The organism is Paenarthrobacter ilicis, from assembly GCF_016907545.1.
Classification (GTDB): Bacteria; Actinomycetota; Actinomycetes; order Actinomycetales; family Micrococcaceae; genus Arthrobacter; species Arthrobacter ilicis.
Genome location: NZ_JAFBCD010000001.1, coordinates 1,374,137 through 1,488,200, shown reverse-complemented (window position 1 = coordinate 1,488,200; position 114,064 = coordinate 1,374,137). Strand labels below are relative to the sequence as shown.

Genomic DNA, 114,064 nt, shown 5'->3' with positions numbered 1-114,064 from the left:
GCATCAACCCAGGCCGCCTCTTTACTTCCGGCCTGTACTACACCCGGTCATCGATCGAGATCCACGGGCGCCATCGTCCAAGATGACCTTCCCGGGAATCACTACCGAGGACCGCGAATGCGCGATGCGGTTGATTCCTGTTTTTAGTTGTTGGTAAAGAAGGCGGCCCGTTCCGGACAGGACCGGGCCGCCCCAAAAAGCAGACTAGCGGCGCAGGCCGAGACGCTCGATGAGCGCACGGTAGCGGGCGATGTCAGTGTTCTTCAAGTAGGAAAGCATGCGCTTGCGACGACCAACCATGGCCAGCAGACCGCGCTGGGTGTGGAAGTCGTGCTTGTGCTCCTTCATGTGCTCAGTCAGATCTTTGATCCGCTGGGTCAGGACGGCAACCTGGACCTCGGGTGAACCGGTGTCGCCTTCAGTGGTTGCGTATTCCTTGATGATGGACTGCTTTACAGCGGCGTCAAGTGCCACGTGAACTCCTAGAGTTGTGCCGTGCGTCCCATGCAGCACCTCGCTGACGGGTTGCCCTGGGTGCGTTGCCACACACAAAACAGGTCCAGCTGCCACGGACTGCGGCCGGAACCAAGTTTCAGTTTACCGGCAGGTCCGCTGTGTTGTCGAAATGCCCTGCCCGGCCCGCCAGGAGCTCATGCGCCTGGGCCACGTCAAGGCACATTTGCTCCACCAAGGCTTCGGGCCCCCGGTAGGCAACCATGCCCCTGAGCCGCTGGGTGAATTCCACCGCGATCTTCTGTCCGTAGAGGTTGAAATCTTCGACGTTTTCTTCCGGACGGTCTATGACGTGCGCTTCCACCTGACGGCTCACGCCGTCGAAAGTGGGATTTGATCCGACGGAAATGGCGGCCGGCCATCGGGTCCCGGACTGGTCAATCAGCCATCCGGCGTAGATTCCGTCAGCAGGAACGTAGCCGGTGGAATCCGGAGACAGGTTTGCGGTGGGGAATCCAAGATCGCGTCCACGGGCTGCCCCGTGCACCACTTCGCCACGCATCCGGTGTGGCCGGCCCAGAACCTCCGCGGCCGTGACCACGTCCCCCTCGGACAGGGCTTCCCGCACCCAGGTGGAGGAGCAGCGGCGGTCGTCGTCGTCATCTGCCGGAGAGCCACCGGCACCGTACTCATTGACCACCTGCACACCGAAGCCCAGCCGTTGGCCCAGTTCCTGCATGGTGGTGACGTCACCGGAGTTTCCGGTACCGAACCGGAGATCGTGACCCACCACAACCTCCGTGGCGTGGAGTCCGTCCACCAGGACAACCCGGACGAACTCTTCCGGCGTCATGGCGGCCAGGTCCAGCGTGTAGTTCATGACCAGCACTGCGTCCACGCCTGCGTGGCCGAGTGCGTCGAGTTTGTCGTCGAGCCCCATGATCAGTTCCGGTGCAGCATCAGGACGATGCACCTGGGCCGGGTGGGGATCGAACGTGACTGCGACAGAGCGGATACCGTGCCGGGACGCCGCATCCGTCAGCTGGTTGAGGACATGCTGGTGGCCCCTGTGGACGCCGTCAAAGTTCCCAATGGTGACGGCAGTGGGTCCAAAGTCCCCGGGGACTTCGGTGGGATCGTGCCAGATGTGAACCATCAACCTCGCCTTACACTGCAGATGTTCGTTGCGCCCGGCAACCTCCCGGCGCCGGAACATTCTAAGGTTACCCGCATGGACGCAGAGCTCAGGACGGGCGTCGCTTGTTCAGCCACAACAGCCCCAGGATGGGCAGCACCAAGGGGACAAAGCCGTAGCCGCGTCCAAACAGCGACCATACGGTGTCGTGTGGGAAGGCCACGGGATCGAAGAGGCTGAGCGCGCCCACCACCAGGACACCAACAAGCTCGGTCAGGACAGCGGCCACGGATACTTTGAACCACGTGCGTCCGGGCTTGGCCAGGGACACGGTGGCCACAATGTAGACAATCGCGGCAAAGGCAGACAGAACATGCGCCAGCGGTGCTTCAGTAAACTTGGTGGCAATTTGGTAGCCCGCCCGGGCAGTGGCGGACAAGGCGAATACTGCATAGACCGCGATCAACAGCCTGCCGGGTCCGGTGTTGCGGGTATCGGTCCGGGGTTCCGGGGTGGTGTCGGTTCCAGTCACTTTGGGTTCTTCTTTCACGGTCAGTACCAAATCTGGTTCATGCGGGCGCCCATCACGAAGACCGTGATACCCACAGCTGCGAGGACAAAGTTGCTCCACCGGGTCCGCTCAAGGATGGCCCAATAGACCGCTCCCAGCGGGATCATCAACGCTGTGATCAGGTATCCCCAGAACTCCCACGGCTCTCCGGCAATCTGCTCCCCCATGATGACCCGGACGATCGAGCCCACCAAGTAGACCACCAGCACCACTTCAACTGCCAGCACCGAAAGGATGGTGGGATCGTTGGGAGCCTTCTTCATCAAGCCCGCCACCAGGCACATGAGCGTTGACACCAACCCGACAATCAGCAGGGCGTAGAAATAGCCATCCATGCTTACTTCCCCTGCCCTGTTCCGGGGGCAAAGACCAGCACGGGTTTCGCATGGGTGCCGGAGTCAGCCAGCAGTGCCACCAGTTCTCCCGACGGGGCGAAGGCTGCGGCCGGGTTGTCCGCCGTTGCCGCGCCGGGGCCGCCTGCAGGTACGCCTGCCGCGATCCGGCGGCCAAAGGAGATCTCGATTGCTTCTTCCTCACTCAGTTCGCGGTTGGGCATCAGCGCCCGTGCTGCGAGGGACATGTCCAGGACCTGGAGTTCTTCTGCGAGCTCCTCCAACGTCCTGGCCTGATCCAGGGAGTATGGCCCAACCTGGGTCCGTCGGAGAGCCGTCAGGTGGCCGCCGACGTCGAGCCCGTTCCCGAGGTCACGCGCCAAAGCCCTGATGTAGGTTCCGGAAGAACATTCCACGGTGACGTCAACGTCAACCACCCGCCCGCCGTCGGGCCTCCTGATGGCATGGACCTCAAAACGGTGGATGGTTACCGGCCGGGCCGCAAGCTTGACTTCCTCGCCGGAACGGACCCTGGCGTAGGACCGCTCACCGTTGACCTTGATGGCGCTCACACTGCTGGGGACCTGCTGGATGGGACCGGTCAATTCGGCGACGCCGGCGGCAATGGCCTCATCGGTGACGTCCGCGGCACTGCGGGCCTCGGTGACCTCGCCCTCGGCATCGTCCGTAATGGTGGCTTCGCCGAGCCTGATGGTGGCGGTGTAGGTCTTGGAGGTTCCCACAATGTAGGTCAGAAGCCTGGTGGCCTTGTTGATGCCGAGCACCAGAACACCCGTGGCCATGGGATCCAGCGTCCCCGCGTGGCCCACTTTCCGGGTACCGGCCAGCCTCCGCATCCGTCCAACCACATCGTGGCTGGTCCATCCCTGCGGTTTGTCAACGATTACCAGTCCAGAAAGCACGCTTACCAGTATATGGGTGGCTAGGATGGCTCCCATGCCTGAGCTTGCCGCGCACGTCCGCGATGTCCCCGTAAACCAGATCCGGGAAATCACCGAAGCCGCTTGGTCCACCCCGGGCGCGATCGTGCTGAGCATCGGTGAGCCGGGTTTCCCCCTCCCGCGGCACATCCTCGACGCCGGCATTGCTTGCCTTGACCGCGACGAGACCAATTACACACCCAATGCGGGCCTCCCGGCCCTTCGTGAGGCTTTTGCTGCACGCTTCAGGGCCACACAAGGCGTTCAGACCGGCGCAGAGCGGGTGTATGTGGTGGACGGGGCGCAGCAGGGCCTGCACTTCGCCATGAGCCTGCTCCTCTCCCCCGGTGATGAAATCCTCATTCCCAACCCCGGCTATCCGACCTTTGCCATGACCAGCAGGCTGCTTCATGCCGTCCCAGTGCAGTATCCGCTCTACCCGCACAACGACTTCCAGCCCCACATCGATGACATCGAAGCCCTGATCACCCCCCGCACCAGGGTGCTGATGCTCAACTCGCCCTCCAACCCGCTGGGTGCCGTGATCAGTCCGGATTCCGTCCGGCAGCTGGTGGAACTCGGGGTCCAGCACGACCTCTGGATCATCTCTGATGAATGCTACGAAGCCTTCACTTTTGACGTTCCCCACGTCAGCCCTGCCAAATATGACAGCGACGTTCCCGGACAAGCACGCGTATTCACCTCGTTGACGTTGTCGAAGACCTACGGACTGACGGGCCTTCGCATCGGCGCCCTGGTCTGCCCGCCGGGGATGGAGGCCATGATGAACAATGTCATGGAAGCGATTGTGTCTTGTGTGGCGTCCCCGTCCCAGTACGCAGCCCTGGCGGCCCTGACCGGACCACAGGACTACGTGTCCACCGCCCGGGACCATTACCGCAGCAACCGGGACGCGGCGTCGGCAGTCCTGGAGGCAAAAGGCATCCCATACCTGGGAGCTCAGGGTGCGTTCTACTTGTGGGCTGATGTTTCGCATGTCAGTCAGGGGGATGTCCGGACCTGGGTTCGCCGTTTCCTGGCTGACTCGGCTGTGGCTTTCGCGCCGGGAACCGCTTTCGGGTCCATTGGCGAGGGCTGGATCAGGATTGCGCTCTGCGGCAACCAGGCCGACTTGCTCGACGGCGTCGGCAGGCTCCCAGCCAACGTTTAGTTCCCGGGACCACCAGCAGGCCTAATAAGCCGTCCGGCGACCATGGTTCTTCCACGCCTCGAAAGGGTCCTCCGACGCCGAACGCCGGGTGTGCTCCACCGGGAGAATGTCCGGCCGGGTTCCCGCAAAGTACTCATAAAACAACGCATCATCGAATCCAGCCCGGGCTGCGCCATTCCTGTCTGCCGCAAAGAACACGCGGTCCACGCGGGCCCAGAGGGTGGCCGAGAGGCAGAGCGGGCAGGGCTCGCAACTGGCGTACAGGACAGACCCAGACAGGTCGAAGCTCCTGGTGGCTGCGCAGGCCCGCCGGATGGCAACCACTTCCGCGTGCGCTGTGGGGTCGAAGTCGCGGGTCACCCGGTTGACGCCCTCGTGGACCGATCCGTCCGGAGCGACCACGACGGCGCCGAAAGGGCCGCCGCCGTCGGCAACGTTCTTAACGGCCAGCCGTATGGCCAGGTCCAGGTAACCATCACGCTCATGAGCATTTAGCGCCGACATGCCTTGATCCTATCCAGCCGGCATTCAAAACCAACAGCAAAAGGCCGGCTCCCACTGACCATGATCTGGTCAGTGGGAGCCGGCCTTTCAGCAACAGCTCAGTGTGGAACGACGTGCCTGGAAGGCCTTGGACTCAGCGGTCGTCGTCGCCGTCGAGGTCTTCCCCGGCAGGGGCGTCGCTCTTGTACGGATCGGCATCGCCGGCCGGCTTTGCCCCGGCAGCCAGGGCGGCTACCTCGGCATCGCGACGCTTGGCCTCACGCAAAAGTTCCTCAAGGTTCGAGGCATTGACCGGGATCTGGTCGGCCACGAACTCGAGCGTGGGGGTCAGGCGAACGGTGATGTTGCGGCCAACTTCCTGCCGCAGCACCCCCTTGGCCTTCTCCAAGGCCTTGGCAGCATCCGTGTGCGCTTCCTCGTCACCAAAGACCGTGTAATAGATGGTGGCGTGCTGAAGGTCATTGGTGACGCGTGCGTCAGTGACCGTGATGGCTTCGACGCGCGGATCCTTGACCCTGCGGCCAAGAGCCTCGGCAACAACTACCTTGATCCGCTGTGCCAGCTTGGCAGCGCGTGCGGGATCAGCCATGACTTCCTCCTGGAAAGTAGAACGGGGACGGAACGGGTCCGCCGGAGATATCCGACGGACCCGAACCACATGGAACCTAGACGCGCGGCTTTTCGCGCATTTCGAAGGTCTCGATGATGTCGCCTTCATTGATGTCATTGAAGGAGCCAAGACCAATACCACACTCGAAGTCGGTGCGGACTTCGGTGGCGTCATCCTTGAAGCGCTTGAGCGTCTCAACGGTGAGGTTGTCACCGATGACCTTGCCGTCGCGGCTGACACGTGCCTTGGTGTTACGGCGGATGATGCCCGAGCGGACGATCGAGCCTGCGATGTTGCCGAACTTCGAAGAACGGAAGACTTCGCGGACCTCGGCGGTGCCGAGCTGGACTTCCTCGTACTCCGGCTTGAGCATGCCCTTGAGGGCCATCTCAATGTCGTCGATCGCGGCGTAGATGACCGAGTAGAAGCGCATGTCCACGCCTTCACGGTCAGCCAGTTCGGCAACGCGCTCAGCAGGCTTGACGTTGAAGCCGATGATGATGGCGTTGTCCACCGTTGCGAGGTTGACATCGTTCTGCGTGATGGCACCCACACCGCGGTGGATAACGCGCAGCTGAACGTCGTCGTCGCCAACGTCGATCTTGAGCAAGGCGTCTTCGAGGGCTTCCACGGCACCGGACACGTCACCCTTGAGGATGAGGTTGAGGGTGTCGATCTTGCCTTCGGCAACGGCCTGGTCGAAGTCTTCCAGGCTGATGCGCTTGCGGCGCTTGGCCAGTGCTGCGTTGCGGTCGGCTGCTTCACGCTTCTCAGCGATCTGGCGGGCCGTACGCTCGTCAGGAGTCACCAGGAAGGTGTCGCCTGCACGCGGCACGTTGGACAGGCCGAGGACCTGCACCGGACGGGACGGCAGCGCGATGTCCAGCGCCTCGCCGTTCTCGTCGAACATGGCGCGGACGCGGCCGTGAGCCGTACCGGCCACGATCGTGTCGCCCACAGCCAAGGTACCGGACTGCACCAGCACGGTGGCAACGGAACCGCGGCCCTTGTCAAGGTTCGCTTCGATGGCGATGCCTCGAGCGTCCTTGTCCGGGTTGGCGCGGAGATCCAGTGCGGCATCGGCCGTCAGCAGGACAGCGTCGATCAGTTCGTCGATGTTGAGGTTCTGGCGCGCTGAAACCTCAACGAACATGGTGTCTCCACCGTATTCCTCGGGAACCAGGCCGTACTCGGTGAGCTGACCCTTGACCTTGTCAGGGTTGGCGCCTTCCTTGTCGATCTTGTTCACGGCCACGACGATCGGCACGTTGGCCGCCTGGGCGTGGTTGAGGGCTTCAACGGTCTGCGGCATGACACCGTCATCGGCCGCTACCACCAGGATGGCGATGTCAGTGACCTTGGCACCACGGGCACGCATGGCCGTGAAGGCCTCGTGACCGGGGGTGTCAATGAAGGTGATGTCGCGGGCGTTGCCCTCGTGGACGTGGCTGATCTGGTAAGCACCGATGTGCTGGGTGATTCCACCGTGCTCGTCAGCCACAACGTTCGAGTTGCGGATGGCATCAAGCAAGCGGGTCTTACCGTGGTCAACGTGGCCCATGACGGTAACAACCGGCGGACGGGCCTCGAGGACGTCGTCGCCTTCGGCGTCGAGTTCATCCTGGATGTTGATGTCGAACTGGCCGAGGAGCTCGCGCTCTTCGTCTTCCGGAGAAACAACCTGGAGCTTGTAGCCGAGCTCAGCACCCAGCAGGCCGAAGGTGTCTTCGTCCAGCGACTGCGTTGCAGTTGCCATCTCACCGAGGTGGAAGAGCACGGTCACCAGCGATGCGGGGTTTGCATCAATCTTCTCGGCGAAGTCCGTAATGGAGGAACCACGACGAAGACGGATGATGGTTTCGCCGTCACCGCGGGGTACTGATACGCCGCCAAGTGACGGAGCACTCATCTGCTCCAGTTCCTGGCGCTTTGCACGCTTCGACTTGCGCTGCTTGCCACGGCCTGCGCCGCCCTTGCCGAAGGCACCCTGGGTACCACCGCGACCGCGGCCACCCTTGCCGAAGCCGCCGCCTGCGGGAGCTCCGCCACCGGTACCTGTACCGGGTGCGCCACCGGGACGTCCCGGTCCGCCACCCGGACGGCCTGCGCCACCGGGACGGCCTGCGCCACCCGGAGCCGGACGCTCAGTGCGGTTGGGCATCATGCCCGGAGTAGGACGGTTTCCGCCACCGGGACCGCCGGCGGGACGCGGAGCGCCCGGACGGGGTGCACCCGGACGCGGAGCGCCCGGACGGGGACCACCGGAACCTGCTGCGGGACGGGGTCCACCCGCACCAGCTGCGGGACGCGGACCACCGGGGCGTTCGCCATCATTGCGGCGTTCGCCACGGGGCATGCCCTGGGACGGTGCAAACGGGTTGTTGCCCGGACGCGGCGGACGATCGCCGTCGCCACCACGGCCGCGGGGCATGCCCTGGGACGTAGCGAACGGGTTGTTGCCCGGACGGGGGCCGCCGGGGCGGGGAGCCTGGCCACCTTGACGCGACGGAGCCGGAGTCTCTGCCTTGGGAGCAGGACGTGCACCGGGCTTGGCCGAAACCGGGGTGGATGCTGCAGGCGCCGCAGGAGCCGAAGCTGCCGGGGCGGACGCTGCAGGAGCAGCCGGGGTGGACGCTGCGGGAGCGGCCGGTGCCGGAGTGGGAGCAGCGGGACCCGGAGTGGGAGCCTTGGGTGCTGCCGGTCCGGGTGCGGGAGCAGCCGGACGAGATGTTGCGGGACGGCTTGCTGCGGGGGCAGCAGCCGGGGCGGGGGACTTTGCAGCGCCGGCGCCGGGGTAGGCGTCGCGAAGTTTCTTCACGACGGGGGCCTCGATGGTTGACGAGGCGGAGCGAACGAATTCGCCCAATTCCTGCAGTTTGGTTACTGCATCTTTGGAAGTAATACCGAGCTCTTTGGCGAGCTCATGTACGCGGACCTTGGCCACATTTCTCCTGTCTCGGTCCGCACCGAGCCAGGCACGAACCGTCTACTTCTTAATGCGGGCCCCGGCCGTTTGCACGGCGGAAAGGCCCTTTGCAGAGCGCAACAAAGTTGTCATCGTTACGCACTCATCGCTGGGAACTCATCGGGTTTCCATCAGTTTTCTGACCCGCTTTCAGGTTGGGACGGTTTGCCGGTGGCGGCTTGGGCCTCCACATGTGGCGCGCCCGGCATCAGGTAGCGTTCAACAGCACCCGCATCGGAAGCGCCCGCGAGGGCCCTGCCAAAAGCGCGCCGCTTGATCGCCAATGCCAAGCACTTTTCGCTGGGGTGCAGCCACGCACCCCGGCCGGGCAGCCGGCGTCGTTCATCCACCGCAACGGTGGACGGACTGTCGCCTTGGGCGACCAGCCGGATCAGTCCGGACCGGGAGCCTTGCTTCCGGCATCCAATACACGTTCGAACAGGGCCAGAGCCCCGTTCCAGCAGTTCAGCCACTACGTGTCCAACCTGCCTTCGTGCTTTTGGCGCCTGGCTACCCGTGAACTGCCCTTGCAGTCCGGGGCACGCCAAGGCGCGCGGATACCGGAGGTAAGCCCGGTTCTTTCTAGTCTAGCCCCCGGGCGCGGACTCCCGAAACCGGGAGCACCGCCCGCGCGGCGGCTGACCGGCGGCCGGAGCCGCCGGGTGGGACGCTATTCGGCCTTCACCGGGGCTGCGTCAGAGACGATGTCGATCCGCCATCCGGTCAGCTTTGCTGCGAGCCGCGCGTTCTGGCCTTCCTTGCCGATGGCAAGTGAAAGCTGGTAATCCGGCACAACAACCCGCGCTGAACGGGTGGCTTCGTCCGTGATGGTGACGGAATTCACCTTCGACGGCGACAACGAGTTGGCAATGAAGGTTGCCGGGTCCTCGTTGAAATCAACAATATCGATCTTCTCGTCGTTGAGTTCCGTCATGACGGCACGGACCCGCGACCCCATCTCACCGATGCAAGCGCCCTTGGCATTGATGCCGGGGGTGTTCGCCTTGACGGCAATCTTGGTGCGGTGTCCGGCTTCGCGTGCCAGGGCCACGATTTCCACAGAGTGGTCGGCGATCTCCGGAACTTCCATTTCAAAGAGCTTGCGCACCAACCCGGGGTGGGAGCGTGAAAGCGTGATGGAAGGACCCTTGGTGCCGCGGTGGACATCCACCACGAATGCGCGCAAGCGGCTTCCGTGGAGGTACTTCTCGCCGGGAACCTGCTCGGGCGGCGGCAACAGCGCCTCCACGGTACCCAGGTTGACCTGGATCATGTGCGGGTTGTTGCCCTGCTGGATCATGCCGGCCACGAGCTCGCCCTCGCGGCCCTTGAACTCGCCCAGCACGTTGTCATCTTCCACATCGCGCAGGCGCTGGAGGATGATCTGACGCGCAGTGCTTGCAGCAATGCGGCCAAAACCTGCAGGAGTGTCCTCGAACTCTCCGATGGGCTCGCCGTCGTCGTCAATCTCGGTGGCCCAGATGGTCACGTGGCCGCTCTTGCGGTCCAGCTCGGCGCGGGCCTTCTCAAAGGCACCGGGCGTCTTGTGGTACGCCACCAGCAAGGCCTGCTCAATGGTGGGAATCAGGAGATCCAGCGGGATTTCACGCTCACGCTCCAGGAGTCTCAGTGCGCTCATGTCAATATCCATTAGGCCTCCTCGGAAGGTCCGTTGTGCTCGTCTTCCAGCGCAGCCTCGTGGAGGTGGCTGAATTCAATCTCGACTTTTCCTTGGCGGATCCTGTCGAAAGGAATGGTGATGGGATCACCCTGCTTGGGCTTCATGCCCTTCTTGACCTCGTGCTCGGGGATCAGCGTCACGGCGTCATCCCCCACGGAGGCAATACGGCCCAGGAGGTTGTCACCCTGGATGATGTTGACCCTGGCCATGCGGCCCCGCGCGCGGTGCCAGTGACGGGGCTCGGTCAGCGGACGGCTGACTCCCGGGGACGAAACCTCGAGGTCGTACGGCCTGCCGTCGTCTTTGGGGTCGTTGTCAAGAATATCGGACAGGCCGCGTGAAACGTCTGCGATGGCGTCAAGGCTGACACCGCCTGTTTCTTCCTGCGGCAGGTCCACTACGACGTGGACGACGCGATGGGAACCCGCTACGTGGATGGAAACATCCTCCAGGTAGAGCCTGCTGGCGAGGACGGCCGGTTCAAGCAGCGCCTTGAGCCTGCTCTCTTCCGGGTTGTGGATGGTGGACGTTGGGTTCGATTCAGAACTGTCCGGTGAAGTCGTGGCTTCCGAGTCACTCACGTTGCCCGCCGCCTCCCGCTAGATGATGTTGTGACTACTAGACTAACGATTTTCGCGGGAACTTGGTGCACGGAGTCCTCTTCCCGCATGACACGATGGTGAGTTGTGAACGAGGACAGAAGCAAAAAACGGGGCTTTCCACCGGCGGGCCGCCTGGTCCTCGTGATGATCGTGGCGTTGCTGGTGGCGGGCACCGGAATGATCCTGATTCCGCGTGATTCCGGGAATCCAGCGCCGGTCCCCTTCTCCGAAATGGCCCGCGAAGCGGCCCTGCATGACGCGCTGAGCCTTCGGGAAACTGCAGCCGGACTTGCAGGGGCCGCTCCAAAAGCTCCGGAAGGCGCCACCGTGGATGACGCTGTGACATTGCTGACAACCCATGCCAGGGCCCTCCTTGATCCGGCTGGTTCCCCGGCGCCCTCCCCCTCGCTCCCGGCGTCTTCCGCTTCACCCCCGGCAACGGAATCCCCCACCACCCGGTCCACGTTCGCGTCCTCGCTCGCGGCCAGCGCCCGGCAGCGCCTGGCCGATGCCCGCGAAGCCGACGGCGGGATGGCCCGCCTGCTCGCTGCGATTGGAACCTCGCAGCTGATGGAGTCGGAAAGGCTCGCTGCGGCGTGGAAGGTAACGCTGCCCGACCCTCCAGCCTCCGGCAAGGGTACAACAGGCGCCGCTGCCTGGACCTGCCCATCCGGCAGCGCCTCCCCCTCCCCCATATCCGATGCCGGTTCCGATGCACGTGCCGATTCACGTTCCGGCGACGCATCGCTGGCTGCCGTTGTGCGTTCCCAACAGGAAGCCGTATACGCGTACCAAGTGGCCATGAAACGCCTGGATGGTCCGCAGTCGGCCCAGGCCGCAAAGAACCTGCAGTCCCACCAGAGCCTGCTGCGCCAGGCAGAGGACCTGGCACGGGCCGCCTGCGCAGACTCCCCTGCGAGCGAGCCAGGCTACCGGCTGCCTCAGGAGTTCACCGCCAACCCCGCAGGTTCGCTGGCCGCCGTCGAGGCCGCCGCCCTGCCCGTTTTTGGTGATGCCGTTGCATTCTCTTCCGGTACATCACGCCAGTGGGCCATGGACGGCTTGCTGTCAGCGGCCCGGCGAACCGTGCAGTGGGGCGGAACACTGCCTGCCTTCCCGGGGATGAATCTCGACGCCGGTTCCTTGCCACCGCTGCCGGCTGCCGGTACCGCAACACCCCAGGCAACCACAGCCGGATAGGGCAGCCTTTCCATGCTGGCCAAGGTGTGCACGGTGGTGCTTTTCTTGATCCATGGCCTCCACAGAACCTGCCACACTGCATGACAACGAGCCGCACCGCGATGACTTGGCCCAGCGCCTCAACTGGTTGCGGGCGGGCGTCCTGGGCGCCAACGACGGGATAGTCTCCGTCGCCGCGATCGTGGTGGGTGTAGCCGGCGCCACCACAAGTACCGGCAGCATCCTTGCCGCAGGCACCGCCGGGTTGGTCGGCGGTGCCATCTCCATGGCCCTGGGCGAGTACGTGTCCGTCAGCAGCCAGAGCGACACCCAGCGCGCGCTGATCGAAAAAGAGCGACTCGAACTCGCTGAGCAGCCCGAGGAGGAACTGGACGAGCTGACGGCCATCTACGAGTCCAAGGGACTGAGTCCCGCAACAGCCCGGGCCGTGGCGGAGGAACTGACGGAGCACGATGCACTGGCCGCACATCTTTCCGCCGAACTGAACATCCACGAGAACGACATCGTCAGCCCTTGGAACGCTGCGTTGGCATCCGCAGTGGCCTTCACCCTTGGCGCAATCCTGCCCATGCTGGCCATTCTTCTGCCCCCGGCGGACATGAGGGTTCCGCTGACCTTCGCCGCGGTGTTGGTGGCTCTGGCAATCACCGGAGCCTTGGGAGCATGGATAGGCGGCGCGCCCAGGCTCCGCGCTGCCGTCCGTGTGGTCATAGGCGGAGCCCTGGCGTTGGCTGCAACCTTCACCATCGGGACGCTTTTGGGCGCCAGCGGCGTTTTCTAGGAGCGGCACGAATTCCCGGCATTAGGCTGGGCCCGTGACCAGCCATGCGATCATCCCTATTCCGGCCGCCCTGCACAAACGGTACAACCGTGATTCTGCAGGGCGCGACTGGCTGGCAAGCCTGCCTGGGCTGATGGCGGCGGCAGCTGAGCGCTGGGACGTGACCGTGGACCTGCTCCCCGGGGAAGAACCGTGGCATGGCCATGGGGCACTGGTGATTCCGGTCCTGCACGCAGGACACCCCGCTGCCCTCAAGATCGCATACCCCCACGACCAAGCCCTGCTGGAGCGCCAGGCGCTCACCCTGTGGGACGGGCACGGAGCCGTGCGCCTGATTGCGGCAGATGCCTCGGATTGTTCGTTGCTGCTGGAACGTTTGGACCCTGACACCTCGCTGCAGGAAGCGTCCCTGGAGAACGCGCGCGACATCTGGGGCGGCATTGTCCGTGAGCTCTCCATCACGCCGGATGACCGATCCGAATGGCGGGGACTGGACCACGTAGCGGCCACAGCGGAGCGCTGGAGCGATGAGTTGCCCGCGGAGTGGGAACGTTTGGGACAGCCTTTCCCGCGGTGGCTCCTGGAGGCGGCACTTGAGGTCTGCCAGACCCGGGGGGCGGTGGGACGCCGCTCCGGCAAAGACGTACTGGTCCATACGGACCTGCACTTCATGAACATCCTCGCGGCCGGCGATAAGTCACCCAGGCACAGCCCCTATGTGGCAATCGACCCGCAGCCCCAAGTGGGTGAAGCCGAGTTCGCCGTGGCGCCGATCTTGTGGAACCGCATCGCGGACCTTCCACCCGGCAACCCCGCGGAGGCGCTGCGGGAGCGTTGCTCCGACTTCAGCTGCGCTGCCGGCCTTGATCCGGAGGTGGCGCGCCAATGGAGCATCGCCCGGGAAGTGGAGAACGCACTCTCCTTCACGGCGGAGGCGCGCACGGGCGATCGACACCGTTCATTGTGGGTGGCCAGCACCCTGGCCGGTCGGACCCTGGAGGGTCTTCCCAGTGCTCACGATTTACCCGGTCCCGGTGAATCGGACTGACAAGGCACTGGCCGGAACTTAGTTGCCCTTGGGGGCGAAGTTATCGTTCCACACGTCAATGCCGAGCTTGACGATCAGCGCTGCCACCACGATCAGGAAAACGATACGCACGAAACGGCTTCCCTTGGAGACGGCGGTGCGGGCGCCAAGGTAGCCGCCGGCCATGTTGGCGATGCCCAGGACCAGCCCCACGCCCCACAAGAGGGAGCCGTGCGGGAGGAAAAACATCAGCGCCCCTGCATTGGTGGCCATGTTGACGATCTTTGCCTTGGCGCTGGCTTCCAGGAAGGCGTAGCCCATGGCGGACACCAAAGCGATGACCAGGAATGATCCTGTGCCGGGCCCGATCAAGCCATCGTAAAAACCAATGACGGCGCCAATGGCGCAGGCAACAACGTAATGCTTGTGGCCCGAATGACGGAGAGCCGTCAGCTCACCGGCGCTGGGCCTTAGTGCGGTAAAGATGGCCACCGCGATCAGGGCCAGCACAATGATCGGTTTGAAGACACTGGCCGGCAGGGACGCAGCCAGGATTGCGCCGCCGAAGCTGCCGGCCAAGGCAATGACAGCCATGGGTACTGCGGTCTTCAGGTCGGGACCCACCCGGCGGTAATACGTCACCGTGCTGGTGGTGGTCCCGAAGATGGATCCCATCTTGTTGGTGGCCAGGGCCTGGACCGGTGTGATTCCGGGAACCAGCAGCAAGGCAGGAAGCTGAATCAGCCCCCCGCCTCCCACCACTGCGTCAACCCAACCGGCTGCGAATCCAGCCACCACAATCAAAATGAGTGTGGTGAGCTGGATCGATTCGAAGCCTGAAATCACCGGTTGCGTACGGCGTTGACCACGTAGTCCACGGCCTTGTCCACGGCGATGTTTTCCGCTTCCGACGAGCGACGGTCCTTGATTTCCACCACGCCGTCCACCAAGCCGCGGCCTACGGCCAGGATGGTGGGGACGCCCACAAGCTCGGCGTCGCCGAACTTGACGCCCGGGGAAACCTTGGGACGGTCATCGTAAATGACGTCCAGCCCGGCCGCCTCGAGCTCTTGGGAGAGCCGCTCGGCGGTGTCGAAAATCTCCTCGCCCCTGCCAACGGCCACTACGTGGACATCTGCCGGCGCCACGGAGCGCGGCCACACCAAGCCCTTGTCATCATGGTTTGCCTCCGCCAACGCGGCGACGGCCCGGGTGACGCCCACACCGTAGGAACCCATGGTGACAACTTGCTGCTTGCCGTTCTGGTCCAGGACCTTGAGGTCCAGGGCCTCGGCGTACTTGCGTCCAAGTTGGAAGATGTGTCCCATTTCGATGCCGCGTGCGGTCTCCAGAGGACCGGAGCCATCCGGGGCGGGGTCACCTGCACGGACCTCCGTGCTTTCAATGACACCGTCCCAAGCGAAGTCGCGCCCGGCAACCAGGCCGAAGACGTGCTTGCCATCGGCGTTCGCGCCGGTGACCCAGCTGGTACCGGAGACCACCCGCGGGTCAACCAGGAACAACACCTTGGACGATGCTTCGAGGCCCAGGACGGGCTCCTCCAGGGACAGTCCCGGACCGATGTAGCCCTTGACCAGCCATGGCAGCTTCTTGAGGTCCTCTTCATTGGCTGCTTCCAGGCCGATCTCACCGGCAATGGGCAGGAAGGAACCGATGTTGGCTTCAACACGCTTGAGGTCCACAGCGCGGTCCCCGGGAACACCGATGACCACAATCTGGCGCTCACCCGTGGGAAGCGTCACCGCGAGGACCACATTCTTGAGCGTGTCAGCGGCAGTCCATGCGCCGCCGTCGGAATCGCTGCGGGGAGCCATCTGGTTGGCAGCCTCCACCAAAGTATCGATGGTGGGAGTGTTGGGCGTGTCCAGAACGCGGGCCGCCGGGGCATTGGCAAAGTCAATCTCATCGGGGACAACCGTGGTGACCGCTTCAACGTTGGCGTAGTACCCGCCGGCGGAGCGAACAAAGGTGTCCTCGCCGATCTCGGTGGGGAACAGGAATTCCTCGCTCTTCGAACCGCCCATGGCGCCCGCCGTGGCAGCCACGGGAACAACCTCAAGGCCCAGGCGCTCGAAGATCTTCAGGTAAGCGGCGCGGTGGGCGGCATAGCTGGCGTCCAAACCGGCGTCATCAACGTCGAAGGAGTAGGAATCCTTCATGATGAACTCGCGGCCACGGAGGAGGCCGGCGCGGGGACGGGCCTCGTCGCGGTACTTGTTCTGGATCTGGTACAGGCTCAGGGGCAGGTCTTTGTAGGAGGAGTACAGGTCCTTCACCAGGAGCGTGAACATTTCCTCGTGCGTGGGTGCAAGGAGGTAGTCCGCGCCCTTGCGGTCCTGGAGCCGGAAAAGGCCCTCGCCGTATTCGGTCCAGCGGTTGGTGGCCTCATACGGTTCACGCGGCAGGAGCGCAGGGAAGTGCACTTCCTGGGCACCGATCGCGGACATTTCCTGGCGGATGATTTCCTCGACCTTGCGCAACACGCTCAGGCCCAACGGGAGCCAGGTGTAGATGCCGGGCGCCGCGCGGCGGATGTAGCCGGCGCGGACCAGGAGTTTGTGGCTGGCGACCTCGGCGTCGACGGGATCTTCACGCAAGGTGCGCAGGAATAACTGGGAAAGACGAAGGACCACGGGTGCTTTATCCGTTTCTTTGGCATGGCTGAAACAACTGCCTACTAATCTACCGGCTGCACAGAAGAGCCACGCCATCGCATGTGGAAGCCCCTGGCCCTGAAGGCTGGTCATCCTGTGATGGCGTGGCTCAACGGCCGGCCGGCCGCAGACTTGGTCCAGGGACTAGTTCCCCGTTCCCTCCAGCGGAACGGGATTCGCTGCGGCTGGGAAGCATTGATCATTGCCGAACTCACGGATGGTTTTGGCGCGCAGGGCGCCCATCAAGGTCAAAGTCACCAATTCCCCCTCTGCCATCCGCACCCCAACGACACGGCTTGGGAAGAACCTATGTGATCGGGAGCACCTTTTCAAGCGGGTGCCTGAATTTCCCCGGCTTGGAACAGGTCTTGACCCCAACCACCAGAAGGCCCACACTCTAATTCATCAATTGATGAATTAGCTCCCTTGGAGGCCGTCATGCCCCAATCCGCATCTGCCATCGAGGCCGTGGGCCTTCATGTCACACGCGCCCGGTCGCCCATCCTCCGGGGCCTCGACTTCACGGTGGAATCCGGGGAAATCACCGGACTCCTGGGCCCTTCAGGGAGCGGCAAGACCACCTTGATGCGTGCCATCGTGGGGGTTCAACGCATCACCAGCGGCACCGTCAAGGTCTTCGGACAGCTCGCCGGGAGCACCGCCCTCAGGCACGACGTCGGATACGTCACCCAGGGCGCCAGTGTCTACGGTGACCTCAGCGTTGAGGCGAACGTCCGGTACTTCGGCGCCATGCACGGCGCGACGACGGCCGACGTCACCGAGGCGATTGACGCCGTCGGACTCCAAGCGTTCGCCAAGCGGAAAGCAACAGACCTTTCCGGTGGGCAGTTCAGCCGCGTATCGCTGGCCTGCGCACTCGTCTCGCATCCCCGCCTATTGGTGCTGGATGAACCAACAGTGGGCCTGGATCCGGTACTCCGGGCAGAACTGTGGGACCGGTTTGCTGCCATGGCCCGCAGCGGAACAACCCTGCTGGTATCGAGCCATGTCATGGAGGAGGCGTCCCACTGTTCGTCGCTGTTGCTCCTCCGGAACGGACAGCTGATGGCCCACCTCACCCCGGCGGAATTGGCCGAACGTGGCCGCAGCCGGGATCTGGAGCGCGCCTTCCTGAACATCATCACCGCGGAAGCCACTGCCGCTCCTGGCCAAAACCCGACACCGACAGGGGTGGCATCATGAACATCCGCATGACCTGGGCAACCAGCACCAGGGTCCTGGCGCAACTCCGGCACGACCACCGCAGCGTCGCCCTGATCCTGGTGGTTCCTGCCCTGCTGCTGACGGCTGTCTACTTCCTCTACGACAACGAGACACTTCCGCCGGGGGTCCCCCGCACCTTTGACCGGGTTGGTTTGATGATGCTGGCCATCTTTCCCTTCGTGGTGATGTTCCTGGTCACCTCCATCACCATGCTGCGCGAACGAACGTCCGGCACCCTGGAGCGGCTCCTGACCACCCCGATCCACAAGGCCGACCTCTTGTTTGGCTATGCGCTGGCCTTCTCGATCATGGCCGCACTCCAGTCCTTGGTGGCTACAGCGGTGGCGTACTGGGTCTTCAATCTGGACATCCAGGGAAGTCCAGGGCTGGTGGTGATGATTGCGGTGATCAACGCGGTGCTCGGAGTCGCCCTGGGGTTGCTCTGCTCCGCCTTTGCCCGCACGGAATTCCAGGCGGTGCAGTTCATGCCGGTAGTGGTGGTGCCGCAGATACTGCTGTGCGGGTTGTTTGTGGCGAGGGATGACATGAACCCCGTCCTGGACGCCATCTCCGGGGTCCTCCCGTTGACCTTTTCCGTTGACGCCTTGAAGGAGATCGCCGGAAACGCCACTGCCACCGAGGTTCTATGGCAGGACACCCTGATCATGGGCGGAATCGTTCTGGTGGTGTTGGTGCTTGGTTCCCTGACGCTGCGGCGGCAGACCCGGTGAGCCTGCCGTCCGCCAAGCGAGGCAGGCGAACCGCCGGCGACCATTCACGCGAGGCCATACTGGACGCCGCCCGCACGCTCTTTGCCGAGCACGGGTTCGAAGGGACCAGCCTGCGGCAGGTGGCCCGGGACGCGGGAGTAGACCCGGCCATGGTGCACCACTTCTTCGCTGGCAAGGACGAGCTGTTCGCCGCCAGCGTCGCCTTACCGGCCAATCCCGCGGAGGTGCTGTCCGGCGTCGAAACCACCCTGCCGGAGCACCGTGCCGAAGCGATTGTCAGGGCCATCCTGCGGCTCTGGGAGGGACCTGCACAGCACGGCCTGGTGGCTTTTGCCAGGGGGACCCTCGGATCAACCGCCAAGACAGCCCTGCTGCGCGAAATGGTCAACCGGGTCATCTTGTCCAGGGTGGTTGCAGGCTTGCCGGGCACGCCCGAAGAACTGCGCCTCCGAAGCAACCTGGTGGCCAGCCAGGTCATCGGCCTGGTGCTGGTCCGCTACGTCATCAAACTTGAGCCGCTGGCCGGCGCAGCGCAGGATGACGTGATCAGGATGGTGGCCCCCACCATCCAGCGCTACCTCACGGGGGAACTGGACGGCCCGGGAGCCACCACCTGACGGCGCCTTTGGGGGCCGGTGAGGGCTACTTGACCAGTGCTGCTGCCTGGTCCATCAGGGTTCCGGCGGCGGCTGCGCCGTCTGCCGCGGCGTTCGGGCCCGATGCCGTCGCGGAGATCAGCACGCCACCCTTGACAGCAAAGGCCGACACGGTGGATTGGGTCTGACCGTCTGGAAGGGTCATGGTGGTTTTGAGCCCCACAGTGCCCGGGACGGATCCGATTCCATCAACCTTCTCGGTGTTCACGGTCATGGCGGTGCCGCCCATGGTCATCTTCATGGTGGAGCACGTGGCGATCTGGGACTCGCTGCCCTTGAGGTTCTTCTGAAGGGTTTCTGCCGGGACGCCGGATACCAAAGCCACGCTGGAGACACTGCCGGTAGCGGTATCAACTTTGGCGCCAGTGGCGCCGGTGGAGCCTTCAATCGATTGCGAGGCGCCGGACATGGCCAAATCCTTGCACTCGGCCGGTTCGATGTTCATGGAGCCCATGAGTTTCTTGAGTGGATCGGCCTGGGCCGCAACATCATCAATGGTGGTAACGGTCAGTTCCGTGCCGTCAGCAGGCTTGATCTGCTTGACCAGGTCCGTAAGTTCAGCCGACGTGTACTGCTTGGCCGCAGTGGGCGTCGGAGAGGGTGCCTCACTTGCGGCTGAGGGAGCGGCATCCGTGGAGGAGCCGGAGCCACCGCAAGCAGTAAGACCCATGACCAGCAGCCCTGACACGGCGAAACCGCGCAGCATATTCTTGTTCATTCGTTTCCCCAATGGAGTCGAGTGTTCCGGTGGTGGCGGTCGCCAACACGGACAAGAATACTGGATTCCCCATCGACTTTAGAAAAGGACGGTGGCGAACATTCCCACTTGCTGGAAGCCCACACGTTCATAGGTGGCGCGGGCCTTGGCGTTGTAGTCATTGACGTACAGGCTGGTCACCGGAGCGAACGTCCGGGAGAGGTTGACGACGGCGGCCATGTAACCGGCGCTGTGGCCACGTCCACGGAGCTCCGGGTTCATCCACACGCCCTGCACCTGGGTGACGTCGGCTGTCACCGCCCCAAGCTCGGCCTTGAAGACCACCGTGCCTGAGGCATCGATGTGCACCAGCGAATGACCCTGCCGGATGAGGCCCGCCACGCGTTTGCTGTAGAACTCCTGGCCGCCCAGGAACGGGGAATAGCCCACTTCCTCTTCGAACATGGCGGCGCAGGCCGGAAGGATGCGGTCAAAGTCGGCCATCCGCCCGAAAGACAGGGAGGGGTTGGCGTCTATCGAAGGGGTTCCTGAGATTGTGAGCAGTGGCTGTTGGGACCGCACCTCATGGGCCGCGTGACCCAGTTCCTCAAAGCGGGAATGGAGGGCCAACACGGTTTCCGAGGGACCAAAGATGGACGCAAAACGGCGCCCGGTCTGATGCGCTGCGAAGGCCACGCAGTCCACCAGCGAGGGGTCCAGCTGCACCGGCACAAGGTTGGCGCCCGCCCAGCAGGCACCCACCAGCGTGCCGCCGTCGAAAACGCCGAACACGCTGGCGCCGCCACTGGTGGGAGCGGCGGTGCCGGAACTTTCCAGGTGCGCCAGGATGAAAACGTTGGCTACAACGTCCTGGCGTGCAAGCTCGCGAAGAGCCAGGGTGTCGGCATTGCCGAGCACCCTGACTCCCAAGCCGTCCTGGTTACGAGACGCTAACCACGGGGCTACCCTTGACAGCATCTTCGCCATCGGCCTCCCCCATCTCTTCGGCGATGCGCATGGCCTCTTCGATCAGTGTCTCAACAATTTCGCTTTCAGGCACGGTCTTGATGACCTCGCCCTTCACAAAAATCTGGCCCTTGCCGTTGCCTGACGCCACACCAAGGTCCGCTTCACGGGCCTCGCCGGGTCCGTTGACCACACAACCCATGACGGCGACGCGAAGGGGAATCTCCATTCCCTCCAAACCCGCCGTGACCTGTTCCGCAAGCGTGTACACATCCACCTGGGCACGGCCACACGACGGGCAGGACACGATCTCAAGCTTGCGCGGACGCAGGTTCAAGGACTGCAGGATCTGGTTGCCCACCTTGATTTCTTCCACCGGAGGGGCGGAAAGGGAAACCCGGATAGTGTCGCCAATGCCGCGGGACAGGAGCGCTCCGAAAGCCGTTGCGGACTTGATGGTGCCTTGGAAAGCGGGGCCGGCCTCGGTGACACCCAGGTGCAGGGGCCAGTCGCCCTGTTCAGCAAGCAGTTCGTAGGCAGCCACCATGATGACGGGGTCATTATGCTTGACGGAAATCTTGAAGTCGTGGAAGCCATGTTCCTCAAAGAGCGAAGCTTCCCAGACCGCCGACTCCACCAAGGCCTCCGGAGTGGCCTTGCCGTACTTCTTCATGATGCCCGGCTCCAGCGAACCGGCATTGACGCCGATGCGGATGGACGTGCCGTGGTCCTTTGCTGCTGCAGCGATTTCCTTGACCTGGTCATCGAATTTGCGGATGTTGCCCGGGTTCACACGAACCGCCGCGCAGCCTGCCTCAATGGCAGCAAAGACGTACTTGGGCTGGAAGTGGATGTCCGCGATCACCGGGATCTGCGATTTACGGGCGATGATGGGCAACGCCTCGGCATCATCGGCCGACGGGCACGCCACGCGGACAATGTCACAACCTGACGCTGTGAGCTCCGCGATCTGCTGAAGGGTGGCGTTGATGTCCGTGGTGGGCGTGGTGGTCATCGACTGCACGCTGATGGGGGAATCGGAACCGACTCCTACCGATCCAACCTTGATCTGCCGCGTTTTGCGCCGCGGGGCAAGGACGGGGGGTGGGGCTGCTGGCATTCCCAGGCTGACCGAGGTCACGTGGACTCCTTGGGTTGGGGTGGATCGGTGTGGTGAAGATCGCCCTGATCAGGACGCGTGGGCAGCCAGGACGCCGATGATCGGCGACCATTCCGTGGTGCGTATTCCGGCAATGACACCGGCTTCAGCGAACGGGTCCTGCTTGAGGACGGCGGTGAGTGCGGCTTCGTCTGCAGCGGTGAAGATCAGCAGGGCGCCCGCACCGTCGCCGTAGGGGCCGCTGGCCAGAAGGGTGCCTTGCTCGGCCAGGTCGGCAAGCCAGGCGCGGTGCGATGCTCGGGTTTGATCGCGGAGGTCGCCGGAATCGGCGGCGTAAACGTACTCAACAGCGAAAACAGTCATGGTGCTAGCCTATCCCCACAGTTCGGGCAATGATGCGCACGGGCCGGGCGTTGGCGTTCACAACTCAGCCAAAGATGTTCACGGGCTTGACGATGTCCGCGTAGATCAAGAGTGCACCCATGGCCATCAGCAGTGCCGCCACCACGTAGGTGACGGGCAGCAGCTTGGCGATGTCGAACGATCCCGGGTCCGGCTTCCCGCGCAGCCTGGCGAATTGCCGGCGGACCCCCTCATAGAGTGCACCGGCCACGTGGCCACCATCGAGTGGGAGCAGCGGGATGAGGTTGAAGATGGCCAGGGCGAAGTTCAGGCCGGCAAGCAATCCCACCAGGGTGCCGATGCGGGCCTGCAGCGGTACTTGTTCCATGGCCGCCACTTCCCCGGCAACCCGTCCGACGCCCACCACGCTGATGGGCCCGTTGGGATCGCGGGGTTCTTCACTGAACGCCGCCTTCGCCACACCAACCACGCGTGCAGGAAGGTTGAAGATCACTCCCGCGATCTGCTTGATGTTCTCACCGGCCATGGGCAGCACGGCCGACGCCGGTTGCGGAACCAGGGCGCTTTGCGGACCGATCCCCAGGAAACCGACTTCCTGATACTTCAAGACTCCGTTGGCATCCTGCTCCGGCCTGCCGTCCGGCCCGGCGACGGGCCGTGAGGTGAGTACCGGAGTGACGGTGGTTTGGACAGTGTTTCCGTTGCGTTCCACCGTGATGGGCACGTCTTTGCCCGCTGAGGAGCGGATCCACCCTGTGAGTTCGTCCCAGTTGGTAACGGGTTTCCCGTCAAAGGAAGTGATGGTGTCGTTGGGTTGCAACCCTGCCGCGGCAGCCGGCGTCAGCTTGCAATCGGCCGAGTTGGGATCCACGCTCTCCCCCGCCGCCACCTGGCATTTGGAGACGTCGGAGATGGTGGTGGTGGCCGTGGCCACCCCGAAGCCCATCACGAGCACGGCCAGCAGGATCAAGCCAATCAGCATGTTCATGGCGGGACCGCCCAGCATAACAATGATCTTTTTCCATACCGGCAGCTTGTAGAAGACCCGGTTCCCGTCCTCGGGACCAACTTCCTCGTGCGCCATGGAGCGCGCCTCGGTGGCCAGCGTTTGGAACATTCCCGTGCTGGAAGGACGGACTGAACCGTCATTCTTGTTGGGCGGGTACATGCCAATCATGGATACGTAACCGCCCAATGGCAGCGCTTTGAATCCGTACTCCGTCTCACCCTTTTTCCTGGACCAGAGAGTGGGTCCAAAGCCGATCATGTACTTGGTGACACGGACCTTGAAGAGTTTCGCGGGCACCAGGTGACCGACCTCGTGCAAGGCAATGGAGACCGCGACGCCGATGGCGACGAAGACAACTCCGAGAATGAAAAGAAGGACGGGACTCATGCCGGTGGGACTGCTTCCGTAAGGTTGGCTCTACTGGGGGCTGCTGGATAAATGATCATGCGTGCGGGCTCGTGCCCACGCCTCAGCATCCAGCACCGACTCCACCGTCAGCTCGGAAGAACCTGAATGTTCGCTGAGGACGGACTCCACGGTGTCCACGATGTCCGTGAAACGTATGCGGCCGGCATGGAAGGCCTGGACGGCTTCCTCGTTGGCGGCGTTGAACACGGCCGGGAAGGTACTCCCCTGCTTTGCGGCATCCTTGGCAAGCCCCACCGCAGGGAAAGCCACGGCGTCCAGGGGTTCGAACGTCCAGCTGGTTGCCTGGGTCCAGTCGCACGGCGTGGCGGCGTGGGGAACCCTGTCCGGCCACCCCAGGCCCAAGGCGATGGGCAGCCGCATGTCCGGAGGCGAGGCCTGGGCAATAATGGATCCGTCCACGAACTGGACCATGGAGTGGACCACCGACTGCGGGTGGACCACCACGTCGATCCGGTCCAGGGGAACATCGAACAACAGGTGTGCTTCGATGACTTCCAAGCCCTTGTTGACCAGGCTGGCCGAGTTGGTGGTGACCATCAGACCCATGTCCCAGGTGGGGTGTGCCAGGGCTTCCCGGGGCGTCACGTGGTGCAGTTCGTCGCGGGACCGGCCCCTGAACGGGCCGCCGGAGGCGGTGAGGATCAGTTTGTCGACCTCCTGCTCCGTCCCTGACCGCAGGCATTGGGCAATGGCGGAGTGTTCCGAGTCCACGGGCACTATTTGGCCGGGGCGTGCGGCAGCTTTGACCAGCGCGCCGCCAACAATCAGTGATTCCTTGTTGGCCAAGGCGAGCGTGGCTCCGGTCCCCAGCGCGGCCAGCGTGGGTGCCAGGCCGATGGAACCAGTGATGCCGTTGAGGATCACATCGCACTCGATGGCAGCTATGTGCGTGGAGGCGTCCGGACCAGCAACAATTTCCGGCGAGTAGCCGGACACGCCGGCAGAAGATGCAGCGGCGTCAATGAGTTCCCTCAGTGCAGCCGGATCACCGCCCGCAATTCCCACGGCCTGCGCCCGGGTATGGACGGCTTGGCGCGCCAGCAGCGGCAGGTTTCCGCCACCAGCGCTCAGCGCAACCACTTCGAAGCGGTGCGGGGCGGCGTCGACGACGTCGATCGCCTGTGTGCCGATGGAACCGGTGGACCCGAGGATGACGATCTTGCGCGGCTGCATTGCTTAAGTATCCCAGCCACATGCTGCCACTGCGACCGGAGCCGCGGGTAAGTGGAAAACCTCCTGTGGTTCTAGGCGGAGTGAGCGCTGGGAACCCGGGCCTGGGTGCGTGGGGGCGCCGTGGACTCACGGACCACCAGGTGCGTGGCCAGTTCCATCCGCCGGGAGTCAATTTCCTCCCCCTCCAGCTGGCGCAGGATGAAGTTCAGCGCGGACCGGCCAATTTCCTGAAGAGGCTGGCTCACCGATGTCAGTGGAGGGATGGATTCCTCCGCCTGGTACGTGCCGTCGAATCCCACCAGGCTCATCTCTTCCGGGATCCGAACGTCCTGTCGCCGCGCCTCGGCCAGGACCCCCAGGGCGATGCTGTCACTGCCGGCGAAAATTGCCGTGGGCGGATCTTCCAAAGCCAACAAAGCCTTGAAGGCGGCAGCACCATTTTCCGGCCGGAACTTGCCAGCCGACACGTACTCGTGCTCCACAGTGATGCCCTCGGCCATGAGCGCAGCCATGTAGCCGTGGAGCCGGGCCTGGCTGCATTCTGCGGTCTCGGGTCCGCCGATGTAGGCGATCCGGCGGTGGCCCAACTCCAGCAAATGCATGGCAGCGGCCTTGCCTCCGGCCCAGTTGCTGGCCCCGACGCTGAAGAGGTTGGCCGGTGGCGGGTTGAGCGGATCAATCACCACGATGGGAATCCGGCGGCGCTGGAATGCTTCGAGCTGGGCTGCCCCGAACGCTGAGGTCACAACAATCATTCCGCTGCGTCCCTCATCAATCATCCGCTGGGCGCGCTCTTCCGGGCCAAGCCGGGGAGGCGACTGCAGCCCCGTCACGGAGAGGATCACCTCCATGCCGGAGGCATTTGCCTGCTCCATGACGCCGTTGAGTACCTCCATGTTGTAGGCAGAATTCAAGGAATCGAAGACGGCTTCCACAGCGCGCTTGCCCGGATTGCCCTTGCGCTGCAGGGGTGATTGGTAGCCCGTGCGCTCCAATGCGGCCATGACCCGGGCACGGGTGGACGCGGCTACATCCTCACGCCCGTTGACCACTTTGGACACCGTGGGGACTGACACGCCCACCTCCTGCGCAACTGCGGAGAGGGTCATCTTGGAGGGCCTGTTCGGGAGGGCCACGGCATACCTTCTTTCGAAAACTTTCGATCTGCGTTCAGTGTGAAGCACGGATGATTTCACGTCAACAGAGACCGCCAACGCTCAAATTTGTTTCCCTTTGGCACTTGACGGTGACGTAGGTCACCGCTAGCTTAGGTGGGCACTTCCGAAAGGAGTTTCGAAACATTTCGAAATTCATGAAGAACCGGCGATCGCCGTCGATCCCCTCCTGGCCGAAGTGCGGCTTTCACACGAGCAACCGGGCCATCAGCGTCGAGCCCGTAAGACGAATGGAAACAGCACATGAATAACCTGAAGTTGCGTACCGCCGGAATGGCCGTCTCAGCAGCAGTCTTGTCCATCTCTCTGGCAGCATGCGGATCCTCGGGCCCGGCTGGAACAGGAGCCTCCTCGGATTCAGCAACCATGTGGGGACTGACCGGCGGTGACCAGCCCGTCTTCCAGGCGTCCGTGGACTCCTGGAACAAAGCTCACCCCGATTCCTCCATCAAGCTCGATTTCTTCGCCAACGATGCCTACAAGACAAAGGTCCGCACCGCCGTCGGCGCCGGCCAGGGTCCCACCCTGGTTTACGGCTGGGGCGGCGGCGTGCTGAAGTCCTACGTTGATGCCGGGCAAGTCGATGATCTTTCCGGCTTCCTCACCGAGAACCCGGACGTGAAGAGCCGCTACCTTCCCTCCATCCTGGAAAGTGGCGTGATTGACGGAAAGACCTACGCCCTGCCCAACAACAAGGTGCAGCCGGTTGTCCTTTACTTCAACAAGGAAGTCTTTGAGAAGGTGGGCGTGCAGGCTCCCAAAACCTGGGACGAACTGATGGCACTGGTGCCCAAGTTCAAGGCCGCCGGCATCGCTCCGTTCTCCTTGGGCGGCCAGTCCAAGTGGCCCGACCTGATGTGGCTCGAATACCTGGTGGACCGCATCGGCGGCCCCGAGGTCTTCGCGAACATTGCGGCCAACAAGCCCGGCGCCTGGTCCGATCCAGCCGTCATTGAGTCCCTGACCAAGATCCAGGAGCTGGTGGACGCGGGTGGCTTCATCAACGGTTTCTCGTCCATTGCCGCTGACAGCAACGCCGATCAGGCCCTGCTCTACACCGGCAAGGCCGCAATGATCCTGCAGGGCAGCTGGATCTACCAGGGCATGAAGAAGGACGCTGCCGATTTCGTCAAGAGCGGCAAGCTCGGTTACACCCCGTTCCCCACCGTTTCAGGCGGCAAGGGCGATCCCGCGAACGTAGTTGGCAACCCGTCCAACTTCTGGTCCGTGTCCTCCAAGGCCACCGACGCCCAGAAGAAGACCGCCCTTGAGTACGTCAAGGACGGAATGTTCACCGATGAGAACGTCAAGTCCCTGATCGACTCCGGAGCAGTTCCCGTGGTCACCGGCATCGAAGACAAGCTCGCCGCCTCCCCGGACAAGGACTTCCTGACCTACGTGTACGGCATGGCCAAGGACGCCCCGGACTTCACACTGTCCTGGGACCAGGCACTCAGCCCCGCACAGGGCGATGCCATGCTGGCGAACCTGGACCAGATCTTCCTGAAGAAGATCACCCCCGAACAGTTCGCTTCCACCATGAACGCGACGATCGGTAAGTAGTCACGTGTCCACTGCTACTGCACCTACCCGGGAGCACACTTCCCGGCGGGATCAGCCGTCCCGACGGACCTTGGAAAAGGGTCCGTCGGGGTGGCTGGCAGCCCCTGCCCTCGCGTTCTTCACGCTGTTCGCCATCCTCCCTTTGCTGGGTGTCCTGTTCCTGAGCTTCACCCGTTGGGACGGACTTGGCGAGATCAAGCTTGACGGACTCTCCAGCTGGCAGACCGTGCTGGCTGACCCGGTCACCGGCAACGCTTTGCTGGTCACCGCCAAGATCATGTTCTTCTCCTTCGTGGTCCAGGCGCCCATCAGCCTTCTGCTGGGTGTGTTCACCGCGGCCAGCCAGAAGTACCGCGCTGCCCTGGCAGTCCTTTACTTCGTGCCGCTGCTGTTGTCATCAGCTGCTGTGGCCATTGCGTTCAAGGCACTCCTGGATCCCAATTTCGGCCTCGGCCCCGGGCTTGGCTTGCCCTTCCTGGCGCAGGACTGGTTGGGCAACTCCGACCTTGTGCTGTTCGTCGTGGTGTTCGTGATTGCCTGGCAGTTCGTTCCGTTCCATACCTTGATCTACCAAGGTGGCGTGCGCCAGATCCCTACCTCGCTCTACGAGGCCGCCCAGATCGACGGCGCCGGACGGGTCCAGCAGTTCTTCAACATCACCCTCCCCCAGCTGAAATACACCATCATCACCTCCTCCACCCTGATGGTGGTTGGTTCCCTGGCGTACTTCGACCTGGTCTTCGTGCTCACCGCCGGCGGACCTGGCTACTCCACCCGCCTGCTGCCGCTGCATATGTACCTGACCGGGTTCAAGGCCAACGACATGGGAGCAGCCAGCGCACTGGGCGTGATCCTGGTGGTCATCGGCCTGGCCCTGGCCCTGTTCCTTCAACGCCTGGGCGGCAAGAACCGCAACGACAGCCAATTGGAAGGTGCGTAATGGCTTCCGCAACCCAACTCCCCACCCGACCCGCAGCGCCGCCCACCCAGGCGGGCGCCCGCCGTCGGACACCGGGGCCCGGACGCGCGCGGCCCAACCTGCTGGGCGGCTTGGGCGGCTGGGCCTGGCTGGCAATCATTATTGTGCCGGTGTACTACGTGGTCATCACCAGCCTGAAGAACCAGGCAGGCTTCTTCACCTCAAACCCGATGCTGCCGCCTTCTGAACCAACGCTGGACAACTACAAGCTGGTGTTGGAGAACGAGTTTGCGAAGTACTTCACCAACAGCCTGATCGTGACAGTGGGAAGCGTGATCCCGGCACTGCTGGTCTCCTTCATGGCGGCCTATGCGATAGTCCGGGGCAAGGGTAAGTTCCTCAGCTGGACCAACAACATCTTCCTGCTGGGCCTGGCCATCCCCCTCCACGCCACCATCATCCCCATCTACTGGATGATCACCAAGGCGCACATGTACGACACCCTGTTGGCTCTGATCCTGCCGTCCATCGCGTTCGCCATTCCCATCTCCGTGCTGATCCTGTCCAACTTCCTCCGGGACGTTCCCAACGAGTTGTTCGAATCGATGCGGCTGGACGGGTGCTCGGATTGGGCCATGCTGTGGCGGCTCGCGCTGCCCATGACCAAGCCCGCAGTGATCACCGTTGGCATTTACAACGCACTCAACGTGTGGAACGGATTCCTGTTCCCGCTGATCCTCACCCAGAGCCCTGAGACCAGGGTCCTGCCGCTGTCCCTGTGGACCTTCCAGGGCGAATTCAGCGTCAACATTCCCGCTGTCCTCGCCTCCGTGGTCCTGGCCACCTTGCCGCTCCTGGTGATCTACGTGGTGGCACGCAGGCAGTTGCTCAGCGGCCTGACAGCCGGCTTCAGCAAGTAACGCTGATACGAAAGGATTTTCTGATGACTGACCCCCAACCGCTTCGCGTGGGAATGGTGGGATATGCCTTCATGGGCGCCGCCCACTCCCATGCCTGGCGAACAGCACCGCGCTTCTTCGACCTTCCACTGGCTCCTGAGCTCACGGCCGTAGCCGGCAGGAACCAGGAAAGCGTCACGGCGGCCGCCCGCAAATACGGCTGGGAATCGACCGAAACTGACTGGCGGCGCCTGATTGAACGGGACGACATCGACCTGATCGATATCTGCACCCCCGGCAACACCCACGCGGAGATTGCCATCGCTGCGCTGGAAGCCGGCAAGCACGTCCTGTGCGAGAAGCCACTGGCGAACTCCGTTGAGGAGGCCGAAAAGATGACGGCGGTGGCGCAGGCAGCGGCCGGGCGGGGCGTCCTGTCCATGTGTGGTTTCAGCTACCGCCGCACTCCTGCCCTGGCCCTGGCCAAACGGATGGTGGATGACGGCCGCCTCGGTACCCTCCGCCATGTCCGTGCCCAGTACCTCCAGGACTGGCTCAGCGATGCCGATGCACCGCTGACCTGGCGCATGGATAAATCCTTGTCGGGATCCGGCTCCCTGGGGGACATCGGCGCCCACAGCATCGACGCCGCCCAGTGGATCACCGGCTTGAACATCACCGGGGTCTCAGCGCTGCTGGAAACATTCGTGAAGGAACGGCCCGTGGGTGGCGACTTTGTGGGACTCGGTGGCCGTGGCGGCTCCGACAGCCCGCGCGGTCCGGTCACCGTGGACGATGCCGCCCTGTTTACCGCCCGGTTTGAAGCGGCGGACGACGCCGGTGCTGACGCAACGTCAGGTCCGATCGGCATCTTTGAGGCCACCCGCTTTGCCCTGGGGCGCAAGAATGCCATGCGCTTGGAACTGAATGGGACCAAGGGATCAATCGCCTTCGATTTCGAGGACATGAATTCGCTCCAGTTCTACGATGCTGCGTTGGAGCCGGACGCCGGGTTCCGCAAAATCATGGTCACCGAACCATCGCACCCTTACACGGGCAACTGGTGGCCCACCGGTCACGGCCTGGGCTATGAGCACGGGTTCACGCATCAGGTGGTGGACCTGGTGACGGCCATCGGCGCCGGGGAGCAGCCCACGCCGTCGTTCGCTGACGCTTTGCAGGTACAGAAAGTACTGGCCGCCGTGGAGGCCAGTGCCGAGAACTCATCCCACTGGCAGAAAGTCTGAAGGAAAACATGACAAGCAACAACAAGACCGCACTGGTGGTCCGCGGCGGTTGGGACGGACACCAACCGATCGAAGCCACTGACCTGTTCCTGCCCTACCTGCGCGGGAATGGCTATGACGTCCGGGTTGAGGAGTCACCCAAGATCTACGCTGACGCCGAGTACATGGCCGGCGTGGACCTGATCGTTCAGTGCATGACCATGACCACCATCGAAAAGGACGAGTTCGAGGGGCTCCGCACCGCCGTCGAAAATGGCACGGGACTGGCAGGCTGGCACGGCGGGATCGCCGACTCATACCGCAACAACTCGGACTACCTGCACCTGATCGGCGGGCAGTTTGCCTGCCACCCCGGCAAGCATCCCGATGAGAGGACCGGGGAACAGTCGGACAACTACGTCCCGTACGCCGTGAACATGCTGCCTGCCGCCGCACACCATCCCATCACGGAAGGAATCGCGGACTTCGCACTTGTCACGGAACAATATTGGGTGCTGTCCGACGATTATGTCGATGTCCTGGCCACCACCACCCAGAAGGTCCGCGAATGGGACCCGTGGAACCGCGAAGTGACATCACCGGCCATCTGGACCCGGCAATGGGGCAAGGGCAGGATCTTTGTTTGCACCCCCGGCCACCGGGTGGAGATCCTCGAGGAAACCAACGTACGCACCATCATTGAAAGGGGAATGCTGTGGGCTTCCCGCTGAACCCGGCATCACCACAGGATCCGTCCGCCCCGATCAACGTCGGAATCATCGGCTGTGGCGCCATCATCGCCCAGTACCTCACCAATTTCCGTCGGCTGGATGCGATCAACCTCGTAGCCGTCGCGGACCTGGATCCGGTGCGGGCGCAGGCCGTTGCCGATTCCTGCGACGGCGTCCGCGCCATGTCCGTGGAGGGGCTTCTGGCCGACGACGACGTGGACCTCGTCCTGAACCTCACCATCCCGGCCGCCCATGCGGAGATCGCGCTGAAGGCCATAGCTGCGGGCAAGTCCGTGTATGGCGAGAAGCCATTGGCTGCCACCACCAAAGAAGCAGAAGAAGTACTCGCTGCTGCGGCCAAAGCCGGTGTGGTGGTGGGATGCGCACCCGACACTGTCCTGGGCACCGGAATCCAGACAGCCAGGAAAGCGATCGACGACGGTCTGATCGGCTCCCCCGTCTCTGCCACGGCCACCATGGCCACTCCGGGCCATGAACGCTGGCACCCCAACCCGGACTTCTACTACCAGCCCGGTGGTGGACCGCTCCTGGACATGGGGCCCTACTACGTTTCGGCCCTGGTCACCCTGCTGGGACCCGTAGTGTCCGTGGTGGGCGCTGCCAGCCACACCCGCACCGAGCGCACCATCGGCTCGGGCCCGCGTGAAGGACAAGCGGTTCCCGTGGACATCGACTCCCATGTCACCGGGGTCCTGGTGCACGCCTCGGGTGCGCTGTCCACCCTGTTCATGAGTTTCGATGCCGTGAAGACCAAGAGCCCCAACATCGAAATCCATGGCGAGAAGGGTTCGCTGATTGTTCCGGACCCCAACCATTTCGACGGCGATGTCGAGTTGTTCGCCCTCGGCGCCGAGGACTGGGAGACCCTCCCGGTCTCTGCCGGCTACGTGGAGTCCGGACGCGGATTCGGGATTGCCGACCTGGCAGCGACTCCCGCAGGGCAGGAACCGCGGGCCGGTGGAAAACTGGCCTTCCACGCACTGGAGGTCATGGAATCCGTCCTGGAATCAGCCCGCACGGGACAGGCCTTGGCTATCAAAAGCACTGTTGAGCGGCCAAGCACCGTTGAGTTGACGGAGCTGGGCCGTCCGGCTGAACTCCCGACGGCGGCCCGCGCCTAACGCCCGGAACACCCGCCTGCCCCGCCCGGATGGCAGTGGATGGCAATGCAACTCCGGCGTCTCAAGGCGGCCGGAGCATTGCCATCTACTGTCATGTGGCGGAGGTTTTGGCCCGGCGGAGCGTCGCCTCGGCATGTTTGAGGATGGGGCCATCGATCATCTTGCCCTTGAATTGGAAGACCCCTGATCCGGCCGCGGCCGCCGCTTCCAGGAGTTCGCTTGCGTCGGTCACCGCCTCGGGAGCCGGCGCGTAGGCCTCCCGTACCACCGCCACCTGGTTCGGGTGGATGCACGCTTTGGCACCGAATCCGCTGGCCACCGCGTCCAGGGATTCATGCTTCAGACCGTCAAGATCCGGGATGTTCACGTACACCGAATCAATGGCCTCCTTGCCTGCGGCCTTGGCGGCGAGCAGCACAGCGGACCGTGAATGCAAAGCGACAGCCCGGTACGCGCCGTCGTCGTTCCTGCTGGAAAGCCCGCCGAGGGAGGCAAGCAGGTCCTCCGCACCCCACATAAGGCACACCACGTTGGGTTCGGCGGCAATCGCGGAAGCGTTGACAATGCCGGCGGCAGTCTCGCACAGCGCGATCACGTCATAGCCCGCCAAGGAACCCAGCTGCTCCGCGCGTTCAGCTTTGGCCAGCATCACAGTGCGGTAGGGCGTTGCGGCCAGGGCTTCCAGGTCTGCCTCAAACTCCGGTGTGCCCACCGGGTTGACGCGGACAATTGTTCTTGCAGGATCCAGGCGCTCCCCGTCCGGCTGCTCGATGATCGCGGTGCGGGCGCGGGACTTGTCGGCCGGAGCTACTGCGTCTTCGAGGTCCAGGATCACGGCATCCGCACGGTGTGCCGCCTTCCCGAAACGCTCGGGCCTGTCGGCCGGGCAGAACAACAGGGCCGGGCCCATGGTAAAGGGAGAAGGCATGGTAAAGGGAGTAGACATGTGTTACCTCACTGCTGGGGTGTGGGTGGCGGGAAGCGGACGTCAGGACTGCGCGGCGTGCGCTTCCTTGGTCCACATCAGGCAGGTCCGGGTGGCCAGTGCCACCACTGCCCCGTCCTGGTTCCGGCCCGTATGCTGCATGGTCACCACGCCCTGGCCGGGGCGGGACGATGACAGCCTCCTGGAGGTGACCACTGTTTCCGTGTACAGCGTATCGCCGTGATACAGGGGATGCGGAAAGGTGACGTCGGTCATCCCCAACTGCGCGATGATGGTCCCTTGCGTCAATTGGGTGACGGACTGCCCCACCATGGTGGACAGGGTAAACATGGAGTTCATTAGGCGTTGGCCGAACGGCTGCGTGGCGCTCCATGCTGCATCCAGATGAAGGGCCTGGGTGTTCATGGTCAGGGTGGTGAAGAGGACGTTGTCCGTTTCCGTGACTGTACGTCCGGGCCTGTGAGCGTACACCACGTCTTCTTCGAGTTCGTCGAAGTACAGTCCCCTTTGTTCCACCACGCGGGTCATACGGTGAGCTCCTGGTCTTCTTCGAACAACTCGGCGCCGGTTGCGGACAGGACGTCGTCGAGGGTGACATTGGGGGCCAGTTCGCGGAGCACCAGGCGGGGATCACCCTGGTCCCTGACCACGTCGATCACCGCCAAATCGGTAATGATGCGGTCCACGCACCCCTTGCCGGTGAGCGGAAGCGTGCAGTCCTGGACGATCTTGGGCCTGCCGTTCCGGTCCACGTGCTCCATCATCACAATCACCTTCTTGGCCCCGAACACCAGGTCCATGGCTCCACCCATGCCCTTGACCATCTTGCCGGGAATCATCCAGTTGGCGAGGTCGCCGTTGGCAGCGACCTCCATGGCTCCCAACACCGCCACGTCAACGTGTCCGCCGCGGATCATGCCGAACGAGGCCGCCGAATCGAAGAACGCTGCGCCGGCGTTGGTAGTCACCGTTTCCTTGCCGGCATTGATCAGGTCGGGGTCCACCTGGTCCTCCGCAGGGTATGGACCAACACCCAGGATGCCATTTTCCGAGTGCAGGATGACCTCCACCCCGTCCGGGATGTAGTTGGGAATCAACGTGGGCATGCCAATCCCCAGGTTCACGTATTGTCCGTTGGTCAGTTCCCTGGCCACGCGCGCTGCCAGTTCGTTGCGGGTCCAGCCTTTGGCCTCATGATGTTCGACGTCGGCACGCCGGTATTCGTGCCGCACGGCTTCGGGGCGGGGCGGAACATCGTGGTAGCTGTTGTCGGTCACGTCAGGCTCCTGCCGGGGTGGGGGACGATGCGAGGGAGACGGTCCGTTTCTCAATGCGTTTCTCGTTGGACGGCGTCACCACCACCCGCTGCACGAAGATACCGGGCGTGTGGATGTGCTCGGGATCGAGCTCGCCGGGTTCCACCAGCTCCTCCACTTCGGCGATGGTGGTCTTGGCCGCCATGGCGCAGAGGGGGTTGAAGTTCATGGCCGTCGCGTGGAAAACCAGGTTCCCGTGGCGGTCGCCCTTCCACGCATGGACCAGGCCGAAGTCCGGGGTCAGGGACTCTTCCAGAACGTAGTCGGCATCGTTGAAGGTTCGCACCTCTTTCGGCGAGGAGGCCAGCGCAACGTTCCCCTCGGCGTCGTACTTCTGCGGGAGGCCGCCTTCGGACACCTGGGTTCCCACGCCGGCTTTGGTATAGAACGCAGGAATGCCGGCGCCACCGGCGCGAAGCTTCTCAGCCAGGGTGCCCTGCGGGGTGAGGACCACTTCCAACTCCCCCGCAAGGTACTGCCGTGCGAATTCCTTGTTCTCGCCCACATATGAGCTGATGGTTCGTCGGATGCGACCGTCCCTCAACAGGATTCCCAGGCCCCAGTCATCCACACCGCAGTTGTTGCTGACGGTTTCCAGATCCGTGGTTCCCTGGCCGTGCAGGGCATTGATCAGGGAGACCGGGATGCCGCAGAGGCCGAAGCCCCCAACAGCCAGCGAGGCTCCGTCCGGGATGTCCTTGACCGCTTCCGCGGCGCTGGCAACAACCTTGTCAATCATCCTTGATCCTTCCCAGTACGGTTACAGACCCAACTCGCGGGCGATGAGCATCAGCTGGACCTCGGTGGTGCCCTCGCCTACTTCAAGGATCTTGGAGTCGCGGTAATGCCGCGCCACCGTGAACTCGTTGATGAAGCCGTACCCGCCGAACACCTGGGTGGCGTCCCGCGCGTTATCCATGGCTGCCTCGCCTGCGACCATCTTAGCGATGGCCGCTTCCGTCTTGAACGGCTTCCCGGCCAGCATCCTTGAGGCGGCATCGTAGTAGGCAAGGCGGGCGGTGTGGGCCCTTGCCTGCATGCGGGCGATCTTGAACTGGATGGCCTGGTACTTGCCGATGTTCTGTCCGAATGCGCTGCGTTCCTTGGCATACTGCACGGACAAATCCACGCACCCTTGGGCCGCTCCCGTGGCCAGCGCTGCGATGGCGATACGTCCCTCGTCAAGGATCGAGAGGAAGTTGGCGTAACCCCGGCCGCGCTCGCCCAGGAGGTTGGCTTCAGGGACATGGACGTTGTCCAGAGTGAGGGGGTGGGTGTCGGAGGCGTTCCACCCCACCTTGTTGTAGGGCTTTTCGGCGGTGAATCCGGGGGTTCCGGCGGGGACCAGGATGGTGGAAATTTCCTTCTTGGTGCTGCCGTCCGCCTTCTCCTGGGTGCCGGTGACCGCCGTGACTGTGACCAGGGTGGTGATGTCGGTTCCGGAGTTGGTGATGAACTCCTTGTTGCCGTTGATGACCCACTCGCCGCCCTCCAGCTTGGCGTGCGTCTTGGTACCACCGGCATCAGAACCGGCTTCACGCTCGGTGAGCCCGAATCCCGCCAAGGACTGTCCCGAGGCCAACTGCGGGAGCCACTGTTCCTTCTGGGCGTCCGTGCCGAATCGGTAGACGGGCATGGCTCCCAACGAAACACCGGCTTCGAGGGTGATGGCCACGGACTGATCAACCCGGCCCAGTTGCTCCAAGGCAAGCGCCAGTGCGAAATAATCCCCGCCCATCCCGCCGAATTCCTCCGGGAACGGCAGCCCAAAAAGGCCCATCTCCCCCATCTGCTTGACTACCTCGTACGGGAAGCTGTGCTCCTCGTCGTGCTTTGCCGAGACTGGTGCCACCACTTCGTCGGCGAACTCCCGCACAGAGTCGCTGAGGTCCTGGTACTCCTCTGTCAGTCCAAACGTGCCGTTCGATTCAAAAGTGCTCATGGCTGAACTTCCTTGTCTGTTTCAGCCGGCGCATCAGCAGCGTCGGCAACGTGAATGGTGGCGAGTACTTGGTCTGCTTTGACCAGATCGCCCGGTTTGCTGGTGAGGCGGACGGTCCCTGACACCGAGGCCACCAATTGGTGCTCCATTTTCATGGCCTCCACTGCAAGGAGCGCCTGGCCTTCTGTGACGTGTTCGCCGTCGGCAACGGACACGGAGACCACGGTCCCTGGCATCGGCGAGCGCACTTCGGGGTCAGCGGTTCCTTCCTCGCGCTGGATACCGGCGAGGACACGCCTGAGGCGTTCGGGGCGCGTCAGGACTTCCAGCCGGCAGGACCACCCGTCATTGCCGAGGAACAGGGATCCGTCGGCCACGGCCACCGCATAGGTGACCGAACCGTCGTCGAACGTCACCTCGATGCTGTCCGCGCTGCGGTCTGTCACGTGGGCCCGGTGGTGGGGACCGCCGTCGATACTGATGGCCAGCGGGTCGGAAGCCGTTCGCGACGCATGTGGCGGTCCACCGGGAGCCGTGACGGCGATCGTCGCGACCGTTCCGTCCGGGAGTCCCAGGGACGTGGTCCATGCGCCCGGCGCTCCTACCCGCCATGCGTCGGGAGCCGCCCAGGCATGGCCGGCCGGCGCGGACCCAGCCGTATGATGACCCGTCCGATCCAGCCACAGCGCGAGCGCTGCCGTCATCAGTTCCCGGGGGCCGGCGTGCCGGAAGTCCATGGCGGGAAGTTTCCGCTCGATCAGCCCGGTGTCGAGCTGGCCTGCACGGACCTCGAAGTCGTTGATCAACAGCCGAAGATACTCCACGTTGGTGTCCACGCCCAGCACCGTGTAGCGGCCCAGTGCAGCATCAAGGGTTTCCAACGCTGTGGTCCTGTCCGCTCCCCAGGCAATGACCTTGGCGAGCATGGGATCGTAGTCGCCGGTGATGTCCAGGCCGTCCACCAAGGCTGAGTCGATCCGGACGCCACCGTCCCGCGGCAGCTGCCCCGATAGCCCCGGGGTTGAGGGACCGTGTTCGGCCAGCGCCACAATCCGCCCCATGGAAGGCATGAAGTTCCGCTCGGGCACCTCCGCGTAAACGCGCGCCTCCACCGCATGGCCCATGAGTTCGACGTCGGACTGGGCGACGGTGAGCACCTCGCCGGCGGCGATCCTCACCTGCCATTGAACAAGGTCCACTCCCGTCACCAGCTCGGTGACAGGGTGTTCCACCTGCAGGCGGGTATTCATCTCCATGAAGAAGAACTCGTCCGGGTGCTCATCGGACACCAGGAATTCCACCGTTCCGGCTCCGCTGTAATTGACCGAGCGAGCCGCGTTGCAGGCGGCTTCGCCAATGCGGGCGCGGTGCACGGCACCATCCGGCATGGACTCGAACAGTGCCGAAGGAGCTTCCTCGATCACTTTCTGGTGCCGCCTCTGGAGGGAGCATTCCCGCTCGCCCAGGTGGATGACATTTCCGTGGTTGTCGGCGAGGACCTGCACTTCGATATGGCGTGGTGCGCGGATGAGGCGCTCCAGGAAGAGCGTGTCATCCCCGAACGCCGAGGCAGCCACCCGCCGGGCCGTCTGCAGCGTCCCGGCCATGTCTTCCAGCCGCTCCACCACATGCATGCCTTTGCCGCCGCCGCCGGCGGAGGGCTTGATGAGGAGGGGAAAGCCGACTCCGGGGGCGGCATCCATCAGGTCCTGGTCAGTGAGCCCGGGCTTGGCGATTCCGGGAACGCAAGGAACGCCATACGCCAGCACGTGGTTCTTGGAGCGGATCTTGTCACCCATCACCTCGATGGCGCCGATTCCCGGACCAATGAAGGTGATTCCCGCGGCGTCCAGGGCCTTGGCGAACTCCACATTCTCGGACAGGAATCCGTACCCCGGGTGGACCGCGTCCGCTCCACTGCGACGGCAGGCATCAATGATCGCGTCAATCTTCAGATAGCTCTCAGCGGGCGAGGTGCCACCGATGGCAACTGCGGTATCAGCGAGCGCCACATGCTTGGCGCCTCGATCGGCGTCCGAGTAGACGGCTACGGAGCGGATACCCATGGCCTTCAGGGTCCGGATGACGCGGCAGGCGATTTCCCCGCGGTTGGCAATGAGGACAGCGCCGAAAACGGGAACTGCCGTACCCGGCACTGTGGTGGTTGTGGACAGTGTCATGATCACATCCTGAAGAGGCCGAAAGATGTCTCCGGCAGTTGCTGGCGGGAGACGACGTCCAAGGCCATGCCCAGGACGCGGCGGGTATCGGCGGGATCGATGATGCCGTCATCCCACAGTCTTGCCGTGGAGTAATAGGGGCTCCCCTGGTCTTCGTACTGCTGTTTGATGGGAGCCTTGAACGCCTCTTCATCTTCTGCGGACCACACCTGGCCAGCAGCCTCATACTGATCGCGTTTGACCGTGGCGAGGACACTGGACGCCTGGTTTCCGCCCATGACCGAAATCCTGGCGGCAGGCCACATCCACAGGAAACGCGGTGAGTACGCGCGGCCGCACATGGAGTAGTTTCCGGCTCCGAAGGAACCGCCGATCACCACCGTCAGCTTGGGCACCCTGGCAGTTGCCACGGCTGTGACCATCTTGGCGCCGTTCTTGGCGATGCCGCCCTGCTCATAGTCTTTGCCCACCATGAAGCCGGACAGGTTCTGCAGGAAGACCAAGGGAATGCCGCGCTGATCGCAGAGCTCAATGAAGTGGGCGCCCTTCAGGGACGACTCGCTGAACAGCACGCCATTGTTGGCCACAATGCCTACCGGATGGCCGTGAAGGTGCGCGAAGCCCGTCACCAGCGTGGTGCCGTAGTTCTTTTTGAACTCGTGGAATTCTGAGCCGTCCACCAGCCTCGCGATGACTTCGCGGACGTCGTATTGTGCGTTGACGTCGGTGGGAACCACCCCGTAGAGATCGGAAGGGTCGACGGCGGGCGGAAGGACGACGTCGGACACGTCCCATGCCGGCTGCGCCGGCTGTGGCAACGTAGCCACGATGTCCCTGACGATTTCCAGCGCGTGTTGGTCGTTCTCGGCAAGGTGGTCCGTCACCCCGGAAATCCTGGAGTGAACGTCGCCGCCGCCCAGTTCCTCAGCGGTGACAACCTCGCCGATGGCCGCTTTCACCAACGGCGGGCCGCCAAGGAAAATAGTGCCTTTGTTCCGCACAATGACGGTCTCGTCACTCATCGCGGGCACGTAGGCGCCACCTGCCGTGCAGGAGCCCATGACCGACGCGATCTGCGGGATCTTTGCCGCGGACATCCTGGCCTGGTTGTAAAAAATCCGGCCAAAGTGTTCCTTGTCCGGAAACACCTCGTCCTGCTTGGGCAGGAACGCTCCACCGGAGTCCACCAAGTAGATGCAAGGAAGCCTGTTTTCCATGGCTATTTCCTGCGCCCTGAGATGCTTTTTCACGGTCATGGGATAGTAGGTGCCGCCCTTGACCGTGGCGTCATTGGAAATCACCAGGACGTGGCGCCCATGGACCAGCCCGATGCCTGCGATCACTCCGGCCCCGGGCGATTCGTCGTTGTACATGCCGTTCGCAGCCAAGGGCGCTATCTCCAGGAACGGGCTTCCCTCGTCCAGCAAGTAGTCGATGCGTTCCCTCGGAAGAAGCTTCCCGCGGCCAAGATGCCGTTCCCGCGACTTCGCCGGGCCCCCAAGGGCCGCCGTCGCCAACCGCTCCTTAAGCTCCTCCACCAGGGCGAGCTGGGCATCCTTGTTGACCTCGAAGGTGCCGGCAACGGCTCCTGTCAGGTTGGCAATTGTCTCCATCGACCCCTGTTCCTTCTCCGGCCACAGACCGTTTCGGTTAGTGCCACGTAACTGAAATTTAGGTTAGTGTTTATTAACTGTGATGTCCAGCACAGCGGGATCGATTCCCGCAGTCCCGCTTCGTGCGGACTGCGCATGAGGAGGAAAACATGACGGGCGGTCCGGAAACCAGCATCGACAGTTCGCGCGGTGAAGCTGGACAGCGCGGTGAAGCTGGACAGCGCGGTGAAGCCAGCGGTGAAGCTGCGCAGCGCGGTGAAGCCAGCGGTGAAGCTGCTCAGCGCGGTGCGGCGACGCAGCGCGGCCAAGCGAAAGAACAACGACGGCGGGCGATCCTCACCGCCGCGGCTGAACTCTTTGCTGAACACGGCTTCACCAGGGTGTCGCTTGAGGACCTTGGAGCTGCTGCGGGAGTCAGCGGTCCCGCGGTCTACCGTCACTTCCCAGGAAAGCAGGCCGTCCTTGCTGAACTGCTCCTCAGCGTCAGCAGGGACTTGCTGGAGGGCGGATTGCGTGTTGTGTCCGAGTCCGGGGATCCCCTCGCTGCGCTGAAAGGCCTGATCCATTTCCAGGTGGATTTTGCCCTAAGCAACCCGGACGTCATCCGCGTTCAGGACAGGGACTTCGGGAGCCTGAACGATCTGGACCAGGCAGAGGTCAGATCCCTGCAACGCAGTTATGTTGAGACGTGGGTGGATGTCCTGGGTCGGCTGCACCCGGGCGCTGACATCTCCGGACTCAGGGTGCGGGCCCATGCCGCCTTTGGGCTGATCAACTCCACTCCCCACTCGGTGCGGCATCACGGCCGGAGAATCGCCGTGAAGTCAGCCAGGCCCGTTCTTGAACACATGGCCTTGGCTGCGCTGACCTCTCCCTGAGGCTGACGTCGCCGTGAGGGTCTAAAAATGTCGGACCCCGGTGCCATGATCAGTTCATGGAAGATACAGGGCAGTTATCAGCAGCGGGACCGGCGTGGTCCCCCGCTGACGCAGCCTTGGCTGAATCGGCTTTGACTGGATTCGGCGCCCCACGTTCCGCGGGAAGTTCGCGTCAAGGTTCCGCGGGAAGTTCGTGTCAGGGTTCCGCGGGAAGTTCGTGTCAGGGTTCCGGCATTTCGCCGGTTGCCATCTCAGTCACGCATGGCTTCCGCGGCACCCGGCTTCTGGCGTTTCATGGCTCACGGGTTCCCGCCCACTTGGATAAGTTGACGCTCACTTCAGGGATCCCCGGCGCACCTCTGCAGTTGCCTTCGGCCAGCCGCACTGCCGTCACCGCCAACACTCCACCGTCCTTGGCCGCCCTTCTTGCCGGCAGCGCGGAACTCCTGGATGCCGCCCGGATGACGGCCGTAGGGCAGGCTCCGATGTTCGGCTTGGGTGAGGCTGCTGATTTCGCCGGCTCAGTAGAGGACATCTCGAGGGTTGTTGAATACCTGCAGCTGATCGCCGCCCGAGCCGTAGAGAACACCCGGATCCTGGCCCAGCTGAATCAGTCAGCCGCCGCATCGACTCCTCCGACGGCTTCCGCGTCCGGTACGGGCGGTTGGCTCACCGGCTGGACCGGTGGGACTGAGGAGCCCGGTGGTACTGATCTGACCGGTGGTACTGGGGGGATCGCGGCATCGACAGGGCCGGCAAGCGCCCCCACCACAGACGCAGCGTTGGCCTTGGATGACGGGTACCGGAACGCCGGAGAATTCCTTCGCGGGCGGTTGCGTATTTCCATCGTCGAAGCCCGGCGCCGGCTATCCCTCGCGTCCGATGTCCTCCCCACCCTCGGAATCGCCGGACAAGAGGTCCCGGCCCGGCGAAGCCACCTGGCAGATGCCTTGGCGACGGGCGCCATGCCTTCGCGGTCCGCCACCATCATTGGAGCCGGACTGGACAAGGTCCGTCTCCTGGCTGACCCGGATACCCTGTCCGGAATGGAGCACAACCTGGTCCGGACGGCGCTTGAATCGGATCCCGACTTTGTCGCCAAAATGACCAAGCGTTGGGTTGACGCGCTCGACCAGGACGGTCCGGAACCCTCAGAAGAGGCACTCCGGCAACTGCAGGGAGCATTCGTCCGCAATCGACGCCGCAACGGGCTCCACTACCTCGAAATCTTCGCCACCGCCGAGCAATTCGAAACCCTCACCACCGCCATGAACGTCGCCACCAACCCCCGGCTCACCCCCGCACCCGATGACACTGACACTGCTACTGACACTGCGGGCAGCACATCGGCGGGCAGCACATCGGCAGGCAACACTGCGGGCAACACCGCGGCAGGCAACACAGCAGCCGGCACCAGCGCCCCCGCCCCGGAACTGGACCGCCGGTCACGCGCCCAGAAACTCCTCGACGGACTCGTCGGAGCCTGCAGCCTCGCCATGGGCACCGGAAAACTCCCCGCCAACGGCGGACTCAAACCCCACGTCATGGTCACCATCGACCACCGCGACCTCCTCCACCACCTCACCCCCACCAACACAGGACAATCCAACACAGGACCCGCCAGCACAGAAACCGACAGCGACAGGCCCACCAGCACAGCAACCGCCACCTTCACCGGCCCGATCCACCCCAACACCATCCGCAAAATCGCCTGCGACGCCGACATCCTCCCCGTCCTCCTCGGCACCGGCTCCGAGATCCTGGACATCGGCCGCACCACCCGGATCTTCCCACCCCACATCCGCAAAGCCATCACCGCCCGCGACGGCGGCTGCACCTTCCCCGACTGCACCATGCCCGCACCCTGGTGCGAAGCACACCACATCACCTACTGGTCACAAGGGGGCACCACCGGAACACACAACGGCGCCCTCCTGTGCAGCCACCACCACCACCTCATCCACAAAGAACAATGGCGCATCGACATGACCACCGGCGCCCCCTGGTTCATCCCGCCACCACACATCGACCCCCACCAAACACCCCGACGAAACCACCACCACACCCCACTCAGAACCTAAACACCACCCACAACAACACCACCCACAACGCAGGCCCACCCACACCCAGACCCCGTTGTCCTAGGACTCACAGGGCCAGCTTCAGTGCGTGTTTTCTGCCTGCGCCGCGCCTAATGTGGAAAGTCGGGCCGGCACCAACACCAAATGTCACCAACTCCGGATGTGCCGGCGGCCTGCATCATCCAGCTACTACGAGGAGCACACCATGAAAATCGCAGTCACCGGCGGAAGCGGAAAACTGGGCAGGAATGTGGTCCGGAGACTGGAACACGACGGTCATGAGGTATTGAATATCGATCGTGACGGCAGCCGCGGCCCGGGCTTTGTCAGCGTCGACCTCCGCAATTACGGACATGTTGCTGATGTCATCATGGGCCTTGATGACCGGCACCAGGGATTGGACGCGATCGTACACCTGGCAGCCATTCCGGCTCCCGGTTTGGCACCGGACGCTGCAACATTTGAAAACAACATGGTGTCCACCTACAACGTCTTCCAGGCAGCACGTCGCGCAGGTATCAAAAAGGTGGTGTACGCCTCCAGTGAGACCGTGCTCGGACTGCCCTTCGACATCGACCCTCCCTACATCCCCGTGGACGAGGAATACACAGCCAGGCCGGAGAGCACCTATTCGCTGGTCAAACACTTGGAAGAACAAATGGCCATCCAGCTCACCCGCTGGGACCAGGACCTGAGCATCACCGCGCTCCGCTTTTCCAACGTCATGAATCCCGAGGACTACGAGGCTTTCCCGTCCTTCGACTCCGACGCGACTCTTAGGAAGTGGAACCTCTGGGGTTACATCGATGGCCGGGACGGCGCCTTGGCCGTCGTCAGGGCTTTGGAAAACGCAAAACCGGGTTTCGAGACGTTCATCATTGCCGCATCGGACACCGTGATGAGCCGAAGCAGCGCCGAGCTGGCCGCGGAAGTATTCCCCGGCGTCGAAATCCGCAAGGAACTGGGCCAGCACGAAACCATGCTTTCCATTGACAAGGCGCGCACGCTGTTGGGCTTCGAGCCCGAACACAGCTGGCGGGACTTCCATTCACTCCGGACCACGCCAACCGAAGACTGAAGGCTGCGCCCACAAACGCGCCGGCCCACCCCTTGGCTGCAGTTTCCTGCAAGCACTCGTCAAGGGATGGGCCGGCGCAGCTTGGGGGTCTAAATCATGGTGATGACCATGGCCGGGTCCGAGAGGATGGCCCCGAGGTCGGCAAGGAAACGCGACCCTTGCTCGCCATCAACCAACCTGTGGTCGAAGGACAGGCTGATGGACATCACCTGGCGGACCACGATCTGGTCATCCACCACCCAGGGTGCCTTGCGAACTGCGCCCAAGGCCACGATCGCCGCTTCACCCGGGTTCAGGATGGGCGTCCCGGCGTCAATGCCGAAAACTCCGATGTTGGTGATCGAGATGGTTCCGCCCGACAAGTCTGCGGGTGGGGTCTTGCCGGCGCGGGCGGTATCGGTGAGCTCAGTCAGGGCCGAGGAAATCCCACGCAGGGACAGCCCGTCCGCATCCTTGATGTTGGGAACGGTCAAACCCCGTGGTGTCGCTGCTGCGATGCCCAGATTGACGTAATTGAACTGGATGATCTCCTGCGCTGCTTCATCCCAGCGCGAGTTCAACGTGGGGTTGTTCCGAAGGGCGATCAGAACGGCCTTGGCAGCAACAGTGAGCGGCGTCAGCTTCAGGCCGTCGAAGGCTTTGCTGCCCTTGAGCCGTGCCAGCAGCTCCATGGTTGCCGTGACATCCACCGTGAGGAACTCGGTGACATGCGGCGCGGTGAAGGCACTTTGGACCATCGCTGCGGCCGTGAACTTCCGGACACCCTTAATGGGTGTCCGGGTTGTCCGCTCATTCTGAAGCCCGGAGACGGCCGCGCCGGAATCGTCCCGCGAGGCAGCTCCGAAACCCTGCACATCCTCCCGGGTGATCAGGCCACCGGGCCCGGTCCCGCGGACCTGGTGAAGATCAATCCCCCTGTCCCGGGCCAGTTTCCTGACCGGCGGAGTTGAGCGCGGACGCTCGGACACTGGCTCTTTTTCACTGGGCGGCACCTCTTCACTGGACGTCACCACGGGCGCTGTGGGAGCCTGCTCTCCCGCCACGCTGCCGCGGGCCCGGCGCGCTGGCCGTCCGTTGTGTTCAACCACCGCACCGTATCCCACCAGGTTCGGTTCCCTTTTGGCGGGTTGGGCACCGGATTTGGAACCGGCGGTTTCGGGCTCGACGGCGGTCGGGCCGCCGACGTCGGACGCCACGCCGGTGCGGTTAGCCGCCCCGGCGTCGTCCACCTCGAAGGAAACGATCGGTTTGCCTACCTCCACAACTGTGCCGGGCTGCTCGTGAAGTGCAGCCACGGTACCGGCGAAGGGCGAGGGCAGTTCCACTACGGCTTTCGCTGTTTCGACTTCGGCGATGACCTGGTTGAGGGTCACAGTGTCCCCCACGGCAACCTTCCAACTGAGGATCTCCGATTCCGTCAAGCCTTCGCCGAGGTCCGGCAACCTGAATTCCTTGATCATGGTGGCGGTCATCCTTCCAGTCCGCTCAGGGAGTTGCGGCGGCCCAGCGCTCGGTCCACGCCGTCAAGAATCCTGTCCAGATCCGGCAGATGGTGCATTTCGAGCTTCGAGTACGGGTACGGAACGTCGAAACCCGTGATCCGTACCGGGGCGGACTCCAGGTAGTTGAAGCAGCGTTCCGTGATGCTGGCAGCAATCTCCGCACCGAGCCCACCTGATTGCCCGGCTTCGTGGGTGATCACCAGGCGCCCGGTCTTGCGGACCGATGCTTCCACCACCGGATAATCCACCGGTGACAGCGAGCGCAGGTCAATTACCTCCACGGAAATGCCTTCGTCCGCAGCGGCGGTTGCAGCGTCCTTGGCCGTTTTGACCAGTGGACCATACGCGACCAAAGTGACGTCGGATCCGGTGGTGACAACAGCAGCCTTGTCCAGCGGAAGTGCGCTGGAGAGATCCCTAGCCTCATCCACATCGCCCTTGTCGTGATATCGGCGCTTCGGCTCGAAGTAGAGCACCGGATCATCCGAGGCGATGGCTTGCTGAATCATGGTGTAGGCGTCCTGTGGGTTGGACACCGCCACCACCCGTAGGCCTGATGTGTGGGTGAAATACGCCTCCGGCGATTCGGAGTGATGCTCCGGGGATCCAATGCCTCCACCGAACGGGACACGGATGGTGATGGGCATTTTCACCCTGCCCTGCGTCCGGTAGTGCATCTTCGCCACTTGGCTGACAATCTGGTCGAAGGCGGGGTAAATGAAGCCGTCGAACTGGATTTCGCAGACGGGCCGGTAGCCACGGTAGGCCAGGCCCACCGCAGTACCGATGATCCCGGACTCCGCCAGCGGGGAATCGATGACTCTGTGCTTGCCGAAGTCTTTCTGCAAGCCGTCGGTAACGCGGAAAACGCCACCCAGGGCTCCGATGTCTTCGCCCATCAATACCACTTTGGGGTCGCTTTCCAGGGACTTGCGGAGGCCTGCATTGATGGCGCGGGCGAAAGTAAGTTTGGACATCAGAGTGCGCCTTCCACGACGGATCCATTGAAACTGTTCAGGTAGCGCGAGTAGTGGTCCTTCTGGCGTTCAATCCAGGGGTTGGGCGTGCTGTACACGTGGTTGAAGACGTCCAACGGTTCAGGGTCCGGCATGGTGGTGCAGCTGGACCGTAGTTCCGCAGCTACTGCATCCGCTTTGGCTTTTACGGCTGCCTCAACATCAGCAGTGAGGAGGCCCTTGGCTTCCATCAGCTTCCGGAGCCTGAGGATGGGATCCTTGGCCGCCCAGTCCTCCAACTCGATGGGATCCCGGTACCGGGTGGGATCGTCCGCCGTGGTGTGGGGACCCATTCTGTACGTGACGGCCTCGATGAAGGTGGGGCCTCCACCATTCCGGGCACGGTCCAAAGCGGCGCGGGTTGCAGCCATCACAGCCAGGACATCGTTTCCGTCCACACGCATGCTGGGAATTCCGAAACCATTGGGCCTGTCGGCCAATTGAACGTGGGACTGCACCCGAACAGGCTCGGAAATGGCCCAGTGATTGTTTTGGCAGAAGAACACCACGGGAGCCTGGTAGCTGGCGGCGAAAACCATGGCTTCGTTCACGTCGCCTTCACTGGTTGCACCGTCACCGAAGTAGGCCATCACAGCGGTGCTGGCTCCATCCAGTTGCACTCCCATGGCGTAGCCGGTGGCGTGCAGGCTCTGGGACCCGATGATGATCTGCGGCGTGGCCAGATTGATCCGTTGCGGATCCCAACCGTAGGACGCATTACCGCGCCAGACCCTGGCGATCTCGGAGAGGTGGGCGCCTCGAACATATGCCACTCCGCTTTCCCGGTAGCTGGGAAAAACGAAGTCATCATCGTGCAGGGACCGGCTTGAGCCGATCTGGGAGGCCTCCTGGCCCAGCAGCGGGGGCCACAACGCCAGTTCTCCTTGACGTTGGAGGGCTGTGGCTTCAGTGTCTATACGACGGATGACCGTCATGTCTTCGTACAGCGAGCACAACTGCTCATCACCGACGTCCTTGACCCAGACGTCGAATTCGGGGTGGCTGATGCGCTCACCCTCAGGCGACAGCAGTTGCAGCAGATTGCCGCCGGTACGAAGGGACTGGTGTGCACTTTGTTCCGGGCCCGGAGTGTGGTTCTGCACTCCCCAGCCCGCCTGATCCGTCAACACAGGTGATCGCGACCTTCCGGTTCGGTCCTGCCGGCGCCAACAGGACTCGTGATCCCGCCGTTGACCGGCCCTCCGGCACCTTCGCCGGAGTTATTTGTGACCCTACTCACAAGATGCAACAGGTACAACTGGCCGTGCATAAATTGAGCATTCTGCTCTGCCAGGAGTCCTCAGCCCGTGCTAATCTTGCGCATTATGCAACCCTTGGATGGCACTGATACCCGTCTCCTCTCGGCCATGGCCAAGGATCCTCGAGGCACCGTGGTGGCCCTGGCGCAGAAACTGGGTCTGTCCCGCAATACCGTTCAGGCACGCATGGCCCAGCTGGAAAAGAAACATGCCTTCCTGTCCTTTGAGCGTCGCATCAATCCGGCCGCTTTGGGCTATCCGCTGACTGCCTTCATTACCGTCCACGTCCAGCAGCAAAAGCTGGCCTCTCTGGCCAAGGACCTGGCCGGCATCCCCGAGATCCTGGAAGGCTTCGGGTTGACCGGCTCGGCTGATCTGCTGCTCAGGGTTGTGGCGCTGGACGCCGAGGACCTTTACAGGATCAACGGCAAAATCCTGGGCTGCGACGGAGTGGAGCGAACCGATACGGCCCTGGCCATGCGGGAAATGATCCCTTACCGGGTGCAGCCGTTGTTGGGGCGGCGCTCCGAGGCCTGAGTTGCCGCGGCGCGTAGTTGTCAGGCTGTACAGGAACCCGCAGATACGATGTGATTCAAGAGGACGATCCGGGGGCCGTCCAGAGGTTCCCGGCCAGGTGGTGGCACAACTGCTCGCCAGCGAGCAATATGTGGCTATCGAAAGGGGCACTACCGTGAGCAACCCGCAAGAACCGCACCAGCCCGATCAGAACCAACCCCCGCAGAATCAGCCACCGCAGAATCAACCCCCGCAATACCAGCCGCCGCAGTATTTGCCGCCGCAAAACCAGCCCGGCCCAAACCAGCCCAGCCAGAACCCGCCCCCTGTTCCGCCTGGCCCCGGCTACCCACCGCAAAGCGGAGCCTCGCCGCAGTGGCAGCAACCGGCGTCGGACGGCTCCCAAGCCAACCCTCCGTACCCGGCTCCGGGCGGGCAGTACCCCCAGACCGGCAACCCCTACCCGCAGACGCCGCCGGGCAATCCGTATCCGCAGAACCCCTACCCCCCGGCGGAGAACCAGCCCGGCCAGTATCCCCCCGGCCAGTACCCACCCGGCCAGTACGCTCAACCGCCCAAGAAGAACAGGAAGGTCCTCTGGATCGTCCTGGGCATCGTCGCGGGACTGATCGTGCTGGTGGTTGTTGGCATTCTGGTGTTGGTGAATGTGGTGGGCAATGCCACGTCCAAGGCGAGATCACTGGGTGACGAGTTCACCACCCTGATCGTCGCCGGCCAGACGGAGAAGGCCTACGACGACTACCTGGGCCAGCCGTTGAAAAACGAACTGGACAAACAAGCCTTCATTGATGGCATCGAGAGCTTGAACCTGGACAGCTCCTGCAAGCCCAATTACAACTCCGTCAGCGTCAACAATGACAACGGCAACAACAAGGCGGACCTGACCGGCAAGCTGCAGTGCGACGGCAAGACGATCGACCTGCGTTATGTCTTCGAGGGCACCAACGACCTGAAAATGACCACCATCCGGCTCCGCCCCTGACCTGCGAATTAATCCCGCCTCCCACCCATCCGAATTCCCGCATGGTCCGAATCACTGCTTGAAAGCCCCGCCTGGGGCTGAGCAGGACGGCCGGCATTCCGGCCATCATCGGAAGGTTTGGACCATGCGTACTTCGCCCAATCGTTTGATCGCTACCATTTTCGGAGCTGTCTACCTCCTGGTAGGCGTGCTGGGATTCTTCGTGACGTCAGGAATCGGATTCTTCGCCACTGAAGGCGCCAACCTGATCGTTTTCGCGGTAAACCCACTGCACAACATCATCCACCTGGCCATCGGTGCCGCACTTCTCTACGCCGGCCTGAACGGCGTGACCATCTCCAAATCCGTGAACACCACCGTCGGTGGCGTCTACCTGCTGGTGGGCATCGTGGGGCTCTTCCTGGTGGGCAGCTCGCTGAACATCATCGCCCTTAACGGTGCAGACAACGTGCTGCACCTTGCCAGCGCCGTGGTCCTGCTCGGTGTTGCCCTGTCGCAGGACAAGGCCGTCGTTTCTTCTGCCCGCGCCTGAGTCACCCCGCTCACAACCAGTAACCGGACACTGACCAGGACCACCCGGAAGGGCCTCAGCCATGGAGAAAAACAGCCAACCCACCCTCAGGGCGGCCACCACGCTTTTCGTCTACTTTGCCGCCATGGCGGCGGGCATGGTGGAGCTGTCCTTGGCTGCTGGGTACCTCACCGGCCCAGGCTCGGGAACCCCCGGGAGCATTGCCGCCGGTGCGGTCACCCTCCTTGCCGGGCTCGCTTTCCTGGCGTGGTCGCTCTTTGGCTTGCACCGCAACGCGCTGGTCTTCACCAAGTACGCGCTGCCGGTCCTGTCCCTTGCAGCCGTGGCCCACGTCGCAACCGTGGTCAGCGCAATTGCCGTTGAACGAACACTGGACGTCAGCAACTTCGCCGCTCTTGGCCTGACACTCATGGCTCTTGCCGGAGCCGGATGGTTGAGCCGGCAGAACAAGACCAGCGACGGCGGCGCCCACGGCCAGCCAAGGACCGGGCGGCTTCTGGCAGCCGCGTTCGGAGCCGCCGTCGTTGTTGCCTCAGTAGCCACACCTGGCTTGGCTGCCTCCATGGCGGGCCAGTACGCTGTCCCCCACGGCGAGCACGGCCAGGTGCCGGACCAGGGTTCCAATCCCGCCCTGGAGCAAGGCCACCACCACTAGGTGGCGGCCACTGGACAGGCGCATCATCAGCAGCGCCCTCTGTTGATGATGCGCCTTGTTCGTGGATTATGGAGCCATGGATCCCATTGAGGCGCTCGACGAAATTTCTTTCTGGCTGGAACGCAGCCAGGCTCCCACTTTCAAGGTCCAAGCCTTCCGTAAAGCGGCCGACGCCGTGCGGCAGCTTTCCGGGGATGAGCTCGTCAGGTTGGTGGGCAGCGGCCGGATCACCAGCCTCAAGGGCGTGGGAAGCCGGAGTGCAGAGGTCATCACCCAGGCCATGGAGGACAGGGTCCCCGACTACTTGGCGGACCTCCGCGAGCGCGGCGCCGAGCCGCTCGCGTCGGGCGGCGAGAGCATCGCAACAGCCCTGCGTGGCGATCTCCACAGCCACAGTAATTGGTCCGATGGCGGCTCCCCCATCGAAGCCATGGTTGCGGCAGCGCACACGTTGGGCCGTGAGTATCTGGCCCTCACGGACCATTCGCCCAACCTGACAATCGCCAACGGCCTCAGCGCCGAGCGGCTGACCACACAGCTGGAACTGGTGGACGGGATCAACGCCGGGCAGGATGGCTTCCGGTTGCTGAAGGGCATCGAAGTGGACATCCTGGAGGACGGCACGCTTGACCAGACGCCCGCGATGCTGGGCCGGCTGGATGTGGTGGTGGCCAGTGTCCACTCAAAACTCAGGTCCGATAAGAAGACCATGACCGCCATGATGCTGGGCGGCATCACCGATCCCCACACCAACGTGTTGGGGCACTGCACGGGCCGGCTGGTGCAGGGTTCCCGCGGCACACGTCCACAGTCCGAGTTCGACGCCGCCAGGATCTTCAAGGAGTGCGCCGAATGGGGCGTCGCCGTGGAGATCAATTCCCGCCCGGAACGGCAGGACCCACCGGACGATCTCATCGCCATGGCGCTGGACGCGGGTTGCCTGTTCAGCATCGACAGCGACGCACACGCTCCGGGGCAACTGGACTTCCTCCAGTACGGTGCGGCCCGCGCGGAGGCCGTGGGAGTTCCGCCGGAGCGCATCGTCACCACCTGGCAGCTGGACCGGCTGACCGAATGGTTGGCCCTGAAAAAATGATGCACCACCCGAAGGGCTCCCCCTGCTTTGCCGCAGAGGGAGCCCTTTGTTGGTTGCCGGAACGGTGTGGTTCCAGGAACGGTGTGGTTGGAGGGACCTAGTGGTCTACCGCCTTTTCGGCTCCAATACCTGTCAGTGAACGCACTTCCATTTCCGACTGCTTGGCCGGATCCTCACGCCGCTTGTCCAGGACCGTGCCAAGCCAGCCCAGGAAGAAGGCCAGTGGAATGGACACGATGCCCGGGTTGCTCAACGGGAAGATTGCGAAGTTTGCGCCTTGGATCATGGACGTCTTGGCGCCGGACACCACCGGTGAGAAGGTGATCAGCAGGATTGCCGCCGCCAGGCCGCCGTACATGCTCCAGAGCGCGCCCTGGGTGGTGAACTTCTTCCAGAACAGGGAGTACACAATGGTGGGCAGGTTGGCGGACGCTGCTACGGCAAAGGCCAGTGCCACCAGGAATGCGACGTTCTGGCCGTTGGCGAAGATTCCTCCAAGGATGGCGAGGACACCGATCACCACCACGGTCCGCCGCGCAACCTTGACCTCGGTGGTTGCATCAGCTTTGCCCTTGGCGATGACGTTTGCGTAGATATCGTGGGCGAAGGATGCTGCGGCCGTGATGGTCAGGCCGGCCACCACCGCCAGGATGGTTGCGAACGCCACCGCGGAGATGAAGCCCAGCAGCAGCGGGCCACCCAGGTGGAAGGCCAGCAGCGGTGCGGCAGAGTTGACCCCGCCCGGCGCGGACTTGATGGTCTCTGCACCCACCAGTGCTGCCGCTCCGTAGCCCAGGACCAGCGTGAACAGGTAGAAGAGGCCAATGAGCCAGATGGCCCACACCACTGATTTACGGGCTTCCTTGGCTGTGGGCACCGTGTAGAACCGCATCAGCACGTGGGGCAAGGCTGCAGTGCCAAGCACCAGTGCCAGTCCCAGGGACATGAAGTCCAGCTTGGTGGTCTCAGTCTTTCCGTACTGCAGGCCCGGGTTGAGCACGGCCGGGTTGTTGGCAGCCTCAGCGGCGGATCCCAGCAAGGATGAAACATTGAATCCGTAGATGGCCAGCACCATGGCGGTCATGACCGCCGCACCTGCAATAAGCAGGATTGCCTTGATGATCTGGACCCAGGTGGTGCCCTTCATGCCGCCGATAAGCACATACATGATCATGAGGGCGCCGACGACGACAATCACCAGTGCTTGTCCGCCCCAGTCACTGATTCCCAGGAGGAGCGAGATCAGGCTGCCCGCGCCGGCCATCTGGGCCAGCAGGTAGAAGAAGCAGACGGCGAGGGTGGACAAAGCTGCAGCAATGCGTACCGGCCGTTGGCGAAGCCTGAAGGACAGGACATCGGCCATGGTGAACTTGCCCGTGTTGCGAAGGAGCTCAGCCACCAGCAGCAGGGCCACGAGCCACGCGACCAGGAAGCCGATGGAGTACAGGAAGCCGTCGTACCCGTTGATGGCGATTGCCCCGGTGATACCCAGGAAGGAGGCTGCGGACAGGTAATCGCCGGCGATTGCGGTGCCGTTTTGGGATCCGGTGAAGGATCGCCCTGCCGCGTAGTAGTCGGCGGCGGTCTTGTTGTTCCGGCTGGCCCGGAAAACAATGACCATGGTGACTGCGACGAACAGGGCGAAGATGCCCATGTTCAGCAACGTGGTGTCCTTCAGGGCAGCTACATCGACTGCCGGGACCATGATGACGTTCATTTGGTTCCCCCGCTGATGACGTTGCCGTCCTTGTCGAACTGGTGGCCTTCAATGTCATTGCGTATTTCGGCCGCTATTGGATCCAGCTTCTTGTTGGAATAGCTCACATACCACGCTGTGATGCCGAACGTTGTGACGAACTGGAAAAGGCCGAGGATCAAACCGATGTTGATATTGCCCCACACTTTTGTGGACATGAAGTCAACGGCATAAGCGGCCAGAAGAACGTACGCGAAATACCAAATCAGGAATACAACGGCCATAGGGAAGACGAAGCTGCGGTGCCGCTTCCGCAGAGTCTTGAACCGTTCCGATTGCTGGACTTCCTGGAAGTCCACGGACGCTGTTGCGTCCTGGGGGTGGGCCTCATTACCCATGGTTCCTCCTGGTTGTGATGTGTCCACAGTGACTCCACACACGGCCCCACTGTGACTGCAATCACTATTGACTGTCAGCGGGGCCCGCTTCCAGAGCTTTGCCGGTGACCGTCGCTCAACGGTCGCGCCCCTGCGCCGAGCGGCGGGATCACGGCGCCGGTATTGGCTACGCTGGCTCTATGCCCGACTCCCCGCTGTTCACAGCCGCCGCGATCGCCGTCATCGTGCTGGCCGTCGCCGTCGTCGTGGGCGTTGGCCTCAAAGTGATCCGCTCCTTCCGGGACCTTGGCACCGACGCTGAGCGCGCCACCTACAACACCCTCCACGCGGCATCCCGGGCCGGCCAGCATCTTCGCGGCGGCCTCCAACCCGCCGGAGCGGCGAAAGCGAGCAAGCAACTGCGCGCACTCCTGGGCTGTGACGCGTTGGCCATCACGAATGGCGACTCCGTGCTGGCCTGGGACGGCGCGGGCGAGGAACTGCGGCCATCGCTGATGCCGCTTGCCGTGGAAGCATTGAGCAGCGGCCGGACCGTGGTGGTTCCCCATGCCGGGAGCTCCCCGGACGGCAAACCGGGGCACGGGTTCAGCGCGGTCATCGCTCCCATCCAGACCGGCTCCAGGGTGGTGGGATCGGTGGCCGCCCTGGCGCCGTCGGCCGGAGCCGGGCTGGTCCGGGCCACCAGTGAAGTGGCCGACTGGATCGCAGCGCAACTCGAACTTGCGGAGCTGGAATCGTCCAGGACCCTGCTCATGGAGGCGGAAGTCCGGGCACTGCGCGCCCAGATCAGCCCCCACTTCATCTACAACTCCTTGAACGCAATCGCTTCCTTCATCAACACGGACCCTGCCCGTGCGCGTGAGCTGGTGGTGGAGTTCGCGGACTTCACCCGCTACTCGTTCCGCCGGCACGGCGATTTCACCACGGTGGCGGAGGAACTGCGCTGCATTGACCGCTATCTGCTCTTGGAACGGGCGCGCTTTGGCGAGCGGGTCCAGGTCAGCCTCCGGATCGCCCCGGAGGTCCTCAGCACCGTGATCCCCTTCCTCAGCCTCCAACCGTTGGTGGAAAACGCTGTGCGGCACGGACTCGAAGCCAAGGAGGGCCCCGGACACATCACCATTTCCGCCAACGATTCCGGGGCGTTCGCTGAGGTCACCATCGAAGACGACGGCGTGGGGATGGACCCGGAGCACCTGCGGTCAGTCCTGGCAGGACACACCGATGGAGACCACGTTGGGCTCCGGAACGTGGACGCCAGGCTCAGGCAGGTCTACGGGGACGACCATGGACTGGTCATCGACACCGCTCCCGGCGAAGGCACCCTGATAACTCTCCGGGTACCCAAGTCGCAGCCGGGACACGACGCCTGAACCGCCGGGCTAGTCTATAAACATGATCAACGTGCTCGTCGCTGATGACGAACTCCCCGCGGTGGAGGAGCTCGCTTTCCTCCTGGATAGGGACCAACGGATCGGTTCCATTCATCGCGCTTCCTCCGGAGCCGAGGCCCTGCGGACGCTGGAAACGGAATCCATTGACGCGGTCTTCCTGGACATCCACATGCCGGCCCTCTCGGGCCTGGACATTGCCCGCGTCATCGCCCGCAGCAGTAACCCGCCGGCGGTTGTGTTCGTCACGGCGGATGAAGACTGCGCGCTGGAAGCGTTCGACCTCGCTGCCATTGATTACCTGCTCAAACCCCTGCGCGCCGAGCGGTTGACCCGTTCAGTGGACAGGATCAGCGACCTCATTAAGGACGGCGCTCCCGCCCCGGAGATGATCACCGTGGATTTGGGCAGCACAACACGCATGATCCGGCGTGACGACGTCACCTATGTGCAGGCCCAGGGCGACTACGCCCGGTTGCACACCAGCGAAGCGAGTTACCTGATCCGGGTCCCACTGAGCGATCTGGAGCAAAAATGGGCGGATGCCGGCTTCATCCGGATCCACCGCTCTTACCTCATTGCCCTGAGCCACGTCCAGCATCTCAGGCTGGCAGCCACCGGTCCCAGTGTGGCGGTCTCCGGGGCGGAGCTGCCCATCAGCCGCCGGCACCTACCGTCGGTCCGGGACAAACTGCAGTCCACCCGGATCCGGCCGCAAGGATGAGCCGCGTCCGTGTCACCGCACCGCGGCAGTTGGCCCCACTGGCATCCGGGCGGCTCCAGACATCCCGGGAGGCGCCCGACGAATCGGACTCCGCCCGGATCTACGTCCGCTCATTGATCCGCACCCAGTTGCGCTTGTCCATGGTGGTGGCCTGCGGCTTCCTGGTGATCCTGGCCGTGTTTGCCCTCTTCCTGGTCTACGGTCCCGGAGTCGCGGAGATCAGGATCCTGGGAATTCCGCTGGACTGGCTGGCCCTGGGGGTGGGCGTCTACCCGGTGATCGGGCTCAGTGCCTGGCTCTACAACCGCGCGGCCGCACGGAACGAGGCACGCTACCGCGATCTTGTGGGCGACCAATGAACCCAGCCGTCGGACTGTTTGCCTTCGTTGCCGTTTCCATCACGACGGCGGTGATCGGCTTCTACGGTCTGCGCATCTCCCGGACAACAGGGGACTTCTACGTTGCGTCCCGCACCGTCCCGCCTTGGTGGAACGCCTCCGCGATCGGCGGCGAGTACCTCTCAGCGGCCAGCTTCCTGGGAGTGGCCGGGCTGATCCTGCTCTCCGGTACTGATGCGCTCTGGTTCCCGGTGGGCTACACCGCCGGGTACCTGATGCTCCTGCTGTTCGTTGCCGCTCCCCTGCGCCGGTCAGGCGCCTACACAATCCCGGATTTCACCGAAGCCCGGCTGGAATCCGCCACGGTCCGGCGCGTTACCAGCCTGGTGGTGGTTGCTGTGGGGTGGCTGTACATCGTGCCCCAACTCCACGGGGCGGCCCTCACCATCCGCATCACCACCGGCCTGCCCTCCTGGGTGGGAGCAACAGCGGTGGTGGTGGTGGTTTGCCTGACGGTAGTGGCCGGAGGGATGCGCTCCATCACGTTCGTCCAGGCGTTCCAGTACTGGCTCAAACTGACGGCCCTGGCCGTTCCCGTGGTGTTCATACTGCTTGTTTTGGCCGGAAATTCCGTTGCACCGCAGGCACAATTGCCCGTCAACCCCACCGGCCAAGACCCAGCGGGGGCCTACCAACACATCTCCCTGATGGTGGCCCTCCTCTTCGGCACCCTGGGCCTCCCCCACGTGTTGGTGCGGTTCTACACCAACCCGGACGGTCAATCGGCACGACGCACCACACTGATCGTGCTGGGCCTGCTGTCAGTGTTCTACCTTTTCCCCACGTTGTCCGGCGCCCTCGGCCGTATGTTCGCACCGGAACTCGCGCAATCCGGACAGGCCGATGCCCTGGTGCTGCTGCTCCCGGGCACGTTGATCGGCGGCGTGCTGGGAGACGCGTTGTCCGCTTTGGTAGTGGCCGGGGCATTCGCCGCCTTCCTCTCCACCACCTCCGGTCTGGTGGTGTCCCTGTCCGGCGTCATCAGCCAGGACCTCTTCGGTGGAAGCGTCAAAGGGTTCCGGCTCGCAGCGGTGCTTGCCGCCGTCGTTCCTTTGGGTTTTGCCTTCATGACCGACTCGTTGGCGCTGGCCGGAAGCGTGGGACTGGTGTTCGCCTTCACGGCCTCCACGATCTGCCCGGTGCTGTTGCTGGGCATCTGGTGGCGTGGGCTCACGGACGCCGGAGCCATAGCGGGCATGGCCACCGGAGCTTTGCTGTGCGGCGGCGCCATGGTGGCTGGGACGATGATGGGCGCAGCCCAGGCACCCGCGTGGTTGGCCCAGCCTGCTGCCTGGAGTGTCCCCGCTGCATTCACGGTTACGGTAGCCGTGTCCGCAGCCACGCGGAAACGGGTGCCCGCAGCCGTGAACCGGATCATGTCGCGCCTTCACGTCCCGGAACGGCCGGTGGCTACGGAAAGGTAGCGGCAAACGTGCTGCCCGTCAGTCCGGGCCTGTTGTCCGTCCCGCCCACCGGGTGGACAATAGCGCCATGTCCGAGGAAGCAGGGATGCCTGGCCCGGAACCTCCCCCGGGGCCATCCGAAATCCCGCCCAGTGTCCGGGCGCAGCTACTGGCCACCGAACACTGGAGTTTGCTGGCGTCCAGGAGCACCACCCAAGGTGAGGTCCTTACGCGTATCAGCATGTTCCTGACCTTCACCTCGGCCAGTCTGCTAAGCGTGGCGCTGGTGGGGCAAGCCACCCAGTTTTCGGACTCATTCAGGGCCTTCGCCCTGACAATCCTGGGCATCGACGTGGTGGTGGGCCTGTTGACCCAGGTCCGCGTGATGAGCGTGGGCATGGAAGACCTGATGTACGTCATGGCCATGAACCGGTTGCGCGCCGCCTATGTGGACATGGACCCCGGAATAGCAAAGTACTTCATGGCCGGCTTCCACGACGACGAGGAAGGGGCAAAAACCACTTACTATTTCCTGGGCGGACGCAAGGATCTCAGCCAGGTGGCGGGCAGCAGCATGGTGTTCATGGCAACAGCCAACTCAGCCCTGATCGGCCTGTTGACCGGCTCCGCCATGGTTGCCCTCGGCGCAGCGGTAACGCTGGCGGCAGTGGTGGCACTGGCGGCGGCGTTGGTGTTTTTCGGAACCACGCTGTTCAGGGGCGGCCGGCGGTACTTCGCCGTGTGGGCGAACAACCGTCCGGTGTCCCCTACCCCTGGTAAAGGGGACTAGTCGATGGCCGCCATGAGTTCCACCACGCGTTCCAGGAACGCATCAACCTGCGCCTCTTCATAGCCATCATCACCCTTGGCAGCGCGAAATACCGATCTCCGCACCGTGTCCACGCTCAGCTGCTGGTCATTCTCCAAATAGCCAATGAGCTCAGCGCACAGGGCGTCAACATCCTCCACGTTGTAACTGCGCGTCCGCTTGCCGGCCGGGCGTCGGAACCGTTCGCCGTCGGGCCTGTGCAGCCGTCCCCGGAGGATCCCGGACAACTTGCCGATCTGGCGGAGCCAGGCTTCCTCTCCCTGCTGGGTGACCAGGTCATCCCGTTCACGCCGGGCAAATGCATCCTCCAGCCTGTCCAGCGCTGCGTCAACGCTGTGTGCGTCATAGCCGCCCTTGACCGGGTCAAAAGCCACTGCGCGCACATCAGAACTGGTTACCTGGTCGGCAGTGCCAACTGGGTTTTCGAAGGACGTCCGGGCCCGCTGGAGGAATTCATCCACCTGCTTGGCGTTGTAGCCGTATTTGCTGCGTTCCACGCGGTCAAAGGTTGCGGGGATTTGGCGTCGAATATCCACGGGCACTGATTTTCCTTCACTGGATTGCTAAACGCCGCTGAGCAGCGCGAACAGAATATAGGCTACGGGGGCGGCAAACACGATGGAATCCAGGCGATCCATGACTCCGCCGTGGCCGGGCAGAATGCTGCTCATGTCCTTGACGCCCAGCTCCCGCTTGACCATGGATTCGGCAAGGTCTCCGGCCGTGGCAGCTGCCACCATGCCGATCGCCAGGATAAGCCCCATCCACCACGGCCTGTCGAGCACAAAGATGCATGCCAGGACACCGATCACCATGGCTCCCCCGACTGAACCAGCGAAACCCTCCCAGGATTTCTTGGGACTGATCTTCGGTGCCATGGGGTGTTTGCCGAAGGTGGCGCCAACAATGTAGCCAAACGTGTCATTGGAGACCACCAGCAGCAGCATCGCCGCAATCTGCCAGGCTCCCTCAGGGATACCGTCGGGCCAGAAGCCAACGGGAGTTACCCCGCCGCTGGAATGCAGGGACAACGACGCGAAGCTGATCAGGAACGGAATCCAGGCAAGCGTGAACACTCCGGCAAAAACACTCCGCGGAGCACCTGTGGCACTCTCAATGGAGCGCCACAGAAGAACGGCCACCGAACTCACTGTCATGGTGAACAGCAGGCCCTCAAGGCCGCCAAAATAGGCAGACACCGGCATCACCAGGCTGCCCACCATCACGGGGATGATCGGCATCCTGGTGCCCTGCGCTTCAAGAGCGCGGAAAACTTCCCAAACACCCAAAACACCAAAAGCTGTGGTGAGGAGGACAAACCCCAGCGGAAGGAACAGCAGTCCACCCAGGACTGCCACCAGCATTGCCAGCCCGACGCCGATAGCCGCCGGAAGGTTGCGGCCCGCCTTGGGTGTGGGGTTGACCCGCACACGCCTGGCGCGTTTGGGGGTGTCGCGTGTCGGGACCCGCCCCGCGGGTGCCGGCTCTGCCTGATTCATCAGACCTCGAGCAGCTCGGCTTCCTTGCGCTTGAGCAGCTCGTCAATGCCGTCGACGTGCTGCTTGGTCAGGGCATCAAGTTCCTTCTCGGCGCGTGCGCCCTCGTCCTCGCCGGCCTCGCCGTCCTTGACCAGCTTGTCCAGCGTGTCTTTGGCCTTGCGGCGGATGCTGCGGATGGAGACCTTTGCGTCTTCACCCTTGCCCTTGACGATCTTTACGTATTCCTTGCGGCGCTCCTTGGTGAGCTCGGGGATCGTCACGCGGATAACGTTGCCGTCGTTCGACGGGTTGGCGCCTACCTCGGAGTCACTCAGGGCCTTCTCGATGTCGCGCAGTGCGGTCTTGTCGTAAGGCGTGATGAGGATGGTCCGGGCATCGGGTACGCCGAAGGAGGCCAGCTGCTGGAGCGGGGTGGGCGTGCCGTAGTATTCCACGATCACCTTGTTGTACAGGCCAGGATTGGCGCGGCCCGTCCGGATCGTGGCGAAATCGTCCTTGGCTACCTCAACCGCCTTGTCCATCTTCTCGCCGGCTTCGAGCAAGGTCTCTTCGATCACGGGTTTCTCCTCAGAAAATAGTGCTGCCCAACTTCGGGCCGCAATGCACGGTCAACAAATGCACAGTGTGGATCCACCCCGGAGGGCGGACAGTCCTTCAAATATCCTAGCCCTTGCTAGGGACTAACCAGGGTTCCCAGCGTTTCGCCGAGGATGGCGCGGGTAACGTTCCCTTCGCCCTCCATGCCAAAAACCACCATGGACAACTGGTTGTCCTTGCACATGGTCATTGCGGTCTGGTCCATCACCCGGATGTCCCGGCGCAGAGCGTCGTCATAGCTGAGGACATCGAGCTTCTCGGCAGTGGGATCCTTCTTGGGATCTGCGGTGTACACACCATCCACGCCACTCTTGGCCATCAGGACCACATCGGCGTGCACCTCGAGGGCGCGCTGCGCAGCAACGGTGTCGGTGGAGAAGTACGGCAGGCCGGCTCCAGCACCGAAGATGACCACGCGGCCCTTCTCCATGTGGCGGATGGCGCGGCGGGGAATGTACGCCTCGGCAACCTGCCCCATGGTGATGGCGCTCTGGACACGGGTCTCCACGCCGGCCTGCTCCAGGAAGTCCTGGAGGGCAAGGCAGTTCATGACCGTGCCCAGCATGCCCATGTAGTCGGCGCGTGAGCGGTCCATGCCGCTCTGCGACAATTCCGCACCGCGGAAGAAGTTGCCGCCGCCTACGACGATCGCAACTTCGACGTCGGATACGGCTGCCGCGATCTGCTTGGCAATGGCGCGGACGGTTTCAGGGTCGACGCCGAGCTTGCCTCCGCCGATGACCTCGCCGGACAGTTTCAGAAGTACACGTCGGCGGGTCTTCTCCGGCTGGATTGCAGTGTTGACGGTTTCCATGGTGCCTTCCCGTTGGTGGACTCTGGCTAGATTATCGTGCTGTGGGTCCGCGCAGATACTACCCGGACGGGTGCATGAAAAAGGGGCGGCCACCGAAGTGACCACCCCTTTTCATGAATTACTAGTTTCCTACGCGGAAACGGGTTACTGCAGTTGCCTTCACGCCGGCTTCTTCGAGGACCTGTGCAACAGTCTTCTTGGAATCCTTGGCGAATGCCTGGTCAACCAGAACTTCACCCTTGTAGAAGCCCGTCACGCGGCCTTCCACGATCTTGGAGAGAGCTGCTTCAGGCTTGCCTTCAGCCTTTGCGGTCTCTTCAGCGATGCGGCGCTCGGACTCGACCAATTCGGCCGGGACGTCTTCGCGGGTCAGGTAGTTCGGTGCCATGGCTGCAACGTGGACAGCGATGTCGTGTGCTGCGGTGGCAGCGGCTTCGCCTTCGCCGTCAACAGCGAACAGAACGCCAACCTGGGCCGGGAGGTCCTTGGACGTCTTGTGCAGGTAAGCGTCAACCGTGGTTCCCTCAACGCGGGAGATACGGCGGACAACAACCTTTTCGCCGAGGACAGCGCCCTCTTCGACGACAACCTCGGACAGCGGCTTGCCGTCGACCTCGGTGGCCAGGAGGGTTTCGAGATCGGCAGCGCCGGACTCGACAGCAACGTTGAGGACCTTGTCAGCCAGCTGGATGAACTTGTCAGCCTTGGCGACGAAGTCGGTCTCGCAGTTGACCTCGATCATTACGCCCACGCCACCGTTGACCTTGGCAGCAACCAGGCCCTCGGCAGTGGAACGGCCTTCGCGCTTGGTTGCGCCCTTGAGACCCTTGATGCGGATGATCTCAATGGCCTTCTCGGCGTCGCCATTGGCTTCGTCGAGAGCCTTCTTGACGTCCATCATGCCGGCGCCGGTGCGCTCGCGCAGGGCCTTGATGTCAGCAGCAGTGTAGTTCGCCATGTGAACCCCTCTGTCTAGAATTTGTGTGTTTACGGACTGACAGGACGGCAGCCCACCGCGTGAGCCGCCATCCTGTCAGATGCCCCTGATGCTGTTTCCGGCATCAGGGAAGGTCCAGATTTACTTGGCTGCTTCGGCTTCGCCTGCAGCGGCTTCGGTTACTGCGGGAGCCTCGGCTGCCGGAGCTTCTTCGGCGGGGGCTTCTGCTGCAGCAGCTTCTGCCTTGCTGCCTTCGAGGAGTTCGCGCTCCCACTCGGCCAGGGGCTCTTCCGGAGCTTCGGTGGTGCCGGTGGCGCGCTGGTTGCGGGCGATGAGGCCCTCAGCTACGGCGTCGGCAACAACGCGGGTGAGCAGGTTCACGGAGCGGATGGCGTCGTCGTTACCCGGGATCGGGAAATCAACTTCGTCGGGATCGCAGTTGGTGTCCAGGATGGCAACAACGGGGATGTTGAGCTTCTTGGCTTCGTCAACAGCAAGGTGTTCCTTCTTGGTGTCTACAACCCAGAGAACCGAGGGAGCCTTGGTCAGGTTGCGGATACCACCGAGGTTGGCTTCGAGCTTGGTGAGCTCGCGCTTGAGGAGCAGGAGCTCCTTCTTGGTGTAAGCCGAGCCGGCGACGTCGTCGAAGTCAATCTCTTCGAGTTCCTTCATGCGCTGGATGCGCTTGGCGACAGTCTGGAAGTTGGTGAGCATGCCACCAAGCCAGCGCTGGTTCACGTAAGGCTGACCCACGCGGGTAGCCTGCTCCGCGATGGCTTCCTGTGCCTGCTTCTTGGTACCAACGAAGAGGACGGTGCCGCCGTGGGCGACAGTAGCCTTGACGAACTCGAAGGCGCGGTCGATGTAGGACAGCGACTGCTGGAGGTCAATGATGTAGATGCCGTTGCGCTCCGTGAAGATGAATCGCTTCATCTTCGGGTTCCAACGGCGGGTCTGGTGTCCAAAGTGGACGCCGCTGTCAAGCAGCTGGCGCATGGTTACGACGGGCATGCCGACGCTCCTTCCGGCAGGTCATTCATGAGAGAGCCCATGGGGCTGCTCTTACCCTGCCAATAGTTGACGGTTGTTTAGCCTTGACCCGGACGGGCGTGGCTCCTGGCATCCATTGCGCTTCTCATCCGACCCGGGCATAAAGCTCAGGCGGACCGCAAGAGGCACAATCCTCCGCAGCCTGAAGCCAAGGGCTTCGCTGGTGGAGGGCTGGATACGCGTAGTCAGCTTGGGACCCCCGCATATCTGAATGAGACATGCTTCTGAACAAGCTTGAGGGCACAGCAAACTGCTCCAATAAGTGTACTACAGCAGGTCCGCCGGTTTGACCGTCCGCAGCAGTGGTTATCCACATACTGCAGTGCGGGTCTGGAAGGCCACCGGTCCCCTCGGAAGACTGGAACCCATGACGATCTCCAAGCCTTTGGCACTGCTGCTGACCACGTTGGTGTTCTTCTCCGCACCGACCGCACTTTTCTCCACATCACCGGCAGCCGGCTCGCCGGGCAAAACCCACTGGAGCTGGCCCCTCTCCCCCAAACCGGGACTCCAGCGGGCCTTCGATCCGCCTGATAAGCCGTGGCTCAGCGGTCACCGCGGCGTCGACCTGGGGCCATCGTTCGACGGCGCCCAGGTCACCTCGCCGGCGGACGGCGTGGTCACTTTCAGCGGCACCGTGGTGGACCGCCCGGTCCTGACCATCGACCACAGCGGGCTGAAAAGCAGCTTCGAACCCGTTGCCAGCACCCTCAAACCCGGCGACCCCGTGAACAAGGGACAACCCATCGGGACCCTGGAGCCCGGGCACTGCGGCACCATCACCTGCCTGCACTGGGGAGTCAGGCAGGACGGCACCTACATCAATCCTTTGGACCTGGTCCAGGACATGCGGCCCTCGGTGCTGCTGCCGCTGGGCTGAGTCGGACCATGACGCCGGTTGCTGGAAGGGAGATGCGGGAGGATGGATGGAGAAAGCGAAGTCCTAGACGATGGCGGAGACTCCTGTGATGGCCCGGCCGGTCACCAGGGTGTTGATCTCGTGGGTGCCTTCGTAGGAGTAGATGGCTTCCGCGTCGGAAAAGATCTTGGCCATGCCGTAATCGGTGACAATGCCGTTTCCGCCAAGAATGCCCCGGCCCAGGGCTACGCTCTCCCGCATGCGGGCGGTGGCGAAGGCCTTGGCCAGTGCGGACTGCTCGTCCTTGGCCACTCCGGCGTCCTCCAACTGCGCAAGTCGCACCATCATGCCCATGGACGCCACCGTGTTGCCGAGGATCTGCACCAACTGGTTCTGCACCAACTGGAATGCCGCCAAGGGGCGCCCGAACTGCTGGCGCTCCACGGCGTAGCTGCGGGCGACATCGAAGGCAGCCATCTGCAGGCCCACAGCCTGCCACGCCACTGCCAACCGCGTCACTTTGAGCACCTTGTTGGTGTCACGGAAGCTGTTGGCGTTGGCCAACTTGAAGAAGTCGGGGACCACTACGTTGTCCAAAGTAATGTCAGCATTCTGGACGGTTCGCAGGGAAATCTTGTTCTCGATCTTGCTCGCGGAGAAGCCCGGCAGCGTGGTGTCCACCAGGAACGCTTTCACCTGGTTGTCGGCGACATCGCGGGCATAGATGACAACCCAGTCAGAGAACGTGGCGTTTCCGATCCAGCGCTTGGCCCCGTTGAGGATCCAGCTGTCACCATCGCGCTGTGCGGTGGTCCGGGTTCCACCGGCAACATCCGAACCACCCAAGGGTTCGGTCAGCCCGAACGCGCCGATCTTTTTCAGCGCGTAGATGTCCGGGAGCCACGCATCCTTTTGCTCTTGGGACGCAAGGGCCTCGATCGAGCCGGTAAAGAGTCCGTCGTGGACACCCATGAACGTGGCGATCGAGGCGTCTGCGCGCGTCACTTCGGCGTGCAGCATGCCGGCAAAGAGGTTGGAGTAGCCCTGGCGGCGGACGGGGCTGACCAGATCCAACTCGGCAAGCTTGGGGATCAGGTCCATGGGGAATTCGCCCCGATTCCAACAGTCGACGGCGATCGGCTTGACTTCGCGGGCCAAAAATTCCCGGACCTCTGCGAGGCGGTCCCGCTCCTTGCCCGTCAGCATCTGCTCGAAGGCGTAGAAGTCACCGTCCGCATACGGGAGGGTACTGGCATCAAATGCGGCGTTGGACATGTGCGCTCCTTCAAGGTGGTCGGCTTCGACCCCGTCAGCGTCAGGTGAGCGCCCGTGCCCGGCGTGTATCGGACAGCCGTGGCGCCGACTGACTAAGTTACTGATCAGTAACTTACCAAAAGGCGCTGTGACGCGCAACGCAAAAGAGCCGTGGCCGACGATTCCTCGTCAACCACGGCTCTCCGTGTAAAAGTTCTCCGTGTAAAAGTAGGGCTACTCGGACTTGAACCGAGGACCTTAGGATTATGAGTCCCGCGCTCTAACCAGCTGAGCTATAGCCCCATGCGCTGCCCGGTCCGAAGAAAAATCTCCTCACCGGGAAAAGCACTCTAGCAATACTAATGGCTGGGAAGCAGTGCTCGGGTCACACCACCATGTCCTCGTAGGACGCTCCGCGGTAGAGGTCCTCAAAGGTCTGCAGGGTGCCGTTGAGGCTGTGGGGCTCCACCATCTCGCGGCTGAGCTTGCCCATGGCCTTCAGCTGGTCCTCGGGAAGCTCCACCAACTTGGTGATTTTCCCGGCCAGCTCGTCGCTGTCGTTGGGGGTGAACAGGTAACCGTTCTCACCGTCGCGGACCAGGTGCGGCAGGGCCATGGCATTGGCCAAAAGAACGGGCGTGGACGCGGACATGGCTTCCAGGGTCACCAGTGACTGGAGCTCTGCAGTGCCGGGCATGCAGAAGATGTCGGCCTTGATGTACGCCTCCCGAAGGTCTTCATCGCTGGCCAGGCCGAGGAACTTCACCCTGTCTCCCAAACCGAGCCGTGCAACCTGGGCTTCCAGGGCGGGCCGGACCTCCCCGCCTCCCACGATCTCAAGGTGGACGTTGAGCTCGCGCGGCGTCTTGGCAACAGCGTCAATCAAAACGTTGACGTGCTTTTCTTCGGCCAACCGGCCGGCAAAAAGAACCGTGGGGTGGGTGTGGGGCTCAATGATCTCGCCCGGAAGGAGTTCGTACGCAGAAGAGTCGATGCCGTTGGACAACGGCAGCACCTTACGCAGGAAAGCATGCTGGTGCATGGCTTTGGCAGCAAGCGGAGTGGGTGTAGTGACCACATCGGCCTGGCCCATGACCTTGCCCATGTCCTTCCAGGAAACACGTCCCACGATGTCCTTGAACCATGCCGGGAACGGCAGGAACGGGTTCAGGTTTTCCGGCATGAAGTGGTTGGTGGCCACGATCCTGATGCCTCGCCTGACGGCCTCGTACAGTACCTGCTCGCCAATCATGTAGTGGCTTTGGATGTGCACTACGTCGGGCTGCACTTTGTCGAAAAGCAGGCTGATTTCCTTCTTGATTTCCCAGGGGAAGCAAATCCGGAAGTACTCATGGGTGAATACCCCGTGGGAGCGGAGACGGTGGACCGTCGCCTCATCCCGGAACTCGGAGAAGCTCTTGCCCTTGTCCTGCCGGCAAGCCAGGACGTGCACGTTGTGTCCGCGCGCCGTCATTCCCTTGGCCAAGCGGTAGCCGAACTGCGCGGCTCCGTTGACGTGCGGCGGGTAGGTGTCCGCCGCAATCAGGATAGTGAGGGGTTTGTTGGTGTCGGGAATGGTCACGTGGAGAACTCCTGATGGTCACGGTGCGGACAGCGGTGATGAATCCACAGCTGCGGTGTCGCCGGTTTGCCGCCCGCAACAAAGCGGGGGCGCAAGGTAAATCGTCAGCCCTGGGCCTTACGGTTGGCCGCCTTGGCTTCCTTCTTGCGTTTGGTGACTTCCGGGTGATGCCGGCTCAGCGCTATGACTCCCACGATAGCAAGGGAAGCCGCCGCAGCCATTGCTATCGCCATGACGGCGTGGACATCGGGACGAAGCTCACCAAGGATCACAATGCCGATCGCAATTCCCACCATGGGGTCGATGACTGTCAGGCCGGCGATCACCAGATCCGGGGGGCCGCCCGAGTAGGCGCTTTGGACGAACCAGGAACCCAGTCCACCCGCAGCGGCAATGGCTATCAGGGTGTACCACTGGACATTGAGCAGGAAGAGTCCGTTGGGATCCAGCAGATGCTTGCCGATGATGCGGGTCAGCACTGCAACGAATCCAAAAAGGACACCTGCCCCCAGAATGTAGATGAATGCGCTCATACGGTGTTTGAACAGCACCGCCAGAGTTCCGAACAGTCCCACGGCGAGGGCGAGCAACAGGACAATTGTCAGCTCATCCTCAGCGTTGACGTGGTGGTTTTCCTGGGTCACGTTGACCGCCAGGAGCACGAACGCCGCGGAGCCGGTGACGCAGCAGGTAATCGCCACCACCGTGGCCCTGTTGATGGTGAGGCCTTGGTCTTTGGCGTTGACCACCGTGGTGATGACCAGTGCTATGGCACCGATGGGTTGCACCACGGTGAGCGGCGCGGAAACCAGTGCTACGGCATTCATGGCCATTCCCAGTGCAAGGAAAAGCAAGCCGAGCATCCAGCGGGGATTTCGCAGCAGCCTGAGGAAACCGTTGGAGCTGAGCGCCAAGCCACCTGTGTCCGCCTTGACCGCGCTCCCCTGGCGTTGAGCGCCGATGGCAAGGAAGAAGGCACCCATGACCGCGAGGAAAACCGCAAGCCAGACCATCAGCTGAGTTCGCCGTCGTTGGTTTTCAGATCTTTACCCTTACGCAAAATAGCCCAGAAATAGTTGTAGGCAGCTATCCAATGTCCCGCGAGACCCAGCCCCAGGAACGTCCATGCGCCCACAAAGTAAACCTCAGTGAACGGTATCGGCAATTTGGACAAAACCAGCAACGGCGTACCGACCAGCAGGAGTCCCGTCCGGATTTTTCCGATGATGCTCACGGGAAGATCCGGGTGGTTGCGGAAGTACACCAGCGAAGCAACGGCAAGGATGGCATCGGGAACCAGCAGCGCAGCGAGATACCACCACTGCACGACGCCGGCAATCACCAACGTCAGGGCAACGGCCAGGAGTGCCGCCCTGTCCGCCATGGGATCCAGGATCCTGCCGAGCTTGGACGTTTGGTCGAAGCGACGGGCGACGTAGCCATCCACCCAATCGGTACTGCCCATGACCACCAGCACCAGGACCGCGAAGCCGTACTCCTTTTGGGCGAGGACCAACCACACAAACAACGGCACGCCCATAAAGCGAAGGACTGTAATGGCGTTGGGAACGGTGAGGATGGCGTCGTGGTCCACCTGGGGGCGGCCAGGACGCGAGCCGGCACCAATCAACCTCACGTGGGCCCCCTTCCTCGTTCCCGGTATTTGGCGCCTGGTGCAGGTGTTACTTTTTCAGCAACTTCCGCAAGGCAACAACGAATACCACTGCGGCCGCAGCGAATGCGGCAAGATCCTTCCAGTGCGCTGACATGCGTTCGGTGACGGTGTTGGGCACAGAGTCGTTCAGGTCAGCCAAGCGGGCAGCAGCCACGTCTTTGCCTTCCCGGAACTTTCCAGTGGCGCTGTCCAACAGCGCCTGGCCCTGCTTCTTGACGTCCAGCTGCTCGCCAAGTTCGTCGCGGACCCCGGTGAGGTGCTGGCGACGCCTGGTCAGGCGCGACCGGAGTTCGCCTTCGGTGGGTGCCTTGACTGCATCCGCTTCCTTGGTTGCCTCCTTGGCAGCCTTTTCAGCCTTGGCCTTCTCAGCGGCCGCTTCCTTTTGGGCTTTGGCGGCCTTGGCAGCTGGCGAATTCGGGTCAAGGACGGACTCGTCGAAGTGTGAGCCCTCCTTGGCAATGCCGAGGTCGTGCTTGATACCCCGGATGGTGTCCTCCGGCATCAGAGGCATGGCCTTCTTGAATTTGGCCAGCCCGATCAGCGCCGCGATGGCAACAATCACCAGGAAGAATGCGGCGACAACCAGCGCAGCCAGCCAGCCAGGCATGATGGTTGCCAACCCCAGAATTGCAGCAACCACCAAGGCGATCACCAGCAGCGCGAGGAAGACCAGTGCTACTCCGAAGAAAGCGCCTGCGACGCCAACCTGGGTGGCCTTGCGCTTGAGTTCCACCTTGGCCAGGGCGATCTCATCATTGATCTGCCGCGGGGCCAGGCGCGCAACAAGCTTGAGGGTCTTCGGCAAAGTTCGTATGGCGGGTCCTTGGCTGGTCCTGCCGGTGTGACGTCCACTCATGGATTCCGCCTAACTGCTTCCTCTGGGCTTGGTGATTGCGCACACGGCCGGATGGAGATCGCCGCGGGCACCTGTCCACAAAACTATCATTCAGGTTCCTGCTTAACTTTCGGGTACGGTCCGTGGCGCATCCGACGCGGGGACTTTAAATATGATCCAAGCCATACCCAACGATGATCCAGGCCATAGGATGGATGATCGTGACCTCTCCAACTGCTCCCGGTGATTCACTCAGCCGACGCGAAAAACTTGTCTACATCCTTCTGCTGGGCGCCCTCACCGCTCTTGGTCCGTTCACTATTGACCTGTACCTTCCCGCATTCCCCGCGCTCGAGAAAAGCTTTGACGTCTCCGCGGCTGCCATCCAACTGACGTTGACGGGCACCACCGTCGGGTTCGGCCTGGGACAACTGGTGGTGGGCCCCTTCAGTGACAAGGTGGGGCGGCGGCTTCCCCTGATCCTGGCCACGGCGGTACACATCGCCTCGTCGATCGGCGCGGCGCTGGCGACGGACATTGGCTGGTTGTCATTGTTCAGGGTGCTCATGGGCATCGGCGCCGCCGGTGGCGGCGTGGTGGCGATGGCAATGGTCCGGGACCTCTTCCACGGCTATTCGATGGTCCGGATGTTTTCCCGCATGTCCCTGGTCAACGGACTTGCCCCGATCCTTGCACCGGTCATCGGATCCCAGCTGCTGCTGGCCTTTCCTTGGCCGGGAATCTTCTACTTCCTGGCGTCCTACGGCCTGCTGGTGATCCTGGCATCGATTTTCTTCATCAAGGAGACCCTCCCGGCTGAACAACGCGGAAAATCCACGGTCACAGTCCGCCAACGCTACAAGAGCGTCCTGAGCGACAGGATTTTCGTTGGCATGGTCCTGGTGGGAAGCCTCAACTTCGGCGGCCTCTTTGCCTACCTTTCAGCGTCCACGTTCCTTTTCCAGAACGTTTACGGCTTCTCGCCGCAGCAATACGGAATTCTGTTTGGCATCAACTCCCTGGGAATCGTGGCGGGCGTTCAGATCAGCTCCCGGCTCATCCGCAGGGTGGCCCCTCAATGGATCGTGGCCGGCGCCACCCTTGTGATGGTGTTCCTGGCGGCACTGATCGTGGTCCTGGACCTTCTGGGTGCAGGACTCTGGGGAATTCTGGTTCCCCTGTGGTTCTACATCTGCGCCACCGGCTTCATGTTTCCCTGCGTGCAGGTCCTGTCACTGGCCAACCATGGAGCGCAAGCGGGCACTGCTGCTTCACTGCTGGGCGCGTCCCAGTTCATGATGGCGGGCATCGTGCCGCCGGTGGTTGGCTGGCTCGGCGTCGGTTCGGCCGTTCCCATGGGCTCGGTCATGGCGGTCTGCATCCTCGGCTCCATCACCGCTTTGTGGCTGATTGTCCGGCCACGGACCGTTCCGTCCATCCACTAGCACCGTAGGCTGTGACCATGACCCGCAAACCCCATCGCAACGGCCGTGGCCTCTTTCTGGGCGTCGTGATCGGTGCAGTCATCGGAACACTCATTGGCCGTGCGGCCGGCGGCGCACTTTACGGGGCACTGCTGGGGGCAGTCATCGGCGCTGCGGTGCTTTACAGGGTCAATCCCGGTCCCTGGAACCGCGACTAGCCCTCACCGGAAATATCCCCCGGACCGCCACAGCCCCACCCTCTCCCCCTGCGGCCCTGGGCAAGGCAGAATGGTGCCGGACCGGGCTTAACCGGCGCCGGACCGGTGAGGGGACACTACATGAGCACGGCCGTGGCAATCAGGCGAACACTTCGGAGCGTTTCCACCGTCAGAAGGCTGCCACTCACCTTGGCCCTTGCAGTGTTGCTCTGGATACTGGGAGCCGTGACCGGGAGCCTCCTGAACGGTCCGGAAGAGACCTTGCTGGAACAAGTCGGGCTGGGCCTGGCCACCGAGCCCGGTCCGTGGTGGTCGGTCCTGACGTCGGCCTTCTTTGCCTCATCATTGTTGGACTACATCGCTTGTACTGCAGCCATCCTTCTGGGGGTGGGGATCGCGGAACGGATCCTGGGTCCGTGGATTGCCCTGGCCGCCTTTGCCGTGGGCTCGGTCCTGAGCGCTGTGGTGCTGACCGGCCTGGTGACCTTCGGGACCGACGCCAGCGATCAATGGCTGAGCTTTCTTGGTGGTGAGTACGCGGTTGGCGCCTACGGTGGTGCAACCGCCGCGTTGGGATTCACGACGGCGGCCCTCGCCTCCCTCTGGCGACGCCGACTCAGGACGTGGCTGCTGGCCGGAACGCTGATGTTCGCATTGTTCGTCGGCGTCGCCCAGAGCCTGCAGGCTCTGGCCGGCGCCGTGATCGGCATCCTGGCGGGGTGGGCCGTGCAGTCCCTCGTCCTGAAACGCAGCGGGGGTTCGTTTCATTCTTCTACAATCCGGGAATCACGGTTCCTCGTGGGCACCGTGGTGGGCGTCTTCGCCGTCGGGCCGCTTTTGACGCAACTGACCGGGACCTGGGAGGTGGGTCCGCTCTCTGTGGTTTCGGAGATTATGCTCCAGGCCAGTCCGGATGCCAACGAGGTCCGTGAGGCCTGCGGCAATGACACCAACTGCGTCACCCTGCAGGGGATCGTTGGCGTGCAAAGCTTCGGGGCCACCATCCTCACCCTCATACCGGTCCTGCTGCTCCTCGTGTGCGCCGAGGGGCTCAGGCGCGGGCGCCGCCTGGCCTACCGCCTCACGCTGGTGATCCAAGCGTATCTGGCCGCCGTCACCGTGCTGTCCATCACCCAATACGTCACCGATCCCGAGGTCACGCTGGAGGCAGACGACTTTGGGTACCTGCTGCTGTACGCGGTCCCCGCCGTGCTGGCACCGATCATCGTATTGAGCCTGCTGGTGGCCAACCGGCACAAGTTCCAAGTGGAGTCCAGCGACGCCGGATACCGCACCTTGGGCCGGATATCGCTGACCCTGGCCGTCGCGGCCGTTGTCCTCTATGCGGCCTTCTGGTTCCTGGAGGGCAATCCGGGCAGGTCCACGCTGCTGGACCTGGCCGGGCAATTGACGCACATCCTGGTGCCTTTTCCCGTGCCGTTCGTTGTAGCCCTCCCGCAGGGGCTTCTCAGCACCGTCCTGTACGGCCTGGGCGGGGACATCATTTGGCTGTGCATCCTGGTGCTGGTGCTGAACAACTTCAGGCGGTTCCGCATGATTGCCATGGATCCGGCCGCCGACCTGGGACATGCCCGCGAGCTCCTGCACCACGGCGGCGGAAGCCTTTCCTGGATGACACTGTGGGACGGCAACCAATACTGGTTCACGCCGGACAGGACGGCCGGAATCGCCTACCAGGTCCACAATGGCGTGGCCCTGACGGTAGCCGGCCCGATCGGCGCAGCTGAACACCATGACGCTGCGGCAACAGGCTTCCTGGCACACTGCTCGCGCCTGGGGCTCATCCCGTGCTTCTACTCGGCAACGGACCAGCTGGATGCTCCGCTCCTCCCCCAGGGCTTCAGCAAGCTGGAAGTGGCAGAGGAGACACTGTTGAACGTCCAGTCCATGACGTTCAAGGGCAAGGAATGGCAGAACGTCCGCACCGCGCTGAACCGGGCCGGGAAGCTGTCCATCAAGGACTACTGGTACCACTACCAGGACATGCCGCCGGGAATCAGGGCGCAACTGGCGGAGATCTCCGAGGAATGGGTTGCGGACAAAGCCCTCCCGGAAATGGGTTTCACCCTGGGCGGCCTCAATGAGCTCAAGGACCCCGAGGTCGTGTGCTGCGTGGCCGTGGACGACGACGGCCTGGTGCACGGAGTCACCAGTTGGCTGCCCGTCTTCACGGACGGAACGGTGTCCGGTTGGACCCTGGACTTCATGCGCCGTCGCACAACCGGGTTCAAAGGCGTCATGGAATTCCTGATTGCCTCAGCCGTGATCCACTTCAAGGAGCAGGTCACCCGGATTTCCCTGTCCGGCTCGCCCCTGGCCAACAGCGGACAGGACTCCGGGGAGGGCGATCACAGCGCACTGGACCGCGTCCTGACCCTGCTGGGCAATGCCCTGGAACCCATGTACGGCTTCAAGTCCCTTGCAGCCTTCAAATCCAGGTTCCAGCCTGACCATCGCACGCTGTACATGTATTACCCCGAACCGCTGGCCCTGCCCGCCATCGGCGTCGCTGTGGGATCGGCGTACCTGCCGGGGCTCTCCCCGGCACAAAGCGCCGGCCTGCTGCGGCAAATGATCGCCAGGGAGCCGGCCGCATGAAACGCCCCGCCTGGATACACCGCAGCTGTGCCGGCAGTGCTTCAGCTGACCTCCGGAAGGGATCCCGGCCTTGCTGGACACCATCCTGAAAATCGAAATCAGCGGTCCCGCAGTCATGACCGCCGCGGTGGTGACCGGCGTCGTGTTCTTCCTTGTGCTGTTCCTGCGTCCCACTGCCCGCTGGGCACTGACTGCCACCATTGCCATAGCGGCGGCGGTGGTGGCCGGCGCCATCACCGTGTGGGTGGTGGAGGACGTGCTGGACGTTTTCCACGTGGGCCTTACGCCGAGGGTGTGGTTCTGGGCGCTTGCCGGCTGCGGTGCGCTGGGTTTGGCCCTGGTGAGCTTCCGGCACAGCCCGGCGTGGCGGAAGGTGGTGGCCGCGGTATCCATTCCGGTCTTCATGCTGGTGGCCGCGCTGGGCATCAACACCGAGTTTGGGCTCAACAAAACGCTGGGCTCCGCCTTCGGCGTTTCCACGGAGGGCGCCATCGCCCTGAACAAGCCCGATCCCAACGCCACCAACCCAGCCGGGCCCCTGTGGCAGCACTGGAAACCCCCGTCCGGCATGCCAACCCAAGGCAAAGTGGGAACACAGGTGATTCCTGCCACCGCGTCCGGCTTCGACGCCCGCCCCGCCGGCATCTATCTTCCACCGGCCGCGCTCACCGCGAATCCACCGCAGCTGCCCTTGTTTGTGCTCATGATGGGTCAGCCCGGGCTTCCCGATCCGCAGTACGTCTCCGCGGCACTGGATGAGTTCGCAGCCCGGAACAACGGCCTGGCGCCCATCGCGATCGTTGCCGACCAGATCGGACCCGACCAGAACGACACCCTGTGTTTGGACACGTCCACGTACGGCAAGGTCCAGACCTACATCAATGTGGACGTGGTCAACTGGGCCAAGGCAAACCTGAACATTCTGACCGACCGCAAGGATTGGACCATTGCCGGTTATTCCAACGGTGGCCAGTGCGCCATTTCCTTCGCCGTGAAGTACCCGGACATGTGGGGGAACGTGGTGGATATCTCCGGCGAGGAGTTTCCGGGCGCCGAAGATCCTGAAGGCAACCTCGCCACCATCTTCAACGGAAACCAGGCGGACTACGACGCCCAAAAGCCCATCAACATCATGAAGGGCAAACAGTTTCCGGATACGACGGCGGTTTTCACCGCCGGCTCGGATGACGTCACCTACGTGGCCGCAGCCAAAGCGGTCTCCGCGGCTGCGCGGGCGTCCGGGATGACGGTGACCTATTACGAAGTGCCCAACGGCGGTCACGTGGGGATTGCCCTCAATGACGGGCTCACAGAGGGGTTTGATGTCCTGTATCCACGGCTGGGCCTGTCCAGGCAATGAACTCCCTTTTCCCCGCAACAACCCGGCGATAAAGTTGGAGGGTGCCACACGGGCAAGAACTGCAGCCGCTTCCCCCACCCTGGCAGCGGCGGGATGAGCGCATCCTGCCACTGTGGTGGGACCGCCTGTGCTCTGTGACCAGTGCGCAATCGGCGGCGCTCTACGCGGCCGGGCTGTTCACTGACGATCGCCGCCGGCCCATTGCGCAGTGGCACAACCCCGCAACGGGGGCTGCTTTGCTGGTTGCTCCCGAGACGTCCCCCGAATGGCCCGTCCAACGGTTCGGCATCTTCTACGCCCCGCCTGGAGGCGGCTTCACCCGCGTCCACTCCGCGGCCCATGAATGGCATCCGCGTGAGCCCCGGACGCCTCCCACCGAGCAGGACTCCTTCGGAGCCGCTGTCTCGGAGGCTGCGCGGTTCCTGCAAGTGGAACTGGATTTCGTTTAAAAGGCGGACCCCGCACCGGCATCATGCTGGTACGGGGTCCTGATGCTCCTCCGACTGGACTTGAACCAGTAACCCTTCGATTAACAGTCGAATGCTCTGCCAATTGAGCTACGGAGGAATGAAGCGCCTACGACTTTAGCAAAGGTTTATCCGATTGCGAAATCGCCCTCAAATACCCGGAGGGGGTATAAAAATATCCCCGCTCCGGTTGCCCGGAACGGGGATATTGCGCGCTCCTCCGACTGGACTTGAACCAGTAACCCTTCGATTAACAGTCGAATGCTCTGCCAATTGAGCTACGGAGGAATGAAGCGGTTACTAGCTTAACAGGGGGGTGCCGGAAAACGAAATCGAACCGTTCAGCCGTCGGAACGCAGTGCGCGGCGTTCCATTTCCAGCTGCATCAGCTCACGGTTGAGCCGCTGGAACTCCTCCGGATGGGACGCGGCATCCAAGCGCTGGAGCTGCCCCATCTTGTCAGCCTTGATCCTGGTGATCTGTAGTTCAAACAGGCGGGCAAGAATATCCCGGCAGTAACGCTGCATGGCTTCCGGCGTGCTGGCGGGCAATGGCGTGACAGCAAGTTCGGACACCAACGGGCGCAGGGGCTCCGGAACTTCCTGCCGCACCTCCTCCACCCACCTCACGGGATCATCGGCGTGGACCAGGCCCGTGGCCCTGATGGCGGCATGGACCGCGCCATAGGCCGGGGTGGAGAAGTACGATGCTTCAAACCGCTCCCATGCGCCACCCCCCAGCACAGCAGGGTCCTGAAGTACCACTTCCAGTGCTTGGCGCTCCATTCCAGCCACGGGATCGCGGGGATCGGGGCGTTGGAACAACGGACCTGCAGACGGCGGTGCTGCCGCCGTCGGTTGCTCACCCGAAGGTGCTGAAGTCCCTGAGCCTGCGTTCCCTGACCCGGTGTTTGCTCCCCGTTTGACGGCCGCACCAACATAGCGGCTGACTTCTTCGATGGGCATGCCCAGCCACCCCGCAAGCTCACGCGTGTAGCCCGGCCTGGTGGCCGCGTCCCGGATCTGTGCCACCACCGGTGCTGCCTCCCGCAGGGCAGCCACACGGCCCTCAACGGTGTCCAGGTTGTGGCGGCGGAGTGAGGCCTTGATGGCGAACTCAAAGAGCGGTTTTCGGCTGAGGATCAGGTCCCTGACGGCGGCATCGCCTTTGAGCTGGCGGAGGTCGCAGGGATCGGCTCCCGTCGGTTCGACGGCAACGTAGGTCTGCGCCTGGAAGCGTTGATCCTCTTCGAAGGCCCGCAGTGCGGCCTTCTGCCCCGCGGCGTCGCCATCGAAAGTGAAGATCACCTCTCCCCCGGTGCCGTCATCCGAAATCAGTCGCCGCGCCACCTTGATGTGATCGGTACCGAAGGCCGTGCCGCAAGTAGCCACCGCTGTCGCAACACCGGCCAGGTGACAAGCCATGACATCGGTGTATCCCTCAACCACCACCAGCTGACGCTCTTTCGCGACGCTCTTCTTGGCGATGTCGATCCCATAGAGGACCTGGGATTTTTTGTAGAGCGTGGTCTCCGGGGTGTTCAGGTACTTGGGACCCTGGTCGTCCTCGTACAGCTTCCGGGCACCAAAGCCAATGGTGTCCCCTGCGATGTCGCGGATGGGCCAGATGAGCCGCCCACGGAAGCGATCGTAGATACCCCGATTACCTTCGGAAAACATGCCCGTCAGCTTGAGTTCAGCATCCGTGAAGCCACGGCCCCGCAGGTGCTTCAGGAGGGAGTCCCAGCCCTGCGGCGCGTAGCCCACTCCGAAGTGTTCGGCAGCAGCCCGGTCGAAGCCGCGGCCGTCCAGGAAATTGCGGGCCTCCGCAGCACCGGGAGTCAGCAGCTGCGCGCGGAAGAATTCATCGGCGATCTTGTGGGCATCCAGCAGACGCTGGCGCTTGCCCACTTCCTCACGGTTGGGACCGGTGCCGCCGTCCTCGTACCGCAACTCATAGCCGATCCGGGCGGCCAGTTTCTCCACCGCTTCATGGAAGGAGCTGTGGTCCATCTTCTGGATGAAGGAGATCGCGTCCCCGTCCTCGCCACAGCCAAAGCAGTGGTAGCGGCCTACTTGTGGCCGGACCGTGAAGGAAGGGGAACGCTCGTCGTGAAAGGGACACAGGCCCTTGAAACTTCCCAGCCCGGCGCTCTTGAGGGTGACGTACCCGTCAACCACTTCCTTGATGTCGGTGCGCTGGCGTACTTCATCAATATCTTCACGTTTAATCAGGCCAGCCACGTGACCATCCTAGTCGTTGAAGCCGGGCCCCCATCCGTCACCAAAGGGACGGCAAACTGCCCACCAGGCGCTCGTACATGGCCAAGGCGGAGGCGTCCGTCAGGGACGCCACCTGGTCGATGACCACGCGAAGGCGGGCACCGTCGTCGACGGCGTCGCGCCAGTCAGCAGCGAACATCGGCTCCAAATGCCGGTCACCCGAGGCGTTCAGCACGCCCACCAACGCGTGGAGGACCTCGCGCTGGCGTTCATACACCGGCTGCCGGTGGTCGGTGGAGATGACAAAAGTGGTTGCCAGGCCCTTCAGGACCGCGATTTCGCTCACTGTATCCGCCGGGACCATGAGCTCGGCGTCGTACCGGGTGAGGTTGGCGGGACCAAAGTGACCGCGGGTGGTTTCCATGGCGCTTTGGCAGAACCGGCCGATGAGCTGGCTGGTCATATCCTTGAGCGCAGCCATCGATTTGCGGCTGCCGTCTGCCTCCCGGACCCACACCTTGGTGGCTTCCAGCCGTGAGAGCGCGGCATCAATCTCAGCGGGATCGTTGTGCGGCAGGTACCACTGCTTGGTGTAGCCCACCACCCTGGCACGGTGATCCGGGTTATCCATCCATTTCAGCTGGAAATGCCCGGCCACAATGGCATCCTCGACGTCGTGCACCGAGTAGGAGATGTCATCAGCCAGATCCATGACCTGGGCTTCGATGCAGGAACGGTTTCCCGGGGCACCTTCGCGCAGCCATTCGAAAACAGGCAGGTCGTCTTCGTAGGCACCGAACTTGCTGGTGCGGTGGCCGTGGATGACGGGCGCGTCCACGGCGGACCACGGGTACTTTGAGGCGGCGTCGAGACTGGCGCGGGTGAGGTTGAGTCCGGCGGGCCGGCCGTCCTCAGCCAGCACCTTGGGCTCCAGCCTGGTCAACAGCCGCAGGGTCTGGGCGTTTCCTTCGAAGCCGCCAATGGTGTGCGCCACCTCGTTCAGGGCCGATTCGCCGTTGTGCCCGAACGGCGGGTGCCCGAGGTCGTGGCTCAGGCAGGCGGTGTCCACCACATCCGGATCACAGCCCAGGGAACGGCCAAGCTCACGGCCCACCTGGGCAACTTCCAGGCTGTGGGTCAAGCGGGTCCGCACAAAGTCATCGGTATCGGGTGCCACCACCTGGGTCTTCGCGCCGAGCCGGCGGAGAGCCGACGAATGCAGAACCCGTGCACGGTCCCGTTCAAAGTCCGAGCGGTAGTTGCTCTTCCGGGGCTCTTCGACCCATCGCGCTGAATCGGCTTCAACGTAACCGGGAATCGCCTGCACGAAATCGTGGACGGTTCCGTTCTGACCAAGCATCGCTTCGGTTCCCATGGGATTCAGCCTCCTTCAAGCGCCGGTGTGTGGTGCTTCTTGAGCCATCCTTACACGTGTGAGGCTAGCCGCCCGAAACGTCCAGCTCCGCGGCAGAAATTTCCGCGCTCTGTTCCTCGTTCAACTGGCGGCTCAGCAGCCAGTCCTTGGGCAGGGCGGGCTTCTTGGGCGAGCCTGCCCGGCCGCGGGGCCCCTCGGAATCGACTCCCGGGTAGGGCGACTCCATGTCCAGCTCGTCCAAATATCCACGGAGGACTTCCAGGGTGGTGACGGTGGCAAGTTTGGTGCGCAATTCGCTCCCCACCACGTAGCCCTTGAAGTACCAGGCCATGTGCTTGCGGATTTCGCGCAGGGCCTTGTATTCGTCGTTGCCGAACGTCTCCACCATCAGTTCGGCGTGCCGGTAAACTCCCTCGGCCACCTCGCGCAGGCCGGGCCGGTGCCGCTCATCGCTGCCTTCAAAGGCTGCCTGGAGGTCCCCGAAAAGCCACGGCCGCCCTTGGCAACCACGGCCCACCACGATCCCGTCGACTCCCGTTTCCCGGACCATCCGGACGGCGTCTTCCGCGGACCAGATATCACCGTTGCCCAGCACCGGAATGTCCGGCAGCGTTTCCCGGAGCCGCGCGATCGCGGACCAGTCAGCCTGGCCGGAGTAGAACTGGGCGGCTGTTCGTCCGTGCAGCGCAACGGCAGCCACACCGGAATCGCGGGCAATACGGCCCGCTTCCAAATATGTCAGGTGGTCTTCATCAATGCCTTTACGCATCTTGATGGTCAAAGGGATGCCGCCCTTGGACGCTTCCTTCACGGCGGTCTGCACAATGGAGGTGAACAGGTCGATCTTCCATGGCAACGCCGAACCGCCGCCGCGCCGCGTGACCTTGGGGACCGGGCAGCCGAAGTTCAGGTCGATGTGGTCCGCGCGGTCTTCCTCCACCAGCATGCGCACCGCCGCGCCGACAGTCACCGGGTCCACTCCGTAGAGCTGCACCGAGCGGACTTTCTCGTCCTCGTCGTGGGAAATAATGCGCAAGGATTCCGGCGTGCGCTCCACGAGCGCACGCGAGGTGACCATCTCCGCCACGTACAGGCCACCGCCGTATTCACGGCAGAGCCTGCGGAAGGCCGAGTTGGTGATCCCGGCCATGGGAGCAAGGATCACCGGGGTGTCCACAGTGATCCCACCCAGCTGGAGGGGCGGAAGTTCGAGCTTGGGTGAAGGGGGCGTTGCTACAACAGTCACCTGTCCATTGTTGCAAATCAGGGCAAATCGGGGTGGATGGTCCTCACAGCAGCCACCCGTTCCGGTCCGCCAACCGCACGGCCTCGGCCCTTGTCCGGCCGCCCGTCTTGGCCATGGCCGCTGAAAGGTAGTTCCTGACAGTACCTTCGGAGAGCATCGCTGCCTTGGCAATGTCCGCCACCGTGCCGCCGTCGGACGCCGCCTTCAGCACCTCCGCCTCACGGTCGGTGAGGGGACTGTCGCCCGACATCAGCGATTCCGCGGCGAGCGTCGGATCAACCACCCGGAGGCCACTGTGGACGCGCCGTACCGCCTCGGCCAATTGCCGGGCCGGGGTGTCCTTGACCACGAAGCCCGAGGCGCCGGCCTGCATGGCCCTCCGGAGGTAACCCGGCCTGCCGAAGGTGGTAACCATCAGGACCCTGCACGACGGCGCCGCGCCGCGCACGGCGGATGCCGCGGCGATACCGTCCATCCCGGGCATTTCGACGTCCAGCATGGCCACGTCCGCGCAGTGCTCCAGCACGGCCGGCACCACCCCTGTACCGTCGCCGACCTCCGCCACCACTTCTATGTCCGTTTCTAGCCCCAGCAGGGCAGCGAGCGCACCCCGGACCAGGGCCTGATCGTCCGCAATCACCAGCCGGATGGTCATAGGTCAACCGCCAATCTGAACCCTCCCAGGTCGCTCGCACCAATACTTACCGTCCCGCCTGCAGTGGCTGCCCGCTCCCGGATCCCTGACAGCCCGCTCCCGCCGTCGCACTGCCCCGGCCCCACGCCGTCGTCCTCCACCAGGACGGTGGACGCCGACAACCGGACCCGGCATTGCCCGGCTCCCGAGTGCCGGACAACGTTGGTCACGCCCTCCCGGAGTACCCAGCCGAACAGTTCCCGGTACTTCACCGGCACCTGCTCCACGGTCCGGGGAAGGTCGGCCTGGATGCCTGCAGATTCCAGCGCTGTCCGCGCTGCCGCGAGTTCAGCCAGGACGCTGACTCCGCGGTAGCCCGCAACGGTGGCCCGGACATCGGCGAGCGCTCCACGCGCCAGCTCCTGGACTTCCACGATCTCCGCGGTTGCTTTGGCATGGGCTCCGGCCGGCCCGCCGGGAGCTGCCTCCATGAGGCGGGCCGCCAGCTCCGCCTTGATGGCGATGACGGTCAGGGAGTGCCCCAGGATGTCATGCATGTCCCTGGCAACCCGGTTCCGTTCCGCGGCCACGGCGGCGTCCGCGAGTTCGGTCTGCGCGGCCCGGAGCTCCGCTGTCTGCCGGATCAGCCGCGCAAACGAGGACATCATGAACCCCAGGGACAGGATGAGTGCTGGTTGGAAGAAAGCCGTCTCCGGGCTCTCGCCCAGCAACTGCGAGGCAAGCGAAATCCCGGAAAGCGCCATGATCAGGGCAAAGTCCAGGCGTGGCGGCAGGGTGGTCATGCCAATGGCGCAGGCCAGGAAGGGCCAGGTCCAGAGAGCTTCCCTGCCCACCAGCAGGATCACCAAACCATTAAGTGCCAGGAGAATCGCCACGCATGCCAGGCCTGTCCGAACGTCCCGCTGCCGGCTGAACATCGGCAGGATGGCATAGGCGGCGAAGAAGGCCACCAGTGATGCCGAGGCCAGCACTTTCCAGCTGGCCGGCTCTTCCACGGACCACACCAGGTTCCACGTTGGCCACGCCCACAGGACGATGGAAAACCCGGCGCCGATGAACCACTTACGGGGTCCGGGACCGCGGAGTGATTCCCACAGGGACGGGGTGCTCATGGATCCAACCTTAGTCACGGGCAGGCAACTCACACACGGTTGGTGTCGCGCCGGAAGGCCATGGCGGCCCCACCCACGAAGATCGCCAGCCACACAAGGACGTTGACGATCCACAGGGCATCGAACTCCCCCGTGATGGGGCTCCGCGCCAGTTCCCCGATCCCGTATGCCGGCGTGAATTTGGCGATGGCCCCGAAGGTATCGCCCATGATTTCGATGGGCATGAAGAGCCCTCCCAGCATGGCCAGGATAGCCAGGGCCGGCCCCAGGATCTGCATGACATTCTGGCTGGGCATCAGGTAACCAACGAAGAGTCCCAACGCGGCGAACACCAGTGAGCCCAGCCATGCAACCAGCCCTGCCGTGAGCCAGGTTTGAGCGTCCATGGTCACACCGGCCAAGGCACCGATCACGAACTGCGCGATGACTGCCACCAAGGACAGGGTCAGGGCAGCTGCGGCCTTCACGGCGATGTAGGCTCCGGGCAGCAGGGGCGTCAGGCGCAACTGCCTGCTCCACCCCTGGGCACGTTCCACCGCCACTTGGCTCCCCGCACCCGTGGCCGCCGTCATGGCCGCATATACGGTAAGACTGATCAGGATGTACTGCCCATAGCTGTGGCCGTTGGGCAACAGCTGGTCCTTGTTGGACAGGCCGAAGATGAAGAAGAAGATTGCCGGCATCAGGACAGTGAAGACCACTGTCCTGCGGTTGCGGAGCATCCTTTTGATTTCAATCCACAGGAACGTGGAGTTGACGCCGCCCGCAGAGGGCTTCCGGTCCTGGATGGCTGGTGCCTGGCTCATGCCCGGCCTCCTTCTGTGACGGTTTCGGCCGGGGCTACGGTTTGAGCAGGGGCGACCGTTTCGGCAGGCGTGTCCTCGCTGGTCAGTGCCACAAACGCCTCTTCGAGGTTGTGGGCCACCACTTCAAGATCATGGGCACCGGTGTTGTTGAGCAGGAAACGGACCACTGAATCCGAGTCCGGCGTACGGATGGTGACCCGTCCGCCGTCGTAATCCACTGCGTCGGTGGGCGGCAACGCGGCCAGCAACCCACGGTCCCCCTGCGGCAGGGCAGCCTTCACCGTCCGGCCGGACGCCAGGTTCTTGATCTGGGACGCAGTCCCGTCCGCCACGATGGTTCCTTGCCGCACCAGGACAATACGGTCGGCGTAGGCGTCTGCTTCTTCCAGGTAGTGCGTAGCGAAAATAACGGTACGGCCCTTGGTGGCGTCCGCCCGGATAGCGGACCAGAAATCCCGGCGGCCCGCCACGTCCATGCCCGTGGTGGGCTCGTCAAGAATGAGCAGGCCCGGGTCCGAAACCAGTGCCATGGCGAAGCGAAGCCGTTGCTGCTGTCCTCCCGAGCACTTCTCCACCCGGCGGTCCGCGATGTCCTGGATGCCTGCGCGGGTCAGTACCTCGTCCACGGGCCTGGACGACTCGAACATGGCGGCAGTGAGCTGGACGGTCTCGCGGACACTGATGTCGCGCAACAGACCTCCCGTTTGCATGACGGCCGCCACCTGCCCGCGGGCGATGGCGCCCCTGGGCGAGCGGCCGAAGATGGAGACCTCGCCCCGGTCCGGGCTGCTCAGGCCCAGGATCATGTCGATGGCGGTGGTCTTGCCCGCCCCGTTGGGCCCCAGGAAGGCAACCACCTCCCCCTGTTGCACCGTCAGGTCGAGGCCACGCACCGCCTGGACCTTCCCGAAGCTCTTGTACAGTCCGGCGGCGCGTACGGCCGGCACTCCCGGTGTTGTCATTGCTCTCCCTGAATAGGTCTTGTTCACCCATTCAAACGGCAGGACCGTCCGGGCACCCGTAGCGGGTGTCATCGCTTGGCCATGACAAATGTCATCGGGCTATTCGGGTTTCCGTCGCTCCGCTTCACGCTGGGCCCGCCGGCTTCCCGGGCGCGCCGGGTTGCTGTCGGCGCTGGAGCCGTTGAGTCCTTTTCGTTCAGAACCGGCCGCCCGTTCGGAGCCGGCCGCCCGTTCAGAACCAGCCGCCCGTTCAGAACCGGCGACGACGGCGGCAGCCGCCAGCGCGCCGGTGTCGTCAAGGTCGTCGGGCCTTACAGCGGGTCCGCCTGCGTTTCCCGAAGCGGCAAGGCGCTTCGCACCGGTGGCTTTGACAACCAGCACCGCGATGAACGTGGTGACAGGGATCGCCAGGACCAACCCGATGGAACCAACCAGCGTGCGGATGACTTCTTCCGAAAGCTCGGCACTGGTCAGCGCCTCGGCCAAGGGCCGGTCGTAGAGCATCACGATGATCAGGATCGGCAACGCAGCACCCGCGTAAGCGAACGCGATGGTGTACACCGTGGAGGCAATGTGGTCCCGCCCGATCCTCATGGCAGAGGTGAAGAGTTTGCGGGCGGAGGTGTTGGGCGCCAGCTCGTAGAGTTCCCACACGGCTGACGACTGGGTGATGGTCACATCGTTCAGCACGCCAAGACCGGAGATGATCAGGCCGCACAGGATGATCCCCGAAATCGAAATCTGCGGGGACATGTTCACCAGCGTGGAAGCGTCATGGTTTCCCACGCCTGCAAGATTGGCCGCATCCGTGGCCCAGGCCGCCAGGAGCGCCGTGATGCCCAGCCCGAACACCGTCCCCAGCAACGCCGTGGAGGTACGCGCGGAGAATCCGTGGGCGAAATACAGCACCCCGATCATGATCACGGTGGAGCCCACCAGCGCCAGCAACAGCGGCGGCTTCCCCTCCACCAGGCCCGGAAGGATGAAGCTGACCAACACGAAGTACGCCCCCACCAGCCCAAGCAAGGCACGGAATCCGCGCCACCGGGCCACCGCGATGACCACCACCGCGTACAGGACGGCCAGGAGGGCGATGGGGACGTTGCGGACAAAGTCCACGAAGACGTAGGCCGGGGCACCGTTTCCGGCGCCGGCACCTTGCACCGCGGAAAGGTTCAGGTAACGGATGGCATCGCCCACATCCACCCCGTGGGACATGGCGACATCCGGGTTGATGACCACCTTCACCGGGTCCCCGCCTTTGTCCGGTTCCGTGAAGGCGAACGTGCATTGCGAGCCGCCGGATTGGCTGTTTTGTGATTGGCCGGTTTGGGATTGGCCGTTTTGGGATTGGCCTGTGTCGCCTTGGGCGCCGCCTGCCTGGCCCGTCTGCGTGCAGCTTTCGCGCACCACGCTCTGGATCCGGCCGGTGTCGAACGTGACCCCCGGGGCAGCCTGGTAGGGACTCGAAAACGTGATTCCCTCCCGGCTGCCCGAGGGCCACATCAGGATCATGGCCACCAGGGTGAGGACGCCCAAGGGCACAAGCACTGCTGCCAAGAGCCAGTTGGCCCTCTTTCGCGAAGCGAGTGCCTGCGGGTCCGGAGTTGAACCGTCAGGGTGTCCGTGGGAGTGACCGTGGCCCATCAGCAGCAAATCCTCATGTCGTTAAGCCTACGTGGGAGCTAGTCGCTGACGATCACCGTGTCAGCACCACGGGTGTGGGCTTTCCCGGTTTCCAGCAGGGGCTCAAGGACGGCGCTCAAAGCAACCATGGATTCATCGACTTCCAGCAACACCGGGTGCTGATAGGCAATGAGGGCCAGGAGGTCCCGCACCGCAAACGCCGCATCCGCTTCGGAAAGGTCCGGATCATGGCCCAGGAAAACGTCCGACGGCTCATCCGTCCCACCCTGGGCGTAGCTGATCGCAAACGCCTGGATCTTGCCCTTGCGGCTGGCTGGGACGTTGTCACCGAAAGCGCTGGCCTTCGGCGCACGCAGCACAATGGCACCGTGCGCGCCGGTGAGGTCGTTCAGGAACAACCTCTGCACGGTGGCTATGCCCAGCTCGCCCGGGCTGTCCCAGTGATGGACGTGGGAATAGTACTTCCCCACAACCTCGCTCAGTTCCACCGATCCCGTGGCAAGATCCTCCACGCGCTCGGCGGCAGCTTCCTCCGATCCGTCGCCGAAGCGCGGAAGCTTCAGCGGCTCGGGTTCCACCACCACCAGTTGCGAGCGCTGGATGGGGGCCAGGCCCGCCGTCGCGGCAAAGGCCGCACCTGCAGTACCCGGTTCCACCTTGCTGCGAAGCCTGGAGACGCCCGACGGCGAGTTCGCGGCTTCGCGGCGGAGCATGGCGAGGAGGGTTGCACCCACGCCGGCGCGCCGATGGTCCTTGGCAACCTCAATGTAGGCCCAGAGGCGTTCAGGGTGAAGCGATGCCTCATGGACCACAGCGGCGGCTACGGGAATATGAACCCCGTCCACCACGTCCTCGGCCACGATGCAGCGGCGCCAGGGTTGATTGCTGGACGACGCCAGGGCTGCCCGGAACTGCTCAGCGGGCAGCGTTTCCGGCCCACCCCAGATCTCCAGCAGGGCGAGGTCGTCCCCGTCCTTCCATTCCCGGTATTCCAACGCCATGCTCAGGCGCCAATCAGTCGTGCTGCCAGGTAGCCCTCTACCTTGTCCAGGGCCACGCGTTCCTGGCTCATGGTGTCGCGCTCACGGATGGTGACCGCCTGGTCGTCAAGGGTGTCGAAGTCCACCGTGATGCAGAACGGTGTGCCGATCTCGTCCTGACGGCGGTAGCGGCGGCCGATCGCGCCGGCGTCGTCAAAGTCGATGTTCCAGTTCTGACGCAACTGCGCACCCAGTGCCTTGGCTTTCGGGGACAGGTCCTCGTTGCGGCTCAGCGGCAGGACGGCTGCCTTGACCGGTGCCAGGCGCGGGTCAAGCTTCAGCACGGTGCGCACGTCCACGCCGCCCTTGGCATTGGGAGCCTCGTCCTCGGTGTAGGCATCGATCAGGAAGGCCATGAAGGAGCGGGTCAAACCGGCGGCCGGCTCAATCACGTACGGGGTGTAGCGCTCGTTGGTGGCCTGGTTGAAGTAGCTGAGGTCCGTGCCGGACGCCTTGGCGTGCGTGGACAGGTCGAAGTCGGTGCGGTTGGCAATGCCTTCGAGCTCGCCCCACTCGGAGCCCTGGAAACCGAAGCGGTATTCAATGTCCGTGGTGCCCTTGGAATAGTGGCTGAGCTTCTCCAGCGGGTGCTCGAAGAAGCGCAGGTTGTCCTCACGGATGCCCAGGTTGGTGTACCAGGACATGCGCTCCTTCATCCAGTACTGGTGCCATTCCTCATCCGTGCCGGGCTCCACGAAGAATTCCATCTCCATCTGTTCGAACTCGCGGGTGCGGAAGATGAAGTTTCCGGGCGTGATCTCGTTACGGAAGGACTTGCCGATCTGGCCGATGCCGAACGGCGGCTTCTTCCGTGAGGTGGTGAGCACGTTGTTGAAGTTCACAAAGATGCCCTGCGCCGTTTCCGGGCGGAGGTAGTGCATGCCCTCTTCGCTGGCTACCGGGCCCAGGAAGGTCTTCAGCAGGCCGGAGAACTCCTGCGGTTCCGTCCACTGGCCACGGGTGCCGCAGTTGGCGCAGACAATGTCCGCCAGGCCGTTCTCCGCCGGGCGGCCCTTCTTTTCCTCGTACTCTTCCTCGAGGTGGTCCGCGCGGTACCGCTTGTGGCAGGAAAGGCACTCCACCAGGGGGTCGGAGAAAACGTCAACGTGGCCGGAAGCTTCCCATACCTGGCGGGGAAGGATCACCGAGGAGTCCAGGCCCACCACGTCTTCGCGGCCGCGGACAATGCTCTGCCACCACTGGCGCTTGATGTTTTCCTTCAGCTCCGCGCCGAGGGGTCCGTAGTCCCACGCGGAACGGGAGCCACCATAGATTTCACCGGCCTGGAAGACAAAGCCCCGCCGTTTGGAGAGGGAAATGACCTGGTCAAGAACGGATTTTGCTGCCATGGGTACTCCATTTGTTCTACAGGGCCGCTGGGTGCGGTCCGCGGTGGTTTGCCCCGGATTCCGGACACGGTTGTCCGGCGGGGTGCTGGGGAAAGTTGTTCCTCTAACCCTACCGGCCTTTGGCGGCCGGCCGCCGCGCGAAAGCGCCTTTGGGCCAGGGCAGGGTGGCCACAATGATCGCGGCGAGTGTCAGGACGGTTCCCAGCACCGTGGGCAAGGCGACTGCCGCGCCCGGACTGGGGAGCACGACGTCGAGCACCAGCGACCCCACCAGTTGTCCGGCGATCATGCCCAAACCCGTGATCAGGACGCCCAGGCTGCGCACCAGCAACGCTGCGAGCCCAATGAAGATGCAGCCCATGGGGCCGCCAAGGTAGTACCACCACTCCCCAGGCAGCGGGGCGCCCGCTCCCGCCACCATCAGCTTGATCAACCAGGCGACCCACAGGATGGCGGATCCTGCCACGAAGTTGACCAGTGTTGCCGCAACGGGCGTCCCGTAATGCACAGTGGCTGTTCCGTTCATGGCTTGCTGGAAGCTCATCAGGAAACCCGCTGCGAGTGGCAGCAGGACAGGCAGGACCAGCGACGCGATGTCAGCAGCGCCGCCGAAACGGGGTGAGACCGCCCATGCGACTGCTGCGACTGTGAGGATGCTTCCCAACACCCGGACGCCGGTGATGGGTCGTTTGCCGCCGGGACCGATTCCCAAACGGTCCACCAGCAGTCCACTGAGTGTTTGGCCTGTCACCGCTGCAACGGTGAACAGGGCCACCCCCAGCAGCGCCACGGTAAAGGACTGGGCGAAGACGAACAGGGCACCGATGGCGCCGGCCATGATGTAGAACCTGGGGAAGCTGCGGTTGCGGACGGCGGGAACAATGCGTCGCAACCCGGACCTGCCTTTGGGCGTGACCAAGGAGACAATGCCGATCACCAGGAGCCCTGTGGTGAAACTCACCACTGCCGCGGCGATGCCGTCCTGCAGTTTTGCCCCCAGGGCTCCGTTGATCCGGGCCTGCAGTGGAATGACCAGGCCCGTGGCAACGGCAATCGGGAGGCCTGCGGCCAGGGGAAGGGATGAGCGGGAGGATGGCTGCGGCACCGTCACCACACTACTTCAGGCATCATTGCTCTATGAGCACCCCCGAAATTGAAGAAATCCCCATCCGCGACGACATGATCCGGCTGGGCCAACTCCTGAAACTGGCCAACCTCGTGGAGGACGGCGTGGAGGCAACTGAACTCATCAAGAACGGGCTGGTCAAAGTCAACGGTGACATCGACGAGCGTCGCGGCCGCCAACTCCATCCCGGGGACACCGTGACGGTCAACGGCCGGACGGTCAGGATCGTCGCTGCCTAGTTTGGCGTGGAGCTAGTCCGCCTGCGCTGACAGGACCTTGTGGGTGAGGAACTCCCCTACGTGGCCGATTTCCTGCTGGTTGATGCCATGCCACATTCCCGTGTAGAGCACCTTGGTGAGGTCCACGTGGTTCCGCACCCACCCCATGGTGTATTCGATCCTGTCCTGCGTGATGACCGGATCCTGCTGGTCACGGCCCCAGAACATGGGAACTGACCCGTCCAGTTCCGTGTCCCGGAAGGCGGCGTCAGCGCCGGCGTCGACCACAAAACCGGACAGCCCGACGACGGCGGCGAAGTCCGCGGGACGGTACCGAAGCATGGTGGTGGCCATGGCCATGCCCATGGAGAAGCCCAGCAGGGTCACTGAAGAGTGGTTGTCCTTGACGCCGTCCAACCATTCGAGGGCATAGTCCGCTGCCCGCTTAACGGCGTCGATTGAATACTCGATGGATGCCGTCAGCGGGAACCAGGTAAATCCGGGCCCGGTTGGCATCGGAGCCCGGAGGGCGGCCACCACGAATCCATCCGGCAGCAGCCCGGCCAGGCTGAAGAGATCGTCCTCATTGGACCCGTAGCCGTGCAGGAGGACCAGCAACGGCTTGCCCGCGCGCTCGGCTTCGGGGTGGGACCACAGGACAACGGGGGCGGGAAATGAGGTGGCTTCAGTCATGGATCCATTCTTGCAGTTACCCACAAGTAACAACCTACGGTCGCGTAGGGTCGCGTGCAGGGGGCAGTATATGAGCGTGAGTGAGAACAATCCTTTACCAACGCCCGGCGACCGGGTCCAGAAACACCCCTGGACCCGCTATGTTGCCTTGGGCGATTCCTTCACGGAAGGCATCGGCGACCCCGAGCCTTCGAATCCGGGCGGCTACCGCGGCTGGGCTGACCGTGTGGCCGAGGAACTTGGCCGCGACCAGGAAGACTTCGCCTACGCCAACCTGGCCATCCGCGGCAGGCTCCTGCAGCAAATCATGGACGAACAAATCGGGCCCTGCCTGGAGCTGCAGCCGGACCTGGTGTCCATCTCAGCCGGTGGCAACGATCTCATCCGGCCCGGCGGTGACCCTGACCTGCTGGCCGAGAAACTCGACGCCGCAGTGGCCGAACTCAGTTCCGGCGGGGCAACAGTTGTCCTGTTCAACGGTCCTGATACCGCTGCGTCGGTCCTGGGCCGTATCAGGGGGAAAGTGGCCATCTACAACGAGAACCTCCGGACGGTGGCTGCCCGCCACGACGCCGTCATCGCGGACATGTGGTCCCTGCGGCAGCTGTCCGATCTCCAGATGTGGGACGTGGACCGGCTGCACTTCTCCCCTTTGGGCCACCACACCATCGCCATGATGGTCCTTGAAGCGCTTAACGTGGACCACACGCTGGAGCCCTTAATGCCCAAACCCCTTCCGCCCCGGACCTGGCGTGAAGCCCGGTCCTCGGACCTGGTGTGGGCCCGCGAGTACTTTGTCCCTTGGGTTGTCCGCAGGCTCCGTCACCAGTCCTCCGGGGACGGCATTACACCCAAACGCCCGACGCCGGGACCTGTGTTCAGTTCAAACGGCCCGCTGGTGCCACGCCGCTAGGGGCAAAGCAGTGACGGGTGAGGGGGTTCGTGCGCTCAGGATGCGGCTGCAGCAACTCCGCGCCCCCTTTGCGGCGTCACCCGCAGAAGCTGTCCGGAACCTGCTGGCGGTGCAGTCCCAGGAATTTGCCTACGCCCGATGGACCCTGGCACAGAGAAGTTCCCCGGGGGTCACCGCCTCCGCGGTGGAGCTGGCAGTCGCCGAGGGGACCATCCTTCGGACGCATATTCTGCGGCCCACATGGCATTTCGTCCACCGCGACGATCTGGGGTGGTTGATGGGACTGTCCGCGGAGCGGCTGCATCAAGGGAACAAAGGCATGTACCGCCAAACGGGCATCGACCCGGACGCCGCAGCCCGCAGTGGCCGACTCCTCGCCCAAGCAGTGGAAGGCGGCGCCCACAAAACCAGGGAAGAGCTGGCCGGAATCCTGGGGCAGGCAGGGTTCCCCGGCAAAGGACTGGGTTTCGTGTACCACCTGATGCATGCCGAGGTCAGCGGAATTCTTGTCAGTGGGGCGCCGGTTCGATCATCGGGTGGAGCGCTCAAGCAGACATACGCCCTCTTCGGGGAGAGGGTCTCCGGTCCCTTGGTGAACCCGCTGTCCAGCGACGACCGGGAGGAGGCCCTGGGGCGGTTGGCGCTGCGCTACTTCAGCAGCCGTGGTCCGGCCACGGTCAAGGACTGTGCCACGTGGTCCGGCATGACCATGCAGGACATCACAGTGGGCTTGGCCGCAGCCCATGCCACGGCTCCCGGAAAGTTGGCAACCATGGCCTTTGAAGGACAGGAGTTCCACCTCCCCGCCACCGGGATGGACCAGCTGCTGGCTCTGGAAGCCGCGGGCACAAACCGGGAAGACCACGTCAAGGCGGACCTCATCCAGTGCTATGACGAATACGTGATGGGCTACTCGCAGTCCCGGCACTATTTGGGCGGAACCGCCCCCTACTTCCCGGAGGACAAGGGCCCCATGCACGTGGTCCTGGTGGACGGCCGTTTGGCCGGGTGGTGGCGGCACGGTTTCCAAGGCGGCGTCTGCGAGCTGGACCTCCGCATGAACCGGGCTGTTACCCCGGCCGAACAGGCTGCCCTGGACCGCGAGGTGGAACGGTACGGAGCTTTCCTTGGCATGGACATCACACTGGTTTGAGCCATCGGGCATGGCTGGGGCCGTCGGGCTAAGCTGGGCTAAGACCTAGGAGGCCTCCACATTGAACAATCTGATCTTTTGGATCATCGTCTGCTCGTGGGTGATCCCGCTCGGGATCCGCATGTACAACCGCTCGCGGGCACGTCGCCTCCAGAACAACGAGTACCGCGGGCCGGGGTATCCCCCGCAGAACCTGCCGGGTCAGGGTAACCAGGGGCAGGGCTACCAGGGCCAAGGTTACCCGGGACAGGGTTACCCGGGACAGAATTACCCCAACCCCGGTTACCCTCCGCAGAACTACCAGGGGCAGGGCTACCCGGATCAGAACTACCCTCCGCAGAACTATCCTGGGCAGAACTATCCTGGGCAGAACTATCCTGGGCAGAACTTTCCCGGGCAGGGTTTCCCCACCCAGGATTACCAGGGGTATCCCTCCGGGCCGGCCACCAGCCGCCCCGCGGGCATGGACCCGCAGTCAGGCCCGTCGTCGAACGATCCGGCGCAGTCCAACGCCCCACAGCCCCTGCCCACCGGCAGCTCTGAGCCCCAAGGCTTCCGCGCGCGGCGGCTCGCCGAGCTGGACGCAAAGTTCACCAACGGCGAGATCGCCATGGAGGACTACATGCGCCAGCGCGGGGAGATCATGCGCGGCTAGCACTGCCGCCCCGCTGCTGCCTCAGGCGAAGAAGGCCTGGCGGAGTTGGGTTGAGAGTTGGCCGATTTCGGTCAGGAAGCCGTCGTGCCCGATCGGTGCCTGGATGCGGTGAACCTCAACGTCCCCGGGCAGGGCCGCGGCGAGCTCCTCGGACTGGGCCGGGAAGTAGAGCCTGTCCGTATCCACTGCGGCTACAAAGAACTCTGCCGTGGCACGTGACAGTGCGACCTCCAGGTTTCCGCGGCCGCGCGTTACATCGTGGGACATCAGTGCCTCCGTGATGGCCACGTAGCTGTTGGCGTCGAACCGCTTCACCAGCTTGGTGCCCTGATGGTCGAGGTAGCTTTCCACCTGGTAGCGGCCACGTTCCGCCAGGACCGCTGCCGCGAGGGGAGTCTCCTGATGCTGGGCGTCCCGGCCGAACCGGAGGTCCAGTTCCAGTGCCGAACGGTAGGTGATGTGGGCGATCCTGCGGGCCAGGGCCAAACCGTCCTCGGGGGCCGGACCGCCGTAGTAGTCGCCGTTGTTGAAATGCGGATCCTGCCGGATGGCGAGCGTTTGGGACTGCGCGAATGCGATCTGTTCGGCCGTGCTGTAGGCACCCACGGAGATGACACCGCAGCGTTTCACGCGCTCGGGCAGCGTGACTGCCCATTCCAACGCCCGGGCGCCGCCCATGGAGCCCCCCAGCACTGCGTGCCAGGCGTTGATGCCCAGGACGTCGGCCAGCCGCGCCTCGGCCAGGGTGCTGTCCCGGAGGGTGACCAAGGGGAACCTGGACCCCCAGGGCTTGCCGTCCGGCGCCTCTGTGGACGGGCCGGTACTTCCGTAGCAACCGCCCACGATGTTGATGGACACCACAAAGAACCTGTCGGTGTCCACGGTCGCACCGGGGCCCACCAGCTGTTCCCACCAGCCTTCCTCGGCCGTGTCCCCGCGGGCTACGTGCGTGCTGCCGGTCAGGGCGTGCTGGATGAGCACCGCGTTGGAGGCATCAGCATTCAGCCTGCCCCATGTCTCGTAGCCCAGCACAACGTCCGGCAGGTAGCCGCCGGCCTCCAGCTCCAGGGAACCTATTCTGGCGTACTTGACTGTTCCGTCCTTTTCCCCGGACGTAGGGAGAGCTGTAGCAGTAATGGTCATTCCTTAAAACCTCACCTCGCGCTTGCCTGCCGCCTTGCGTGCGACAGGCCAGGTCTTCACCCGGGGCACCCCGCCGCGGAAGGAGGGTTGCCGGCCAGCAAGCCGGGGCTGTGTGCTGGCACTCATGACCTAATACGTAGAGTCTAGGAAAAAGACCACTGTTCTGGCGAAGAATGTGACACCAGTGTGACGGTTTGGGGCGTCATGGTTCACGGAACAGCCCTCTGGGGCGCCGCCTGACGAATTATCGTCGATCAGGCGGCGCCCTTGGCGTGCTGCCGGGGGCGCGACGGCGTGCCCTGTGCGCGCGTCCTGGCGTCAGGCGCCCTTCGCGGCCCGGAACCCGGCCTCGAGGTCAGCCAGGATGTCATCCACGTGCTCAATGCCCACCGACAAGCGCACCAGTCCCGGGTTGACGCCGGCCACGTTCTGTTGCTCGGCAGTCAGTTGGCTGTGCGTGGTGGACGCCGGGTGGATGACCAAGGAGCGGACGTCACCGATGTTGGCTACGTGGGAGTGCAATTCCAGTCCGTCCACAAAGCGCTTGCCTGCCTCAACGCCGCCCTTGATATTGAAAGCAACGATTGCGCCCGTGCCCTTGGGGCCATACTTCCGGCCACGGTCGTACCACGGGCTGGACGGCAGGCCCGCATAGGCGACCGATTCGACGTCGTCGTGGGCTTCCAGCCACTCGGCCACTTTCGTGGCGTTCTCCACATGCCTCTCCACGCGCAGGCTCAGTGTTTCCAGGCCCTGCGCGATGAGGAAGGCATTGAACGGCGAAACCGCGGAGCCGAGGTCACGAAGCAGTTGGACGCGCGCCTTCAGGACATAGGAGAGGTTGGCGCCCAGGGCTCCGTCCTTGCCCAGGTCCCGGGCGTAGACCAGCCCGTTGTAGCTGGGATCGGGGGTGTTGAACCCGGGGAAGCGCTCCGGGTCCTTGCCGAAATCGAAGTTTCCGGAATCCACGATCACGCCGGCGATTGCCGAGCCGTGGCCGCCGAGGTACTTGGTGGCGGAGTGGACCACAATGTCCGCACCCCACTCGATGGGACGGATCAGGTACGGCGTGGAGAGGGTGTTGTCCACGATCAGCGGCACGCCCGCCTCATGGGCGGTCCGGGCAACGCCTTCAATGTCCAATACGTCCTGGCGGGGATTGGAGACGACCTCGCCGAAGAAGAGCTTGGTGTTGGGCTGAACGGCGTCGCGCCACTGATCCAGGTTGTCCGGATCCTCCACGAAAGTCACGGAAATCCCGAACTTCTTCAGGGTGTGTGCCAGCAGGTTGTAGGTTCCGCCGTAAAGGCTGGGGCTGGCCACGATGTGATCGCCGGCCTCCGCGATGTTCAGGATGGCGAAGGTTTCGGCAGCCTGGCCTGAGCTCAACAGCAGGGCACCGAGGCCACCTTCCAAGCTGGCGATCCGCTGCTCCACGGCCTCCTGGGTGGGGTTTCCGATCCGCGTGTAGATGGGTGCCAGCTCTGCCAGGGCGAAGCGGTTGGCCGCACTCTCAGCGCTGGGAAAAACGAATGACGTGGTCTGGTAGATCGGGAGGGAACGGGCGCCCGTTGCGGCGTCCGGTGCCTGCCCTGCGTGGATCTGGCGTGTTTCGAATGACCATCCTTGTGACATGGAAATCTCCTTTTAGTGGCGCACGGAATCAGGGTGAATGACAGTGTGGTGTGAGCTGTCGCCAGTCTAGGAAGCGTCCGGGGCCTTGGACAGCTTTATGACGCTGCCGGTATCTTTCTGTCGTAACGCGTCATTCCATGACGCTCCCATACCCCGCGAGCCATGTCCTATGTTAGTTAGGCATGGCTTAGCTGAGACCCGAATCACAAAGTGCCAAGATGAAGCCATGCGCATGGATCACGTCTCTTACGCCTGTGAACGAGATGGCCTTTTGGCCACTACCGAACGAATTTCCGCGGCTCTCGGAGTGGACGCAGTCCGGGGTGGAGTGCACCCGCGCTTCGGCACCCGGAACATGATCATTCCCCTCGCGGACAACAAGTACCTTGAAGTGGTGGAGGTCCTGGACCACCCCGCTTCAGACAAAGCACCTTTTGGCCAGGCAGTAAGGGCCCGCTCGGCTGCCGGTGGCGGCTGGATGGGCTGGTGCGTGGCTGTGGATGACCTGGCCCCCTTCGAAGAGCGCCTGGGACGCGCCGCTGTCCCGGGCAACCGGAAATTCCCGGACGGCCGCGAGTTGGTCTGGCAGCAGATTGGCATCCTCGGCCTGATCGCTGATCCCCAGGTGCCGTACCTGCTCAAATGGGAGGGCGACCCCACCCTGCACCCGTCCAGGGCGTACGAAAGTGAAGTCAAGATGTCCAGCCTCACCATCGCCGGCTCGGCAGAACGCGTCACCGAATGGTTGGGCGAGCCAGTGGAGAAGCCACTGGAGGACGTAGCTGTTCAGTGGATTGCTCCGCGTGGAACGCCCGGCATCATGGCGGTCACGTTCGAAACCGCCTCAGGGGCAGTCACCATCTGACCCTGTCCGCCCCGGCATCGTCCCTCACGGGAGCGGTCCTGCCCGGAAACTTCGGCCGCCATCAGCGGGTGCCAATGACGTCACCCATCGATGGCGGCCGGATACATTTAAGGGCCTTGCGCTTAACCTAAGCCGATGGCCTTGCCGAACAAACTGAAGCCCACAAAGGCCACAATATCCAGGATGGCGTGCGCAATGACCAACGGCATCACGCGTTTGGTCCTGGTGTAGATCCAGGCGAACACCAAACCCATCACCACGTTGCCCAAGAACGGCCCGAAGCCCTGATAGAGGTGGTAACTCCCCCGCAGGAGGGCGCTCACCACAATGGCAACCGGCGTACTCCAGCCGAACTTCCCAAAGCGGTCCATGAGGTAGCCCACCACAATGACTTCCTCCACAATGCCGTGGCGGATGGCAGACAGGATGAGCACGGGAACGGTCCACCAGTAGGCGTCCAGGCCGCTGGGAACAATGGCGGTGGTGATCCCCAACGCCCGGCCCGCCGCATACAGTCCCAGCGATGGGATCCCGATGATGGCTGCCAATCCCAGGCCGTGCAGGAGATCCTTCCCGGGCCGCGCAACGTTGAATCCGAGGCGGGCGAACGCCGAGCCCCCGGCTTCCTCCGGCCGCCTGGTCCCGTGCGTTGAGAGGAAGTAGAACACCAAAGCCACTGGCACCAGCGCGAACACAATGTCCAGCAACTGGTAGGTGAGGTCGAAGTACTCACGCGTGCTCTGGGACCTGTTGAGGGTGGATGTGCCTTCGGCCAAGGGGGCGCGGGACAGCTTGTCCAACAGTTGGACCACGGAGTACACGGCCGACTGACCCAAGGACAGGCCCAGGACAATCAGTACTTCGGCGCGCAGCCGGCGACGGGAAGCGAGGAGCATGTTCCTATCTTGCCCGCAGTTCCTGCCACTTTGCCGGGAGACACCGCCCTATGCTTGGTGGGATGGGTTCCCCGGAGAAAATCTTCATGATCAGGCATGGCCAATCTGCCGCCAACGCCGACACGTCCATCTACAACTGGGTCCCGGACTACAGGATCCCGCTGACCGATCTGGGTGTGGAACAGGCACGGGTGGCGGGCCGGGAGCTTCGGCGCAAGCTCGATGGCGAACAGGTATGCGTCTACGTTTCGCCTTATCTGCGTGCCTACCAAACGCTGGAAGCCCTGGACCTGGGGGACGCGGTCCAGCGGGTCATTGAAGAGCCCCGGCTGCGCGAACAGGACTGGGCCAACTTCCAGATCGCCGGCGACATCCAGGCACAGCAGGACCTGCGCAACCTCTACGGCCACTTCTTCTACCGCTTCCGCGAGGGCGAGTCCGGCTCGGATGTCTACGACCGCGTCTCCTCTTTCATGGAGACCCTGTACCGGCACTGGCAGAAACCGGACTATCCGCAGAACACGTTGCTGGTGACCCACGGACTGACCATGCGTTTGTTCTGCATGCGCTGGTTCCACTGGACCGTGGAGTACTTCGAGTCGCTGAACAACCCTGACAACGCCGAGTTGCGTACGTTGATAAGGAACGACGGCGGCCGGTACAGCCTCGATACCCCGTTCAGCCAGTGGGCGCCCCGGGACGTTGACGATTCCGTACTGGATGCCCCACGGATGACGTTCTAGCGAAGCGCGCTTTCGGTTAGCAAGAACGGCATCGCTCGCCCGGGCATCAGCTGGGCTGGGCTACGGTTACTTCCGTGCCTGCAGCCTCAAATGCGGCCTTGTGCTCGGCGCTGATTCCGGAGTCCGTAATCAGGTGCCGGAAGTCGTATCCCGACATAGCCGCGAAGGACCGCCGCCCTACCTTGGACGAGTCCGCCACCACATAGGATTCCGTGGCGCGGCGGGCCATCACTGTGTTGACCATGGCTTCGCCTTCATCGGTAATGGTGGGGCCCAGCTCCGGATCCACTCCGTTCACGCCGATGAACGCGATGTCCAGCGCCACTTTCTGCATGATGACGTCGGTGTAGGGACCCACCAGTTCGTAGGAGCGCGGATTCAGGATCCCGCCAGTGACCATGATCTTGATGTTGGGACGGACCGCCAGCTGGGAGGCAATGTTAATGGCATTCGTCACCACCGTGAGCGTGGGCCTGTTCGAGGGCGCGTTGAGGTCCTCGCGCGTGGACAGGAGCTGGGCCAACGCGGTGTTGGTGGTTCCACCGCTGAGTCCGATCACGGCACCCGGCTTGATCAGGGCAGAAGCAGCTGCGGCAATGTCCTGTTTGGCGGCGGCGTGGTCGTCCCGGTTGTAACGACCGGGAAGGTCGTAGGCAACAGATCCCGTGGTTGCCCCGCCCCGGGTCCGGCTCAGAAGGCGTTGCTTGGCAAGACTGTCCAAGTCCCTGCGGGCCGTGGCCGGCGACACGCCCAGGCGCGTCACGATGTCCTCCACGTCCACCCGGCCGGACTCGGCCAGGAGATCAAGGATGGCGGTCAGCCGATCGGTGCGGGTCATGACGAGCCTTTCGCGGGTTTGACGCTATTTCGCTTTGGCGAACAGCGTCAGCATACGTGCGGACTCCAGCACCAGGGCATCCCGGCCGGCCTTGATGTACTTCCGGGAATCCACCACTGCAGGGTTGGTATCGAGGTACTCACGGACGGCGCGGGTAAAGAACCCGTTCAAATGTGTGGATACGTTGATTTTAGTCATACCCGCGCCAATAGCAGCTACGAGCATTTCGTCCGTGACACCCGAGGACCCATGCAGCACCAAGGGTTTTAGCACTGCGGCCTTCAGTTTCGTAATCAGCTCAAGGTCCAAAGCCGCACTCCGCTCCGTCATGGCGTGCGAGGACCCCACCGCCACGGCCAGTGCGTCCACACCCGTGGCGTCCATGAACGCTTCCGCTTCCCCGGGGTCCGTCCGGACTCCAGGGGCATGCGCGCCGTCTTTCCCGCCCAACTTGCCGAGTTCGGCCTCCACGTACACGCCGCGCGAGTGCGCGTAGGCGGCAACGCGCCGGGTGGCTTCGACGTTCTCCGCGTAGGGCAAGTGCGCGCCGTCGTACATCACCGACCCGAAACCCAGGTCAACAGCAGCCAGGGCCAGTTCCTCCGACTCTGCATGGTCCAGATGCAACGCAACCGGCACTGCGGCTGATTCCGCCACAGCAAGCGCCGCCAAGGACACTGCTTTAAGTCCGCCGTGGTACTTGGCGCAATTTTCCGAAATCTGCAGGATCAAAGGAACTCCTGCCGCCTCGGCTCCTGCCACCAGGCCTTCGGCGGTCTCCAGGTGGATGATGTTGAAGGCTCCTTGGCCCGTACCGTTCGCCTCGGCCAGCTCCATCAGTTCGCGGGTGTTGACCAACGTCATGGCGTCTCCTTCCAAGTCATGACCAGCTGCTCCTGCAGCTCCTGGTAGCGTGGGGAAATTTCTCCGGCGGCGGGCATCAGCACCGCCGCCGCGGACCAAGCGGTGGCCCGGCGCAGGATCTCACGGGGTTCGTTGACGCCTTCGGCGAGCGCGACGGCGGCAGCCGCCACACCGGCGTCGCCCGCCCCGGTGGGGTTACCGCTGAGGGCCTCCGGCAACCGTGCGCTCCAGTAACCGCCCGGAGCCGCGTGATCGAAAGCGAGCATGCCGTCAGCGCCGGCGCTGACCAGGACTGTCCGCGCACCCATGGCCAGGAGGGATCGGGCGGCGGCTTCGATGCTGTCCTCACCTGTCGCTTCGGCGAGTTCGTGGTGATTGGGTTTGAGGATGTCGGCCCCCGCCCGGGCTGCGGCGATGATCCCCGGACCTGACGTGTCGATGATGGCCGGGATCCCGGCGTCGTGGGCAACCCGGACCAGCTCTGGGTAGAAGTCCGCCGGTGCGTCCGGCGGCAGGCTGCCGGAACCCACCAGCACGGAAGCAGGAAGGCTGGGGTTTCCACGAACGGCTTCCAGCACGGCTGACCGTAGGCTGCGCCAATCGTCGGGAAGGAGCGCCTGGCCTTCCTCGTTGAAAATGGAAGTCTCGCCCGCCACGGTGTCCACCAAAGCGATGCTGCGCCGTGTCTCTGCCGCTACTCCCACCAGGGTGTGGGGTACGCCGCTGGTCCAGAGCTCGGCGGCCAGGGTTTGGCCGGCCGCTCCTCCGGTGGGGGCAATGGCCAGGACGGGGTACCCCAGCTGATGGGTCACCCGGGCAACGTTGATTCCTTTGCCCCCCGCCCGGCTGATGGGCGTGGGAACCCGGTGGCTGGCACCCTCGGTGATGCCATGGACGGTGTAGGTCATGTCGATGGCCGGGTTGGCTGTCACGGTGATGATGCGGTTGACGTTGGCTCGCTTCATGGCCTGACCTCCTGGATTGCGCTGGTCTTCGGAAGTGCACTGGTCTTCAGGAGCGCACTGGTCTTCAGGAGTGCTCGGGCGTTGCAGGCCGCGCCGAGGAGGCCTGCGTCCTGGCCCAGTTCGGCACGGACCAGTTGGGGCCGGCGTTGAAAGTCCAGCATGTCCTCCACGCGTGCGCGGAGTGGGCCCAGAAGGTCTTCACCTGCTTCAGCCAGTCCCCCACCGATCACCACGGCCTCGGTGCCGATGATGTTCACGCACTGGCAGATGGTGAAAGCCAGTGCGTTCACGGCATCGGACCACACGGCGGCCGCAAGGGCGTCACCTTCCTTGGCCCGGATCAGCACACCCCGGGCACCGTTGACCCGGTTTCCGGAGGCGCGGGCGTACCGTTTGGCGATCGCTCCCGCCGAGCCCACGGCTTCCAGGATGGTGGAGCCGGCGCTTCCGGGGGCGGCATCCGGATCCGGAACCTGGGCGTGGCCCAGCTCGCCGGCAAAGCCTCCGGCGGTGACTGCCTTGCCGCCGGAGAAGACAGCGGCTGCGATCCCCGTGCCTACCACCATGACCACTACGTCGTTGAATTCCCGCGATCCGCCAACGGTGTGTTCCACCGCGGCTGCGGAGCGGACGTCATGGTCGAAAGCAACGGGGATGCCCAAACGCTTCTCAGCCTCGGCAGTAAAGGGATAGTTGCGCCATCCAAGGTTGGCCGAGTAAACACCTATACCGGCCACGGAATCCACGATGCCCGGCACAATGATTCCTGCTGCCTTGGGCGGAGCATCGGGATACGCTGCGGCCAACTCGCGTGCCAACTCCGTCACCCGGTCAAGGATCGCGTCGCCCGGTTTGGCCGGGTCCAGCGGCGTGGGCACCCGACGCATGCCCAGGACGGTGCCTGCGGCGTCCACCAGTCCGGCTTTGATGTCCGTACCGCCCACATCGAAGGACAGCACCGGAGCGGCCGCCTCCCCGAGAATCATGGCTGTGCCTAGGCAGTGGGATCGAGAATGACGGAGCGCGTAAGGTTCCTGGGAAGATCAGGATTGAGTCCACGTGCGCGTGCCCGCTCCAGGGTCACCCTGTGGACCCGGGCGAGCTCTGCCAGGGGGTGCTTGTCGGTATGGATGTAGGCCGCACCGGTGACGGCCATATCTTCTTCCAAGCCCTCGGGCTGGGAACCAAACAACCACGTGACGCGGCCGGGGGCGGCGATGGAGATGGGGCCGTGACGGTACTCCTTGGCGGGGTAGGACTCGGTCCAGCCCTGCACGGCTTCACGCATCTTCAGGCCGGCTTCGTGGGCCAGCCCAACGGTCCAGCCGGTACCCAGGAACGTGAACTGCTCAGCATCCAGGAGCTCCTGCGGGACGGGTGCAACAACGGCCCCGCGGGCATCCTCGATGGCCTGGTCCATGTCCACTCCCAGGCTGGTGAGGAGGTACACCAGTGCAGTGGTGGCAAAACGGGTCTGCACCACCGAACGCTCATCGGCATACGGAAGGCCGATCACCAGGTCAGCCACATCAATGATCGGCGATTCCGTGTCGCCAATGATGGCAATGGTGGTGACAATCCCCTTCAAGTCGGCCAGGACCTCCAGCACCTCAGTGGTGGTGCCGGAACGGGTGATCGCAACAACGGCGTCGTACTGGCGCTCGGGACTGTTGGCATTCAGGAAGGCTTCCGACGCCGCGAAGGCGTCGGTCACGCCTTTGCCGGCCGATTCGCGGGCGGCCGCGTAGCTCTGGGCCATGAACCAGGAGGTACCGCAACCAATCACGGCAATACGCTTGCCGTCTGCGGGGAGCAAGTGCTCGCTCCTGGCTTGCGCTACGGCGCGCTGCCAGACGTCCGGCTGGGAGAGCAGCTCTTCCTCCATGAAGGCGCCCTGTGTATTCTCACTCATCGTGTACTTCCCATTTCTGCAGCAAAATGACGTTTTTTGATCTATAGAAACACTAAACGATCATTTTCGATCTCACAAGGATCATTCTGGTGAGCTGGTCCGGGGGTGCCCGGCCGCAACGGAATAAAAGCCGGAACAGGACTCACTCCAAAAAAGGGGGCGACGTTCACGGATGAACGTCGCCCCCTCCAGTTGGGTGCGTTTCGGGTGTCTTAGGATGCGTCACCGACGAGCATGCCTGCCCGCCAGACGGAGTGGGTGAGCGGGACGCCGGGGCGGTATGCCAAGTGTGTTGCCGATGGCGCTTTCAGCATGTGCAGATCTGCCCGGTGTCCCACCATAAGCGAACCGACTGCGCGTTCGCCGTCGGAATCCTTTCCGGTGTCCCGGCCCAACGCCAGGGCGCCGCCGTAGGTGGCCGCACGGACCGCCTCGTGGACGCTCAGGCGCATCTGCAGTACGGCGGTGGTGACGCAGAACGCCATGGATGTGGTGTAAGACGTGCCGGGGTTGCAGTTGGCGGCCAACGCTATCTGCACTCCGGCGTCGAGCAGTTTGCGGCCCGGCGCCAAGGGCTGGCGGGTGGACAGGTCGCAGGCAGGGAGGCAGGTTGCCACCGTTCCTTTGGTTCCGGCGCCGATCTGAGGATCCCAGGCTTCCCAGGTCCCCGCGAGCGTGGCAACATCCTGGTCCGAAAGGTAGTTCACGTGGTCAACGCTTGCGGCTCCGAACTCCACCGCCAAAGCAACGCCGGGGCCCGGGCCCAGCTGGTTGCCGTGGACGCGCAGGCCCAGGCCGGCGTCGCGGGCTGCCGTCAGGACGCGCCGTGACTGGTCCTCATTGAAGGCGCCCTGCTCACAGAACACGTCCGCCCAGCGCACGTACGGCAGGACAGCGTCCAGCATCGGGCCGCACACCAGGTCTGTGTACTTCTCCGGGTCCATGCCCTTGGGCACCAGATGCGCGCCAAGGTACGTCACCTCATCAACAGCAGAGGCCGCGATCCGGGCACTCCTGGCCTCGTTGTCCACGTCCAACCCGTAGCCGGTTTTTGTTTCCAAGTAGGTGGTGCCCTGCTGGACGGCCTCCGCAACGCGCTCCTGCACCAAGGTGGCCAGCTCTTGGTCGCCGGTGCTGCGGGTAGCGCCCATGGTCACTGCTATGCCACCGGCACTGTAGCTTTGGCCTGCCATCCGGGCCTCAAACTCCGCAGTCCGGTCACCGGCGAAGACCAGATGGGAGTGCGAATCCACCCACCCGGGCAGGACAGCCCGGCCGCCGGCGTCAACCCGGTCATCGGCTGCAGGAGCGTCCTGGCTGGAGCCGATCCAGGCGATCCGTTCCCCATCGATCACGATCGCCGCATCATTGATGACCCGGTGTTCCAGGTCCTGGGTCATCAATTCACCAATGTTGGTGATCAGGGTGCTGCCGGCGTTGTTCCGCTTCTCTGCGCTCATGAACCTATTGTTCAGCGCCGGATGGACCAACGGATGGCTGCCAGCTGCTCCGCTGTCCGGGATTCCGGACTGTCTTCCGGAACGTCGTCCAGGATGATGCGGGCCGCCAGCTCAGCTATCGCAGAGGACGTCTGGAATCCGTACCCGCCCTGTCCGGCCAACCAGAAGAAGCCGCGCGCCTCGGCGTCGAACCCCACCACCGGAATTCCATCCGCAGCCTCGGTGCGGAGCCCAGTCCACGCATGATCCACGGAGCCGATACCCAGGGTGGTAACCCCGTTCAGCATCGTGACCAGTTTCTCCACGTCGCCCGGATACGGTTTGGCGTCCTCAGGGCCGCTGGGAACGGATTCCGACGGCGAAATCAACACTTGGTTGCCCTCCGCCCGGAAGTAAAAGGAATCGTCGGCGGCGCACACCATGGGCGTTTCCGCGGATAACGGGTTGTCCACATTCACCACGGCGGCGGTCCGCCGGTACGGCTGCAGTCCCAGCTTTTCGACGCCACTGATCACAGCCAACTCGTCCGCCCAGGCGCCGGCCGCGTTAACCACGACGGCGGACTGGAAGGCTTCCGTCCCGGCGCCCACCTGCCAGCCACTCCCCAGCCGCTGTGCCGAGTGGACCCTGGCGCCGGTGATGATGTCCACGCCTGCGGCTTCGGCGGAACTCCGGTGCTCTTCCAGGAGGAGGGGCGCGTTGCACCCGAAGGACCCGTCGTCCAGCCCCGCTGCGGTGAAGGATTCCGGATCCAAGGCCGGGCACAGTCGCAGTGCTTCCGCGTGGGAGATGGGGTGCATGTTGCCGCTGGACTCGGCCAGGACTGTCTCCTCGTCGCCGACCAGCATGAAACCGCGGGGCGTCAGGATGGGCTCCCGGGCCTGGAGATCGCGTTCACCCAACAGCTCCAATGTCCGGACAGTGAGTTCCTGGACCACGGGCGGGCCGTAACTGGGTATCAGCTGCCGGGCGGAGCGTGAGGACGTGTGGAACGCCAGGGATTGCTCGGCCTCCACCAACGCGACCGTGCACTTGCCGGCCAAAGCTGCCGCCAGTGACAGTCCTCCGATACCCCCGCCAACGATTACCACATCATAATTCGAAGCCATGGGTCCATCCTGTCAGAAGCCCGCCCAACCCCGAACCGCCCCTCTCTCACATCCCACCCCCAAAACGGCCCTCCCTCTCTCACTTGCTTGACGAAAGTGAGAGAGGAACGGGGCAAACACGACGGGATGTGAGAGAGGGACGGTCAGAACACGACGGGATGTGAGAGAGGGACGGTCAGGCGATGGCGGCGCGACTCTTGACGAACGCCTGAACGCACGCTTCGACGTCGTCCGCGCTGTGCGCGGCAGAAAGCTGCACGCGGATGCGGGCCACGCCCTTCGGCACCACCGGGAAGCTGAAGGCAGTGACGAAGACGCCGTGGTTGAGCATCTGGTCAGCCACCTTCGCAGCTACCACGGCATCGCCGAACATCACGGGGATGATGGCGTGTTCGCCGTCGAGGAGTTCGAAGCCTTCCTCGTTCATGCGGCGGCGGAACAGGGCCGCGTTCTCGAAGAGGCGGGTGCGGAGCTCGCCGGATTCCTGCACCAGCTCGATCGCCTTGATGGTGGCGGCAACAATGGCCGGGGCCAGGGAGTTGGAGAACAGGTACGGGCGGGCCTTCTGGCGAAGCATGGCCACGATCTCGCCACGACCGGAAACGTATCCACCCGAGGCGCCGCCGAGGGCCTTGCCGAAGGTGCCGGTGTAGATGTCCACGCGCTCCGAAACGCCGGCGTGCTCAGGGGTTCCGGCGCCGGTGGCACCCATGAAGCCGACGGCGTGGGAGTCGTCCACCATGACCAGGGCGTCGTGCTTGTCGGCGAGGTCGCAGATTGCCTCCAGCGGGGCAAGGTAGCCGTCCATGGAGAAGACGCCGTCCGTGACGATGATCTTCCGGCGGGAACCCTCAGCCTCCACCAGCTTGGCCTCAAGGTCTGCCATGTCCTGGTTGGCGTAGCGGAAGCGCTTGGCCTTGCTCAGGCGGATGCCGTCGATGATGGAGGCGTGGTTGAGGGAGTCGGAGATGATGGCGTCTTCGGGGCCGAACAGGGACTCGAAAACGCCACCGTTGGCGTCGAAGCAGCTGGAGAACAGGATGGTGTCCTCGGTGCCCAGGAACGCGGAGACGCGGGTTTCGAGTTCCAGGTGGAGGTCCTGGGTGCCGCAGATGAAGCGGACGGACGCCATGCCGAAGCCGCGCTCATCCATGGCCGACTTGGCGGCGGCAATGATCTCCGGGTGGTCGGCCAGGCCCAGGTAGTTGTTGGCGCAGAAGTTAAGGACCTTGTTGGCGGGCTGGCCCAGCTGTCCGGCAGCAATGTGGCTGGCCTGTGGGGAATCGATGTGGCGTTCGGTCTTGAAGAGTCCGGCGCCGCGGATCTCCTCGAGTTCGGCCTGCAACTGGTCTTTGATGGCTGAATACATGGGTTCTCCTCAGTACGTCTGAAAGTCGGGGGATCGTTTAGAGTTCGGTCCAGTCGAGGACTACTTTGCCGCCGGTGCCGTTGCGTGCGATCCCGAAGCCCTTCTCCCAGTCGGTTGCCGGCAGTTTGTCCGTGACGACGGCGGAGATGCTGCGGTGCAGAACGGGGTTGGAGGAGAGCATGGCACTCATGGCGTACCAGGTCTCGAACATTTCGCGGCCGTAAATACCCTTCAGGGTGAGCATGTGGGTGACAACCTTGCCCCAGTCGATGTCGATGGACTGGCTGGGAAGGCCCAGCATGGCGATGCGGCCGCCGTGGTTCATGTTGTTGATCATCTCAGGCAAGGCCGTGGGGTGTCCCGACATTTCCAGACCGATATCGAATCCTTCGCGCATGCCCAGTTCCTGCTGTGCGTCACGGACGCGCATTTTGGAGACGTCCACGGCGAGGTCCACGCCCATCTGCCGGGCGAGCTCCAGGCGCGGTGCGGAGACATCCGTGATGGCGATTTTCCGGGCACCGGCGTGGCGTGCGACGGCGATGGCCATCAGGCCGATGGGCCCGGCACCGGTGATGAGCACGTCCTCGCCGACCAGCGGGAAGCTCAGGGCAGTGTGGACTGCATTGCCGAAGGGATCGAAGATGGCGCCGAGCTCAGGGGTGACGGACTCATCGTGGTGGACCCAGACGTTGGTCTCCGGAATGACGACGTATTCGGCGAACGCACCATCGCGCTGTACGCCAACGGACACCGTGTGGATGCACATCTGGCGGCGACCGGCACGGCAGTTGCGGCAGATTCCGCAGACCACGTGGCCTTCGCCGGAGACGCGGTCTCCCACCTTGACGTCGCGGACGTCCTCGCCAATTTCCACGACCTCGCCGTAGAACTCGTGGCCGGCAATGAGGGGCGTTTCGATCATGCCCTGCGCCCACGCATCCCAGCTTTGGATATGCAGGTCCGTGCCACAGATGCCCGTGGTCATCACGCGGATTTTGACGTCACTTGGCCCCGCTTCAGGCTCGGGACGTTCGACCAGTTCGAACCCTTCGTGGGGTCCGGATTTGTAGAGAGCCTTCATGGGATTCCTCACTGCGTGGGCTGGTTCGCTGCTGCTGCATCCATTAGAGCCGCGTCAATGCTTTAGCACAACTAGATTCTTCTCAATCAACGATTTAGGATTTGCTAATGGAAATCCATCAGCTGCAGATGCTCCGGGAACTCGGCGACCTGGGCAGCGTGAAGGCCGTAGCCGAGACCCTCATGGTCACGCCGTCGGCCGTTTCGCAGCAATTGACCCTTCTCCAGAAGTCCGTGGATGTGCCGCTCACCCGCAAGGAGGGCCGCGCCCTGGTGCTGACGGATGCGGGACGCGTCCTCGCGGAGGCAGGAGCCGCCGTCGTCAATGCCATGGCTGATGCGCGGGCCGCCATCGGCGCGTACCACGATGCCCCGGACGCACCCGTCAGCGTCAGCGCCTTCCACAGCGCCGGCCAGGCGTTGTTCGCCCCCTTGGCGGCGCACCTGGCAGCAGGAGGAGCGTCCGACGGCGGCTTGTCGCCCAGGCTGCGGATGTCCGATGAGGATGTGGCCCAGGAGGACTTTCCCGGCCTGGTTGCCCGGTACGATCTGGTGCTGGCGCACAGGATGGACAACAGTCCACCGTGGCCGGAAGACAAAGTGGCGGTGATCCCCTTGGCTGACGAGCCGTTGGACATCGCACTGCCCGCCACCCACCCGCTCGCGGCGCGGCGCGAACTGGACCCCACCGACGTCGTGGATGAACCATGGGTGACCAGCCGCGATGGCTACTCCCCCGCGGACGTGCTCGCCTCCGTCGTGGCCGTGAGCGGGCGCCCCGCAGAAGTGCTGCACCGCATCAATGACTACTCCACGGTGGCCGCGCTGGTCTCCGCGGGTGGGGCGATCGGGCTCCTCCCACGGTTTACCGCCCGCCGTGTGCTGGACTCGGGCGTAGTGTTGCGGCCCCTGACGGGAGTGAATTCGGTGCGCAAAATCGACATCCTGGCCAGGCCGGAGAACCTCAAAAGAAAATCGGTCATGACGGTTTGCGAGTCACTTCAAACCGTCATGACCGGGCTTTCGGCACCCGACTAAATCAGTCGCGGACCAAGGCGGGCTGTCCGGAGTCGAAGTACTCCACCAGTGCGGCGGGAAGCTCAGGCACTTCCCGCGCGGACCCGTTGCCCCGGAGCGATTCCGCCGCCAAGACACCCGCCGCAACTGCCTGCCGGGCCGCGACCGGGCTGGTCCGGGTGCGGCCTCCATGTCCGGCAAAGTGCAGGAACTCCTCGATCAGCCGCGGGTCAGCGCCGCCGTGCCCGCCGTCACCGTCCAGGATGGTGACTACTTGGTCCGGCTCCCCACGGCCGGACGTGCGCGACGTCCACACATGGATGGCCTCCCCAGGCCCATCCCCCATGTTCTCGATCCGCCCCCTGGTACCGATCACGGTGTAGTTGCGCCAGTAATCAGGAGTGAAGTGGCATTGCTGATAGGACGCCAGCACGCCGTTGTCCAGCACCATGTTCATCATGGAGATATCCTCGACGTCGATCACCTCAGCCAGGTCTGTCTGCTCCGCAGGCGGCCAGTTGTCCAGCGAGAACCAGTCGCCCATGCGCTTGCCGGCATTGTTGCCGCGGTTGGTCACCCCTCCGTAGACAGCGAGGTCTCCGACGGCGGACACCCTCCTGGTGTAGCCACCGGCAAGCCAGTGGATCACATCAATGTCGTGGGCGCCTTTTTGAAGCAGCAGCGAGGTGACGTTGGCGCGTTGGGCGTGCCAGTCCTTGAAGTAGTAGTCACCGCCATGGCCCACAAAGTGCCGGCACCACACGGCTTTGACTTCACCGATCCTGCCGTCTTCGATGAGTTGGCGCATCTGTACTACAACCGGCATGTGCCGCATGTTGTGGCCAACATACAACCGCGTGCCGGTTTGGTAGGCCGTGGTGAGGATCAGGTCAGCAGCCTCAACGGTGATGTCCAATGGCTTCTCGCAGAAGGTGGGGATGCCTGCTGTGAGGGTCCGGACAGCGACGGCGGCGTGCTGGTTGTCCGGGGTCAGGACCAGGACCGCGTCCAAGCCACTGGCGAGCAGTTCGTCCAGATCAGCGGTGACGCGGGCCGTGGGAATTTTTTCCGCGGCGTCGGCACGGCCACGCTCGCTGAGGTCGCAAACAACGGTGACTTCGGAGCCGTGACCGGGTTTGTGCGCGTGCTTCCATAGCCCTGAGCGCAGGCCGAAACCCACGATCCCGACCCTCAAATCCTTTTCCATGATGTGTTCATTCCTTTGCTGAAGTTCTATGTATGTTTGGGGGCGGGCCCGCGGTGCGCTGTTGCAGCGACGGGCCCGCGGTGCGGCGCGGATTCACGGACGAACAGTTCCCAGGGGAAGTCGAGGACAGCCGGGCGCTGGGTGTCCTGCGGCCCGGTCGCCCTTTTCACCAGCAGCCCGGCCAGCGTCTGGAAGAAGTTCACGGGACCCACAGTGCTCAGGGAAGGCGACATGCGCTCACCCTCAACGGTGTTGCCGACGCCAATGATGTCCACGTCCGTGCCCACCCCCAGGCCGAGCCTCTGTGCTGCGTTGATGGCGCTGACCGCAGCGTAATCCGTGGTGGCATAGAGGGCCGTTGGGCGATCCGGCATGCTGAGCAAACGGGTTGCGGCAGCGTAGGCCCCGGCGCTGGTGCCATCGAAAAGTCCCACATGGTCCGGGCGTTCCGCAACGCCGGCCCCGGCCAAGGCATCCGCGTAGGCCCTGTACCGGGTTCCCCCGGCAGTGCCGCGGGCCGTGGCCGGCGTGATGCACGCTATCTCCGTGTGGCTTTGAAGCAGATGCTCCACGGCCAACCGGCATCCGGGAGCCGCAACGGAGCGGATCACATCGAACCCTTCGGCCTCCAGCCCTTCATCGAACACCACCAGCGTGGTGCCGTGGTCAGCCAGCTTGCGCAAGGCCTCTCTCTGGTCCGCACGGACCGCGTCCACAAAGACGGCGTCGGCGCTGTGGGTGCTGAGCACTTTGACCCAGTCGGCGTCGCCCAGGATCATCGGTGTGATTCCCAGCGGATCAGCTGCTGCCTGCACGGCCTCGATCACGGACAAGGACCACGGATCGGACAACATGGTCAGAGACAGGATCACCGTATTGGTTCGTCCAGTCCGGATGGCCCTTGCTGCCTGGTTGGGGCGGTAGCCCAGCTGCTCCGCTGCCGACTTGACCTTGTCCGCCGTCGTATCCGAAACGCCCGGACCGCCGTCGCCGCGCCTCCCCGACAGGACGTACGAAACCGTGGCCGTAGAGACGCCCGCCAATTCGGCCACCATACGAATGGTGGGTCGGACTCCGGTGTTTCCCGCGTTTGCCATGGTTCCCCTTGTTGGTGACGTGCTGTTGGTCCTTTGCTTTGAGGCTAGCTCCTGAAAGCGGTCAGCTCCGGAAGACTGGCACGTTGGGGTCCAACGAGGCCTGGTACTCGTCGCGCATCTTGTCACCGCCTTCACTCTTCCAGCGCTTCACGGCGTCCTTGAGTTCGTCGATCTTGGCCCGGCCAGTGATGATGTCCACCACCTTGTCCCGCAGTTGCTTGCCGATCTTGGCTCCCACTTTGGCGTTGGTGTCCGAGTAGGAGCCGTTGGTGGGATTGCGCCACGCCAGCTCCAGGAGCTTCGATTCCTGCTGGCTGATGTAGCGGGTATCGTCGTCGAACCCCGGGTTGAACAGGACGTTTTCCGGGCTGGACATGATGTTCAATGCCGACACCAATCCTGGCGCATTGGTGGTTCCGGCATCGGTGCGCACCGGATTTCCGGCACCGTCCAGGGTGTAATCCTGGCCTGCCTCACCGAAGTTCTTCTGCATGTACTCGACCGTTCCGAACGGCGCCGACAGGTAGTTCACCAGCGCCAACAATTCACGGATCCGGCCCTCATCGGCCTTCTTGAACGGAGTGAAGCCAACGGTGCCGTAGCCCATGTCGTAGACCGGCTTGGCTTTGCCGTCCGCGCTGAACGGAACCAGGATGTCGAAGCCGGCGTCCTTGTTGAGGGCCCGGTAGCTCCGGAGGTCGTGCGGACCCACCACAACCTGCGCGGCGACGCTGCCGTTGGCGACGCGGGACCGGATGTCCGTTGCCTTGGAATCCGGGTAGAACACCCCGGCGGCAAACATCTTCGCGGTGAACTCCACGCCGGCCATGTATTCGTCGGTTTCGTAGAGGTGGGTCAGGGTGCGGTCCTTATTGACCGCCCAGCTGTTGGGGGCTCCAAACCACTCCGTGACCATGTGGAGGGCGTTGACGTATGCCGGCTCCAAAGCGTACTTCTGCTCGCCGGGACGGGTGAGTTCCTTGGCCTTGTCCAGGAATTCATCGGCGCTGCCGGCCTCGAAGCCACCCACTTTCGCCCAAGCGTCATGGTTGCCCAGGTACACCTGCCCGAAGGGAGTGCTGGGAATCGGGGCTCCCCAGATCTTGCCATTGACGACGGCGGTCTTCCAGGAATCGGGCTTCAGTGCGGCGAGGTTGGGGTACTCCAGCACGGCGTCACCGGAGAGGTACGGCGTCAGGTCCTGGAATTTGGCCTCCAGCATGGGGCCGATGTTGGGAATGCCCTGGTTGGGCGGAACCCACATCAGGTCCGGAAGGTCATTACTGGCAAGCACAGTGGCGAACTTGGCCGGATAGCCATCCCCGATGTCCTCGGCGATCTGCAGTTCAAGGTCTCCGCCGAGCTTGGAGTTCAGCCGCTGCCAGAACGGATTGTCCCTCATGCCGGGGCTCATGGTTTCGAAGGTTTCGGTGAGGCCCGTGACCTTGCCCTTGAGCGGCGGCGCCTTGACGGACTGCACCGGGGTGGGCAGTTTGAAATAGCCGGCTTGAAGGCCTTGTGCGTTGCCGGCCAAATCAGGGGTGACTCCCGTGAATTCCTTGTACGTGGGCAGTTTCACCGACGCGGAGGCAGCAGCGCCTCCACTGCTTCCGGTGCCGCCCCCGCCGCACGCGGACAGTCCTGCGGCGGTGACAGCCAGGCCGGCCAGGCCGAGGAAACCGCGGCGGCTGAATCCAGCCTGTGGGGTGGTGCTGGTCATGGCATAACCCTTTCTGGTTATTTGATTCATGTTTGTTAGGGGAAACCGCCGACGCGGTCAACCCTTGACGGCGCCGGTGATGACGCCCTTGGCAAAGTGTTTTTGGAGGAACGGGTAAACCATCAGGATCGGCACCAAGGCCACCACCACCACAGCCATCTGAATCGATTGCGGTGGGGGTGTGGTGGTGATCCCCAACTGGTCCGCTGCGCCGCTTCCCTGCACCACGAAATTGCGGAGCAGCAGCTGGATGGGCCATTTACTGTGATCGTTGATGTACAAGAGGGCGTTGAAGAACGAGTTCCAGAAACCCACTGCGTAGAACAGCCCGACCACCGCGATCACGGCCTTGGACAAGGGCATGACGATGCGCCACAGAATCTGCCAGTCGTTGGCGCCGTCGATCCTTGCACTCTCAATCAACTCCCCCGGAATGTTCATGAAGAAGGACCGCATCACCACGAAGTTGAAGGCCCCGAAAATGCCCGGAAGGATCAGGGACCAGAGTGAATCCAGCAATCCCAGTTGGCGGATCATGAGGAACGATGGGATCAGGCCCGGCGCGAACAGCAGGGTGAACAGGACCGCCAGGATCACCGGCCGTCCGAACAGCACGGTCCGGCTGGTGGCATAGGCCATGGTGATGGTGACGAACA

General features: G+C 63.5%; 110 protein-coding genes, 3 tRNA genes and 1 riboswitch (1 of these 114 only partly in view). Of the genes, 39 read left to right on the top strand and 74 right to left on the bottom strand.

Going from position 1 to position 114,064, the window contains the following annotated elements; translation table 11 throughout:
* Positions 1-204: 204 nt before the first annotated feature.
* From rpsO to truB, 5 genes are all read right to left on the bottom strand, one after another.
* On the bottom strand, positions 205-474 hold the full coding sequence (gene rpsO, locus JOE60_RS06835) for a 30S ribosomal protein S15 (protein WP_011774281.1): 270 nt from the start codon (positions 472-474) through the stop codon (positions 205-207).
* 118 nt (positions 475-592) lie between these two features.
* A complete protein-coding gene (locus JOE60_RS06830) occupies positions 593-1,609 on the bottom strand; it encodes a bifunctional riboflavin kinase/FAD synthetase (protein ID WP_167264869.1) in 1,017 nt (338 codons plus the stop codon).
* 88 nt (positions 1,610-1,697) lie between these two features.
* Complete coding sequence (locus JOE60_RS06825) at positions 1,698-2,138, bottom strand: hypothetical protein (protein ID WP_167264868.1); 441 nt, start codon at positions 2,136-2,138, stop codon at positions 1,698-1,700.
* A 2-nt stretch (positions 2,139-2,140) separates the two neighbouring features.
* Complete coding sequence (locus JOE60_RS06820; RefSeq protein WP_167264867.1) at positions 2,141-2,494, bottom strand: hypothetical protein; 354 nt, start codon at positions 2,492-2,494, stop codon at positions 2,141-2,143.
* Positions 2,495-2,496: 2 nt separating this feature from the next.
* Complete coding sequence (gene truB / locus JOE60_RS06815) at positions 2,497-3,414, bottom strand: tRNA pseudouridine(55) synthase TruB (RefSeq protein WP_204814861.1); 918 nt, start codon at positions 3,412-3,414, stop codon at positions 2,497-2,499.
* A 34-nt stretch (positions 3,415-3,448) separates the two neighbouring features.
* On the opposite strand from truB, the gene JOE60_RS06810 reads away from it, so the two are divergent.
* Positions 3,449-4,603 (top strand): pyridoxal phosphate-dependent aminotransferase, encoded by a 1,155-nt coding sequence (locus tag JOE60_RS06810; RefSeq protein WP_204814860.1) that lies wholly within the window; start codon positions 3,449-3,451, stop codon positions 4,601-4,603.
* A 21-nt stretch (positions 4,604-4,624) separates the two neighbouring features.
* Here the strand turns inward: JOE60_RS06810 and JOE60_RS06805 are convergent, their stop codons facing one another.
* From JOE60_RS06805 to JOE60_RS06780, 6 genes are all read right to left on the bottom strand, one after another.
* A complete protein-coding gene (locus JOE60_RS06805; RefSeq protein WP_167264864.1) occupies positions 4,625-5,107 on the bottom strand; it encodes a nucleoside deaminase in 483 nt (160 codons plus the stop codon).
* Between the two features lie 133 nt (positions 5,108-5,240).
* Positions 5,241-5,696 (bottom strand): 30S ribosome-binding factor RbfA, encoded by a 456-nt coding sequence (gene rbfA, locus JOE60_RS06800; RefSeq protein WP_167264863.1) that lies wholly within the window; start codon positions 5,694-5,696, stop codon positions 5,241-5,243.
* Between the two features lie 76 nt (positions 5,697-5,772).
* Positions 5,773-8,661, bottom strand: coding sequence for a translation initiation factor IF-2 (gene infB / locus JOE60_RS06795; RefSeq protein ID WP_167264862.1), 2,889 nt, complete (start codon positions 8,659-8,661; stop codon positions 5,773-5,775).
* Positions 8,662-8,813: 152 nt separating this feature from the next.
* Positions 8,814-9,155, bottom strand: coding sequence for a DUF448 domain-containing protein (locus JOE60_RS06790; protein ID WP_167264861.1), 342 nt, complete (start codon positions 9,153-9,155; stop codon positions 8,814-8,816).
* Between the two features lie 197 nt (positions 9,156-9,352).
* Positions 9,353-10,333, bottom strand: coding sequence for a transcription termination factor NusA (gene nusA / locus JOE60_RS06785; RefSeq protein WP_167264860.1), 981 nt, complete (start codon positions 10,331-10,333; stop codon positions 9,353-9,355).
* Positions 10,333-10,944: a ribosome maturation factor RimP gene (locus tag JOE60_RS06780; protein WP_167264859.1), complete on the bottom strand. Its 612-nt coding sequence runs from the start codon at positions 10,942-10,944 to the stop codon at positions 10,333-10,335. Before JOE60_RS06780 ends, nusA begins: the two co-directional genes overlap by 1 nt.
* Positions 10,945-11,049: 105 nt before the next feature.
* On the opposite strand from JOE60_RS06780, the gene JOE60_RS06775 reads away from it, so the two are divergent.
* From JOE60_RS06775 to JOE60_RS06765, 3 genes are read left to right on the top strand one after another with little or no spacing between them, the layout of a single operon-like run.
* Positions 11,050-12,165 carry a DUF4439 domain-containing protein gene (locus tag JOE60_RS06775; protein WP_338112538.1) on the top strand — a complete coding sequence of 372 codons (1,116 nt, stop codon included), beginning with the start codon at positions 11,050-11,052 and terminating at the stop codon, positions 12,163-12,165.
* A 52-nt stretch (positions 12,166-12,217) separates the two neighbouring features.
* Complete coding sequence (locus JOE60_RS06770; protein WP_167264858.1) at positions 12,218-12,946, top strand: VIT1/CCC1 transporter family protein; 729 nt, start codon at positions 12,218-12,220, stop codon at positions 12,944-12,946.
* 34 nt (positions 12,947-12,980) lie between these two features.
* The gene (locus tag JOE60_RS06765) at positions 12,981-13,994 is read left to right on the top strand and encodes an aminoglycoside phosphotransferase family protein (protein WP_338112537.1); all 1,014 of its coding nucleotides are present in this window, start codon (positions 12,981-12,983) and stop codon (positions 13,992-13,994) included.
* Between the two features lie 18 nt (positions 13,995-14,012).
* Here the strand turns inward: JOE60_RS06765 and JOE60_RS06760 are convergent, their stop codons facing one another.
* Both JOE60_RS06760 and JOE60_RS06755 read right to left on the bottom strand, forming a co-directional pair.
* Positions 14,013-14,819 (bottom strand): sulfite exporter TauE/SafE family protein, encoded by an 807-nt coding sequence (locus JOE60_RS06760; RefSeq protein WP_167264857.1) that lies wholly within the window; start codon positions 14,817-14,819, stop codon positions 14,013-14,015.
* Positions 14,816-16,627 carry a proline--tRNA ligase gene (locus JOE60_RS06755; RefSeq protein WP_167264856.1) on the bottom strand — a complete coding sequence of 604 codons (1,812 nt, stop codon included), beginning with the start codon at positions 16,625-16,627 and terminating at the stop codon, positions 14,816-14,818. The genes JOE60_RS06760 and JOE60_RS06755 overlap by 4 nt, the downstream gene beginning before the upstream one ends.
* A 459-nt stretch (positions 16,628-17,086) precedes the next feature.
* On the opposite strand from JOE60_RS06755, the gene JOE60_RS06750 reads away from it, so the two are divergent.
* Genes JOE60_RS06750 through JOE60_RS06740 form a run of 3 tightly spaced genes read left to right on the top strand, consistent with a single transcriptional unit; the run spans position 17,087 to position 19,220 of the window.
* The gene (locus JOE60_RS06750) at positions 17,087-17,851 is read left to right on the top strand and encodes an ABC transporter ATP-binding protein (RefSeq protein WP_167264855.1); all 765 of its coding nucleotides are present in this window, start codon (positions 17,087-17,089) and stop codon (positions 17,849-17,851) included.
* A gap of 8 nt (positions 17,852-17,859) precedes the next feature.
* Complete coding sequence (locus JOE60_RS06745; RefSeq protein WP_167264975.1) at positions 17,860-18,603, top strand: ABC transporter permease; 744 nt, start codon at positions 17,860-17,862, stop codon at positions 18,601-18,603.
* Positions 18,600-19,220 carry a TetR/AcrR family transcriptional regulator gene (locus JOE60_RS06740; RefSeq protein ID WP_167264854.1) on the top strand — a complete coding sequence of 207 codons (621 nt, stop codon included), beginning with the start codon at positions 18,600-18,602 and terminating at the stop codon, positions 19,218-19,220. The genes JOE60_RS06745 and JOE60_RS06740 overlap by 4 nt, the downstream gene beginning before the upstream one ends.
* A gap of 25 nt (positions 19,221-19,245) precedes the next feature.
* Here the strand turns inward: JOE60_RS06740 and JOE60_RS06735 are convergent, their stop codons facing one another.
* The 7 genes from JOE60_RS06735 to JOE60_RS06705 form a co-directional block, all read right to left on the bottom strand.
* Complete coding sequence (locus tag JOE60_RS06735) at positions 19,246-19,977, bottom strand: hypothetical protein (protein WP_167264853.1); 732 nt, start codon at positions 19,975-19,977, stop codon at positions 19,246-19,248.
* 78 nt (positions 19,978-20,055) lie between these two features.
* On the bottom strand, positions 20,056-20,934 hold the full coding sequence (locus JOE60_RS06730) for a GNAT family N-acetyltransferase (RefSeq protein WP_167264974.1): 879 nt from the start codon (positions 20,932-20,934) through the stop codon (positions 20,056-20,058).
* Positions 20,897-22,063: a flavodoxin-dependent (E)-4-hydroxy-3-methylbut-2-enyl-diphosphate synthase gene (gene ispG, locus JOE60_RS06725; protein ID WP_167264852.1), complete on the bottom strand. Its 1,167-nt coding sequence runs from the start codon at positions 22,061-22,063 to the stop codon at positions 20,897-20,899. Before ispG ends, JOE60_RS06730 begins: the two co-directional genes overlap by 38 nt.
* Before the next feature lie 48 nt (positions 22,064-22,111).
* On the bottom strand, positions 22,112-22,405 hold the full coding sequence (locus JOE60_RS06720) for a YciI family protein (RefSeq protein WP_167264851.1): 294 nt from the start codon (positions 22,403-22,405) through the stop codon (positions 22,112-22,114).
* A gap of 64 nt (positions 22,406-22,469) precedes the next feature.
* Positions 22,470-23,801, bottom strand: a complete 1,332-nt coding sequence (locus JOE60_RS06715; protein WP_167264850.1) for a M50 family metallopeptidase — start codon at positions 23,799-23,801, stop codon at positions 22,470-22,472.
* Between the two features lie 30 nt (positions 23,802-23,831).
* Positions 23,832-25,016 (bottom strand): 1-deoxy-D-xylulose-5-phosphate reductoisomerase, encoded by a 1,185-nt coding sequence (gene dxr / locus JOE60_RS06710; RefSeq protein ID WP_167264849.1) that lies wholly within the window; start codon positions 25,014-25,016, stop codon positions 23,832-23,834.
* Between the two features lie 71 nt (positions 25,017-25,087).
* Positions 25,088-26,125 (bottom strand): LacI family DNA-binding transcriptional regulator, encoded by a 1,038-nt coding sequence (locus tag JOE60_RS06705; RefSeq protein WP_167264973.1) that lies wholly within the window; start codon positions 26,123-26,125, stop codon positions 25,088-25,090.
* Between the two features lie 309 nt (positions 26,126-26,434).
* Between JOE60_RS06705 and JOE60_RS06700 the strand changes: the two genes are divergently transcribed.
* The 6 genes from JOE60_RS06700 to JOE60_RS06675 are packed head-to-tail and all read left to right on the top strand — an operon-like array spanning position 26,435 to position 32,671.
* A complete protein-coding gene (locus JOE60_RS06700; protein ID WP_167264848.1) occupies positions 26,435-27,754 on the top strand; it encodes an extracellular solute-binding protein in 1,320 nt (439 codons plus the stop codon).
* A gap of 4 nt (positions 27,755-27,758) precedes the next feature.
* The gene (locus JOE60_RS06695) at positions 27,759-28,694 is read left to right on the top strand and encodes a carbohydrate ABC transporter permease (protein ID WP_167264847.1); all 936 of its coding nucleotides are present in this window, start codon (positions 27,759-27,761) and stop codon (positions 28,692-28,694) included.
* Positions 28,694-29,593 carry a carbohydrate ABC transporter permease gene (locus JOE60_RS06690; RefSeq protein WP_167264846.1) on the top strand — a complete coding sequence of 300 codons (900 nt, stop codon included), beginning with the start codon at positions 28,694-28,696 and terminating at the stop codon, positions 29,591-29,593. Before JOE60_RS06695 ends, JOE60_RS06690 begins: the two co-directional genes overlap by 1 nt.
* 23 nt (positions 29,594-29,616) lie before the next feature.
* A complete protein-coding gene (locus JOE60_RS06685) occupies positions 29,617-30,819 on the top strand; it encodes a Gfo/Idh/MocA family protein (protein ID WP_167264845.1) in 1,203 nt (400 codons plus the stop codon).
* A gap of 8 nt (positions 30,820-30,827) precedes the next feature.
* Positions 30,828-31,529 carry a ThuA domain-containing protein gene (locus JOE60_RS06680; RefSeq protein ID WP_167264844.1) on the top strand — a complete coding sequence of 234 codons (702 nt, stop codon included), beginning with the start codon at positions 30,828-30,830 and terminating at the stop codon, positions 31,527-31,529.
* The gene (locus JOE60_RS06675; protein WP_338112536.1) at positions 31,514-32,671 is read left to right on the top strand and encodes a Gfo/Idh/MocA family protein; all 1,158 of its coding nucleotides are present in this window, start codon (positions 31,514-31,516) and stop codon (positions 32,669-32,671) included. Before JOE60_RS06680 ends, JOE60_RS06675 begins: the two co-directional genes overlap by 16 nt.
* Before the next feature lie 91 nt (positions 32,672-32,762).
* On the opposite strand, the gene JOE60_RS06670 is transcribed toward JOE60_RS06675, so the two are convergent.
* Genes JOE60_RS06670 through JOE60_RS06640 form a run of 7 tightly spaced genes read right to left on the bottom strand, consistent with a single transcriptional unit; the run spans position 32,763 to position 40,668 of the window.
* The gene (locus JOE60_RS06670; RefSeq protein ID WP_239528829.1) at positions 32,763-33,617 is read right to left on the bottom strand and encodes an HpcH/HpaI aldolase/citrate lyase family protein; all 855 of its coding nucleotides are present in this window, start codon (positions 33,615-33,617) and stop codon (positions 32,763-32,765) included.
* A gap of 42 nt (positions 33,618-33,659) precedes the next feature.
* The gene (locus JOE60_RS06665; protein WP_167264843.1) at positions 33,660-34,145 is read right to left on the bottom strand and encodes a MaoC family dehydratase; all 486 of its coding nucleotides are present in this window, start codon (positions 34,143-34,145) and stop codon (positions 33,660-33,662) included.
* A complete protein-coding gene (locus tag JOE60_RS06660; RefSeq protein ID WP_167264842.1) occupies positions 34,142-34,894 on the bottom strand; it encodes a 3-oxoacid CoA-transferase subunit B in 753 nt (250 codons plus the stop codon). Before JOE60_RS06660 ends, JOE60_RS06665 begins: the two co-directional genes overlap by 4 nt.
* A gap of 1 nt (position 34,895) precedes the next feature.
* The gene (locus JOE60_RS06655) at positions 34,896-35,672 is read right to left on the bottom strand and encodes a CoA transferase subunit A (protein ID WP_167264841.1); all 777 of its coding nucleotides are present in this window, start codon (positions 35,670-35,672) and stop codon (positions 34,896-34,898) included.
* Between the two features lie 21 nt (positions 35,673-35,693).
* Positions 35,694-36,875, bottom strand: a complete 1,182-nt coding sequence (locus tag JOE60_RS06650; RefSeq protein ID WP_167264840.1) for an acyl-CoA dehydrogenase family protein — start codon at positions 36,873-36,875, stop codon at positions 35,694-35,696.
* Entirely contained in the window at positions 36,872-39,055 is a 2,184-nt protein-coding gene (locus tag JOE60_RS06645) for an acetyl/propionyl/methylcrotonyl-CoA carboxylase subunit alpha (RefSeq protein ID WP_167264839.1), read from the bottom strand. Before JOE60_RS06645 ends, JOE60_RS06650 begins: the two co-directional genes overlap by 4 nt.
* A 2-nt stretch (positions 39,056-39,057) precedes the next feature.
* The gene (locus JOE60_RS06640) at positions 39,058-40,668 is read right to left on the bottom strand and encodes a carboxyl transferase domain-containing protein (protein WP_167264838.1); all 1,611 of its coding nucleotides are present in this window, start codon (positions 40,666-40,668) and stop codon (positions 39,058-39,060) included.
* Between the two features lie 149 nt (positions 40,669-40,817).
* Between JOE60_RS06640 and JOE60_RS06635 the strand changes: the two genes are divergently transcribed.
* From JOE60_RS06635 to JOE60_RS06625, 3 genes are all read left to right on the top strand, one after another.
* Positions 40,818-41,546, top strand: a complete 729-nt coding sequence (locus JOE60_RS06635) for an SACE_7040 family transcriptional regulator (protein WP_167264837.1) — start codon at positions 40,818-40,820, stop codon at positions 41,544-41,546.
* Positions 41,547-41,872: 326 nt separating this feature from the next.
* Complete coding sequence (locus tag JOE60_RS06630) at positions 41,873-43,627, top strand: HNH endonuclease signature motif containing protein (protein ID WP_239528828.1); 1,755 nt, start codon at positions 41,873-41,875, stop codon at positions 43,625-43,627.
* 205 nt (positions 43,628-43,832) lie between these two features.
* Positions 43,833-44,705 (top strand): NAD-dependent epimerase/dehydratase family protein, encoded by an 873-nt coding sequence (locus tag JOE60_RS06625; protein WP_167264835.1) that lies wholly within the window; start codon positions 43,833-43,835, stop codon positions 44,703-44,705.
* An 89-nt stretch (positions 44,706-44,794) separates the two neighbouring features.
* On the opposite strand, the gene JOE60_RS06620 is transcribed toward JOE60_RS06625, so the two are convergent.
* Genes JOE60_RS06620 through pdhA form a run of 3 tightly spaced genes read right to left on the bottom strand, consistent with a single transcriptional unit; the run spans position 44,795 to position 48,353 of the window.
* Complete coding sequence (locus tag JOE60_RS06620; protein ID WP_167264834.1) at positions 44,795-46,177, bottom strand: dihydrolipoamide acetyltransferase family protein; 1,383 nt, start codon at positions 46,175-46,177, stop codon at positions 44,795-44,797.
* The gene (locus tag JOE60_RS06615) at positions 46,174-47,184 is read right to left on the bottom strand and encodes an alpha-ketoacid dehydrogenase subunit beta (RefSeq protein ID WP_167264833.1); all 1,011 of its coding nucleotides are present in this window, start codon (positions 47,182-47,184) and stop codon (positions 46,174-46,176) included. The genes JOE60_RS06620 and JOE60_RS06615 overlap by 4 nt, the downstream gene beginning before the upstream one ends.
* Positions 47,184-48,353 (bottom strand): pyruvate dehydrogenase (acetyl-transferring) E1 component subunit alpha, encoded by a 1,170-nt coding sequence (gene pdhA, locus JOE60_RS06610; protein WP_167264832.1) that lies wholly within the window; start codon positions 48,351-48,353, stop codon positions 47,184-47,186. The genes JOE60_RS06615 and pdhA overlap by 1 nt, the downstream gene beginning before the upstream one ends.
* Positions 48,354-48,548: 195 nt before the next feature.
* On the opposite strand from pdhA, the gene JOE60_RS06605 reads away from it, so the two are divergent.
* From JOE60_RS06605 to JOE60_RS06585, 5 genes are all read left to right on the top strand, one after another.
* Positions 48,549-49,019, top strand: coding sequence for an Lrp/AsnC family transcriptional regulator (locus tag JOE60_RS06605; RefSeq protein ID WP_167264831.1), 471 nt, complete (start codon positions 48,549-48,551; stop codon positions 49,017-49,019).
* Positions 49,020-49,173: 154 nt separating this feature from the next.
* Positions 49,174-50,001 (top strand): hypothetical protein, encoded by an 828-nt coding sequence (locus JOE60_RS18310; protein ID WP_338112535.1) that lies wholly within the window; start codon positions 49,174-49,176, stop codon positions 49,999-50,001.
* A 124-nt stretch (positions 50,002-50,125) separates the two neighbouring features.
* Positions 50,126-50,533 (top strand): DUF4383 domain-containing protein, encoded by a 408-nt coding sequence (locus JOE60_RS06595; protein WP_167264830.1) that lies wholly within the window; start codon positions 50,126-50,128, stop codon positions 50,531-50,533.
* A 61-nt stretch (positions 50,534-50,594) separates the two neighbouring features.
* Complete coding sequence (locus JOE60_RS06590; protein WP_167264829.1) at positions 50,595-51,188, top strand: hypothetical protein; 594 nt, start codon at positions 50,595-50,597, stop codon at positions 51,186-51,188.
* Positions 51,189-51,264: 76 nt separating this feature from the next.
* Positions 51,265-52,284 (top strand): PHP domain-containing protein, encoded by a 1,020-nt coding sequence (locus JOE60_RS06585; protein ID WP_167264828.1) that lies wholly within the window; start codon positions 51,265-51,267, stop codon positions 52,282-52,284.
* 97 nt (positions 52,285-52,381) lie between these two features.
* Here JOE60_RS06585 and JOE60_RS06580 read toward each other — a convergent pair whose 3' ends face one another.
* Together JOE60_RS06580 and JOE60_RS06575 are read right to left on the bottom strand one after the other, a co-directional pair.
* The gene (locus tag JOE60_RS06580; protein ID WP_167264827.1) at positions 52,382-54,001 is read right to left on the bottom strand and encodes a solute symporter family protein; all 1,620 of its coding nucleotides are present in this window, start codon (positions 53,999-54,001) and stop codon (positions 52,382-52,384) included.
* Positions 53,998-54,378, bottom strand: a complete 381-nt coding sequence (locus tag JOE60_RS06575) for a DUF485 domain-containing protein (protein WP_167264826.1) — start codon at positions 54,376-54,378, stop codon at positions 53,998-54,000. Before JOE60_RS06575 ends, JOE60_RS06580 begins: the two co-directional genes overlap by 4 nt.
* 179 nt (positions 54,379-54,557) lie before the next feature.
* Here JOE60_RS06575 and JOE60_RS06570 point away from each other — a divergent pair, with 179 nt between their 5' ends.
* The 5 genes from JOE60_RS06570 (at position 54,558) to JOE60_RS06550 (ending at position 59,084) form a co-directional block, all read left to right on the top strand.
* Complete coding sequence (locus JOE60_RS06570) at positions 54,558-55,751, top strand: sensor histidine kinase (RefSeq protein WP_167264825.1); 1,194 nt, start codon at positions 54,558-54,560, stop codon at positions 55,749-55,751.
* A gap of 22 nt (positions 55,752-55,773) precedes the next feature.
* Positions 55,774-56,493, top strand: coding sequence for a LytR/AlgR family response regulator transcription factor (locus JOE60_RS06565; protein ID WP_167264824.1), 720 nt, complete (start codon positions 55,774-55,776; stop codon positions 56,491-56,493).
* Positions 56,490-56,852: a DUF485 domain-containing protein gene (locus JOE60_RS06560; RefSeq protein ID WP_167264823.1), complete on the top strand. Its 363-nt coding sequence runs from the start codon at positions 56,490-56,492 to the stop codon at positions 56,850-56,852. Before JOE60_RS06565 ends, JOE60_RS06560 begins: the two co-directional genes overlap by 4 nt.
* Positions 56,849-58,315 (top strand): sodium/solute symporter, encoded by a 1,467-nt coding sequence (locus JOE60_RS06555; RefSeq protein ID WP_167264822.1) that lies wholly within the window; start codon positions 56,849-56,851, stop codon positions 58,313-58,315. The genes JOE60_RS06560 and JOE60_RS06555 overlap by 4 nt, the downstream gene beginning before the upstream one ends.
* Positions 58,316-58,382: 67 nt before the next feature.
* Positions 58,383-59,084: a hypothetical protein gene (locus JOE60_RS06550; protein ID WP_167264821.1), complete on the top strand. Its 702-nt coding sequence runs from the start codon at positions 58,383-58,385 to the stop codon at positions 59,082-59,084.
* Here JOE60_RS06550 and JOE60_RS06545 read toward each other — a convergent pair.
* The 6 genes from JOE60_RS06545 to rpsB form a co-directional block, all read right to left on the bottom strand.
* Positions 59,081-59,665, bottom strand: a complete 585-nt coding sequence (locus JOE60_RS06545) for a DivIVA domain-containing protein (RefSeq protein WP_167264820.1) — start codon at positions 59,663-59,665, stop codon at positions 59,081-59,083. The genes JOE60_RS06550 and JOE60_RS06545 overlap by 4 nt on opposite strands.
* A 21-nt stretch (positions 59,666-59,686) precedes the next feature.
* Positions 59,687-60,622 (bottom strand): phosphatidate cytidylyltransferase, encoded by a 936-nt coding sequence (locus tag JOE60_RS06540; RefSeq protein ID WP_167264819.1) that lies wholly within the window; start codon positions 60,620-60,622, stop codon positions 59,687-59,689.
* The gene (gene frr, locus JOE60_RS06535; protein WP_167264818.1) at positions 60,622-61,179 is read right to left on the bottom strand and encodes a ribosome recycling factor; all 558 of its coding nucleotides are present in this window, start codon (positions 61,177-61,179) and stop codon (positions 60,622-60,624) included. Before frr ends, JOE60_RS06540 begins: the two co-directional genes overlap by 1 nt.
* A gap of 116 nt (positions 61,180-61,295) precedes the next feature.
* Entirely contained in the window at positions 61,296-62,033 is a 738-nt protein-coding gene (gene pyrH, locus JOE60_RS06530; protein ID WP_167264817.1) for a UMP kinase, read from the bottom strand.
* Positions 62,034-62,154: 121 nt separating this feature from the next.
* The gene (gene tsf, locus JOE60_RS06525; protein ID WP_011774217.1) at positions 62,155-62,991 is read right to left on the bottom strand and encodes a translation elongation factor Ts; all 837 of its coding nucleotides are present in this window, start codon (positions 62,989-62,991) and stop codon (positions 62,155-62,157) included.
* Between the two features lie 120 nt (positions 62,992-63,111).
* The gene (gene rpsB / locus JOE60_RS06520; protein ID WP_167264816.1) at positions 63,112-63,981 is read right to left on the bottom strand and encodes a 30S ribosomal protein S2; all 870 of its coding nucleotides are present in this window, start codon (positions 63,979-63,981) and stop codon (positions 63,112-63,114) included.
* 406 nt (positions 63,982-64,387) lie between these two features.
* Here rpsB and JOE60_RS06515 point away from each other — a divergent pair, with 406 nt between their 5' ends.
* The gene (locus JOE60_RS06515) at positions 64,388-64,900 is read left to right on the top strand and encodes a M23 family metallopeptidase (protein WP_167264815.1); all 513 of its coding nucleotides are present in this window, start codon (positions 64,388-64,390) and stop codon (positions 64,898-64,900) included.
* 63 nt (positions 64,901-64,963) lie between these two features.
* Here JOE60_RS06515 and JOE60_RS06510 read toward each other — a convergent pair whose 3' ends face one another.
* The 6 genes from JOE60_RS06510 to JOE60_RS06485 all read right to left on the bottom strand — a co-directional run bounded on the left by JOE60_RS06510 (position 64,964) and on the right by JOE60_RS06485 (position 70,246).
* The gene (locus JOE60_RS06510) at positions 64,964-66,154 is read right to left on the bottom strand and encodes an acyl-CoA dehydrogenase family protein (RefSeq protein ID WP_167264814.1); all 1,191 of its coding nucleotides are present in this window, start codon (positions 66,152-66,154) and stop codon (positions 64,964-64,966) included.
* A 208-nt stretch (positions 66,155-66,362) separates the two neighbouring features.
* Positions 66,363-66,436: transfer RNA gene (locus tag JOE60_RS06505), tRNA-Ile, on the bottom strand.
* Between the two features lie 82 nt (positions 66,437-66,518).
* The gene (locus JOE60_RS06500; protein ID WP_167264813.1) at positions 66,519-67,715 is read right to left on the bottom strand and encodes a glycosyltransferase; all 1,197 of its coding nucleotides are present in this window, start codon (positions 67,713-67,715) and stop codon (positions 66,519-66,521) included.
* A 104-nt stretch (positions 67,716-67,819) separates the two neighbouring features.
* The gene (locus JOE60_RS06495; RefSeq protein ID WP_167264812.1) at positions 67,820-68,728 is read right to left on the bottom strand and encodes a DMT family transporter; all 909 of its coding nucleotides are present in this window, start codon (positions 68,726-68,728) and stop codon (positions 67,820-67,822) included.
* A complete protein-coding gene (locus JOE60_RS06490; RefSeq protein WP_167264811.1) occupies positions 68,728-69,351 on the bottom strand; it encodes a CDP-alcohol phosphatidyltransferase family protein in 624 nt (207 codons plus the stop codon). The genes JOE60_RS06495 and JOE60_RS06490 overlap by 1 nt, the downstream gene beginning before the upstream one ends.
* 46 nt (positions 69,352-69,397) lie before the next feature.
* Positions 69,398-70,246 carry a phage holin family protein gene (locus JOE60_RS06485; protein WP_167264810.1) on the bottom strand — a complete coding sequence of 283 codons (849 nt, stop codon included), beginning with the start codon at positions 70,244-70,246 and terminating at the stop codon, positions 69,398-69,400.
* Between the two features lie 194 nt (positions 70,247-70,440).
* On the opposite strand from JOE60_RS06485, the gene JOE60_RS06480 reads away from it, so the two are divergent.
* From JOE60_RS06480 to JOE60_RS06460, 5 genes are all read left to right on the top strand, one after another.
* Positions 70,441-71,670, top strand: a complete 1,230-nt coding sequence (locus JOE60_RS06480; protein ID WP_167264809.1) for a multidrug effflux MFS transporter — start codon at positions 70,441-70,443, stop codon at positions 71,668-71,670.
* A gap of 17 nt (positions 71,671-71,687) precedes the next feature.
* A complete protein-coding gene (locus JOE60_RS06475) occupies positions 71,688-71,867 on the top strand; it encodes a glycine zipper domain-containing protein (RefSeq protein ID WP_167264808.1) in 180 nt (59 codons plus the stop codon).
* A 225-nt stretch (positions 71,868-72,092) separates the two neighbouring features.
* Positions 72,093-74,486, top strand: a complete 2,394-nt coding sequence (locus tag JOE60_RS06470; RefSeq protein ID WP_314324383.1) for a phosphatidylglycerol lysyltransferase domain-containing protein — start codon at positions 72,093-72,095, stop codon at positions 74,484-74,486.
* A gap of 70 nt (positions 74,487-74,556) precedes the next feature.
* Positions 74,557-75,846, top strand: coding sequence for an alpha/beta hydrolase (locus JOE60_RS06465; RefSeq protein WP_239528827.1), 1,290 nt, complete (start codon positions 74,557-74,559; stop codon positions 75,844-75,846).
* 41 nt (positions 75,847-75,887) lie between these two features.
* Positions 75,888-76,295: a hypothetical protein gene (locus tag JOE60_RS06460; protein ID WP_167264806.1), complete on the top strand. Its 408-nt coding sequence runs from the start codon at positions 75,888-75,890 to the stop codon at positions 76,293-76,295.
* A gap of 45 nt (positions 76,296-76,340) precedes the next feature.
* Here JOE60_RS06460 and JOE60_RS06455 read toward each other — a convergent pair.
* The 13 genes from JOE60_RS06455 to JOE60_RS06395 all read right to left on the bottom strand — a co-directional run bounded on the left by JOE60_RS06455 (position 76,341) and on the right by JOE60_RS06395 (position 89,841).
* Positions 76,341-76,413, bottom strand: a tRNA-Asn gene (locus JOE60_RS06455).
* 115 nt (positions 76,414-76,528) lie between these two features.
* Positions 76,529-76,601, bottom strand: a tRNA-Asn gene (locus JOE60_RS06450).
* Positions 76,602-76,654: 53 nt separating this feature from the next.
* A complete protein-coding gene (gene dnaG / locus JOE60_RS06445; RefSeq protein WP_167264805.1) occupies positions 76,655-78,556 on the bottom strand; it encodes a DNA primase in 1,902 nt (633 codons plus the stop codon).
* A 37-nt stretch (positions 78,557-78,593) separates the two neighbouring features.
* Entirely contained in the window at positions 78,594-79,910 is a 1,317-nt protein-coding gene (locus JOE60_RS06440) for a deoxyguanosinetriphosphate triphosphohydrolase (protein WP_167264804.1), read from the bottom strand.
* 64 nt (positions 79,911-79,974) lie between these two features.
* Positions 79,975-81,156 (bottom strand): tRNA dihydrouridine synthase DusB, encoded by a 1,182-nt coding sequence (dusB, locus tag JOE60_RS06435; RefSeq protein ID WP_167264803.1) that lies wholly within the window; start codon positions 81,154-81,156, stop codon positions 79,975-79,977.
* 43 nt (positions 81,157-81,199) lie between these two features.
* Positions 81,200-81,811 carry a response regulator transcription factor gene (locus JOE60_RS06430; protein WP_167264802.1) on the bottom strand — a complete coding sequence of 204 codons (612 nt, stop codon included), beginning with the start codon at positions 81,809-81,811 and terminating at the stop codon, positions 81,200-81,202.
* Positions 81,808-82,923, bottom strand: coding sequence for a sensor histidine kinase (locus JOE60_RS06425; RefSeq protein WP_167264801.1), 1,116 nt, complete (start codon positions 82,921-82,923; stop codon positions 81,808-81,810). Before JOE60_RS06425 ends, JOE60_RS06430 begins: the two co-directional genes overlap by 4 nt.
* A 29-nt stretch (positions 82,924-82,952) precedes the next feature.
* Positions 82,953-83,729 carry an ABC transporter permease gene (locus tag JOE60_RS06420; RefSeq protein WP_167264800.1) on the bottom strand — a complete coding sequence of 259 codons (777 nt, stop codon included), beginning with the start codon at positions 83,727-83,729 and terminating at the stop codon, positions 82,953-82,955.
* Positions 83,726-84,691: an ABC transporter ATP-binding protein gene (locus JOE60_RS06415; RefSeq protein WP_167264799.1), complete on the bottom strand. Its 966-nt coding sequence runs from the start codon at positions 84,689-84,691 to the stop codon at positions 83,726-83,728. The genes JOE60_RS06420 and JOE60_RS06415 overlap by 4 nt, the downstream gene beginning before the upstream one ends.
* 99 nt (positions 84,692-84,790) lie before the next feature.
* Positions 84,791-86,338: a YibE/F family protein gene (locus JOE60_RS06410; protein ID WP_167264798.1), complete on the bottom strand. Its 1,548-nt coding sequence runs from the start codon at positions 86,336-86,338 to the stop codon at positions 84,791-84,793.
* Between the two features lie 38 nt (positions 86,339-86,376).
* Positions 86,377-87,339: a GNAT family N-acetyltransferase gene (locus JOE60_RS06405; RefSeq protein ID WP_167264797.1), complete on the bottom strand. Its 963-nt coding sequence runs from the start codon at positions 87,337-87,339 to the stop codon at positions 86,377-86,379.
* Between the two features lie 2 nt (positions 87,340-87,341).
* The gene (locus JOE60_RS06400) at positions 87,342-88,727 is read right to left on the bottom strand and encodes a glycine--tRNA ligase (protein ID WP_167264796.1); all 1,386 of its coding nucleotides are present in this window, start codon (positions 88,725-88,727) and stop codon (positions 87,342-87,344) included.
* A 109-nt stretch (positions 88,728-88,836) separates the two neighbouring features.
* A complete protein-coding gene (locus JOE60_RS06395; protein ID WP_167264795.1) occupies positions 88,837-89,841 on the bottom strand; it encodes a DMT family transporter in 1,005 nt (334 codons plus the stop codon).
* A gap of 23 nt (positions 89,842-89,864) precedes the next feature.
* Here JOE60_RS06395 and JOE60_RS06390 point away from each other — a divergent pair, with 23 nt between their 5' ends.
* Complete coding sequence (locus JOE60_RS06390) at positions 89,865-90,092, top strand: RNA-binding S4 domain-containing protein (protein WP_167264794.1); 228 nt, start codon at positions 89,865-89,867, stop codon at positions 90,090-90,092.
* A 12-nt stretch (positions 90,093-90,104) separates the two neighbouring features.
* Here JOE60_RS06390 and JOE60_RS06385 read toward each other — a convergent pair whose 3' ends face one another.
* Positions 90,105-90,764, bottom strand: coding sequence for an alpha/beta hydrolase (locus tag JOE60_RS06385; RefSeq protein WP_167264793.1), 660 nt, complete (start codon positions 90,762-90,764; stop codon positions 90,105-90,107).
* 70 nt (positions 90,765-90,834) lie between these two features.
* Here JOE60_RS06385 and JOE60_RS06380 point away from each other — a divergent pair, with 70 nt between their 5' ends.
* The 3 genes from JOE60_RS06380 (at position 90,835) to JOE60_RS06370 (ending at position 93,485) form a co-directional block, all read left to right on the top strand.
* A complete protein-coding gene (locus JOE60_RS06380; protein ID WP_167264792.1) occupies positions 90,835-91,677 on the top strand; it encodes an SGNH/GDSL hydrolase family protein in 843 nt (280 codons plus the stop codon).
* Positions 91,678-91,717: 40 nt separating this feature from the next.
* Positions 91,718-92,830: a winged helix DNA-binding domain-containing protein gene (locus tag JOE60_RS06375; protein WP_167264968.1), complete on the top strand. Its 1,113-nt coding sequence runs from the start codon at positions 91,718-91,720 to the stop codon at positions 92,828-92,830.
* A gap of 61 nt (positions 92,831-92,891) precedes the next feature.
* A complete protein-coding gene (locus JOE60_RS06370) occupies positions 92,892-93,485 on the top strand; it encodes a hypothetical protein (protein ID WP_167264791.1) in 594 nt (197 codons plus the stop codon).
* Positions 93,486-93,506: 21 nt separating this feature from the next.
* Here JOE60_RS06370 and metX read toward each other — a convergent pair whose 3' ends face one another.
* Together metX and JOE60_RS06360 are read right to left on the bottom strand one after the other, a co-directional pair.
* Positions 93,507-94,628: a homoserine O-acetyltransferase MetX gene (gene metX, locus JOE60_RS06365; protein WP_167264790.1), complete on the bottom strand. Its 1,122-nt coding sequence runs from the start codon at positions 94,626-94,628 to the stop codon at positions 93,507-93,509.
* A gap of 13 nt (positions 94,629-94,641) precedes the next feature.
* Positions 94,642-94,758, bottom strand: a riboswitch (SAM riboswitch).
* Positions 94,759-94,946: 188 nt separating this feature from the next.
* Positions 94,947-96,263 (bottom strand): bifunctional o-acetylhomoserine/o-acetylserine sulfhydrylase, encoded by a 1,317-nt coding sequence (locus tag JOE60_RS06360; RefSeq protein ID WP_167264789.1) that lies wholly within the window; start codon positions 96,261-96,263, stop codon positions 94,947-94,949.
* A 226-nt stretch (positions 96,264-96,489) separates the two neighbouring features.
* Here JOE60_RS06360 and JOE60_RS06355 point away from each other — a divergent pair, with 226 nt between their 5' ends.
* On the top strand, positions 96,490-97,128 hold the full coding sequence (locus tag JOE60_RS06355; protein WP_167264788.1) for a VOC family protein: 639 nt from the start codon (positions 96,490-96,492) through the stop codon (positions 97,126-97,128).
* A gap of 122 nt (positions 97,129-97,250) precedes the next feature.
* Here the strand turns inward: JOE60_RS06355 and JOE60_RS06350 are convergent, their stop codons facing one another.
* The gene (locus tag JOE60_RS06350; RefSeq protein ID WP_167264787.1) at positions 97,251-98,024 is read right to left on the bottom strand and encodes a CPBP family intramembrane glutamic endopeptidase; all 774 of its coding nucleotides are present in this window, start codon (positions 98,022-98,024) and stop codon (positions 97,251-97,253) included.
* Positions 98,025-98,086: 62 nt separating this feature from the next.
* On the opposite strand from JOE60_RS06350, the gene JOE60_RS06345 reads away from it, so the two are divergent.
* Positions 98,087-98,767 carry a histidine phosphatase family protein gene (locus JOE60_RS06345; protein WP_239528826.1) on the top strand — a complete coding sequence of 227 codons (681 nt, stop codon included), beginning with the start codon at positions 98,087-98,089 and terminating at the stop codon, positions 98,765-98,767.
* Between the two features lie 46 nt (positions 98,768-98,813).
* Here the strand turns inward: JOE60_RS06345 and JOE60_RS06340 are convergent, their stop codons facing one another.
* From JOE60_RS06340 to tdh, 9 genes are all read right to left on the bottom strand, one after another.
* Positions 98,814-99,605 (bottom strand): DeoR/GlpR family DNA-binding transcription regulator, encoded by a 792-nt coding sequence (locus JOE60_RS06340; RefSeq protein ID WP_167264785.1) that lies wholly within the window; start codon positions 99,603-99,605, stop codon positions 98,814-98,816.
* Positions 99,606-99,629: 24 nt separating this feature from the next.
* Positions 99,630-100,469 (bottom strand): class II fructose-bisphosphate aldolase, encoded by an 840-nt coding sequence (locus JOE60_RS06335; protein ID WP_204814858.1) that lies wholly within the window; start codon positions 100,467-100,469, stop codon positions 99,630-99,632.
* Positions 100,466-101,434, bottom strand: a complete 969-nt coding sequence (locus tag JOE60_RS06330) for a 1-phosphofructokinase family hexose kinase (RefSeq protein WP_167264783.1) — start codon at positions 101,432-101,434, stop codon at positions 100,466-100,468. Before JOE60_RS06330 ends, JOE60_RS06335 begins: the two co-directional genes overlap by 4 nt.
* Positions 101,431-102,420: an ROK family protein gene (locus tag JOE60_RS06325; RefSeq protein WP_167264782.1), complete on the bottom strand. Its 990-nt coding sequence runs from the start codon at positions 102,418-102,420 to the stop codon at positions 101,431-101,433. Before JOE60_RS06325 ends, JOE60_RS06330 begins: the two co-directional genes overlap by 4 nt.
* An 8-nt stretch (positions 102,421-102,428) precedes the next feature.
* Positions 102,429-103,346, bottom strand: coding sequence for an SIS domain-containing protein (locus tag JOE60_RS06320; RefSeq protein WP_167264781.1), 918 nt, complete (start codon positions 103,344-103,346; stop codon positions 102,429-102,431).
* 212 nt (positions 103,347-103,558) lie between these two features.
* Positions 103,559-104,806, bottom strand: coding sequence for an imidazolonepropionase (gene hutI / locus JOE60_RS06315; RefSeq protein WP_167264780.1), 1,248 nt, complete (start codon positions 104,804-104,806; stop codon positions 103,559-103,561).
* An 11-nt stretch (positions 104,807-104,817) separates the two neighbouring features.
* Complete coding sequence (locus JOE60_RS06310; RefSeq protein WP_167264779.1) at positions 104,818-105,915, bottom strand: NAD(P)/FAD-dependent oxidoreductase; 1,098 nt, start codon at positions 105,913-105,915, stop codon at positions 104,818-104,820.
* 175 nt (positions 105,916-106,090) lie between these two features.
* Positions 106,091-107,284 carry a glycine C-acetyltransferase gene (locus JOE60_RS06305; protein WP_167264778.1) on the bottom strand — a complete coding sequence of 398 codons (1,194 nt, stop codon included), beginning with the start codon at positions 107,282-107,284 and terminating at the stop codon, positions 106,091-106,093.
* 37 nt (positions 107,285-107,321) lie between these two features.
* Positions 107,322-108,368, bottom strand: coding sequence for an L-threonine 3-dehydrogenase (gene tdh, locus JOE60_RS06300; protein WP_167264777.1), 1,047 nt, complete (start codon positions 108,366-108,368; stop codon positions 107,322-107,324).
* Positions 108,369-108,475: 107 nt separating this feature from the next.
* On the opposite strand from tdh, the gene JOE60_RS06295 reads away from it, so the two are divergent.
* Positions 108,476-109,405 carry a LysR family transcriptional regulator gene (locus tag JOE60_RS06295; protein ID WP_167264776.1) on the top strand — a complete coding sequence of 310 codons (930 nt, stop codon included), beginning with the start codon at positions 108,476-108,478 and terminating at the stop codon, positions 109,403-109,405.
* 1 nt (position 109,406) lies between these two features.
* On the opposite strand, the gene JOE60_RS06290 is transcribed toward JOE60_RS06295, so the two are convergent.
* The 4 genes from JOE60_RS06290 to JOE60_RS06275 form a co-directional block, all read right to left on the bottom strand.
* Positions 109,407-110,591 (bottom strand): Gfo/Idh/MocA family protein, encoded by a 1,185-nt coding sequence (locus tag JOE60_RS06290; protein ID WP_167264775.1) that lies wholly within the window; start codon positions 110,589-110,591, stop codon positions 109,407-109,409.
* Positions 110,592-110,617: 26 nt separating this feature from the next.
* Entirely contained in the window at positions 110,618-111,688 is a 1,071-nt protein-coding gene (locus JOE60_RS06285) for a LacI family DNA-binding transcriptional regulator (RefSeq protein ID WP_167264774.1), read from the bottom strand.
* A 61-nt stretch (positions 111,689-111,749) separates the two neighbouring features.
* Positions 111,750-113,408, bottom strand: coding sequence for a type 2 periplasmic-binding domain-containing protein (locus JOE60_RS06280; protein ID WP_167264773.1), 1,659 nt, complete (start codon positions 113,406-113,408; stop codon positions 111,750-111,752).
* A 57-nt stretch (positions 113,409-113,465) separates the two neighbouring features.
* Positions 113,466-114,064: the 3' portion of a carbohydrate ABC transporter permease gene (locus JOE60_RS06275; RefSeq protein ID WP_167264772.1), read on the bottom strand. 325 nt of this gene lie beyond the right edge of the window; 599 of the gene's 924 nt are visible here — the last part of the coding sequence; its start codon lies off the right edge, out of view; it ends in the stop codon at positions 113,466-113,468.

Bases quoted from the DNA above. Each gene is read 5' to 3' on its own strand.
- JOE60_RS06830 (WP_167264869.1), bottom strand. From the start codon at position 1,609: ATGGTTCACATCTGGCACGATCCCACCGAAGTCCCCGGGGACTTTGGA.
- JOE60_RS06820 (WP_167264867.1), bottom strand. From the start codon at position 2,494: ATGGATGGCTATTTCTACGCCCTGCTGATTGTCGGGTTGGTGTCAACG.
- JOE60_RS06810 (WP_204814860.1), top strand. From the start codon at position 3,449: ATGCCTGAGCTTGCCGCGCACGTCCGCGATGTCCCCGTAAACCAGATC.
- JOE60_RS06805 (WP_167264864.1), bottom strand. From the start codon at position 5,107: ATGTCGGCGCTAAATGCTCATGAGCGTGATGGTTACCTGGACCTGGCC.
- rbfA (WP_167264863.1), bottom strand. From the start codon at position 5,696: ATGGCTGATCCCGCACGCGCTGCCAAGCTGGCACAGCGGATCAAGGTA.
- nusA (WP_167264860.1), bottom strand. From the start codon at position 10,333: ATGGATATTGACATGAGCGCACTGAGACTCCTGGAGCGTGAGCGTGAA.
- JOE60_RS06770 (WP_167264858.1), top strand. From the start codon at position 12,218: ATGGCCTCCACAGAACCTGCCACACTGCATGACAACGAGCCGCACCGC.
- JOE60_RS06750 (WP_167264855.1), top strand. From the start codon at position 17,087: ATGCCCCAATCCGCATCTGCCATCGAGGCCGTGGGCCTTCATGTCACA.
- JOE60_RS06745 (WP_167264975.1), top strand. From the start codon at position 17,860: ATGACCTGGGCAACCAGCACCAGGGTCCTGGCGCAACTCCGGCACGAC.
- JOE60_RS06735 (WP_167264853.1), bottom strand. From the start codon at position 19,977: ATGAACAAGAATATGCTGCGCGGTTTCGCCGTGTCAGGGCTGCTGGTC.
- JOE60_RS06730 (WP_167264974.1), bottom strand. From the start codon at position 20,934: ATGCTGTCAAGGGTAGCCCCGTGGTTAGCGTCTCGTAACCAGGACGGC.
- JOE60_RS06720 (WP_167264851.1), bottom strand. From the start codon at position 22,405: ATGACTGTTTTCGCTGTTGAGTACGTTTACGCCGCCGATTCCGGCGAC.
- JOE60_RS06715 (WP_167264850.1), bottom strand. From the start codon at position 23,801: ATGAGTCCCGTCCTTCTTTTCATTCTCGGAGTTGTCTTCGTCGCCATC.
- dxr (WP_167264849.1), bottom strand. From the start codon at position 25,016: ATGCAGCCGCGCAAGATCGTCATCCTCGGGTCCACCGGTTCCATCGGC.
- JOE60_RS06705 (WP_167264973.1), bottom strand. From the start codon at position 26,125: ATGACCCTCTCCGCAGTTGCGCAGGAGGTGGGCGTGTCAGTCCCCACG.
- JOE60_RS06700 (WP_167264848.1), top strand. From the start codon at position 26,435: ATGAATAACCTGAAGTTGCGTACCGCCGGAATGGCCGTCTCAGCAGCA.
- JOE60_RS06690 (WP_167264846.1), top strand. From the start codon at position 28,694: ATGGCTTCCGCAACCCAACTCCCCACCCGACCCGCAGCGCCGCCCACC.
- JOE60_RS06685 (WP_167264845.1), top strand. From the start codon at position 29,617: ATGACTGACCCCCAACCGCTTCGCGTGGGAATGGTGGGATATGCCTTC.
- JOE60_RS06680 (WP_167264844.1), top strand. From the start codon at position 30,828: ATGACAAGCAACAACAAGACCGCACTGGTGGTCCGCGGCGGTTGGGAC.
- JOE60_RS06670 (WP_239528829.1), bottom strand. From the start codon at position 33,617: ATGTCTACTCCCTTTACCATGCCTTCTCCCTTTACCATGGGCCCGGCC.
- JOE60_RS06665 (WP_167264843.1), bottom strand. From the start codon at position 34,145: ATGACCCGCGTGGTGGAACAAAGGGGACTGTACTTCGACGAACTCGAA.
- JOE60_RS06655 (WP_167264841.1), bottom strand. From the start codon at position 35,672: ATGATTGACAAGGTTGTTGCCAGCGCCGCGGAAGCGGTCAAGGACATC.
- JOE60_RS06650 (WP_167264840.1), bottom strand. From the start codon at position 36,875: ATGAGCACTTTTGAATCGAACGGCACGTTTGGACTGACAGAGGAGTAC.
- JOE60_RS06645 (WP_167264839.1), bottom strand. From the start codon at position 39,055: ATGACACTGTCCACAACCACCACAGTGCCGGGTACGGCAGTTCCCGTT.
- JOE60_RS06640 (WP_167264838.1), bottom strand. From the start codon at position 40,668: ATGGAGACAATTGCCAACCTGACAGGAGCCGTTGCCGGCACCTTCGAG.
- JOE60_RS06635 (WP_167264837.1), top strand. From the start codon at position 40,818: ATGACGGGCGGTCCGGAAACCAGCATCGACAGTTCGCGCGGTGAAGCT.
- JOE60_RS06625 (WP_167264835.1), top strand. From the start codon at position 43,833: ATGAAAATCGCAGTCACCGGCGGAAGCGGAAAACTGGGCAGGAATGTG.
- JOE60_RS06620 (WP_167264834.1), bottom strand. From the start codon at position 46,177: ATGACCGCCACCATGATCAAGGAATTCAGGTTGCCGGACCTCGGCGAA.
- JOE60_RS06615 (WP_167264833.1), bottom strand. From the start codon at position 47,184: ATGTCCAAACTTACTTTCGCCCGCGCCATCAATGCAGGCCTCCGCAAG.
- JOE60_RS06605 (WP_167264831.1), top strand. From the start codon at position 48,549: ATGCAACCCTTGGATGGCACTGATACCCGTCTCCTCTCGGCCATGGCC.
- JOE60_RS06595 (WP_167264830.1), top strand. From the start codon at position 50,126: ATGCGTACTTCGCCCAATCGTTTGATCGCTACCATTTTCGGAGCTGTC.
- JOE60_RS06590 (WP_167264829.1), top strand. From the start codon at position 50,595: ATGGAGAAAAACAGCCAACCCACCCTCAGGGCGGCCACCACGCTTTTC.
- JOE60_RS06585 (WP_167264828.1), top strand. From the start codon at position 51,265: ATGGATCCCATTGAGGCGCTCGACGAAATTTCTTTCTGGCTGGAACGC.
- JOE60_RS06580 (WP_167264827.1), bottom strand. From the start codon at position 54,001: ATGAACGTCATCATGGTCCCGGCAGTCGATGTAGCTGCCCTGAAGGAC.
- JOE60_RS06575 (WP_167264826.1), bottom strand. From the start codon at position 54,378: ATGGGTAATGAGGCCCACCCCCAGGACGCAACAGCGTCCGTGGACTTC.
- JOE60_RS06570 (WP_167264825.1), top strand. From the start codon at position 54,558: ATGCCCGACTCCCCGCTGTTCACAGCCGCCGCGATCGCCGTCATCGTG.
- JOE60_RS06565 (WP_167264824.1), top strand. From the start codon at position 55,774: ATGATCAACGTGCTCGTCGCTGATGACGAACTCCCCGCGGTGGAGGAG.
- JOE60_RS06560 (WP_167264823.1), top strand. From the start codon at position 56,490: ATGAGCCGCGTCCGTGTCACCGCACCGCGGCAGTTGGCCCCACTGGCA.
- JOE60_RS06555 (WP_167264822.1), top strand. From the start codon at position 56,849: ATGAACCCAGCCGTCGGACTGTTTGCCTTCGTTGCCGTTTCCATCACG.
- JOE60_RS06550 (WP_167264821.1), top strand. From the start codon at position 58,383: ATGTCCGAGGAAGCAGGGATGCCTGGCCCGGAACCTCCCCCGGGGCCA.
- JOE60_RS06540 (WP_167264819.1), bottom strand. From the start codon at position 60,622: ATGAATCAGGCAGAGCCGGCACCCGCGGGGCGGGTCCCGACACGCGAC.
- pyrH (WP_167264817.1), bottom strand. From the start codon at position 62,033: ATGGAAACCGTCAACACTGCAATCCAGCCGGAGAAGACCCGCCGACGT.
- tsf (WP_011774217.1), bottom strand. From the start codon at position 62,991: ATGGCGAACTACACTGCTGCTGACATCAAGGCCCTGCGCGAGCGCACC.
- rpsB (WP_167264816.1), bottom strand. From the start codon at position 63,981: ATGCCCGTCGTAACCATGCGCCAGCTGCTTGACAGCGGCGTCCACTTT.
- JOE60_RS06515 (WP_167264815.1), top strand. From the start codon at position 64,388: ATGACGATCTCCAAGCCTTTGGCACTGCTGCTGACCACGTTGGTGTTC.
- JOE60_RS06510 (WP_167264814.1), bottom strand. From the start codon at position 66,154: ATGTCCAACGCCGCATTTGATGCCAGTACCCTCCCGTATGCGGACGGT.
- JOE60_RS06495 (WP_167264812.1), bottom strand. From the start codon at position 68,728: ATGGTCTGGCTTGCGGTTTTCCTCGCGGTCATGGGTGCCTTCTTCCTT.
- JOE60_RS06485 (WP_167264810.1), bottom strand. From the start codon at position 70,246: ATGAGTGGACGTCACACCGGCAGGACCAGCCAAGGACCCGCCATACGA.
- JOE60_RS06480 (WP_167264809.1), top strand. From the start codon at position 70,441: ATGATCGTGACCTCTCCAACTGCTCCCGGTGATTCACTCAGCCGACGC.
- JOE60_RS06475 (WP_167264808.1), top strand. From the start codon at position 71,688: ATGACCCGCAAACCCCATCGCAACGGCCGTGGCCTCTTTCTGGGCGTC.
- JOE60_RS06440 (WP_167264804.1), bottom strand. From the start codon at position 79,910: ATGGGAACCGAAGCGATGCTTGGTCAGAACGGAACCGTCCACGATTTC.
- JOE60_RS06430 (WP_167264802.1), bottom strand. From the start codon at position 81,811: ATGACCATCCGGCTGGTGATTGCGGACGATCAGGCCCTGGTCCGGGGT.
- JOE60_RS06425 (WP_167264801.1), bottom strand. From the start codon at position 82,923: ATGAGCACCCCGTCCCTGTGGGAATCACTCCGCGGTCCCGGACCCCGT.
- JOE60_RS06420 (WP_167264800.1), bottom strand. From the start codon at position 83,729: ATGAGCCAGGCACCAGCCATCCAGGACCGGAAGCCCTCTGCGGGCGGC.
- JOE60_RS06415 (WP_167264799.1), bottom strand. From the start codon at position 84,691: ATGACAACACCGGGAGTGCCGGCCGTACGCGCCGCCGGACTGTACAAG.
- JOE60_RS06410 (WP_167264798.1), bottom strand. From the start codon at position 86,338: ATGGGCCACGGTCACTCCCACGGACACCCTGACGGTTCAACTCCGGAC.
- JOE60_RS06405 (WP_167264797.1), bottom strand. From the start codon at position 87,339: ATGGCGTTGGAATACCGGGAATGGAAGGACGGGGACGACCTCGCCCTG.
- JOE60_RS06400 (WP_167264796.1), bottom strand. From the start codon at position 88,727: ATGGCAGCAAAATCCGTTCTTGACCAGGTCATTTCCCTCTCCAAACGG.
- JOE60_RS06390 (WP_167264794.1), top strand. From the start codon at position 89,865: ATGAGCACCCCCGAAATTGAAGAAATCCCCATCCGCGACGACATGATC.
- JOE60_RS06385 (WP_167264793.1), bottom strand. From the start codon at position 90,764: ATGACTGAAGCCACCTCATTTCCCGCCCCCGTTGTCCTGTGGTCCCAC.
- JOE60_RS06380 (WP_167264792.1), top strand. From the start codon at position 90,835: ATGAGCGTGAGTGAGAACAATCCTTTACCAACGCCCGGCGACCGGGTC.
- JOE60_RS06375 (WP_167264968.1), top strand. From the start codon at position 91,718: ATGCGGCTGCAGCAACTCCGCGCCCCCTTTGCGGCGTCACCCGCAGAA.
- metX (WP_167264790.1), bottom strand. From the start codon at position 94,628: ATGACCATTACTGCTACAGCTCTCCCTACGTCCGGGGAAAAGGACGGA.
- JOE60_RS06360 (WP_167264789.1), bottom strand. From the start codon at position 96,263: ATGTCACAAGGATGGTCATTCGAAACACGCCAGATCCACGCAGGGCAG.
- JOE60_RS06355 (WP_167264788.1), top strand. From the start codon at position 96,490: ATGCGCATGGATCACGTCTCTTACGCCTGTGAACGAGATGGCCTTTTG.
- JOE60_RS06350 (WP_167264787.1), bottom strand. From the start codon at position 98,024: ATGCTCCTCGCTTCCCGTCGCCGGCTGCGCGCCGAAGTACTGATTGTC.
- JOE60_RS06345 (WP_239528826.1), top strand. From the start codon at position 98,087: ATGGGTTCCCCGGAGAAAATCTTCATGATCAGGCATGGCCAATCTGCC.
- JOE60_RS06340 (WP_167264785.1), bottom strand. From the start codon at position 99,605: ATGACCCGCACCGATCGGCTGACCGCCATCCTTGATCTCCTGGCCGAG.
- JOE60_RS06335 (WP_204814858.1), bottom strand. From the start codon at position 100,469: ATGACGTTGGTCAACACCCGCGAACTGATGGAGCTGGCCGAGGCGAAC.
- JOE60_RS06330 (WP_167264783.1), bottom strand. From the start codon at position 101,434: ATGAAGCGAGCCAACGTCAACCGCATCATCACCGTGACAGCCAACCCG.
- JOE60_RS06325 (WP_167264782.1), bottom strand. From the start codon at position 102,420: ATGATTCTCGGGGAGGCGGCCGCTCCGGTGCTGTCCTTCGATGTGGGC.
- JOE60_RS06320 (WP_167264781.1), bottom strand. From the start codon at position 103,346: ATGAGTGAGAATACACAGGGCGCCTTCATGGAGGAAGAGCTGCTCTCC.
- hutI (WP_167264780.1), bottom strand. From the start codon at position 104,806: ATGAGCGCAGAGAAGCGGAACAACGCCGGCAGCACCCTGATCACCAAC.
- JOE60_RS06310 (WP_167264779.1), bottom strand. From the start codon at position 105,915: ATGGCTTCGAATTATGATGTGGTAATCGTTGGCGGGGGTATCGGAGGA.
- JOE60_RS06305 (WP_167264778.1), bottom strand. From the start codon at position 107,284: ATGTATTCAGCCATCAAAGACCAGTTGCAGGCCGAACTCGAGGAGATC.
- tdh (WP_167264777.1), bottom strand. From the start codon at position 108,368: ATGAAGGCTCTCTACAAATCCGGACCCCACGAAGGGTTCGAACTGGTC.
- JOE60_RS06295 (WP_167264776.1), top strand. From the start codon at position 108,476: ATGGAAATCCATCAGCTGCAGATGCTCCGGGAACTCGGCGACCTGGGC.
- JOE60_RS06290 (WP_167264775.1), bottom strand. From the start codon at position 110,591: ATGGAAAAGGATTTGAGGGTCGGGATCGTGGGTTTCGGCCTGCGCTCA.
- JOE60_RS06285 (WP_167264774.1), bottom strand. From the start codon at position 111,688: ATGGCAAACGCGGGAAACACCGGAGTCCGACCCACCATTCGTATGGTG.
- JOE60_RS06280 (WP_167264773.1), bottom strand. From the start codon at position 113,408: ATGACCAGCACCACCCCACAGGCTGGATTCAGCCGCCGCGGTTTCCTC.